The sequence below is a fragment of the Sideroxydans sp. CL21 genome, assembly GCF_902459525.1.
GTDB lineage: Bacteria > Pseudomonadota > Gammaproteobacteria > Burkholderiales > Gallionellaceae > Sideroxyarcus.
The window spans coordinates 1,094,902-1,207,671 of sequence record NZ_LR699166.1 but is presented as its reverse complement, the minus strand read 5'-3'; the positions used below and the strand labels follow the sequence as shown (position 1 = coordinate 1,207,671).

The 112,770-nt window shown below is 56.0% G+C and carries 118 protein-coding genes and 1 pseudogene (2 of these 119 cut by a window edge); 51 read left to right on the top strand and 68 right to left on the bottom strand.

Going from position 1 to position 112,770, the window contains the following annotated elements; translation table 11 throughout:
• Together QOY30_RS05750 and QOY30_RS05745 are read right to left on the bottom strand one after the other, a co-directional pair.
• Nucleotides 1–282, bottom strand: the 5' portion of a protein-coding gene (locus tag QOY30_RS05750) for a hypothetical protein (protein ID WP_283743677.1). The gene continues 57 nt to the left of window position 1, outside the view; the window shows 282 of its 339 coding nt (coding positions 1–282); it begins with the start codon at nt 280–282; its stop codon lies off the left edge, out of view.
• Nucleotides 283–658: 376 nt separating this feature from the next.
• Nucleotides 659–2,299 carry a methyl-accepting chemotaxis protein gene (locus QOY30_RS05745; RefSeq protein WP_283743676.1) on the bottom strand — a complete coding sequence of 547 codons (1,641 nt, stop codon included), beginning with the start codon at nt 2,297–2,299 and terminating at the stop codon, nt 659–661.
• A gap of 350 nt (nt 2,300–2,649) precedes the next feature.
• On the opposite strand from QOY30_RS05745, the gene QOY30_RS05740 reads away from it, so the two are divergent.
• Nucleotides 2,650–3,201 (top strand): YaeQ family protein, encoded by a 552-nt coding sequence (locus QOY30_RS05740; protein ID WP_283746034.1) that lies wholly within the window; start codon nt 2,650–2,652, stop codon nt 3,199–3,201.
• Nucleotides 3,202–3,300: 99 nt separating this feature from the next.
• Here the strand turns inward: QOY30_RS05740 and QOY30_RS05735 are convergent, their stop codons facing one another.
• From QOY30_RS05735 to QOY30_RS05680, 12 genes are all read right to left on the bottom strand, one after another.
• The gene (locus tag QOY30_RS05735; protein ID WP_283743675.1) at nt 3,301–4,470 is read right to left on the bottom strand and encodes a hypothetical protein; all 1,170 of its coding nucleotides are present in this window, start codon (nt 4,468–4,470) and stop codon (nt 3,301–3,303) included.
• A 112-nt stretch (nt 4,471–4,582) separates the two neighbouring features.
• A complete protein-coding gene (grxD, locus tag QOY30_RS05730) occupies nt 4,583–4,915 on the bottom strand; it encodes a Grx4 family monothiol glutaredoxin (protein WP_283743674.1) in 333 nt (110 codons plus the stop codon).
• 18 nt (nt 4,916–4,933) lie between these two features.
• A complete protein-coding gene (locus QOY30_RS05725) occupies nt 4,934–5,173 on the bottom strand; it encodes a BolA family protein (protein ID WP_283743673.1) in 240 nt (79 codons plus the stop codon).
• Between the two features lie 49 nt (nt 5,174–5,222).
• Nucleotides 5,223–5,579 (bottom strand): cyclic nucleotide-binding domain-containing protein, encoded by a 357-nt coding sequence (locus QOY30_RS05720; RefSeq protein ID WP_283743672.1) that lies wholly within the window; start codon nt 5,577–5,579, stop codon nt 5,223–5,225.
• Nucleotides 5,580–5,643: 64 nt separating this feature from the next.
• Nucleotides 5,644–6,600: a TraB/GumN family protein gene (locus QOY30_RS05715; protein WP_283743671.1), complete on the bottom strand. Its 957-nt coding sequence runs from the start codon at nt 6,598–6,600 to the stop codon at nt 5,644–5,646.
• A gap of 96 nt (nt 6,601–6,696) precedes the next feature.
• Nucleotides 6,697–7,860 carry a GGDEF domain-containing protein gene (locus QOY30_RS05710; protein ID WP_283743670.1) on the bottom strand — a complete coding sequence of 388 codons (1,164 nt, stop codon included), beginning with the start codon at nt 7,858–7,860 and terminating at the stop codon, nt 6,697–6,699.
• A gap of 102 nt (nt 7,861–7,962) precedes the next feature.
• Nucleotides 7,963–8,574, bottom strand: coding sequence for a hypothetical protein (locus QOY30_RS05705; protein WP_283743669.1), 612 nt, complete (start codon nt 8,572–8,574; stop codon nt 7,963–7,965).
• 57 nt (nt 8,575–8,631) lie between these two features.
• The gene (locus QOY30_RS05700; RefSeq protein WP_283743668.1) at nt 8,632–9,948 is read right to left on the bottom strand and encodes an enoyl ACP reductase FabMG family protein; all 1,317 of its coding nucleotides are present in this window, start codon (nt 9,946–9,948) and stop codon (nt 8,632–8,634) included.
• A 197-nt stretch (nt 9,949–10,145) separates the two neighbouring features.
• Complete coding sequence (locus QOY30_RS05695; RefSeq protein ID WP_283743667.1) at nt 10,146–10,529, bottom strand: hypothetical protein; 384 nt, start codon at nt 10,527–10,529, stop codon at nt 10,146–10,148.
• The gene (locus tag QOY30_RS05690; protein ID WP_283743666.1) at nt 10,522–10,794 is read right to left on the bottom strand and encodes a hypothetical protein; all 273 of its coding nucleotides are present in this window, start codon (nt 10,792–10,794) and stop codon (nt 10,522–10,524) included. Before QOY30_RS05690 ends, QOY30_RS05695 begins: the two co-directional genes overlap by 8 nt.
• Before the next feature lie 17 nt (nt 10,795–10,811).
• On the bottom strand, nt 10,812–12,299 hold the full coding sequence (locus QOY30_RS05685) for an aminoacyl-histidine dipeptidase (protein ID WP_283743665.1): 1,488 nt from the start codon (nt 12,297–12,299) through the stop codon (nt 10,812–10,814).
• A 104-nt stretch (nt 12,300–12,403) separates the two neighbouring features.
• Nucleotides 12,404–13,954 carry a sensor domain-containing diguanylate cyclase gene (locus QOY30_RS05680; protein ID WP_283743664.1) on the bottom strand — a complete coding sequence of 517 codons (1,551 nt, stop codon included), beginning with the start codon at nt 13,952–13,954 and terminating at the stop codon, nt 12,404–12,406.
• Nucleotides 13,955–14,444: 490 nt separating this feature from the next.
• Here QOY30_RS05680 and QOY30_RS05675 point away from each other — a divergent pair, with 490 nt between their 5' ends.
• A complete protein-coding gene (locus tag QOY30_RS05675) occupies nt 14,445–15,008 on the top strand; it encodes an outer membrane lipoprotein (protein ID WP_283743663.1) in 564 nt (187 codons plus the stop codon).
• 124 nt (nt 15,009–15,132) lie between these two features.
• Here QOY30_RS05675 and QOY30_RS05670 read toward each other — a convergent pair whose 3' ends face one another.
• Nucleotides 15,133–15,813, bottom strand: coding sequence for a Dph6-related ATP pyrophosphatase (locus QOY30_RS05670; RefSeq protein ID WP_283743662.1), 681 nt, complete (start codon nt 15,811–15,813; stop codon nt 15,133–15,135).
• A gap of 145 nt (nt 15,814–15,958) precedes the next feature.
• Between QOY30_RS05670 and QOY30_RS05665 the strand changes: the two genes are divergently transcribed.
• On the top strand, nt 15,959–17,980 hold the full coding sequence (locus QOY30_RS05665; protein ID WP_283743661.1) for an ABC-F family ATP-binding cassette domain-containing protein: 2,022 nt from the start codon (nt 15,959–15,961) through the stop codon (nt 17,978–17,980).
• 218 nt (nt 17,981–18,198) lie between these two features.
• A complete protein-coding gene (locus QOY30_RS05660; protein ID WP_283743660.1) occupies nt 18,199–18,432 on the top strand; it encodes a hypothetical protein in 234 nt (77 codons plus the stop codon).
• Between the two features lie 104 nt (nt 18,433–18,536).
• Here the strand turns inward: QOY30_RS05660 and QOY30_RS05655 are convergent, their stop codons facing one another.
• Nucleotides 18,537–19,679 carry an HD-GYP domain-containing protein gene (locus QOY30_RS05655; RefSeq protein ID WP_283743659.1) on the bottom strand — a complete coding sequence of 381 codons (1,143 nt, stop codon included), beginning with the start codon at nt 19,677–19,679 and terminating at the stop codon, nt 18,537–18,539.
• 139 nt (nt 19,680–19,818) lie between these two features.
• On the opposite strand from QOY30_RS05655, the gene QOY30_RS05650 reads away from it, so the two are divergent.
• From QOY30_RS05650 to QOY30_RS05640, 3 genes are all read left to right on the top strand, one after another.
• Nucleotides 19,819–20,616: an ABC transporter ATP-binding protein gene (locus tag QOY30_RS05650; protein WP_283746033.1), complete on the top strand. Its 798-nt coding sequence runs from the start codon at nt 19,819–19,821 to the stop codon at nt 20,614–20,616.
• Between the two features lie 93 nt (nt 20,617–20,709).
• Nucleotides 20,710–21,390, top strand: a complete 681-nt coding sequence (locus QOY30_RS05645; RefSeq protein ID WP_283743658.1) for a DUF6629 family protein — start codon at nt 20,710–20,712, stop codon at nt 21,388–21,390.
• A gap of 304 nt (nt 21,391–21,694) precedes the next feature.
• Nucleotides 21,695–21,973, top strand: coding sequence for a hypothetical protein (locus QOY30_RS05640; protein ID WP_283743657.1), 279 nt, complete (start codon nt 21,695–21,697; stop codon nt 21,971–21,973).
• Here QOY30_RS05640 and QOY30_RS05635 read toward each other — a convergent pair whose 3' ends face one another.
• The 7 genes and pseudogenes from QOY30_RS05635 to QOY30_RS05610 form a co-directional block, all read right to left on the bottom strand.
• Nucleotides 21,974–22,555 carry a GNAT family N-acetyltransferase gene (locus QOY30_RS05635; protein WP_283743656.1) on the bottom strand — a complete coding sequence of 194 codons (582 nt, stop codon included), beginning with the start codon at nt 22,553–22,555 and terminating at the stop codon, nt 21,974–21,976.
• A gap of 68 nt (nt 22,556–22,623) precedes the next feature.
• Nucleotides 22,624–23,490, bottom strand: a complete 867-nt coding sequence (locus tag QOY30_RS05630; protein ID WP_283743655.1) for a pilin — start codon at nt 23,488–23,490, stop codon at nt 22,624–22,626.
• 30 nt (nt 23,491–23,520) lie between these two features.
• Nucleotides 23,521–23,586 (bottom strand): annotated as a pseudogene (locus QOY30_RS18110) (zinc-ribbon domain-containing protein); the annotation flags it as partial.
• Between the two features lie 77 nt (nt 23,587–23,663).
• Nucleotides 23,664–25,034, bottom strand: a complete 1,371-nt coding sequence (locus tag QOY30_RS05625) for an EAL and HDOD domain-containing protein (protein ID WP_283743654.1) — start codon at nt 25,032–25,034, stop codon at nt 23,664–23,666.
• A 60-nt stretch (nt 25,035–25,094) separates the two neighbouring features.
• Nucleotides 25,095–25,580: a Crp/Fnr family transcriptional regulator gene (locus QOY30_RS05620; RefSeq protein WP_283743653.1), complete on the bottom strand. Its 486-nt coding sequence runs from the start codon at nt 25,578–25,580 to the stop codon at nt 25,095–25,097.
• A gap of 105 nt (nt 25,581–25,685) precedes the next feature.
• Nucleotides 25,686–26,261 (bottom strand): flavin reductase family protein, encoded by a 576-nt coding sequence (locus tag QOY30_RS05615; protein WP_283743652.1) that lies wholly within the window; start codon nt 26,259–26,261, stop codon nt 25,686–25,688.
• A 35-nt stretch (nt 26,262–26,296) separates the two neighbouring features.
• Nucleotides 26,297–27,115 (bottom strand): ferritin-like domain-containing protein, encoded by an 819-nt coding sequence (locus QOY30_RS05610; RefSeq protein ID WP_283743651.1) that lies wholly within the window; start codon nt 27,113–27,115, stop codon nt 26,297–26,299.
• Nucleotides 27,116–27,296: 181 nt separating this feature from the next.
• Here QOY30_RS05610 and QOY30_RS05605 point away from each other — a divergent pair, with 181 nt between their 5' ends.
• Together QOY30_RS05605 and QOY30_RS05600 are read left to right on the top strand one after the other, a co-directional pair.
• Entirely contained in the window at nt 27,297–27,620 is a 324-nt protein-coding gene (locus QOY30_RS05605) for an ArsR/SmtB family transcription factor (protein ID WP_283743650.1), read from the top strand.
• Nucleotides 27,617–28,075: an SRPBCC family protein gene (locus QOY30_RS05600; RefSeq protein ID WP_283743649.1), complete on the top strand. Its 459-nt coding sequence runs from the start codon at nt 27,617–27,619 to the stop codon at nt 28,073–28,075. Before QOY30_RS05605 ends, QOY30_RS05600 begins: the two co-directional genes overlap by 4 nt.
• Nucleotides 28,076–28,176: 101 nt before the next feature.
• On the opposite strand, the gene rsgA is transcribed toward QOY30_RS05600, so the two are convergent.
• From rsgA to QOY30_RS05560, 8 genes are all read right to left on the bottom strand, one after another.
• Nucleotides 28,177–29,229, bottom strand: coding sequence for a ribosome small subunit-dependent GTPase A (rsgA, locus tag QOY30_RS05595; RefSeq protein WP_283743648.1), 1,053 nt, complete (start codon nt 29,227–29,229; stop codon nt 28,177–28,179).
• Entirely contained in the window at nt 29,226–29,909 is a 684-nt protein-coding gene (locus tag QOY30_RS05590) for a methyltransferase family protein (RefSeq protein WP_283743647.1), read from the bottom strand. Before QOY30_RS05590 ends, rsgA begins: the two co-directional genes overlap by 4 nt.
• Nucleotides 29,910–29,924: 15 nt before the next feature.
• Entirely contained in the window at nt 29,925–30,881 is a 957-nt protein-coding gene (locus tag QOY30_RS05585) for a sensor domain-containing diguanylate cyclase (RefSeq protein ID WP_283743646.1), read from the bottom strand.
• 172 nt (nt 30,882–31,053) lie between these two features.
• Nucleotides 31,054–31,440: a hypothetical protein gene (locus tag QOY30_RS05580; protein WP_283743645.1), complete on the bottom strand. Its 387-nt coding sequence runs from the start codon at nt 31,438–31,440 to the stop codon at nt 31,054–31,056.
• 264 nt (nt 31,441–31,704) lie between these two features.
• Complete coding sequence (locus QOY30_RS05575; protein ID WP_283743644.1) at nt 31,705–32,151, bottom strand: SRPBCC family protein; 447 nt, start codon at nt 32,149–32,151, stop codon at nt 31,705–31,707.
• A 65-nt stretch (nt 32,152–32,216) separates the two neighbouring features.
• Nucleotides 32,217–32,603 (bottom strand): type II toxin-antitoxin system VapC family toxin, encoded by a 387-nt coding sequence (locus QOY30_RS05570; RefSeq protein WP_283743643.1) that lies wholly within the window; start codon nt 32,601–32,603, stop codon nt 32,217–32,219.
• A complete protein-coding gene (locus QOY30_RS05565; RefSeq protein ID WP_283743642.1) occupies nt 32,600–32,848 on the bottom strand; it encodes a type II toxin-antitoxin system Phd/YefM family antitoxin in 249 nt (82 codons plus the stop codon). Before QOY30_RS05565 ends, QOY30_RS05570 begins: the two co-directional genes overlap by 4 nt.
• A gap of 269 nt (nt 32,849–33,117) precedes the next feature.
• The gene (locus QOY30_RS05560) at nt 33,118–33,606 is read right to left on the bottom strand and encodes a cupin domain-containing protein (RefSeq protein WP_283743641.1); all 489 of its coding nucleotides are present in this window, start codon (nt 33,604–33,606) and stop codon (nt 33,118–33,120) included.
• A gap of 250 nt (nt 33,607–33,856) precedes the next feature.
• Between QOY30_RS05560 and QOY30_RS05555 the strand changes: the two genes are divergently transcribed.
• On the top strand, nt 33,857–34,168 hold the full coding sequence (locus QOY30_RS05555; RefSeq protein WP_283743640.1) for a hypothetical protein: 312 nt from the start codon (nt 33,857–33,859) through the stop codon (nt 34,166–34,168).
• A gap of 168 nt (nt 34,169–34,336) precedes the next feature.
• On the opposite strand, the gene QOY30_RS05550 is transcribed toward QOY30_RS05555, so the two are convergent.
• From QOY30_RS05550 to ettA, 6 genes are all read right to left on the bottom strand, one after another.
• Nucleotides 34,337–35,089 carry a phytochelatin synthase family protein gene (locus tag QOY30_RS05550; RefSeq protein WP_283743639.1) on the bottom strand — a complete coding sequence of 251 codons (753 nt, stop codon included), beginning with the start codon at nt 35,087–35,089 and terminating at the stop codon, nt 34,337–34,339.
• A 45-nt stretch (nt 35,090–35,134) separates the two neighbouring features.
• On the bottom strand, nt 35,135–35,689 hold the full coding sequence (locus QOY30_RS05545) for a hypothetical protein (protein WP_283743638.1): 555 nt from the start codon (nt 35,687–35,689) through the stop codon (nt 35,135–35,137).
• Between the two features lie 104 nt (nt 35,690–35,793).
• The gene (locus QOY30_RS05540) at nt 35,794–36,336 is read right to left on the bottom strand and encodes a DUF4411 family protein (RefSeq protein WP_283743637.1); all 543 of its coding nucleotides are present in this window, start codon (nt 36,334–36,336) and stop codon (nt 35,794–35,796) included.
• Nucleotides 36,333–37,487 carry an ImmA/IrrE family metallo-endopeptidase gene (locus tag QOY30_RS05535; RefSeq protein WP_283743636.1) on the bottom strand — a complete coding sequence of 385 codons (1,155 nt, stop codon included), beginning with the start codon at nt 37,485–37,487 and terminating at the stop codon, nt 36,333–36,335. The genes QOY30_RS05540 and QOY30_RS05535 overlap by 4 nt, the downstream gene beginning before the upstream one ends.
• Nucleotides 37,488–37,656: 169 nt before the next feature.
• The gene (locus tag QOY30_RS05530; RefSeq protein ID WP_283743635.1) at nt 37,657–38,208 is read right to left on the bottom strand and encodes a hypothetical protein; all 552 of its coding nucleotides are present in this window, start codon (nt 38,206–38,208) and stop codon (nt 37,657–37,659) included.
• A gap of 146 nt (nt 38,209–38,354) precedes the next feature.
• On the bottom strand, nt 38,355–40,025 hold the full coding sequence (gene ettA, locus QOY30_RS05525; protein WP_283743634.1) for an energy-dependent translational throttle protein EttA: 1,671 nt from the start codon (nt 40,023–40,025) through the stop codon (nt 38,355–38,357).
• Nucleotides 40,026–40,229: 204 nt separating this feature from the next.
• On the opposite strand from ettA, the gene QOY30_RS05520 reads away from it, so the two are divergent.
• Together QOY30_RS05520 and QOY30_RS05515 are read left to right on the top strand one after the other, a co-directional pair.
• Nucleotides 40,230–41,909, top strand: coding sequence for a response regulator (locus QOY30_RS05520; protein ID WP_283743633.1), 1,680 nt, complete (start codon nt 40,230–40,232; stop codon nt 41,907–41,909).
• Nucleotides 41,906–42,583, top strand: coding sequence for a sensor histidine kinase (locus QOY30_RS05515; protein ID WP_283743632.1), 678 nt, complete (start codon nt 41,906–41,908; stop codon nt 42,581–42,583). The genes QOY30_RS05520 and QOY30_RS05515 overlap by 4 nt, the downstream gene beginning before the upstream one ends.
• Nucleotides 42,584–42,676: 93 nt before the next feature.
• On the opposite strand, the gene QOY30_RS05510 is transcribed toward QOY30_RS05515, so the two are convergent.
• Nucleotides 42,677–43,303 carry a hypothetical protein gene (locus tag QOY30_RS05510; protein WP_283743631.1) on the bottom strand — a complete coding sequence of 209 codons (627 nt, stop codon included), beginning with the start codon at nt 43,301–43,303 and terminating at the stop codon, nt 42,677–42,679.
• A gap of 402 nt (nt 43,304–43,705) precedes the next feature.
• On the opposite strand from QOY30_RS05510, the gene QOY30_RS05505 reads away from it, so the two are divergent.
• From QOY30_RS05505 to QOY30_RS05445, 13 genes are all read left to right on the top strand, one after another.
• The gene (locus QOY30_RS05505; RefSeq protein WP_283743630.1) at nt 43,706–44,869 is read left to right on the top strand and encodes a hydrogenase small subunit; all 1,164 of its coding nucleotides are present in this window, start codon (nt 43,706–43,708) and stop codon (nt 44,867–44,869) included.
• Nucleotides 44,866–45,840, top strand: coding sequence for a hydrogenase 2 operon protein HybA (hybA, locus tag QOY30_RS05500; protein WP_283743629.1), 975 nt, complete (start codon nt 44,866–44,868; stop codon nt 45,838–45,840). Before QOY30_RS05505 ends, hybA begins: the two co-directional genes overlap by 4 nt.
• A 10-nt stretch (nt 45,841–45,850) precedes the next feature.
• Nucleotides 45,851–47,023, top strand: coding sequence for a Ni/Fe-hydrogenase cytochrome b subunit (gene hybB, locus QOY30_RS05495; RefSeq protein ID WP_283743628.1), 1,173 nt, complete (start codon nt 45,851–45,853; stop codon nt 47,021–47,023).
• A gap of 23 nt (nt 47,024–47,046) precedes the next feature.
• Nucleotides 47,047–48,750 carry a nickel-dependent hydrogenase large subunit gene (locus QOY30_RS05490; RefSeq protein ID WP_283743627.1) on the top strand — a complete coding sequence of 568 codons (1,704 nt, stop codon included), beginning with the start codon at nt 47,047–47,049 and terminating at the stop codon, nt 48,748–48,750.
• Nucleotides 48,750–49,241, top strand: coding sequence for a HyaD/HybD family hydrogenase maturation endopeptidase (locus QOY30_RS05485; RefSeq protein WP_283746032.1), 492 nt, complete (start codon nt 48,750–48,752; stop codon nt 49,239–49,241). The genes QOY30_RS05490 and QOY30_RS05485 overlap by 1 nt, the downstream gene beginning before the upstream one ends.
• An 8-nt stretch (nt 49,242–49,249) precedes the next feature.
• Nucleotides 49,250–49,477 (top strand): HypC/HybG/HupF family hydrogenase formation chaperone, encoded by a 228-nt coding sequence (locus tag QOY30_RS05480; protein ID WP_283743626.1) that lies wholly within the window; start codon nt 49,250–49,252, stop codon nt 49,475–49,477.
• 203 nt (nt 49,478–49,680) lie between these two features.
• Nucleotides 49,681–50,361: a GntR family transcriptional regulator gene (locus tag QOY30_RS05475; protein ID WP_283743625.1), complete on the top strand. Its 681-nt coding sequence runs from the start codon at nt 49,681–49,683 to the stop codon at nt 50,359–50,361.
• A 106-nt stretch (nt 50,362–50,467) separates the two neighbouring features.
• Nucleotides 50,468–51,361, top strand: coding sequence for a methylisocitrate lyase (gene prpB, locus QOY30_RS05470; RefSeq protein ID WP_283743624.1), 894 nt, complete (start codon nt 50,468–50,470; stop codon nt 51,359–51,361).
• Nucleotides 51,362–51,387: 26 nt separating this feature from the next.
• Nucleotides 51,388–52,536, top strand: a complete 1,149-nt coding sequence (gene prpC, locus QOY30_RS05465; RefSeq protein WP_283743623.1) for a bifunctional 2-methylcitrate synthase/citrate synthase — start codon at nt 51,388–51,390, stop codon at nt 52,534–52,536.
• Nucleotides 52,537–52,617: 81 nt separating this feature from the next.
• On the top strand, nt 52,618–55,224 hold the full coding sequence (gene acnD / locus QOY30_RS05460) for a Fe/S-dependent 2-methylisocitrate dehydratase AcnD (protein WP_283743622.1): 2,607 nt from the start codon (nt 52,618–52,620) through the stop codon (nt 55,222–55,224).
• On the top strand, nt 55,221–55,442 hold the full coding sequence (locus QOY30_RS05455) for a 2-hydroxymuconate tautomerase family protein (RefSeq protein ID WP_349496705.1): 222 nt from the start codon (nt 55,221–55,223) through the stop codon (nt 55,440–55,442). Before acnD ends, QOY30_RS05455 begins: the two co-directional genes overlap by 4 nt.
• A 13-nt stretch (nt 55,443–55,455) precedes the next feature.
• Nucleotides 55,456–56,643, top strand: a complete 1,188-nt coding sequence (prpF, locus tag QOY30_RS05450) for a 2-methylaconitate cis-trans isomerase PrpF (RefSeq protein ID WP_283743620.1) — start codon at nt 55,456–55,458, stop codon at nt 56,641–56,643.
• Nucleotides 56,644–56,706: 63 nt separating this feature from the next.
• A complete protein-coding gene (locus QOY30_RS05445) occupies nt 56,707–58,596 on the top strand; it encodes a propionyl-CoA synthetase (protein WP_283743619.1) in 1,890 nt (629 codons plus the stop codon).
• Between the two features lie 16 nt (nt 58,597–58,612).
• Here QOY30_RS05445 and QOY30_RS05440 read toward each other — a convergent pair whose 3' ends face one another.
• Nucleotides 58,613–59,074: a WbuC family cupin fold metalloprotein gene (locus tag QOY30_RS05440; protein ID WP_283743618.1), complete on the bottom strand. Its 462-nt coding sequence runs from the start codon at nt 59,072–59,074 to the stop codon at nt 58,613–58,615.
• Nucleotides 59,075–59,146: 72 nt separating this feature from the next.
• On the opposite strand from QOY30_RS05440, the gene QOY30_RS05435 reads away from it, so the two are divergent.
• Nucleotides 59,147–60,115: a hypothetical protein gene (locus tag QOY30_RS05435; RefSeq protein WP_283743617.1), complete on the top strand. Its 969-nt coding sequence runs from the start codon at nt 59,147–59,149 to the stop codon at nt 60,113–60,115.
• Nucleotides 60,116–60,318: 203 nt separating this feature from the next.
• Nucleotides 60,319–61,833 (top strand): EAL domain-containing protein, encoded by a 1,515-nt coding sequence (locus QOY30_RS05430; protein ID WP_283743616.1) that lies wholly within the window; start codon nt 60,319–60,321, stop codon nt 61,831–61,833.
• A 30-nt stretch (nt 61,834–61,863) separates the two neighbouring features.
• Here the strand turns inward: QOY30_RS05430 and QOY30_RS05425 are convergent, their stop codons facing one another.
• On the bottom strand, nt 61,864–62,658 hold the full coding sequence (locus QOY30_RS05425; protein ID WP_283743615.1) for an EAL domain-containing protein: 795 nt from the start codon (nt 62,656–62,658) through the stop codon (nt 61,864–61,866).
• A gap of 274 nt (nt 62,659–62,932) precedes the next feature.
• Entirely contained in the window at nt 62,933–63,739 is an 807-nt protein-coding gene (locus tag QOY30_RS05420; RefSeq protein WP_283743614.1) for a nucleotide-binding protein, read from the bottom strand.
• A 397-nt stretch (nt 63,740–64,136) separates the two neighbouring features.
• Between QOY30_RS05420 and QOY30_RS05415 the strand changes: the two genes are divergently transcribed.
• The 3 genes from QOY30_RS05415 to QOY30_RS05405 all read left to right on the top strand — a co-directional run bounded on the left by QOY30_RS05415 (nt 64,137) and on the right by QOY30_RS05405 (nt 67,949).
• On the top strand, nt 64,137–64,397 hold the full coding sequence (locus QOY30_RS05415; protein WP_283743613.1) for a hypothetical protein: 261 nt from the start codon (nt 64,137–64,139) through the stop codon (nt 64,395–64,397).
• Nucleotides 64,398–64,551: 154 nt separating this feature from the next.
• Complete coding sequence (locus QOY30_RS05410) at nt 64,552–66,951, top strand: sensor domain-containing protein (protein WP_283743612.1); 2,400 nt, start codon at nt 64,552–64,554, stop codon at nt 66,949–66,951.
• Between the two features lie 200 nt (nt 66,952–67,151).
• Nucleotides 67,152–67,949 (top strand): DUF3014 domain-containing protein, encoded by a 798-nt coding sequence (locus tag QOY30_RS05405; protein WP_283743611.1) that lies wholly within the window; start codon nt 67,152–67,154, stop codon nt 67,947–67,949.
• 124 nt (nt 67,950–68,073) lie between these two features.
• On the opposite strand, the gene QOY30_RS05400 is transcribed toward QOY30_RS05405, so the two are convergent.
• On the bottom strand, nt 68,074–68,751 hold the full coding sequence (locus QOY30_RS05400) for a YceH family protein (RefSeq protein ID WP_283743610.1): 678 nt from the start codon (nt 68,749–68,751) through the stop codon (nt 68,074–68,076).
• A 125-nt stretch (nt 68,752–68,876) separates the two neighbouring features.
• On the opposite strand from QOY30_RS05400, the gene QOY30_RS05395 reads away from it, so the two are divergent.
• The 5 genes from QOY30_RS05395 (at nt 68,877) to QOY30_RS05375 (ending at nt 73,465) form a co-directional block, all read left to right on the top strand.
• The gene (locus tag QOY30_RS05395) at nt 68,877–70,127 is read left to right on the top strand and encodes an HlyD family secretion protein (protein WP_283743609.1); all 1,251 of its coding nucleotides are present in this window, start codon (nt 68,877–68,879) and stop codon (nt 70,125–70,127) included.
• Between the two features lie 57 nt (nt 70,128–70,184).
• Nucleotides 70,185–71,729, top strand: a complete 1,545-nt coding sequence (locus QOY30_RS05390) for a DHA2 family efflux MFS transporter permease subunit (RefSeq protein ID WP_283743608.1) — start codon at nt 70,185–70,187, stop codon at nt 71,727–71,729.
• A gap of 309 nt (nt 71,730–72,038) precedes the next feature.
• The gene (locus QOY30_RS05385; RefSeq protein ID WP_283743607.1) at nt 72,039–72,551 is read left to right on the top strand and encodes a hypothetical protein; all 513 of its coding nucleotides are present in this window, start codon (nt 72,039–72,041) and stop codon (nt 72,549–72,551) included.
• Nucleotides 72,548–72,889 (top strand): hypothetical protein, encoded by a 342-nt coding sequence (locus QOY30_RS05380; RefSeq protein WP_283743606.1) that lies wholly within the window; start codon nt 72,548–72,550, stop codon nt 72,887–72,889. Before QOY30_RS05385 ends, QOY30_RS05380 begins: the two co-directional genes overlap by 4 nt.
• Nucleotides 72,890–73,042: 153 nt before the next feature.
• On the top strand, nt 73,043–73,465 hold the full coding sequence (locus QOY30_RS05375; RefSeq protein WP_283743605.1) for a rhodanese-like domain-containing protein: 423 nt from the start codon (nt 73,043–73,045) through the stop codon (nt 73,463–73,465).
• 66 nt (nt 73,466–73,531) lie between these two features.
• Here the strand turns inward: QOY30_RS05375 and QOY30_RS05370 are convergent, their stop codons facing one another.
• Nucleotides 73,532–74,281 (bottom strand): MBL fold metallo-hydrolase, encoded by a 750-nt coding sequence (locus QOY30_RS05370; RefSeq protein ID WP_283743604.1) that lies wholly within the window; start codon nt 74,279–74,281, stop codon nt 73,532–73,534.
• An 837-nt stretch (nt 74,282–75,118) separates the two neighbouring features.
• Here QOY30_RS05370 and QOY30_RS05365 point away from each other — a divergent pair.
• The 6 genes from QOY30_RS05365 to QOY30_RS05340 all read left to right on the top strand — a co-directional run bounded on the left by QOY30_RS05365 (nt 75,119) and on the right by QOY30_RS05340 (nt 78,795).
• On the top strand, nt 75,119–75,727 hold the full coding sequence (locus QOY30_RS05365) for a PAS domain-containing protein (RefSeq protein ID WP_283743603.1): 609 nt from the start codon (nt 75,119–75,121) through the stop codon (nt 75,725–75,727).
• A 480-nt stretch (nt 75,728–76,207) separates the two neighbouring features.
• Nucleotides 76,208–76,465 carry a KTSC domain-containing protein gene (locus QOY30_RS05360; RefSeq protein WP_283743602.1) on the top strand — a complete coding sequence of 86 codons (258 nt, stop codon included), beginning with the start codon at nt 76,208–76,210 and terminating at the stop codon, nt 76,463–76,465.
• 499 nt (nt 76,466–76,964) lie between these two features.
• Nucleotides 76,965–77,174, top strand: a complete 210-nt coding sequence (locus tag QOY30_RS05355; RefSeq protein WP_349496679.1) for a DUF3079 domain-containing protein — start codon at nt 76,965–76,967, stop codon at nt 77,172–77,174.
• Nucleotides 77,175–77,453: 279 nt separating this feature from the next.
• Entirely contained in the window at nt 77,454–77,627 is a 174-nt protein-coding gene (locus QOY30_RS05350) for a CsbD family protein (protein ID WP_283743601.1), read from the top strand.
• A gap of 144 nt (nt 77,628–77,771) precedes the next feature.
• Entirely contained in the window at nt 77,772–77,963 is a 192-nt protein-coding gene (locus tag QOY30_RS05345) for a hypothetical protein (protein WP_283743600.1), read from the top strand.
• A gap of 256 nt (nt 77,964–78,219) precedes the next feature.
• Nucleotides 78,220–78,795 carry a rhodanese-like domain-containing protein gene (locus QOY30_RS05340; RefSeq protein ID WP_283743599.1) on the top strand — a complete coding sequence of 192 codons (576 nt, stop codon included), beginning with the start codon at nt 78,220–78,222 and terminating at the stop codon, nt 78,793–78,795.
• An 18-nt stretch (nt 78,796–78,813) separates the two neighbouring features.
• Here QOY30_RS05340 and QOY30_RS05335 read toward each other — a convergent pair whose 3' ends face one another.
• Both QOY30_RS05335 and QOY30_RS05330 read right to left on the bottom strand, forming a co-directional pair.
• On the bottom strand, nt 78,814–79,470 hold the full coding sequence (locus QOY30_RS05335) for a thiopurine S-methyltransferase (RefSeq protein ID WP_283743598.1): 657 nt from the start codon (nt 79,468–79,470) through the stop codon (nt 78,814–78,816).
• Nucleotides 79,471–79,666: 196 nt separating this feature from the next.
• Complete coding sequence (locus tag QOY30_RS05330) at nt 79,667–80,335, bottom strand: ankyrin repeat domain-containing protein (protein WP_283743597.1); 669 nt, start codon at nt 80,333–80,335, stop codon at nt 79,667–79,669.
• Between the two features lie 127 nt (nt 80,336–80,462).
• Here QOY30_RS05330 and QOY30_RS05325 point away from each other — a divergent pair, with 127 nt between their 5' ends.
• Together QOY30_RS05325 and QOY30_RS05320 are read left to right on the top strand one after the other, a co-directional pair.
• A complete protein-coding gene (locus QOY30_RS05325; RefSeq protein WP_283743596.1) occupies nt 80,463–81,875 on the top strand; it encodes an NAD-dependent succinate-semialdehyde dehydrogenase in 1,413 nt (470 codons plus the stop codon).
• A 227-nt stretch (nt 81,876–82,102) separates the two neighbouring features.
• Nucleotides 82,103–83,872 carry an ATP-binding response regulator gene (locus QOY30_RS05320; protein WP_283743595.1) on the top strand — a complete coding sequence of 590 codons (1,770 nt, stop codon included), beginning with the start codon at nt 82,103–82,105 and terminating at the stop codon, nt 83,870–83,872.
• A gap of 18 nt (nt 83,873–83,890) precedes the next feature.
• Here the strand turns inward: QOY30_RS05320 and QOY30_RS05315 are convergent, their stop codons facing one another.
• Nucleotides 83,891–84,319 (bottom strand): hypothetical protein, encoded by a 429-nt coding sequence (locus QOY30_RS05315; RefSeq protein WP_283743594.1) that lies wholly within the window; start codon nt 84,317–84,319, stop codon nt 83,891–83,893.
• A 37-nt stretch (nt 84,320–84,356) separates the two neighbouring features.
• A complete protein-coding gene (gene purL, locus QOY30_RS05310) occupies nt 84,357–88,436 on the bottom strand; it encodes a phosphoribosylformylglycinamidine synthase (protein ID WP_283743593.1) in 4,080 nt (1,359 codons plus the stop codon).
• A gap of 108 nt (nt 88,437–88,544) precedes the next feature.
• Between purL and QOY30_RS05305 the strand changes: the two genes are divergently transcribed.
• From QOY30_RS05305 to QOY30_RS05290, 4 genes are all read left to right on the top strand, one after another.
• Nucleotides 88,545–89,399: an NAD(P)H-hydrate dehydratase gene (locus QOY30_RS05305; protein ID WP_283743592.1), complete on the top strand. Its 855-nt coding sequence runs from the start codon at nt 88,545–88,547 to the stop codon at nt 89,397–89,399.
• A 15-nt stretch (nt 89,400–89,414) separates the two neighbouring features.
• On the top strand, nt 89,415–89,945 hold the full coding sequence (locus QOY30_RS05300) for a DUF2937 family protein (protein ID WP_283743591.1): 531 nt from the start codon (nt 89,415–89,417) through the stop codon (nt 89,943–89,945).
• The gene (locus QOY30_RS05295) at nt 89,942–90,697 is read left to right on the top strand and encodes a fused MFS/spermidine synthase (protein ID WP_283743590.1); all 756 of its coding nucleotides are present in this window, start codon (nt 89,942–89,944) and stop codon (nt 90,695–90,697) included. Before QOY30_RS05300 ends, QOY30_RS05295 begins: the two co-directional genes overlap by 4 nt.
• Before the next feature lie 119 nt (nt 90,698–90,816).
• Nucleotides 90,817–91,212 (top strand): DUF2934 domain-containing protein, encoded by a 396-nt coding sequence (locus QOY30_RS05290; protein WP_283743589.1) that lies wholly within the window; start codon nt 90,817–90,819, stop codon nt 91,210–91,212.
• Here the strand turns inward: QOY30_RS05290 and QOY30_RS05285 are convergent, their stop codons facing one another.
• From QOY30_RS05285 to rluD, 15 genes are all read right to left on the bottom strand, one after another.
• Complete coding sequence (locus QOY30_RS05285; RefSeq protein ID WP_283743588.1) at nt 91,213–91,530, bottom strand: DUF190 domain-containing protein; 318 nt, start codon at nt 91,528–91,530, stop codon at nt 91,213–91,215. It lies immediately after the preceding gene.
• A gap of 9 nt (nt 91,531–91,539) precedes the next feature.
• A complete protein-coding gene (gene crcB, locus QOY30_RS05280; RefSeq protein ID WP_283743587.1) occupies nt 91,540–91,923 on the bottom strand; it encodes a fluoride efflux transporter CrcB in 384 nt (127 codons plus the stop codon).
• Nucleotides 91,920–92,258, bottom strand: a complete 339-nt coding sequence (locus tag QOY30_RS05275; protein WP_283743586.1) for a YkgJ family cysteine cluster protein — start codon at nt 92,256–92,258, stop codon at nt 91,920–91,922. The genes crcB and QOY30_RS05275 overlap by 4 nt, the downstream gene beginning before the upstream one ends.
• Nucleotides 92,255–93,580, bottom strand: a complete 1,326-nt coding sequence (gene rimO / locus QOY30_RS05270; RefSeq protein WP_283743585.1) for a 30S ribosomal protein S12 methylthiotransferase RimO — start codon at nt 93,578–93,580, stop codon at nt 92,255–92,257. Before rimO ends, QOY30_RS05275 begins: the two co-directional genes overlap by 4 nt.
• Nucleotides 93,581–93,809: 229 nt before the next feature.
• Nucleotides 93,810–94,412, bottom strand: a complete 603-nt coding sequence (locus QOY30_RS05265; RefSeq protein WP_283743584.1) for a nitroreductase family protein — start codon at nt 94,410–94,412, stop codon at nt 93,810–93,812.
• A gap of 85 nt (nt 94,413–94,497) precedes the next feature.
• The gene (locus tag QOY30_RS05260; protein WP_283743583.1) at nt 94,498–95,109 is read right to left on the bottom strand and encodes a response regulator transcription factor; all 612 of its coding nucleotides are present in this window, start codon (nt 95,107–95,109) and stop codon (nt 94,498–94,500) included.
• Nucleotides 95,106–96,389, bottom strand: a complete 1,284-nt coding sequence (locus QOY30_RS05255; RefSeq protein WP_283743582.1) for a PAS domain-containing sensor histidine kinase — start codon at nt 96,387–96,389, stop codon at nt 95,106–95,108. Before QOY30_RS05255 ends, QOY30_RS05260 begins: the two co-directional genes overlap by 4 nt.
• Nucleotides 96,390–96,849: 460 nt before the next feature.
• On the bottom strand, nt 96,850–97,623 hold the full coding sequence (locus QOY30_RS05250; protein WP_283743581.1) for a ZIP family metal transporter: 774 nt from the start codon (nt 97,621–97,623) through the stop codon (nt 96,850–96,852).
• A 42-nt stretch (nt 97,624–97,665) separates the two neighbouring features.
• Nucleotides 97,666–99,309 carry a methyl-accepting chemotaxis protein gene (locus tag QOY30_RS05245; protein WP_283743580.1) on the bottom strand — a complete coding sequence of 548 codons (1,644 nt, stop codon included), beginning with the start codon at nt 99,307–99,309 and terminating at the stop codon, nt 97,666–97,668.
• Nucleotides 99,310–99,427: 118 nt separating this feature from the next.
• Nucleotides 99,428–100,999: an MFS transporter gene (locus QOY30_RS05240; protein ID WP_283743579.1), complete on the bottom strand. Its 1,572-nt coding sequence runs from the start codon at nt 100,997–100,999 to the stop codon at nt 99,428–99,430.
• Between the two features lie 31 nt (nt 101,000–101,030).
• Nucleotides 101,031–101,249 (bottom strand): 3-oxoacyl-[acyl-carrier-protein] synthase III C-terminal domain-containing protein, encoded by a 219-nt coding sequence (locus QOY30_RS05235; protein WP_283746031.1) that lies wholly within the window; start codon nt 101,247–101,249, stop codon nt 101,031–101,033.
• Complete coding sequence (locus QOY30_RS05230) at nt 101,206–102,213, bottom strand: MFS transporter (protein ID WP_283743578.1); 1,008 nt, start codon at nt 102,211–102,213, stop codon at nt 101,206–101,208. The genes QOY30_RS05235 and QOY30_RS05230 overlap by 44 nt, the downstream gene beginning before the upstream one ends.
• 31 nt (nt 102,214–102,244) lie before the next feature.
• On the bottom strand, nt 102,245–103,366 hold the full coding sequence (locus tag QOY30_RS05225; protein ID WP_283743577.1) for a beta-ketoacyl-ACP synthase III: 1,122 nt from the start codon (nt 103,364–103,366) through the stop codon (nt 102,245–102,247).
• A gap of 251 nt (nt 103,367–103,617) precedes the next feature.
• The gene (gene pgeF, locus QOY30_RS05220; protein ID WP_283743576.1) at nt 103,618–104,355 is read right to left on the bottom strand and encodes a peptidoglycan editing factor PgeF; all 738 of its coding nucleotides are present in this window, start codon (nt 104,353–104,355) and stop codon (nt 103,618–103,620) included.
• The gene (gene rluD / locus QOY30_RS05215) at nt 104,342–105,337 is read right to left on the bottom strand and encodes a 23S rRNA pseudouridine(1911/1915/1917) synthase RluD (protein ID WP_283743575.1); all 996 of its coding nucleotides are present in this window, start codon (nt 105,335–105,337) and stop codon (nt 104,342–104,344) included. The genes pgeF and rluD overlap by 14 nt, the downstream gene beginning before the upstream one ends.
• Here rluD and QOY30_RS05210 point away from each other — a divergent pair.
• A complete protein-coding gene (locus QOY30_RS05210) occupies nt 105,336–106,133 on the top strand; it encodes an outer membrane protein assembly factor BamD (protein WP_283743574.1) in 798 nt (265 codons plus the stop codon). The genes rluD and QOY30_RS05210 overlap by 2 nt on opposite strands.
• A 4-nt stretch (nt 106,134–106,137) precedes the next feature.
• Nucleotides 106,138–106,680: an NUDIX hydrolase gene (locus QOY30_RS05205; protein WP_283743573.1), complete on the top strand. Its 543-nt coding sequence runs from the start codon at nt 106,138–106,140 to the stop codon at nt 106,678–106,680.
• A 56-nt stretch (nt 106,681–106,736) separates the two neighbouring features.
• On the opposite strand, the gene QOY30_RS05200 is transcribed toward QOY30_RS05205, so the two are convergent.
• Nucleotides 106,737–106,868 (bottom strand): hypothetical protein, encoded by a 132-nt coding sequence (locus QOY30_RS05200; protein ID WP_283743572.1) that lies wholly within the window; start codon nt 106,866–106,868, stop codon nt 106,737–106,739.
• A gap of 324 nt (nt 106,869–107,192) precedes the next feature.
• On the opposite strand from QOY30_RS05200, the gene QOY30_RS05195 reads away from it, so the two are divergent.
• The gene (locus QOY30_RS05195) at nt 107,193–108,545 is read left to right on the top strand and encodes a chloride channel protein (RefSeq protein WP_283743571.1); all 1,353 of its coding nucleotides are present in this window, start codon (nt 107,193–107,195) and stop codon (nt 108,543–108,545) included.
• Between the two features lie 18 nt (nt 108,546–108,563).
• Here the strand turns inward: QOY30_RS05195 and QOY30_RS05190 are convergent, their stop codons facing one another.
• Both QOY30_RS05190 and pal read right to left on the bottom strand, forming a co-directional pair.
• Entirely contained in the window at nt 108,564–109,064 is a 501-nt protein-coding gene (locus tag QOY30_RS05190; RefSeq protein WP_283743570.1) for a hypothetical protein, read from the bottom strand.
• Between the two features lie 427 nt (nt 109,065–109,491).
• On the bottom strand, nt 109,492–110,016 hold the full coding sequence (pal, locus tag QOY30_RS05185) for a peptidoglycan-associated lipoprotein Pal (RefSeq protein WP_283743569.1): 525 nt from the start codon (nt 110,014–110,016) through the stop codon (nt 109,492–109,494).
• Nucleotides 110,017–110,180: 164 nt separating this feature from the next.
• On the opposite strand from pal, the gene QOY30_RS05180 reads away from it, so the two are divergent.
• On the top strand, nt 110,181–110,660 hold the full coding sequence (locus QOY30_RS05180; RefSeq protein ID WP_283743568.1) for a MarR family winged helix-turn-helix transcriptional regulator: 480 nt from the start codon (nt 110,181–110,183) through the stop codon (nt 110,658–110,660).
• Nucleotides 110,661–110,737: 77 nt separating this feature from the next.
• Here the strand turns inward: QOY30_RS05180 and QOY30_RS05175 are convergent, their stop codons facing one another.
• The 3 genes in view from QOY30_RS05175 to QOY30_RS05165 are tightly spaced (each overlapping or abutting the next) and all read right to left on the bottom strand, a layout consistent with a single transcriptional unit that may run on beyond the window.
• Nucleotides 110,738–111,589, bottom strand: a complete 852-nt coding sequence (locus QOY30_RS05175; RefSeq protein WP_283743566.1) for a M48 family metallopeptidase — start codon at nt 111,587–111,589, stop codon at nt 110,738–110,740.
• The gene (locus QOY30_RS05170) at nt 111,586–112,083 is read right to left on the bottom strand and encodes an SH3 domain-containing protein (protein ID WP_283743565.1); all 498 of its coding nucleotides are present in this window, start codon (nt 112,081–112,083) and stop codon (nt 111,586–111,588) included. Before QOY30_RS05170 ends, QOY30_RS05175 begins: the two co-directional genes overlap by 4 nt.
• Nucleotides 112,080–112,770, bottom strand: the 3' end of a protein-coding gene (locus QOY30_RS05165) for an adenylate/guanylate cyclase domain-containing protein (RefSeq protein WP_283743564.1). Its footprint extends 1,100 nt past the window's final position; only the last 691 of its 1,791 coding nucleotides appear in the window; its start codon lies off the right edge, out of view; the stop codon is at nt 112,080–112,082. Before QOY30_RS05165 ends, QOY30_RS05170 begins: the two co-directional genes overlap by 4 nt.

The following is a 112,770-nucleotide window of genomic DNA, read 5'->3' as shown; positions in this document are numbered from 1 at the left end:
GTTTCCATTCGATCGAATGAAAACTTCTGCATATTCATTCGCCAAGGTATATCTGATTGCTTTGGGAACCAATAGCGCCAAATCTTTACCGATACTCCTGGAGTATCGGTGTACGCAATTGTCGATCATAAAAAGGAAAAGTTGTTCGGCTCGCTCGCGGTTGAACCTTGAACGCAGAATATCTTCTTTCAGCAACTGCGTCACCCGCTCATGGTCCCGCTTGAATTGAGGTGTATCAAGGATGGTCGTGAAAATCAGACGGTCTTCATCTTCCTGTTTCATTGAGATCAATCCTTGCAGTTAAGTCGCAATTTATGCCGGGGCATTACCCTCATGTTTGATCGCTCAATACTGGCAAAACCGATTGTTGAACTGATATCCCAATACTAAGTTAGAGGTTGGCATCTGAACAGCAGAAAGAAGATATAGGCAGGTATATAGACCTGCATAGACCATCGGGATTGTTGGCGCCAGTGATTAACCCGGATTTGCCATTGGCGCATGGCAACACCAAGTTCGAGAGGACTTCCACCTCCAGGATCGCCCATGCCTGGCGCACCAACAGGCGACCATCCGTCCGACTTTTTTATGGTTTACCAGACTGTCTCAGGTCTTGCATGGACAATCGCGACATCACGCCTACCCGATCGTCGCAGGGTCAAACCTTGAAGTAAGCCATATCTTCCTTGAGTTTTCCGGCCAGCACATTCAACTGATCCGCTGCCGCCGCGTTGCTTTGGGTGGCGGCATTGGTCTGCTCGGTCATGGTGGCGATGCTCTCGACATGGCCTGCGATCTCGTTGGCCGTGACCGCCTGTGCCTTGGTGGCATTCGCCACCTCCCGCGCCTTGGACAGCGAATCGGTCGCCTGACGCTGGATGTCGTCGAGCAAGCCGGTCGCCTGCAGCGCCAGCTCCTGCCCCTGTTTGACCAGCGGCGTTGCACTTTCCATCGCAACCACCGTCTGCTGGGTATCCGTCCGGATGGCGTCGACCATCTTGGAGATTTCGGCAGTCGCCTGTGAAGTCCGCTCCGCCAGTTTCCTGACTTCGTCCGCAACCACCGCAAATCCCCGGCCTTGTTCGCCTGCCCGCGCCGCTTCGATGGCGGCATTCAAGGCCAGCAGGTTGGTCTGGTCCGCGATCTCCTTGATGACCTGGGTGATCTTCCCAATCTCCTGCGAGCGGTCAACCAGGGACTGGATACGCCCAGTGGAGTCATGAACGGAGGCTGCGATATGCTCGATCTTGTCCGCGGCCTGGCGCACGACATCGCCGCCCCTGCCGGCCAGATCGGCCGTCTCGCGCGAATTCGCTTCCGTCGTCAGGGCAATCTCCGACACTTCGTTGATGCTGACGGTGAGCTCTTCAATTGCCGCAGCCGTGGCTGCACTGGATTCGGCCTGGTTGCGCGTGGCCAGACTGATCTCGTTGGCGGCCACCGACAATTCTTTGGATTCTTTGGCCAGCACCTCGGTGCTGGCGAGTATGCTGCGCACAATACCGGCCAGCCTGTCCTGCATCGTCCCCAGGGTTGCCAGCAGGTTGCCCGGCTGGTCGCTGGAAGAGACGATGCGCCGCGTCAGGTCGCCACTGGCGAATCCTTCTGCCTGCTCCGCGGCCACGGCGGGTTCCCCGCCGATCTGGCGTTGCACACTGCGGTTGATCGTCCAGCCCAACGTGCCAAGGATGACTGCGATCACTCCAAAGAACAGGATAGACTTCAGCGCCGCCTGCCTGAACTCTTCATCCACATCCTCAATGTACACTCCCGTCGCCAACCACCAGCCCCAGGGCTGGAACACTTTGGCGTAAGCCACCTTCGGGATCGGATCATTCGAACCCGGCTTGGGGAACATGTAGTCCATGTAGGCACTGTCACTCTTCTTGAGCAGCTCTACCCATTCCTTGATGTAGTACTTCCCTGTTGGATCCTTGGCATCTATCCTGCTCTGCCCCTCAAGTTCGGGCTTCGCGGCAAGCATGACATTGAAGCCATTCATATCGTAAATGAACAAGTAGTCTGAGCCGTTGTGGTATCGGCTCTTGCGCAAATTATCCTTGGCGAGGCGCTGTGCTTCCTCCTCCGTGAGCTTGCCCGCCTTGAACAGATCATATTGTTGCTGGATGACCCCCATGCCGGCTTCCACGAGTGCCTGGAGTGCCTGCTTCTTTTCTTCCATGATGTGCGAGCGCAAATTGAACACTGAATACCCGCCAAGCAGCAGGAGCCCCAGCAACATGCTGCCGAGCAAAATGTAAAGTCGCGCCTTGAGTGTGAGACCGCTCTTGTGATTCATGACTATTCCTTATTCATTTTCAAAAACGAAACATTCCATGTTTCGCAAAAAAACTGATGCCGCATCCAGGACTGCAATGCGACGCACTACCTGAATTGACGTATCCATATCAAAGTCCCACTTGATCATTTTGACCGTGAGATCATCATGCAATGCAGGTACATAACGGCACAAATGGCAACTTCTTGAGCACAAATGAATTTATGCAATGTTGCTCCATCACCTCTCTCTGGTTATCATCCGGCGAATTCAAAAAACAGAATAAAAAAAATCCCATCTCCGCGCATGGATCGACTGCCTGCATCAGTCAGCCCGCACTATTTCCACGCAGCAAACAATCAGGAAAATTTATGGCAATCAAGGCAACCATCTTCAAAGCCAATCTGCAAATAGCGGATATGGAGCGTCACTATTATCAGGATCACGCGCTAACCTTGGCTAGACATCCTTCGGAAACCGATGAACGACTTATGGTCCGTTTGCTGGCCTTTGCTCTGCACGCACATGAATATCTGGAGTTCGGCCAAGGCATGACAGCCGATGATGAGGCGGACTTGTGGCTAAAGGATTTGACCGGTGCGATTGAGTTATGGATCGACGTGGGACTGCCCGATGAGAAGCTGATTCGCAAAGCCTGCGGACGCTCCAACCAGGTAATCGTTTACACGTATGGAGGACGCATCGCCGATATGTGGTTTGCGCAGAATAGCAACCAGTTTGAACGACTCAAGAATCTCACCGTGATCAATCTGCCAGTAGAAACTACGCGCGCCATCGCCAAACTCGCGCAGCGCACGATGCAATTGCAATGCACGATTCAGGACGGGCAAGTATGGCTGAGCGACGGGAATGAAAGCGTAGAGGTGGAGAGGGTAGTTTTGAAAGCGCCTGCAACCGCATGAAATGTAGTAGTCCAGACTTGATCTGGACGATGCCTGCCAGATGAAGTCTGAGCTACTGCTGCCCCGAATATCCGGATATCGACCGTTCAATGGGTCCGCTTATTCCTTCGGCCAGTAATCAGTTGCTATCCCTTCGCCCAGATCGGCCTCGATCAGACGGCGGCGCACCTCAAGCAAGCGTCCGATAAGGGCGGGTTCATGCAGTGAATAAGCCTCTGCATCGGGAATGCGATTCACCACGACGCCGAGCAACTCGGTGATCGCATTGCCGATGGAGTTCTGGCTGATGGTGACGATCAGCTTGCCAGCGTCGTTGCGATAGATCAGCTGCTTGAAGGCGGGTTGCCAGCGTATGGCATTGGCATATTTCGCATCCACAATACAAAGGTCGCGCACTTTCTTCGCCGTCTTCATGAAATCATTGTTGAACAGCAGCACGCTTTCGACTTCCTCCGGAAAATACACATCGGTCAGCATGGAGGCATTGCGCGTGGAAACCTGCGAGAAGAAGGTGCGGTAGAAATCGATGAAGCCTTTCAGCACCTCGTCGTATTCTTTCCAGAAATGCACGTCTCCGAGTGCTGCTGCCCCGCCCTGTATCTCCCAGCTGGGTAAACCCTGCGGATATCCGGTCAGCCCGATACGGGCATCGGATTCACTGGCGGGCTTGAGGATTTTCAGGCTCAGCGCCCTGTCGAAAAATTCGCGATACACATCGCGCATGTAAGCTTGAAACAGGCTGTGCTGCCCGCCGTCGGTCAGGTTGGGATTGTCCGCATCGGCCGGTTTGGCCTTGCGCAGTGTATCTTTGGAGAAAACGACAAAGTGGTTGTGCAGCATGCGGATACTCGGTACGCCGGGAGAAGTCAGCGGCCACGTCGCGTCCAGACTCGCTTCACCCGCCAGGATCAGTGCCTCGTCCGGGTCGGGATATTGTTCCAGCATGTAATCGATGATGATCTGATTCATCCGGTTCCAGACATGCTTCACATTCTCCGCAACCTGGGTGCGCCGCACAGGGCGACCCAGCGGATTCAGTATCGTTTTGGAAGTGTTGTAGATGATAGAACAATCGAACTCTGTGCTGTGCCCGAGCGCCTTGCGATACAGCAACAGGTTTTCGGAGTTCACCAGCAAACCGTTGTTGTTCGCCAGATCGTTCAGGTTTTCGGTGCTGTTGAAAAACTCGTTGTGCTTCATGCCCTCCGGAATTGCCAGAGGGATAGACCGGAAAGGGGTGACGATTTCACGCGGGCCGGACTGCATCATGTCATTCCTTGAAATGGATATGAGGCTTCAACTGCAAGCAACCCCGGAGGGTCGCCCTTATCATATCATCAGGTGCTGACTCGGCAAGTACGGAAGAGCAAACCCGCCCCGGCTAATGAGCAGTGGCTGTCTCGATCAGTTTCTGCAGCTCACCCTGCTCATACAGTCCCACCATGATGTCGGAACCGCCAATCAATTCGCCATTGATGTAAAGCTGGGGGAAAGTCGGAAAATCGGCATAGAACCTCAGGTTGTCGAATACCTCCTGGTCTGCCAGCACATTCACCGCGACATACCTGTCCACCCCGCAAGCCTTGAGCACCTGTGCCGCGCGCCCGGAGAACCCGCATTGAGGGAACTGCGGCGTACCCTTCATATAAAGCACGATGGGGTTTTCGGTAACGGTTTTCCTGATCTTTTCCAGTGCGATTGTTTTTTCATCCATGTTCTTCTCCTAAAATAATTAGGCCTGATTGGCCCACTGCTCCGGTGTCAGGGTCTTCATCGACAGGGCGTGTATCGGCCCCATCCTGTCTCCCAAAACTTTGTAGACAAGCTGATGCTGTTTCAGCATCCCCAAGCCTGCAAATTCCTTGCTCACGATCACAGCCTCGAAATGACGGCCATCGCCGTCAACATGGATGTGTTCGCAGTCCAGCCCCTGCTGGATGTAATTCTTGACCATTTCCGGTGTCACTTTCATCTTGTTCCTCGATTCTTTGGTAACGCGTTCTTCATTTGGTTTCGTGCAGTCACAAAATCGCATCCGCCTTGCGCAAACGGTCGGCGATCACTCTCATGACATGCAAGGCGAAATTCGGGGTCTGTTGTATCAGGAAATTGAAACGATTACGCTCGATGGGCAGAAACCTGCAATCCGTCTTTGCGATCACCGTTGCCGTGCGAGTCGCGTCATCGATCATCGCCATCTCGCCCACGATGGCACCTGCTTCCGCAGTTTCCACCAGCTTGTCGCGCACGAAGATCATGGCCGTGCCCGACATGAGTATATACATCAAATGCCCCTTCTCTCCTTCATTGAACAAAGTCTGTCCCGCATACAGCGATTCCAAATCGGTCTCATGACGAAACAACTCGGCCAGATTCATTCCACAGTCCCCGGGATTTTTTCAATGGCGTGATTCTAGTTTGGAAATCGCAGTCATGCACATGTCACTGCGATTTTAATTCAATACGCTCCACTACATAACCATGCTTAGACATCAACATAGGCAACCCTGTCGCACCGAACATATGCAAGCTGCCGACTGCGGCAAATACCCTTTTGCCGCCCATGTGTAACGCATCGATGCGATCCGCCAGTTTGGGATTGCGGTCATCCAGAATGCGCTTCATCAATTCGCGTTCATTTTCGGTATTCATGCAATCGCACCACTCGCTGTAGTGTTCCATTTCCGGATAATCCGCAGCGGCCCACACACGTGACAAACGCTTGAGCAGTTTGCGCTCGCGCCCCGTTTCCAATTCGTCCAGACTTTCCCGAACGAAAGTGACGGTTTCCTGCTCATCCTGCATTTGCAATAGTTGCAGTTGCGATTCGGGCGTCTCCAGCGACACCACCTCTTTCTTCGCACCGTGCCCTATCCCCGCCAGAATGGCATCGATCGCGTACGATGCGTCGAGCCCGTCCCAGCGGCCCACCATCAGAGTCAGGGTTGCAATTTGAAACTCGGGTGTCAACCTGGCAAGCGCATCGTAGGGAATGCACACAGCCTCGGCCTGTTCCCGCAAGCGCTTTTCCAGTTGCGCAGGCAACGCCATTACGCGTTGCGTCGCCATACCCTTGTTCACACGATTGCGGATATCCGGATCCAGAAAATCGAGCTCAAGTGCCAGCGTATCGGTTGCGCGCAAAGCCTTTGCCACATGGGGTCCGGGAAACGTCCAGTCGAACTTGCCGACATGCATGGTGCCGTAGAGATATGAGGTGCGCCCGTCCTTGCTGATGCGCCACAAAAAACCGTGGTCGCGAGCATTGTGCATGGCGGCCCGGACCATTTCGGGAGTAGGTTGCTCAACTGCAGGCGGGCAAGTCGCCGCCTCGACGCAAGCAGGATTTGCGATCCCAACCAATGCCGCGAAAATAACCAAACGAATTGACTCAGACAAAGTCACTGCAGGTTCCCGGCAAAATGGTCTCGGCAAAAAGGATGATGTTTTCTTTTCATGCCTGCTCCTGTCAATTTAAATGCGGCACTGCACACTTTAGCTGAAGCAGACCACCTGATTGCGCCCACCCTTTTTGGCGGAATAAAGCGCAACATCGGCTTCAGCCAGAATATCTTTCAGTTCCCGTTCGGCATTGGCGGCGGAAAGAGCGACTCCGATACTCACCGTGACAGAAATCTTCCCGCTCGCGGTTGTCATCTCTGCGGATTCAAGGGCGGCCCGCAGGGATTCTGCCAATGTCAGCGCGCCGTCAGCATCGGTATCCGGAGCCACCACGCAAAACTCCTCGCCACCATAGCGGCCCAGCAAGTCACCGCCGCGCAAACGCTTCGACAGCAGACGGGAGATCTGGCGCAGCGCCTCATCCCCCGCCGGATGACCGCGGGTATCGTTGATACGTTTGAAGTGGTCGACATCAATCATCAGCAAAGCCATGGACCGGCCACTACGTTGAGCCAGCGCCCGCTCGGCATAGTCCATCAGGGCACGCCGGTTGGGCACCCCGGTAAGGCTGTCGGTCATCGCCAAATGCAAGACTTCCCGATCCGTGCGCTCCTTCACCATCAGCAGAAAACCGATCGAGCCAAGCAGCGAGGAACCCATCAGGGCCACAAAGGAAACAATCTGGATCCAGTGTGGTGCATCGTTGGCACCGGGCTGCGCCAAAATGACCTGGCCGGACATCGCGACAATGGCACGCAGCAACAGCACCACTATGACGACTGCGATCCCGCTGATCAGCAGCTTCCAGGCACGACCGGTATGTGATTCCTGAGCGGTCAGCAGGGTATGGGCAAACAGCAACAGCTGGAAGATATAGACCATGCCGCCCCAAATGAAGCGCGCATGTATGTCATTGATCAGGATCGCTGAGACCAGCAGTGTCAGAGCGATGGGCACAAAATACTTCCAGCGCTGAACCGTTCGCTGCTGAAACTCACCGACAGCCGCCAGCATCAGGGCATAACTGCCGGACAGAAAACCATTGGCGACAACAATAGAGAATGCGTCCGGGATACCTCCCCGTGCAGCGATCAAAATCCAGGTCAGTGTTTGCAGCAGTATTGCGACCGCCCATTTGGCGATGCCATCCTGTTTCTCATCTTCATCCTTGCTCGAAGCTGCAACGAACAGACTCACCACCATAAAGGCATTGGTCAAAATCAGCGAAAACAACAGTGTGCGTGCGTCCAGATTCATGGTGTCAAATAATATTCATCTTTGAAACTGCGGAGGAAATCGAGACAGCTTCGAATAGCCACTCCGCATATTATTTTCTGCTCAAAGCCGGTAACTGCATTTCTAAAGTGAGCGGCAAACCCACTGCGCGCCTTCCCATCCGCAAGAAGAAGAGTCTGATTGGGTTTTCGGCATTACGCTGTCTTTTTCCTGCGGCATGTTTTCCGGACGTTTATAGTCGGCAGATACGGCGCGCGTGATCTCGCCCCGGTATTTCGTATCGATCTCAAGGCGCTTTACCGCTAACTGGCCATAGCTGAGATTGCCCCGTGAGAACTCAGACAACAGCGATTGCTGTTCGCGATCCGTCGCTGCAGACCACTTGGCTATGCTTGCCGGTTCGTAGGTATAGCTTTCGGCTTTGAGCTTGTAGCAAGGTTCGAGTTCGGCCACCCATTTCCTGATGGCAATTTTTTCTTCCGCAGTGGGCATATCCTTGATACCCGACAATTCAAAGTACACATCCCGGTCATAAGTACTGCCTAACGTGACCTTGTTCGCGATGCTTTGGAGTTCCCTGTCGTTTTTGACATCCGACAAACATTGGCGAGTCTCTTGCTTGAGCGCCTCCCAGGGAGTTTTTGACTGCTCGACAGAGGAATTCGCGCAGCCCGACAAAAACAGTAACCCAGCCAGGAAATGTAATTTATTCATTCCATTCCTCGTTTCATCCATGCAGAAACCTCCCGACCAAGCCCGTCTCGAAGCCGTTCCGGGCACATCCGCAGAATTTCACCGATGCATTGAATTGAGCTGTTTTGCAATCACGTCGTGGTTCAGCCACAGCACGGGCGCGGCCGGATTGGATGACTCATGGAACATCAACGGGCCGGTACCTTCCAGCACCAGGGAACTCAGCACATCGGTCACCAACGCATCGCGGCTCTTGTGCATCTTCGTGATCTCGTCCGACGTGCCTATCATCACCTCGGCCAGTTCGGCCGAGTTCGGCATGGGCCAGGCCTCGAAGTTGCGGAATCCTTTCATCACATCGCTGGCATTGTAGGCATCGATCTTCTGCAACAAGCTTTCCAGCGTATGTCCTTCCTGCAGCACATCGCGACAGGCTTGCCATTGCGCTTCAGCCCAGGCGCCGCCGTTTTCCTTCTTCAATGCCTTGAGCAACGGGAACAGCGAGAGCTCCACGCCCACAAAAATATCGGAAGAGTTGGTGCGTATCTCCGGGCAGTTGTAGACCGTGGCCTTGACGCCCTGCTTCCAGGCATCTTCGGCGATACGCTCGAGGCGCATCTTCGCCTTGCCCTGGGTATAGTTGGTGTAGGTCTGCCACTGGTACCGGTCATCGATGAGTATCTCGGTGCCGTGATAACCGTAGGCCGAGTAACGCACCTGGCCGCCTGCCTTTTCGAGACGCGCGCGGATCGCCGCGCTGCCTTCGATCAGATGCTGGAAAGTGTTCGCGGTGACCTCGTCGAAATTCATCATGATCAGCTTGCCCAGATCGCTGTCGAGCAGGGCGCCGGACGACAGGAAGCGTTCACCGCGGCCTTTATAGATGCGGTTGGCGATAGCCAGGAACACTTTCACCTTGGGGATGCCGCCCGCCATGGTATGGGCAAAGAAAGCATTGCTGCCGTCCGGGATCATGCCATCCAGCTCGGTCATCACCCTGGCCACGGAATCCTTGAAGCGCTTCACGCCCACCGCGCGGCATTTTTCAATATGTGCCCAGTCCAGCTTGTCATCCTGCCAGCTCTTGAGCGTCATATCGGCCAGCAGATCGGTCGGGGTAGGCTCACCCGCGGGGGCATCCAGATCGAAGCCCGCCATCAGCGGCACATTGATGATGCGCCCGCCCAGATTCGCTTCTGCGGTCGCCAGCTCCTCGGCAGTCAGCGCGCGCAGCGCATTGTTCTCATCGCGACGGCCCACGGTGACACCGACGATAGTCATGCCGGCCTTGCGCGCCTCGTTGATCAAACCATTGGCATAGCCGCGTCCGAACAGCTCGCCGAACAACACAAAGACATCGCCTTTGCGAAAGATGTTGGACTGGGGAACTTCGCGTAGAGAAATGGGTGCTTTCATAAAAAAATGGACTCCGGTTCAATGAATGTTACAAAACGACAGTATTCGGTTGGCTTTAGGCAAGTCCGCCATTGTACAGAAGGCTGGTGGGGGTATTCGTGAAACTGTTGCACTCCTGCCCCAGAAATTTTACTGCACTTGGCCTCGATACCAGACTTGCAGACAGGGATAACGCCCGGAATGGCCGATACAACGCTTCAAGGCAAGCCACTCCAGCCACCGTCAGGCTCCAGCACAATCGCCGTCGCCACACCGGTTCCGGCGATCTCCAGCTGCAGTTCGCAATACTCATTGATATCGCTTGCGGGGGTGGGATCGTCAGTGCAGCTGCATCCGCCGATCACGCCCTTGAAAAATATCCCTGCCGTGACGCAAATGACATCGCCCATCCCGGAAATACGGTTGATCACGACGGAGATCGGCGCGTCTGCCACATAGTTGCCGATGGACAAGCCCTGCTGCAACGGCAGTCGGCCCGCGCCCAATTGCACAAGCTCCTGCTTGAGCACCTCGGGAAAATCGGGAGTTCCCCAAGCTTTCAGCGCCTGGTCGAGACGAATCATGCAGCCATGATCAGGCATGGATTGCCCCATCGAAAATCCTATTCCGGTATGGAACTGCCATTGACTGCTCAGGCAGCTGTCGACAATTGCGGGTTATCTCACACATGATCAGGGCCGAATTTTCCGTCAGCGCATTGGGCACGGCGAAAAGAGCCATCGAAATGATCGCCATAAGCGCAGCCACATCGACATGAAATATCTTGCGCCGGAAAGAATGCGACTCTATCCCGTCGCATCCCCAGCGCGTCCATGTCCACAGGTTCTGCATCAAGGTATTCAGCATAAAGTGATTCGTAGCGATTATTCGGAACAGCCGCCCGATCTTGATGCGAGTGCCTGCAACACTGCCTTGAGCAACTGCCAGCAACGCCCGACGGATTCTATCTCAACGCATTCGCCGGGGGCGTGGGCGCCCTGGATGTCGGGGCCGAAGGAGATCATGTCCAGATACGGATGGCTGGCGGCGAGCAGGCCGCATTCCAGTCCGGCATGAATCACCTGCAGGCTGGCGGGCTGGCCAAATTGCGCGATATAGACCTGCTGGCACAACCCGAGCAGTTTTGACGACGGATTCGGCGTCCAACCCGGATACATACCGTCCTTCCAGGCACGCAGCGCATAACCGGCGGCATGTGCGATCAGCTTGTCGGCCAGCGCATCCGCCCGTCCGTCGTGCAGCGAGCGCACCTTGAAGGTGGCATGGAATGCGCCATGCGCCAGCCGCGCCACCCCCAGGTTGTCCGACGTGTCGACCACACCTGGGAAGTCGTCGCTCATGCGCGAAACGCCATTCGCGGCGATATCGAGAAAAGTCAGCAGGCGATCTCGTTCCGCATGATGAATGGCATTCCCCACAGGCATCTCATCCGCTCTGCACGAAAACGCCACATTCGCATCCGCCTCCGCAAACCGTTGCCGCCAGGCCTCATGCCGATGCACCACCCACTCATCGATATTCAGCGCTGCGGCAACAGGCAGCGCGCACACGGCAAAGGCTTCGCGCGGAATGGCATTGCGCGCCGTACCTCCATTCAGTTCGATCAGGCACAGGTCGGTATGTGCGGACAGGTCGCGCAGCGCTTCCGCCAGCAGCTTGATTGCATTGCCGCGCCCGAGATGGATGTCGATGCCGGAGTGTCCGCCGCGCAGCCCGGACACATCGAAGCGCAGAATCACAAAGTCTTGCGGCAACGCATGCATCTCGCAATCGTGGCGCAACTCCACATCCACGCCGCCCGCGCAGCCCAGATAGAAATGCCCCCATTCCTCGGTATCCAGATTGATCAGCGTATTGCCCTGCAACGTGCCGGCCGCCAGACCGCGCGCACCGTCCATGCCGGATTCCTCATTGACAGTGAGCAGCACCTCCAGCGGCGGATGTGCCAGACCGGGCTCTTCAAGCGCGGCCAGCGCCAACGCGACGCCGATGCCGTTGTCCGCGCCCAGCGTCGTGCCCTCCGCCACCACCCAGCCGTCGCGCACCTGCGGGTCGATCGGGTCGCGCTCGAAATCGTGCCGCGTTCCGGCATTGGCCTGGCACACCATATCGAGATGGCCTTGCATGATCACGCCGGGCATCGACTCGCATCCGGGGCTGGCCGGCTTCTGCAGGATCAGGTTGCCCGCCTCGTCAACGCGGGTGGCGATGTGGCGTGCCTGTGCCCATTCGATCAGACGTTCGCGCAACGCCGCCTCGTGCAGCGAGGATCGCGGGATCTCGCATAGCGTGGCGAAGTGCGCCCAGACTGACCGTGGATGCAGCCTCGCCAGAGTGTTGGTATTTGCCATGGATATAAACTCCCAATAGTCGCCATTGCGGACGACATCATAAATCCGTTACGAACTTGACCGGGCAGAAAGAACAAGGAAATCGGGACCGGCCCTGATTGCCCTCAGGATGGCTGCAGTACTTTGCCGCGACGTTTGCTCTCATACATGCGATCGTCTGCCATGCGCATCAGTCTGTCCTTGGCGGGATTCTCCGCCACCCTGACCGAGCCGAAACTGACGCCCGCAGACTCGAAGCCTTCGGCATGCAGAGCATTCATCGCGTCACCGATCCGGGCCTCAGTCCGGGATATGTCGCCTTCCTTGCAGGTGATGGCAAATTCGTCACCCCCCAGGCGATGCAGACAGGCGCATTCCGGCAACAGGTTCTTCAGATTCCGGGAGAAGCTGCACAGCAATTCGTCGCCGCGCTCGTGACCGAAACGGTCGTTATAGTGCTTGAGTCCGTCGAGATCAATGAAGGTCAGGCTTCCCTCCGCGGGTAATTGCGCCAGGGCCAATTCGAGCGCGTAACGGTTCGGCAAGCCGGTCAATGCGTCAGTTTGGGCAAGCTTTCTGTTTCTTCGGGCTTGCGTCAGGGCACTGTCCCTTTCCCTGTGCATTTGCGCAAACTGCTGCGCGACCACCAGTGCCAGCAGCAACACTTCGACCGTCACTGCCGCCAGCCCCATATGCTCCATATAGAAAGTGAAGACGCCGGGCAGCCTGCCGAGAGCGATAGAGGTAAAGCCCAGCACGCAGAAGGTGACGATGGCAACCAGGTACAGGCGTGCGGTGGTTTCGCCTTGCCTCGCGCGCACGATGCCCGAGACCAGGCCGAAGAACAGGAACAGCCCCACACCGTAGCGATCCAGCTCAAGCGACCAGTGAGGTTTTAACAACGCCAACAGAACGAAAATTCCGAGCAATGCAAGCAGCCATATACCCAGCCGATACAGGCGCGGATTGCTGTCGCGGCGGATATCCAGCAGCGTGATCACGAACACCGCATAGGCACAGTTGGAGAACAGGATGGGCATGCTGATGAGGTAAAACCAGTGCATGCCGAACAGGTCGGGATAGACCAGCAGTGCCGTGCCGTTGTATAGCAGGTTGCCCAGAATGAACAGCGCATACATCCCGTCCACGACATTATTCCGCACCAGAGCAAGCGCGGAATAATAGATGGCAAGGCCAAGCAGTATCCCCATGCAGAGAAATACCAGCGCATTGCCCGGCTTGATGGCCTGCCGGTAATGCGCCAATGAATCGATATAAGGTTGCGGATGAGCGAGAAAGAATGGCGCGGAGATTTCGGTGATCAGACGATAGTGGCCCGGAGGCAGTTGGAACTCTCTTCCATGGCGCAGCAGGAATGTATTCTCGGCAGCGCTCTCGATGCCCCCTTCGGCCGAACCTACCTGTCGGCCCTTGCTATCGAATATCCAGTGGCGGAACACGCCGATCACGCTGGAATTCTTGAAGTCCAGAACCTGGGTGCCGGGCTGGTCTATCAACAGGTCAGCTTCAAAGATGAAACGTCCGCCGGTATGGGAAACAAGATCGACAGGGGTCAGTTCGGTATTGTTCGGGATGTGCCGTCCATCGTAAGCCCAATCGGCGGGTGCTTGATACCAGTTGCCATCCAATCTCAACGGGGACGCCATGCTGGCCATAGGCAAGATGCACAGTAACCATGGAAGCCATGAAACTGTGGCAACGCGGAGGAAAAGCCCGGAAATAGTTCTAAACATCACGTTGCATCTAGGCAGGAGAATAGTCTGCATGACAAAAGTTCACGGAAACATACCACGATTTTCTGCCATTCACCTTCACTTGACCCTGCGTTTACCGCGGCTAATCCTGCCCTTCTGTTGCAGAGATGAGCGCTGGATGTTGGATGCAGATAAAATGGACTCTGCTCATGCGAACTCAAAAAAGTGGATGAATGACACTCAGTTCGGATAAACTTTTTCAGGTTGATATCCGATCGACTCACTGGAATCCGGAGCAACCTGTCTACCATCAACGCGGGACAGATTGAACTAACCAGATAATCGCTATTCCAATCGAAGCAAGTGCCGGGCGAGCCCGCAGGTTCAACTGCAAGCCAACTTCGGCACCTGCAATTTATCGCTATCCCAACAATGACTTATAGAGGCCATTTTGAATACCAAGACAACACGTAGCAGTGCATTCGCGATTCTGTCCTTACTCGGCATACTGGCATTCAGCGGTTGCTCGCAAAAAGTTTCGGACGAAGAGATCGCGGCCAAGGTAAAAGCCGAACTGGCAAAAGAGAAAGCAGCCGAACACGGCGTCAGAGAACCGGCCTCGGAAGCCGGTCGCGTCGCGCATGAGAAAGCCGTTCCGGCAGAGTCTGAAAGGAAGGTCGCCTGTGACAATTGTGGCGTGGTCGTTTCCGTCAAGGAAATCGAACAGGAAGGCAAAGGCTCGGGTCTGGGCGTGATTGCCGGAGGGGTGGCGGGCGGCATCATCGGCAATCAAGTCGGTCAAGGTACGGGCCGCGATCTGGCGACGCTGGCTGGCTTGGTAGGCGGAGCGTTTGCCGGAAATACGGTCGAGAAAAAAATCAAAAAAACCAACGTCTATGATGTGACCGTGAAACTGGGAAACGGTGAAGAGCGCGTCATTCGTTACACAACGGCTCCCGGCGTCATGGCGGGCGACATGATCAAAGTCGAAGGCGAGAAAATCGTGAGGCAGTAAGTACCGGCAAAAACATGGAAACAAAAAGAGGGCGTCAAGCCCTCTTTTTATTACCGACCACCATCAGGCACAGGCCTTTTTAACGATTCATTGCTTGCTCATTGACTGCCCCCCAACTGCCAATTCATCCCGCCGGCGTACCGCGCAAGCGGCAATCCGCAAACACAAATCCATCGCGTTCAAGCACCTCGCCCATCTCGATATCTAATGGCTGTGCGAACATCGGTCCGTCGAAGACAAAGGTGTGAAACTCTCCATTCTCTCCGCACGGGTCAATGCCGGATGGCATGCTGTCCACCAACGCGGTCGTCAATTCGCGCCCGGCAAACCCTGCAGGCAACACCCGAGGATCGATACAGGTGAGGCAGGCACGCAAGCCGCTCACCAGCATCTCTTCCAGCAATGCCCGCGTCGGCTTGTTCCACAAGGGAAATATCGGCTCGATACCGGTACCCTGCAAGCGTTCTTCGCGGTAGCGCCGGATATCCTGCAGATACAGATCGCCGAACGCCATGCATTGCACACCGTTGTTGCGGGCGAGCATCACAAAGTCAGTCATCGCGTAGTCATATTGCTCATCGGAACAGGGATAGGGAATCTCGATCAGATGCAACGGCAGGCCGACCGCCTCTGCCTGCCGCTTCAGCAACTCAACGCGCACGGCATGCATGGCCACGCGCTGGAATGCGGCATTGATGGTGGTGAACAGCCCGGTCACCTCGTGCTCGCCGGACTGGCGCAGCAGGTGCAGCGCCCACGCGCTGTCTTTGCCGCTGCTCCAACTAAGCCAGGTCTTTTTATGCATAGTGATCGATTGGATAACTGAAGGAAACTGTTTGAGCAAGTTATCCGATTATCTCCCTTTCATTTCATTGCATCACGATGTCGTCGCGATAGTAGCCCCATTGCCATGAGCGAGCCAGACCGTCCCTTCTGCTATCATCGCACCCATGCTCAATATCCAGAACCTGACTTACCTGCAAGGCGGCATCCCGCTACTCCAGAACGTGAATCTACAGGCCTTCGCCGACCAGCGCATCGGCCTCGTCGGCAAGAACGGCTGCGGCAAATCCACGCTGTTCCGACTGATTCGCGGCGAGATCAAGCCGGACGGCGGCGAGATCTCCATGCAGTCCGGAAAGACCATCGCCTACGTCGAGCAGGAGATCGCCAACTCCGACATGCCCGCACTCGAATTCGTGCTCGACGGCGATACCGAACTGCGCCTGCTGGAGAAGACTCTGGCAAAGGAGAACCACGATACGGCATGGTTCGACGCGCAGCACCGTTATGAAGCCATCGACGGCTACGGTGCCAAGGCGCGCGCCGCGCAACTGCTGAACGGACTGGGTTTCGCCAACGACACACTGGAACGCACCGTCGCCAGCTTCTCCGGCGGCTGGCGCATGCGCCTGAACTTGGCACGCGCGCTGATGCACCGCGCCGACCTGCTGCTGCTCGACGAACCCACCAACCACCTCGACCTCGAAGCCATCCTCTGGCTGGAGCAATACCTGGCGCGCTATCCCGGCAGCATCCTGCTCGTCTCGCACGACCGCGAATTCCTCAATGCCTGCGTCAACCGCATCGCCCATGTGCACGACCAGACCATCGACACCTACACCGGCGACTACGACGACTTCGAGCGCGCCCGCGCCGAGCGCATCGCGCAGCAGAACCAGGCCTTCAACAAGCAGCAGGAGAAGATCGCCCATCTGGAAGATTTCGTGCGCCGCTTCCGTGCCCAGGCCACCAAGGCCAAGCAGGCGCAAAGCCGCATCAAGGCGCTGGACCGCATCACGCGCATCGCCGCCGTGCATGTCACCGACGGCCATTTCGAACTGGAAATCGAAGCGCCGGAGCGCAGCCCCGACCTGTTGCTGCGCGCCGAGAAAATGGGCTTCGCCTATGGCGACAATGGGCAGGGCAAAAGCGCTGCCCATTCCCCTCCCCCCAACCCTCTCCCGGGAATACCCTCTCCTCAATCCTCTCCCGCAAGCGGGCGAGGAAGCGAACGAGAAAGGCAACTTTCCATTCCTGCGGGCGAGGGAGCGAACGTCTCGCTACGCGAGTCTCGCGGCAAGGTGCTGTTTCAAAACGTTGAGCTGGTGCTGCGCGCCGGTGCGCGCATCGCCCTGCTCGGCCCCAACGGCGCGGGCAAGTCGACGCTGATCAAGCTGCTGGTGGGCGAACTGCAGCCCACCGCCGGCAAGCTCGAGTTCACGCCCGATATCCGCATCGGCTACTTCGCGCAGCACCAGTTGGAGAATCTCGACAGCGCCGCCACACCGCTGCAACACATGGAACGCCTGGCACCCAAGGAAACCACACTGGCACTGCGCAACTTCCTCGGTCGTTTCGGTCTCGCCGGGGACAGCGAAGACCGCCCGGTAGCCAGCTTCTCCGGCGGCGAAAAGAGCCGCCTCGCATTGGCGCTGCTGGCCTGGCAGAAACCGCACCTGTTGCTGCTGGACGAACCCACCAACCACCTCGACCTCGACATGCGCGACGCGCTCACCATCGCGCTGGAGGAATACACCGGCGCCGTGGTGATCGTGTCGCACGACCGCAGCCTGATCCGGGCCGTGGCCGACGAACTGTGGCTGGTCGCCGACGGCGAAGCCAAACTGTTCGACGGCGACCTCGAAGACTACAAGAGCTGGATCGAGACCCGCCGCCCGCGCGAGGCCGTCGCGCAACCGCAGGTTGAGAAGCCGCGCTCGCAGAACGCGCCCAAGCCCAACCGCAAGGCGCTGCAATCCAAACAGAACAAGCTCGAAACGGCGTTGGCTGCGGCGCAAGCCGAACTCGCCGCCGTCGACCAGCAACTCGCCGATCCCGCCACCTATGCGAATCCGGATCGCGCGAAAGTGAACCAGCTCAACGCCGAGCATTTGCGGCTCGCCGCAAAAGTTGCGGAGCTGGAAGAAGGCTGGCTGGAACTGGAGATGGCGAAGGAAGAATCAAACTGAGACAGCAATCCTGGTCCGTCCTGATTGATTTATCGACAGTTTCCGTTTGCGGCTGCCGGCCTGTCCGGAAAGGTCTATATCTTTTATTTTGTTTACAAAACGACGGCGCGGCAGTAGCGTTACACCAAGTCTGCAGAACGCCCATCCATTGAGCTGCGACTGATGGGGTGTATCAGCGATCAATGCCGACAAACAAGCCCATCAAAGGGAGGTCCAACATGCATCGCACTTACATCCGCATACCCGCTCATTTCTTTCGCGTCAGCCTGCATACCGAAACCGATAACATGACGCTGGCGCTCGTCCCCGACCAGAACCATGCGAATCTTATCGCACATCTTTTGAACGAACATTACGGCATACGCAAGGGCGAGACCATTACGGTGGCGCCCACCGTGATCCGCCACGCCGACGATGAGGCCGAGGACAATGCCAAGAGCCTGCCGAAATAAATCAATGCATCACACGGGAAGCGCGACAGATACGCCGCCCCGCCAGGCAACCTGATGACCACACACAACCGGACGGCTGCGCGAATCCAGACCGCTCTGTCGGTTCACGCGGCACCGGCCTCTCCATCTTTACTCTCTTCCAGCTCCACCCGCGGCCACAGGCTTGCCCAATCGCAATCCTTGATCACCTGTACATCCACGGCTTCCTTGATGGCAAAAACAGGTCCGCTGGCTATTCGCTTCGGAGGCTCGGCATAACGGATGCCGCTCGGCGATCTCAGGCTGCGCATCAGGGGATGCTCCGGATTCAACAATCGCCTGATCACCACAGCCACTTCACCGTTAGCCAGGGCTACCAGGGTGCCTGGCGGATAGTTCCCCACTTCTTTTCTGAACGCATTTGCGAGGGCTGGCGCAATGGTCGCTGCCTGGCGGCTCAACAAATTCTGCGCCGCCAAATTGGACAGCGTTCCTGGGCGATATTTTCGCTCCGAAATCATTGCGCAAAACCGATCCGCCATCGATACGGCCTGGGATTCGACGCTCAGCACATTCATGGGCGGACGTTTGGGGTAACCGGACCCGTCGATCATTTCGTGATGGTGTTCGACGACCTCGAGCCAGACGGGATGATCGATGCCCTGCTTGTCCAGCGCCTCGACTGCCATTTGGGGATGAGCGATGATGTCCCTCTTTTGTTCGAGCGTAAGCGGCACATTCTGCTGATACAGCAGGTCCTGCAACTCCAGCATGCCGATGTTCATGGTCAACGCACCGGCAAGGGCATGAGACCTGACCTCCCGCGGTCGCTCCAGATGCCTCAAGAGCATCTCGGTCAGCAGCGCGGTGAGGAAGGAATGCCGCAGGGAATAGCGGCCGTTCCTGTACAGTTGTATGTTGGCCAGCGCCGCATCACCATCAAGCTCGCATAACTCCTGGATCAGTTCGGCGACACGCAATACTTCCCCGTAATTGATCTGTTTCCGGTCGAATAGCTGCTGAAACTCATCCGCCAGTTCACTGACGCCCAGAAAGACAGATACGTTTTCTTTCTCCCGCTGCTGCCGCTGCGACTCGTCGATTATTTCCTCGAAAAAGACGCCCCGGTCTATCAGCCTATCCAGCTGGCCTTCACTCTTGATCACATAGCCGTATTTGAGCCACACTCTTCCGTGTTGATCGACAAGATCAAACGCCAGGGGCTCTCCCAGTATCACATGCCGATGTTCAAGCTGAACTTTCGCCACGATTCCTCCAGTTTTATAATTATTATTTGGCAGTACACCGACAAAACAATACCGGAGCGGATTGATTTGGGCCGCCCCTTTGATTGCGGCCACTTCCATGTGAGAATGACGACAGGAAGCCTAATCATTGTATCGAACTATGGACAATCTGCTTGAAGTGAACGACCTGCATCATTCCTATGGCACGCGCGAGGTGCTGAAGGGCATCAACCTCACCATTCCGCGTGGCAAGGTCGTCGGAATCATGGGCGCCAGCGGCAGCGGCAAATCCACCCTGCTGCGCCACTTCAGCGGCCAGTTGCATCCGTCGCGGGGCAACGTGAAATTCATGGGCAAAGTGCTGCATGAACTCAGCAACAAGGAGTTATACAAGATACGGCTGAAGATGGGGATGATGTTCCAGGTCAGCGGCCTCTTCACCGACTTGTCGGTATACGACAACATGGCCTTTCCGTTGCGGGAAAACACCAACCTGCCGGAAGAGATTATCCGCGACCTGGTATTGATGAAGTTGCAGGCCGTCGGTCTGCGCAATGTCCACACGCTGATGCCGAGTCAACTTTCCGGCGGCATGCAACGCCGTGTGGCCATGGCGCGGGCAACCGCCACCGATCCCGCGATGATCATCTACGACGAGCCTTTTGCCGGTCTCGACCCGATCTCGCTCAGCACCATCGCAAACCTGATCCGCAAGCTGAACGACGCCCTCGGCATCTCCTCCGTCGTGGTGACCTACGATCTGGCCGAGTCGCTCAAGATCGTCGACTACATCTACTTCATCCACGACGGCGTCGTGGTCGCAAAAGGCGAAACGGGCGAGATGATCGGTTCGCAAGATCCCTTTGTCCGACAATTCCTCCATGGCGAAGCAGACGGCCCGGTCCCCTTCCACTACCCCAGCAAACCCTATCCGGCAGAATTGCTCAAGGAAGCCTGACGCACGGCAATGCACGTTTCCAAAATTTGCATCTCTTGATGTTTTGTTCGATTATTTCGTCTGCATAGCAATTACCGCCGAGATTTCTGTTCAATGTGCTTTTCCGCAACTGTCAGCTATAGCGCCGCTGCCGTGCTGGTACCTACCGGCTTATATGCCGTGCAGCAAGCCAGGCGATCGCTCACCCCATACTGGACTTGGGGGCTGATACCCGTTTTCTTTGGTTTGCAGCAGGCATTCGAGGGTCGGGTATGGCAGGAACTGGATGCGGGGAATGTCCAAGCAGCGGTGCCGTTTGCGCTGGGGTTCCATTTCTTTTCGCATTTCCTGTGGTTGTGGTGGCTGGGGCTCAGCAGCTACGTTGTCGAGCCCGGGAATATCCGCAGGTTGGTCATTGGCGGCTGCACGGTCTTCGGCGCATTCGCCGGTACGCTGGTCTTTTCCGTCATGCTCTCCCATCCCGAATGGATGAACATCGCGATAAGGGAACATTCCATCGTCTACAAATTTTCCGTGCCCTATCGCGATTCCATCCACCTGCCGATCACGCCTGCCGCACTCTATGCCCTGACCACTCTGGTGCCGCTGCTCCTCTCCAGCCACAGGCTGATCAATATCTTCGGCTTGCTGGTTGCCTTGTCCAGTGTACTGGCATCAACGATCTACGGTTATGCCTACGTCTCTGTCTGGTGTTTCTTCGCCGCCCTGATCTCGCTCTATCTTGTCTACATGGTCCGCAGTCTTGTTGCGAAGTCAAAACCCGTCACGGTCTGAGCGCGCGCCGTCAACAATATTTCAGGCATGAACCTTTATTGATCCGGCACGCAGTATCCAAGAATCCGTTCGCATTGAGCTTGTCGAAATGTGAATGGATTCTTGTGCTTCGACAGGCTCAGCACGAACGGCAATGAGGTTAAAAACGTGCCGGATCAATAGTTCTGCCGCGCAGCAACCCTGTTGCTCTCCCGACAATTTGATTCCGTCACTTTTTTTGTTTTGACTTCGTGTCAACTTTGTTACAAATCCGGCGTTAATGGCCTAATGGTGGAAAATACACCGTATTCCAACGGAGATTTAAATGGGCAGATTGAGCAATGAATCCTTTGAAGATTTCCTGGATTCCCTGAAAAGAGCCGGTATCACGATCACCAAGGAAGCCGAGCTGCGCGAGCGTCTGGCCGAAACGCAACTCTGGCATTTTGCCTTCCAGACGATGGCCGCCAACGGCAAGGCCATCGGCATCAGCTTCGAAGACCGTACTCAAGGCCGCAACCAGGCCGAGATCGAACGCGCATTCAACAAATTCGACTTTTCGGAAAAGGCCAAAGCCATCTTTTCCGCCAGCCTGAAACATTGATCAGCCCAAGGGTTTCTCCAGTACCTCGAACATCAACCCCTCCACCCTGGGCAGGCCGAATCTCGGATCGGTAGCCGGGAACGCTCTGTTTTCCCCAGTACGCTGATAACCGCGCCGCTCGTAATAGGCGATCAACTCATGCCGTAGCGTGATCACCTGCATCTGCATGCACGCAGCACCCCACTCCGCACGCACAAAGCGCTCCGCCTCGTTCATCAGGCAGCGACCCAGTCCCTGCCCCTGCAGCGCCGGCCTGATTACCAGCATGCCCATGTACGCTGTTGCCGCATCCACCCGCTCCACATGCACCGAGCCGATGATCTCGTCACCGAGCAGACACAGCAGGATCGCCGAATCGTCTTCCGCAATCAGGCGCAAGATCTCCTCCGCATCGGTACGCTGCCCGCCCAGGATATCCGCCTCGGTCGTCCATCCGGCGCGGCTGGATTCGCCGCGGTAGGCGGAATTGACGAGTGCAACAATAGCGTTCACGTCGGTCGCGTCGGCACAGCGAAAAGTGAGGTGACCCTTGTGTCCGGATCGGGATGGTCGGGAAGGCAAGACACTCATCAGTGTTTTCATGAAATGCTGATTTCGGAACCGGCTTCAGGCAGGAATGGTCTGCCCCCGACCGTCATGGATGCGTTGCTTCATCTGGAGCGCCTGCAGTCCTGCGGCAGATATCGGTCTTGAATCTCATCGCTCATGCAGGTCCAGCTCAAATGATCGCCACCAATAATCGCGGAAACGAACTTGAGCGATTTGCCGTCAATCGCCTTGCCGCCTTTCATCGTGACGGCGATGGTGCCGGTCTGGTTGTCGACACTGACCGCCTTCACGGAAGGCGGCAGCGACGACATGAAGTCGGCCGCATCCAGGTTGCGCGGGATCGAACGATACTGGTTGAAGTAACCGTCGACATATGTCGTCGCATCCCTGCCCACCGTCAACGCCTGAGCCATGCGCACCCTGGCCGCGTGGTCCTGGTATGCAGGTATGGCGATGGCCGCTAGAACCCCGATCATGGCAACGCAATTGACCACCCATATGGAAACATACGCGGCGCGGCTCGTTCCACCTTTCCCGGCAAGTTCACCCAACTGTCTCCGCGTGCCTTGCGTCGACGCGCGCACGGTCTCGATCATCTTTCTGCAGTGCCTGTAGTAAAGCGCGTTCGCATACATCGGCATCACGATCAGCACGACAGCCGCGTACCCGAAAAAACCCAGACTGCCCACGATGCCGACCAGGCCGCCGGCCACCGCACCGACTATCCAGAACAAGCCCCACAGCATGAATGGAAATGCGAGATAGATCGCGGCGTGGACCCACATTTTTCGATAGAGCAGCCAGTAGAACGTCACCAGCAAAGCGGACCAGTTCCAGGTCGGGCTTGTCCTCCCCTCGTCATCGAAACGGGAAAAGTGATCCAGGTAATAGTCCTGGTTCATAGGTCCCAGAACGGCTTTGTAATACTCCTGATCACTTGCTGGTTCTTCGGCTTGTGCAGGACGCATTGCAATCGGCTTATCAGACTGGGAGAGTGCATTGCCGCAGCCAACACAAAACTTCGCGGCATCGTCGTTTGAGCTTCCACACTTGGAACAAAACATCTTCCCTCCGCATATCAAACCCGAAAAACAGATAAAGACAATCCGGCCAGTGACAGGCAAACTATCGCGATGCCGCCCTATTCGCTGACTGCCGCGATCTGTTGCGACCAGGCCAGCGCCTCGATCATCATGCCGGCCACCTCGGCTGCGTCCAAATCGCATTGCGCCGCGGCGGCAGCCATGTCTCCCTCCTCCGATTCGACGGCGATCGCCAGCATCAGCGCATCATGCATCGCGCTTGCCTCGCCCCTGAGTGCGGAAGCGACAGCTTCCGGCAACGCAACCTGTTTCAGCACATCTTCGAGCGGCTGCGCCAGCATGACGCTCATCAATGAAAAAAGGCCGGTCAGGAACAGCTGGTCGGCAGTGGCAGGTACCCGCCCTTTCCCGGCCAGCATCTCCATGAAGCGACCGCGTGTCAGCGCCTGTTCGCGCAGGATATTTTCGTGATAACCGGGCTTCTTGCTGTCGAACAACAGCAGCGACAGCCAGCGGTAAAACCGGTCCCTGCCAAGCAGCAGAAGTGCCTGCTGTATTTCACTGACTTTTTGCAGCAGACCGATGCCGGGCGAATTGATATAGCGTAGCAGCTTGAAAGTCAGGATAGGGTCTGTGCGCAGGCAATCCGCGATGGCATTGAATTCGGCACCGGACTGTATCATTTCGAGTGCCTGGAACACCCGTGCGTAATTGACGTCGCTCTTCGACGGATGCCAGTTTTCACGGCTGGAAACGAACGCCCCCATGAAGTAATCGAAGCGACGCTCAAAACAGTATTTGAAGTCGTCCGCCGTCTGCAACCTGCTGGCGATCAGTTTCTGGTCACTATTGGCGGCGCGAAGATCGGAGATCATCGCTTTCAACTGGATGCCGTCGAATGCAGCAAGATCGATCTCGATGAAATCAGCCGCGTGCAGAAAGTCCGCATATCCAGGGTGCGATTGGCTGATTGACCAGCCGTGCCTGAAGCCCAGCGCTTTGATATGTGCCAGGTTGGCGCGCATCTCGACAGGGTCCATCTCGGCGATGGGCCGCGGGGTGATCATGATTACCGTATTGGGATTGGCAAGCGCTTCGAGCAGCGGGCTGTTCAGCGACTCCACCGACAGACGGATGAATGCACTGCGCTCCCCCAGCAATGACGACACACCGAGCGGCGCAAGATTGTTCAACATCACATCGTCATACACGCGCCGTATCACGGCACTTTTGTCCATCATGCGGGACTGTACCTTGTGCCCCAATGCGAACTCGTAACCCGCAATACGTTCGTTGCGGTCGAGAATCGCCTCGCGACAAATGAAGGACGAATGACTCTCTACGTTCTCTTTTGACGCCCTCTCCTGCGAGGGTTTCAGTGGTGCGACTGCGTTCAGTTGCTGAAAGGAATCCTGGGGTGAAGGTTCTTTCGGCGAACCTCCCAGCAGCCGGCGTAAGGATTCAAGCATCTGTGATTTTCCTGTGTGATTTCTATGTCACATCATCAGAGCAGCCTTAATGGCCACGCCTCAATATCGTCCCTGAGTCTTGGAGATATAGTTGGATAGTTCCTGTGTCTCCTGATTCATGCGCGAAAGATTGGCATGGGTGACTCTGAACAGTGCACGCATCACCTTGAAGGCCAGATGCGGATGGGCGTCCAGCAAAGATTCAAAATCGGCAGGGGTCAGCGTGTAGACCTCGGCATCACCCAGTGCATGCAGCGTCGCCTTGCGCGGCGACTGCTCCACGAATGCACGGGTACCGGCACATTCCCCCGCCGTCATGGTGTAAACCTGCTTGTTCACTCCCCCGGCATCTTTACTGGTAACGGCGATCTTGCCCGATGCAAGAATGAACAAGGTCTGATCCGCCTCGCCTTCCTTCACGAGCAATCCGCCATCTTTCAAATGACGCACGCCCAGTTTCTCTGCCAAAAGCCCGGCCTCGCCTTCAGTGAGCTCGGTGCCCACTGACGAGTTACGTACCAGTTTGTAATCTGCAATATCACTCATGACAAAATTTCTCCTCTTAAAATCTATCGGTGTAACGGATGGTACGTCACTTCAATATCAGCCAACAAATAACTATTGCGATGCTGACACCATTTTTCCCTTGACTCAATCCTGAGTCGTCAGCGGCTCGCCGATGGCGTAGAAGTGCCCACCGGCCACGTGGTGCAGGCTACGCAGGGAAGCATCTGCATCTTCGAAATACCAGCGCCCATTGCTGAATACCCGCGTATCAGCCCATGCTCCCACCACCTCGCCGATGAACAAGTCATAGGTTTGCTGGTTGTGCGGCTCGGGGATGAGCTTGCAGGCAAGCCACGCCGAGCATCCGGCAACGAATGGCAGATCATGCCCGTCAATACCGAACAACTCCACACCGCATATCTTCAGCTTGTCCGGCTCTGTGGACAGGCTGAGCGTGCCGACCTCATGCGTGAGTTGCAACTGTGCCACCGTGGGCACCTGGATGACGAAGGTGCCGCTGCTCTCGATCAGTTCGCGCGTTTTGGAGCTCTTGTCCAGCACCACTGTCAGCTTGGGCGGCGCAAAATCCAGCGCGCACGCCCATGCCGCAGCCATCACGTTGTCCACGCCTGCATGACGGGCAGACACCAGCACCGTCGGGCCGTGGTTGATGAGGCGGTAAGCCTTCGGCAAATCAACCGGTGAAATATGACTATCCATGCAGAGTCCTTAAAGGATTAATCTGGCCTGCCCCGTTAGCTCAAACCGAGTCGAGCCAATTCCTGCTCGCTAAAACCTGCCGCGAGTCGCGCCTCCAGATTGAAAGGGCCGCGTCGCGGCACAGCATTATATTCGGCGAGCAGATCGGCATAGGTGGAGACCGGCTCCAGCCCGCGCTGCTCGCAGAGGTAATTGAACCAGCGGTTGCCGATAGAGACATGGCCGATCTCGTCGCGCAGGATAATATCCAGGAGCGGGCCGGCCTCGCTATCGCCCGCCTGCACCAGCTTGGCACGGGAACCCGGCGTCACATCCAGCCCGCGCGCCTCCATCGTTCTGGGAAGCAAAGCCATACGCACCATCAAATCATGCCGGGTCTTCACCGCCATATCCCACAGCCCGTTGTGCCCGGAGAAATCGCCGTAAGCATAACCCTGCCCCTGCAGATGATCGGCCAGCAACGTGAAGTGCAATGCCTCCTCATCGGCCACTTGCAACCAATCGGCGTAATAGGCGCGCGGCATGCCGGTAAAGCGCCACAGCGCATCCAGCGCCAGATTGATCGCGTTGAATTCAATATGCACCAGCGCATGGATCATCGCGGCACGGCCTTCCGGCGTGTTCATCGCGCGGCGTTTTACAGTAAGGGGAGAAACCAACTCAGGCTTGGCGGGGTGACCGGGAATACCCAGCGTTGCATTCAATGCCGCATCAGCATCCAGCACAAGCTCCCCCGCTGCCCATGCCTGTGCCAAACGGCGCACGCCCGCAGCTTTCTGCGCTGCATCACTCTCTACCAGCCAGTGCAGCGCGGCTTGTCTTAACTCGGTGGGTTGAAGTGAGTCAGGTGGCATCGATTAACTGGATTGAAGAACATATTGCGAAGCTGATCCCATTTGCTGCTTTTGATATCTATCGGCAAAACAGATGGTACGTCACTTCAATCTCATTCAACAAATTGCGATTGCGAAACCGCTCCCATTTGCCATTAAAAAATGCTTGACATATATTCAACCGTTTGGTTGAATATAACGCATGGACAACCTGAGCAATGTTCTTGACGCAATCTCGCATCCTTCCCGGCGAGCGATTCTCGCCCGACTTGCCGAAGGGCCTGCCCGCGTCACGGAGATTGCCGCCCCCTTCGATATGTCCCTGAACGCAGTCTCCAAGCACTTGAAGGTACTTGAAGGGGCCGGGCTGATCCATCGGGAAAAGCAGGGGCGCGATCACGTCATAGAGATCAATGGCGCACCTCTCAACCTGGTAACAACCTGGCTGCACGATTACGAGCGATTCTGGAGTCAGCATCTGGATCGCCTGGAAGATCACTTCAAGGAAAAAAGGAGAAAGTCATGACACAAAAGATCAAGACAATGGAGCTCACCTTCACCCGGACCATACCCGCGTCTCCGGTCGAAGTATTTGACGCCTGGCTAGACCCAAAGATCGCCTGCAACGTCTGGCACGACGCGGGCACTTTGATTTTCGAACCCAAGGTCGACAGCCTGTTTTACATGAATATGATCCATAAGCAAGATAACAAAACAGTTGAAACACCTCATTACGGCCTGTTCACAATTGTCGATCGTCCCAACAAGATTCAACACACATGGATGTCGCCTTACACCAGGGGACTGGAGTCAATCGTGACGGTCACGCTTCAGAAGAAAGGAAAGGACACCTTGTTTTCGCTAAACCACGCGGGCCTCCCGGATGACGAGTTCGGCAGATTGCACGAACAAGGTTGGAACAGCTATGTGGCAAGTCTTGCAGAAGTATTCCACCCAAGCGTGGATAAGGTTGCAGTGTAGTCACAGGACGCTGCCGTTTTACAGAGCACATTCACAGAGGGGCGGCCCCGGATTTGCTTTTGGTTATCACGCCTTCCGAAAGCCATTTTGAGGCTGCACCCTTACTTGCCTTTATCCTTCAACACTGTCTTCACCATCTTCCCGAATGCCTTGTCCTTCTTCCGTTTGTCCATATAGGACATCTCGTTGAATTCGGACTCTGCCTTGAGTTTCAGGTAACTTTGGTAATGCTCAGCGTTCAGTTCGCCGCTTGCGATGGCATTGCGGATCGCACACCCCGGCTCTTTGGCGTGAGTGCAATCGGCAAAACGGCATGCTGACGCTAGTGCCTTGATGTCTGCGAAGCTGTCGTCCAGCCCATCCCCCGCACTCAGGATGCCCAGCTCGCGCATGCCCGGCATGTCGATCAGCAAGCTGCCGGTTTCGAGCACAACCAGGTGGCGACGCGTCGTGGTGTGCCTGCCCTCGCCTGTAGCACTCACCGCCCCCGTCTCCAGCTCACCTTTCCCAAGCAGCCGATTGATCAGCGTCGTCTTGCCCACGCCCGAAGAGCCGAGCAGGCAATACGTCTTACCCGGCAGCATGAGTCGCTTCACCTGCTCGACGCCCTCGCCCGTCATGTTGCTGAGTGCGAAGATCCGGGCCGTGATGCCTGTCGCGCTGATATTCGCGAGCATGCGTTCCAACTCCCCAGCGTTCACCAAGTCAGTCTTGGTCAACAGAATCACCGGTTCGATATTTCCTTCGTTGACCATCACCAGGTAACGCTCCAGCCTGCGCACATTGAAATCGAAATGGCACGATTGCACGATGAATGCGACATCGATATTCGCCGCGATCATCTGAAAATCGATATTCTTGCCGGGAGATTTGCGCCGCAGGAAAGACCTCCTGGGCACCACATCATGGATGCTCGCATGCGACTCCGCATCGTGGTACTGCACGCACACCCAATCGCCCACACAGGGTATATCCACGGAAGAAGCAGCGGCGTACAGGAACTTGCCCGTCAGCTCGGCAGGCACTTCGCCCTGTTCATTGCGCACGACATAGCGACCGCGATCGACCGCCATTACCCGGGCCAAGTGTCGGCCTGATTCACACGCTGCCTGCGCCGCGAGCCCGCTATCCAAACCCAGTTCGGTCAACTTCACGGCGAGCCTGCCTCTTTGATCTGGGCGTCTTTATTTTGCTCCAACAGCACCTCGGTCTCCTCCGACGTAAGGTATTTCCAGGGCAGCGGTATCAAACCGGGAACGCGCGCCATATAACGGCGGTAAACGTCGCCGTGATAGACCAGCAATTTCTGCTCCTCCAGCCACGATCCGGCAACGAAATAGAGCGTAATGAATACGCTGGATACCAGCGCCGTCACGCTCATGTCGCGCGTCCAGACCAGAACCAGGCCAAAAAAATACCACGGGTGCCGCACGAAGCGGTGAAACGGGGAAAGATGGAAGTGCTCCTGATCCTCGACCTTACGCACGTGACGCTGCAACTGGCGCAGGCCAAGGAATTCCTGCATGTCGTAGCTCTTGAGAGACAGCCAAAAGCCTAAGATTGCGGCCAGTGCCAGTCCGTTTGCCAGCCAGGCGGCGATTCCCTGCCAGCGCCACAACGTCGGCTCGGGATCGTGGTAACTGAGCCACAAGATCGGCAGGATCAGGAGCGACGACAGGATGTTGAACAGTAGCCGGTAATACGGCATCAGGTTTGGCCAGCCTGCGGCAACCCTGCGCTTTACCACCAGCGACGCCAATGCCGAGTGCAGGGCGAAGTAGCCGATCCAGCAAAGTGACAACAACACAAGGTCGCGCCAGGCGGATTCAGTCATGCGAACACGGCCCCTTTAATTGGATTGAGACACCACCCGGTTGCGTCCGCACTCCTTGGCCTGGTAGAGCATGCGGTCTGCCACGGCAAACAGCGAGGCAGGCTCGGAATCGGCCGCAGGGGTAATCGAGGCAACCCCTACGCTGATGGTAAGCACATTGCTGGTGCCGGATTTCTCATGCGGAATGGCCAAGTCCTGCACGAGGCTACGGCATTTTTCGGCAATCTCGATGGCGGATTCAAGATTCGCCTTGGGCAGGAGCAGGACGAATTCCTCTCCGCCATATCGTGCAAACAGGTCGGTCGCCCGCAGCGGTATCTTGTTCAGCGCCTGCGCGACCCTGGACAGGCACTCGTCTCCCATCAGGTGTCCATAGCGGTCGTTATACTGCTTGAAATGATCGATATCCAGCACGATGAGCGAGAGCGGCTGGCGATCGCGCATGGCGTGGAACCATTCTGACTTCAGGGTCTGGTCGAACAGTCGGCGGTTTGCCACACCGGTCAGGCCATCCTGCAGCGTAAGCGCCTCCAGCTTGCGATTGAGCGCGAGCAATTCCTCTTCCATCTTCTTGCGCTCGGAGATGTCGAACATGAAACCTACCAGTTCGGTCGTGACGTCATCCCTGCGGATGACGTGGACAACATCGCGTATCCAGACGAAATTGCCGTCTGCGGTCAGCGCACGGTAGTCCGCCTCGTGGTCGGCACCCCCGATAGATTGGGAGACGCAGAAGTTGGTCGTCCGTTCGCGATCGTCCGGATGGATGCGTTCGATCCAGTCGTTTGCGGTCAACCAGCTTTCCTGGGGCCAGCCGAGCAGCGTTTCGATCTGTGGGCCGATGTAGCTGAACTTCATGGTTTCCCAGTCGATCTTCCAGGGAATCGCCTTGGTGGATTCGAGCAGGGTTTTGTAGGTGCCGTCCGTGTCTGCGACAGCAATGCGTGCTTCATGTTGGGAAATTCCATGCATGTTTTTCTTTCACCCCTTTAGTGATTTTGAAATTTCAGTGTGCAGCTCTATTGATGATCCTGCAAGAACCCGCAGTACGCCCTTTATTATTTTATTGCGAAACTGCTGCGATGCTGACCCTATTAAATTCAGGGATACACAAACAGGCAGCAAAGCACCGGGTGCCAATCGCCTATTCCAGCGCCCCCTGCCAGAGCATGTCGTACCCCAATTCCTTGCTCTCGACACACAGTTTGGCCAAGGCCGCGAATTTTTCCTTGAATGCCTTGTCAGCATGCGACCGCTCATGCTCCTGGAAAGACTTCCAGTAGGTCACGATCGCGATATGCTTTTCCGCCGATCTGGAATCGCTCAATGAGCCTTCATCCGAAACGAAACCCGAGAACTCATAAACCTGGCCGGCGATGAATCCGCCCTTGTCGCCGCCGTAAGTGTCTTTCACCACATTGCACATTTCAGCCAGCGCCAGCTCGACATCATCGAAAGCCACATCGGGTTTGATCGTGGCGGTATTGAAAAGCATCTTTGCCCCGAAAGGGATAGTGACAGGTGAGTACATGATGAACCTCCTATTGAAGTGGATCAGGTTAAAGGTACCTCCCAGGCCAACCGCATGAGTTGCGCTTTCTACCTGTGCAGATATTCCTTCAACCCTTTTGCCTGAGGTGCTTCTGCAACCAAAGGCAACACGAAATCAGACCACGGTTTCGCACTACTGTTCCTGAAACCGCGGGCTGCCCCCGATCATTGCCAAAGAAAAATCGCCCTTGCGGGCGATGAGTAAAACGATTGCGATGCTGAACTGCCCCCGTTAGCTGTGGTATCAATCCGGAATCTCCGGCTCGACGAGGTGCGCGAGTTGCACGAGCGACTCTTGCCAGCCGAGGTAGCACATCTCGAGCGGGATCACGGCGGGGATACCTTCCTGCACGATATTGACCTCTGTCCCACACAACACCGGTGTCAGGGTCACTGTCGTCTTCATTGCTCCGGGCATGTTCGGATCGTCGAACTTGTCCGAATAGCAGACCGTTTTGGAAGGCACGAGCTCAAGATACTCCCCGCCGAACGAGTGGCCGTTGCCGGTCGTGAAGTTCGTGAACGTCATCCTGAAGGTGCCACCGATTTTGGCCTCCATGTGGTGGACCTTGCAGGTGAAGCCATATGGCGGAAGCCACTTTGCCATCGCGTCCGCATCCAGGAACGCCCGATAGATGCGTTCCGGTTTTGCACGGAGTACGCGATGAAGACGGATAGTGCCTGTAGTCATGGTCTATGCTCCTTTCGAATCACCGCTGGGTGCGGTTGGGTGTCTCACACTGAAACGATCCAAGCCTATACCTTCTTCACACCCTCGCCATATTTGGCAACCATCTTGTCAGCTGTCAGCAACGTCAACCCTTCTATGCGTGCTTGTGCCACGAGAATGCGATCGAACGGGTCTTTGTGCAAAGGCGGCAGATCATTCACAGCAACAGCATGTTCACTGGTGACAGATATTTCGCGGTAACCGTTGACCAGCAACATACGCCACAGGCGACGCGGATCGACGCTGAAATCCGAACGCTCAAGCCCGTTCTTGATAGTGATCTCCCACAAACTGGCCGAACTAAATACGAGTTGATTGGAGGGATCAAGCAGCAAGGCACGCGCCTTGGCCGAAAGTCGCTGCGGCTCACTTGCAGCCCACAGCAACAAATGAGTGTCGAGCAAAAGGTTCAAGCTTTGCGCCCTGCAAACAGGCTTTCGATCTCACCGCCGCCCATCTGGTCGAAATCGTCGGGCACGGAAAACTCCCCGACCATGAAGCCAAGGCGACTACTGGTTCCAACTTCCGCCTTGCCGAGCGCGACGACCTTCACCATCGGCTTACCTGCCTTGGCAATGATGAACGACTCGCCCTGTGCAGCTTGATCTACCAGCTTGGAAAGCTGGGTCTTTGCATCATGAATATTGACGGTAAGCATAGCAGCCCCCAGTTGAACTAATGGTGGTTAGTTTACATCAAGCAGGCAAAATCGCAAAGGCCGTGCCTCCCATTATAGGAACGCACCGAACAAGTCCCCTCTCCCACCGGGAGAGGGTTAGGGTGAGGGATAACTCGTCAAATTCTCACCCTCACCCCGGCCCTGAATGAACAACTAGCCATTCGACTAAGCCCGCAAGCGGGCAAGTCGCTGGTTATCTCCCAAAGGGCGATGGAGAAAAACAGACTAAATCAGCGCCTGCTGAGGATTCACAAGCAACCCGCAAACCCCTCGCCCTGTTGCGTGATGATACGCCGCATCTCCACATCATCCTTCGCCATGCGGAAATCGCTGAAATCGAAACCCGGCCCGACATAGCAACCCAGCAAGGCATATTCCCCCAGCGGACGCGCTGCCTGCCACACGCCTGCCGGGACGACGTGGATGGGCGCTGCACCGCTAGCGGAGAAACGGCCAAGCGCTATCGTGCTGGCTTGGGAGTTGGTCGCATCGAAGCACAACAGCTCCAGTGCGTCGCCTTCCAGATGGCTCCATATTTCATCGGACAGCACCTGATGCCAACCGCTATGCTGCCCCGCCACCAACAGAAAATAGATCGCCGTCAGCGCGCTGCGCTCGGCGCGGTGATCACGAGGCTGCACCCGGCTCTCGGAGCGGAATATCTCCCGATAGTAGCCCCCCTCGGGATGCGGAAGTAGATTAAGGTAGACGATCAGGGACTGGGCTCTGGGATTCATGAATGGCTCCGGCAGGTGAGGTTTCCATTTGCTGAGATGAATAACCAAGGAAAACGGTTTGAAAGAAATTTTCGAACACGCCCCCTTTAAATCCGGAAAGCAATAGGTTATGTTGAGTGCCGTAAAGGAGATTTAGTAGTGAAACGGTGTACCCGATACGCGCCACCGGGTCATCGCCCGAGTCCTCGGCGCCAACTTAACTTAGGGGAGTTTTATGATATCACCGTCAGCGGATAACATTAACAAGCTAATGAAGATCGCCCTGGAAGACCCAATTGGGAAAAGGATGTTAAAGAAGGACTGGCGCGCATTTGTTGTTTCTCACTTCGCTCTTAGTGCGAGTCAGAAGAAGAGTTTAACAACTCAATCTGGCCTACCTCCTGATCGCGTGGATGCAATTCAAAAAGCCATAAATGCTGTTGTGAAAGATGGCGGAGCCATACGCGTGTCGGAATCCGTGAAGGCTCCCGGTGTTATGTTACTTGCTATCAAATCTGCAAAAGATTACATGTTCAAGTGCTCCATTGAGACTAAGACCTTTAAATGCTCAGTTGAGTTTTAAGGTCGTATAGAGCAACCCATGACACGTGCGCGGATTTTTTAAGTGTCCGCGCGCGTGATTGATTTTGATTACTGTCAGAAGAAAGAGGACGCTATATGCGTCCTCGCATTCATTCTCCAGTTTAAAGGTGCTAGGCTCAAATTGTTTTTCTGGCAACCTCTCATTCATCTATTCTTTGAAAATTGAATTCGAAGCTGAGCCCTTTGATTTCGTGCAACACGCCTTATGCGACACGAACACCAGCCCCCGCGCCTTGTTGCTGGTGGTATCCAGCGTGTCTATCGCCTTGCGCAGCGTATGGATCGTGACCCACTCCGGAGCGTACATATACTTCGACACATCGAGAATCAACGCACGATCCGATTGCGCATCATAGGCCGCCAACACCGACCAATGTCCCCCGCCTTCCTGCCCCAACGACTCGCGCAAAAAGTTCACCAGCACAAACTGCCCGTCATCGCCCATCGCCTTCTGCACCAGCATACGCAGTGCAGACTCATCCACACTATCGCCCGCAACAGTCGTCGCCTTCACGCCATGCCGCATCAGCGTCTTCACCATCTCATCGCGGGTCATGCCCTGATTGCGCACCGTCTGCGGACTGATGACCTTCACCACCTCCGGCGTAAAGAAATTGCTTTGCGTGAAATAGGCATGTGGCGCATAGACGGGATCGACCGGCTTCTTGATCGGCATCGCATTCAACACCGTCACCGCGCTTGCCACACCGCAATAGGTCTGGTTCACCTGCTCCGTGAACCAGGGAATGAGCTGCCAGTAATCTTCATCGGGCGCTATCCTGGCACGCAACGCCTTGCCCGCATCCGAGTTCCAGTAGATAACCTCGGGCTCTGCCGCAGCCACAGTGAGCGGGGCCGCAGCAAGCAGTATGAGAAAGAGGAAGGGGATTGAAATTTTCATTCTGGTTCTTTAAAAAATTATTGCGATGTTGACCTCTTTGATTCTTTAGTCTTTCCCAACCCAGTCCGGCAAGTCTTTCTTGTAGAAGGCGGCCCATTGCTGTGCATAATCATCACGCTCACGAAGGGCAGTCTGTACGCGCACCACTGCTTCTTCGGGCCTAAGAACTCGGATGCCAAGTTGAGCCAGCTTGGCTCGATTTCCCAAAATCCCGCCTGGCTGAGTTTTGGAACCGCCGTCATTGGTGATCAGTGGACGCCCGTACTTTCCGGAATTGAAAACGATGTCGATATCATTTAGCTCGTTCTGGGTCGTAACACCATTAGGACAGAGGATTTGTTCTATCCGCTGCACTTGTTGCCGTTCTTGCTGGGTGGTTATCGCCGATATTGTGACAATGAACTGGTAGGCTTTCCGAGTGCGGTCAGAATCCCGCCCTGCGGCCATTTCATGCTGTGCAGTCTCAGCAGCAATGAGTTCGATTATCTCGTTGGCCGCCCACGTCTCCAGAAGATTCATTTCCACAATCTTCTGCTTCGCATTAACGCAGTTCGTATCCACCAAGAAACCAACAGACACAAGACGTCGCTCTGGCATCATAAATCACCCCGCGCAAACTATATTGGTCAGCCATTCGCTTTGCGTTCTTCAGCCGCATACCAACTATTGCGATGCTGAGCTAATAGTCCATATATTGTTAGTGACTATTTTGATTTGAATTTGAAATTAGGGCCTGAGTGAAGCATTAACACCTCATGCAGTTTTACCACCTTAACCCCTAGAGCATTTGCCGCATCTGGCAACATGACCCTAGCTTGGCTTTCCGGTGCCGATCTTTCATTAGAAACAATTTCAAAACCATGTGCGCTTGCATATGCCACAAGCCATGAATCAGCCGTCTTCTCTTTCGCAAACACTTCCAATGCTTTGGTTACTTTGCTGGGCTTCTTCCCATGTGACCAATTAGTGTTAGCCCACTGCTGAATTTCAACGTACTTATCTATACATTGAGAATCATTTTTTGACGGAAGAATAAAATTGCTATGGTCTTCCACAAAATCGCGTAAATAGTCGCCTTCATTTCCAAGCATTAACTCGTCAGCAACTCTGTCAATTGTAAAAAATACCTGTTTGTTATTTCCTGTAACTAGCCACTCCCAAAATGCAGGACAAAAGTCAGGTGCGTAGTGGGTCTTTTTTGCGACAATCAGCGAGTCAGAATCAAATAAATATTTCTTCTGACTCATAGTAGGCTCACAACTTTAGCTGCACTTGTATTCAACAGAATGGATGCCTCGCTTGGCCCCATTCTTCCGCTCGAAATTAGTTCAACTATAGTTCTCGTGAGTCTACGACTATTTTTTATAGGCACGGTAACAGACAATGGAAGACGTAGCTCTTTTTCATCTTCTTTGTCTCTACGTTTCTTTTCCCGAATTCTTTCTAATACCTCTGCGTATATTTCATCATAATTCTCACGCGAGATTCGGCGGTTTGTAAGTGCGACCCTAGCAATTACTAGCTCACTAACTTTGTACTGCCTATTTAATGCAGCAATTTTGCTTCTATGTGCGCCATCAGCGGAATCCCAATCCCTAATGAAATCATCTCGTGGAACAAGAACCTCAGCAGCAATAGCGTTACACCTAATTTCATTTTCATTCACGGAGCCGGCTGCCACATCAGAGATACCAGATTCACCAAGCCAGATATGAGCCAACTCATGAACCAATGTGAAGACGTTAGCGTACTTCGCATCGCTACCATTTATAAAAATCGCTGGCGCGTAATCATCAGAAATAACAAACCCTCGAAACTCTTCTGTATCTAATTTCCGTTTTGTGGAGTTAACAACTACGCTATTCTTAAATACAAGAATCCCAGCGTCCTCGCAAAGATTAGAAAGCATCAACAAATAGTCTTCTGGATTGACTTTGCTTCTTGCAATATTGGTAATGCCTAATGTGGCTCTTATGTCTTTGGCAATTTCGTGATTCTGCGCGGCTTTAGTTCCGCGATACCTACCTACAAAGCGCAATTTTGCTGCGTCTATGCTCAACAAATAATCACGATACCAAGATTGCTTGTGCTCAATATCCTTGTAGATATCAATGAAATCATCACTTAAGGGCTGGTTATATCTTGCAGTCCTGAAATCAACCAGCTTGTGATCCGGGGTATATCGCTCGGGAGGGGTTTCTAAAAATAGGAATCCAAACGGTATCTTGGCGTGGTCAGCAAACTTCCTAATTTGAGCAATTGTTAACTGACCATTTGCGATGTGCGTAACCGTATCGTCCTTCGCATAAAGCGTATGGGCGAACTCCGGCAAGCTGCTCCCTGCCTTGTTCGCAGCCCATTCCAAAGTTTTTAAACTTAATTGCATAGTGCGTTGCATAGGATTACCTGATTCAACACATAGTCCATTGGCATCTAATGCCAATTATCCACTTATTATCAATCAAACTGTTAAGCCAAAATAAAAAGGTACCGGAGTCGATTGCAGTTCGATCATGCTGGGTTCGCACAAACAATTCAACTCAGTTACATTTTGTTCTTTCTCTGACTTAAGCATTATTCGCAACTCTTTGACGAGCTTCGTATGCCTTCTTTCGATAGTCCTTATAAGCAGGAATGGATACACCTAATGTTATAAAAATGAGAAAGCCGAAACCTACCCCAGCTCCCATCCAAAAGGATTTGTTATCTAAAGTCCAAACGTTTGGAAGAGAAAATGCCGCTATAGACCTGTCTGATTTGATGGAGATGTCGTTGGCAGATACGGCACCTGATTTTGAGGTAAGAGAAACCAAAACACGCTCCCCTCGCCTTATTCTTTCTAGTCCGCCAACAATAGATTGACCATCACCCTTCAAGTCGAATTTTGCTACAAGCTCAATTTGCTTCGACTCCAGTATTTTCTTTGGCAAGAAAAGTTTTACATTGGTCGCAGGATCAAAACCATCATTCCGAATCTCAAGATTTTGAAAAGCAATTGCGCCAAATGTAGCTGGCTCTGTAAGTGTGTATATTAGTTTTTCTTCTTTCCAATCTTGTGCGAAGACCGCAATCACTATGCCAGCAATGACGCTGCTTAATATTGTAAATATGGTCTTCACTTAGCTTCTCCAAAATTCTGAAAATGCGATCTACCGACTAATAGGCTTATACCGAATCCGCTTAGGCTTCGCGCCTAGCCATTCGACTAAGCGAGCAAACAACGCTCGCTAAGTCGCTGGTTATCACCCAACCGTTCCTCTTGTTTCTATCGGCTGATAGGTTTGTAACGTATGCGTTTAGGTTTGGCTCCTTCCTCGCCTAACCGTTTACGTTTATCAGCCTCATATTCCTGATAGTTGCCATCAAAGAACGTCCACTTGGAATCGCCTTCGCAGGCGAGGATGTGGGTGGCGATGCGGTCGAGGAACCAGCGGTCGTGGGAGATGACGGCGACGCAGCCGGCGAATTCGAGCAGGGCATCTTCGAGCGCGCGCAGGGTTTCCACGTCGAGGTCGTTGGAGGGTTCGTCGAGCAGCAGCACGTTGCCGCCGGAGATCAGGGTCTGCGCCAGGTGCAGGCGGCCGCGTTCACCGCCGGAGAGTTGGCCGACGATCTTGCCCTGGTCCGCGCCCTTGAAGTTGAAGCGGCCGATGTAGGCGCGCGCCGGGGTTTCGTATTTGCCCACGGTGAGAATCTCGTTGCCGCCGGAGATGGCGTCGAACACGGTTTTGTCGTTTTCCAGCCCTTCGCGCGATTGGTCGACGAAGGCGATCTTCACGGTCTGGCCGATCTTCACTTCGCCGCTGTCCGGTTTTTCCTTACCAGTGATCATGCGGAACAGGGTGGATTTACCCGCACCGTTGGGGCCGATGATGCCTACGATGGCGCCGGGCGGGATCTTGAAGCTGAGGTTGTCGATCAGCAGGCGGTCGCCATAGGCTTTGCTCACGCCGTCGAATTCGATGACTTCGTTACCCAGACGTTCGCCGACGGGAATGAAGATTTCCTGCGTTTCGTTGCGTGCCTGGTGTTCCTGCGAATTGAGCTCTTCAAAGCGGGCGATACGCGCCTTGGATTTGGCCTGGCGCGCTTTGGGGTTCTGGCGCACCCATTCCAGTTCCTGCTTCATCGCTTTTGAATGCGCGTCGAGTTGCTTCTGCTCCTGCGCCAGTCGCTCGCCCTTTTGTTCCAGCCAGCTTGAGTAGTTGCCCTTCCAGGGGATGCCGTGCCCGCGGTCGAGTTCGAGGATCCATTCGGCGGCGTTGTCGAGGAAGTAGCGATCGTGGGTGACGGCGACCACGGTGCCGGGGAAGCGCACCAGGAATTGTTCCAGCCATTCCACCGATTCTGCATCCAGGTGGTTGGTGGGCTCGTCCAGCAGCAGCATGTCGGGCTTTTCCAGCAGCAGCTTGCACAGCGCCACGCGGCGCTTCTCGCCGCCGGAAAGGTTTTTGACCACGGCATCCCATTCCGGCAGGCGCAGCGCATCGGCGGCGATCTCCATCTGGTGCGAGGCATCGCTACCGCTTGCGGCGATGATGTTTTCCAGGCGGGCCTGCTCGGCGGCGAGCGCGTCGAAGTCGGCATCCGGCTCGGCATAGGCGGCATACACCGCATCCAGCTTGGCTTGTGCTTCCATTACTTCGCCCAGGGCAGATTCGACTTCCTGGCGCACGGTCTTGGCCGGGTCGAGCACGGGCTCCTGCGGCAGGTAGCCAATCTTCATATTGGGCAGCCATTGCACTTCGCCGTCGTATTCCTTGTCCTGCTGCGCCATGATGCGCAGCACGGTGGATTTACCCGAGCCGTTCAGACCCAGCAGGCCGATCTTGGCGCCGGGGAAGAAGCTGAGGGAGATATCCTTGATGATCTGACGCTTGGGGGGAACGATCTTGCTCACGCGGAGCATGGACATTACATATTGGCCTTGTACCATTTTTATTGCGCTTTCTTGGGTGGGGACTGGAAGGGGCGTAGCTTACCGTAAAGCGGGGTAAAGCAGAATGACAGATGCGGCCGAGGAAAGGCGATTTGTCCGGACGGATTTTCGCTATCATGCGAAAAAAGCCATGGTACGAAAGACTGGGCACCCGGCACGGGATACCACTGATCACAATACGAACGACCAACGGGGAGAGAGATGGAGGAGCAAGGCAGCGCCAACTCGATGGCGAACATGATCGCCGGCAAGCAGGATGCCTTCGAAAGTGAATATATCCGCTTCGACGCCCTGTCTGCGTTGGTCATCGACGACATCGGCGCAATGCGCCATGCCCTGCGCTCACAGTTGCAATGGATGGGGATGAACTCGATCAAATGCGTGGCCGACGCCGAAGAGGCATTGGCGGCGATCGAGATCACCCGCTACGACCTGATCCTGTGCGACTACAACCTCAACAAGGCCACCTCCGGCCAGCATTTTCTGGAATATCTGCGCCATGAGCACCTGCTCGGCGCAAAGACAATCTTCGTGATGGTGACGGCGGAAGCCGAGTATGCCTTTGTCGCCAATGCCGCGGAGTTCGCGCCGGACGACTACATCCTGAAGCCCTGCCCCGAAAAAAAGCTGCGCACCCGGCTGGAACGCCTGTTCGACCGCCGCAACTTTCTGTTGCCCGCGCTGACGGCGATGGACGACAAGAACTATCTGCAGGTGGTCAGCGAATGCGACCGGTTGATGACACTGGTGTCGAACGAGCGCTGGCTGTTGGCCGCGCTCAAGCTGAAGGCAGAAGCGCTGCTCGCCCTGAACGACACGACAGACCTGCTCAAGACCTATGAACAGGCCTTGTCGCTGCGCGACAACGTGCCGTGGGTAAAGATCGGCATCGCACGCGCACGCATGCTGCTGAACGAACCGGAAGCCGCCGAAGAAATGGCTAGGCAGATCGTCGCCGACAACCCGAGCTACGTTGCGGCTTATGAGTTGCTGGCCGAGATCAGGCGCATGCAGAAGGATGAGGAAGGCGCCTACCTGCTGATGGAGCAATCCGCAAAGATACTGCCCACCGCGAAACGCTTCCGCTCCAATGCCGAATCGGCTTTCCTGCTGGGCAAGCTGGACGAGGCGAAGCAATATTCCGAATCCGCGATCAAGCTGTCAAACGGTTCCATCACCGAGCGCCCCGATGACTACCTGTCGCTGGCGCAGATTCAGACCGACCTGGGCGATTACAAGGGCGCCATCCACACGCTGGAAAAGAGCGCGCGCAGGTTCGAGGAGAAAGGCGCGTTCGGCATCTCCAAGAACGCCATCCTGGCGCAGGCTTATTTCGATGCGGGAGACAAGGCGGCAGCAAAGCGTTTGCTGGAGCGCTCGCAGCGGCTGTTGACGCCCGAGAGCGACAGTTCCGCCATGAACCTGATCGGCAAGGCCGCCTTCAAGATGGGGGACTCCGTCCTCGGGCTGAAGATGCTGACGCAGGCGGTGCAGTCGAGCGGCCTGGAACGTGAGCGCATCGCGCGCCATGTCACCAAGTCGATGATCGACACCGGGCAGCACGACAAGATCGAAGAGGTTATCGATGCCGGGCAAAGGCGTGTGCTGGCGCTGGTGGATGAGGCGCGAAAATCGATGCATGTGGCGCAATTCGACGCCGCCTACCGCAAGGTGCTCGATGCGCTGGCCATCCAGAGCGACAACCTCGAAGCGTTGTTCGCGGCGGCGCAACTCCATCTGCTGTGGCTGAAACAGGAAGGCATCGACGCGGACGTGCAGGAACGCGCCAAGAGCTATCTGGCGGTACTGGACAAGCTGGTGCCGCACAACGAGAAAGTGATGGGCTTTTACCGTTTCTATGACCAGTTGACGGGGGCATGATGCAGGAAAATCTATCTGCGCTGGTGATACACGATATCAAGAATTCCCTGGCCCTGCTGGAGGCCGACCTGGAGCAACTCAACCATCGTGCCGATGCGCCCGAAGAAGCGCGCAAGGCCTACCAGCGCTGCATCGAACTGAAGAATCGCCTGATCAGTTTCCTTACGCTTTACAAACACGAGCATGCCGGATTGAAACCCAACATCGGCGAAGTCGATCTGGCTGAATTCCTGGAAGACATGATCGCCGGCAGCCAATCAGTGATGATGGGCAGCAGACATGGCCATGCCATAGCGATTAGTGTCGATGATGCCAGGATAAGGATCGCGCCCGGGGTCAGGCACAAGGGAGTCGCCTCGTTCGACGAATACCTGGTCGACCTGGCACTTGAGTCGGCGCTGAACAATGCCGTGCGTTATGCCGCAAACAAAGTGGGCATCTGGTTCGAACAGGATGCAGAACGGCTGACTTTCTTCGTGCTCGACGATGGCCCGGGGCTGAATGCCACCGAAAGCACCCAATCCGGGGTTGCTTCCGGAAAGTCCGCTTCGACCGGCCTGGGGCTTTCCTTGTGCAATGCAGTCATCGAAGCACACGGCGGCGGGAGCGCCATTCTCGCCAATGCTCCGGGCGGCGGTGCGTTGTTCACGATGACATTCGACATCGCCGGATAAACGCATCCGCTCGCACGGAACATCCGGGGAAACGCAGATCAAATTCCCTCGCCCTCCGGGAGAGGGTTAGGGTGAGGGATAATCAGCCTTGCATCAGAGGCGTATGTACATCGAGACGCCCAGCCCCAGCGACAACAGGCTCAGCGTAACGCCCGATACAGTGGGATGTGCCAGCACCCATTTATCGATTTCGAGATAGCTCTCGTGCAGGGGGCGGGTCTGCTTGCGCAGGCTGTACCACTTGTCGGTATAGCTCTCTATGTTCGACAGCACATGCGGGAAGAATAACAGCAGCACGCCAACGATGACGCAGAGCACATTCCCGATCAGCAGAAATGAATGGGTGTAGCCCGCCAATATCTCGGCAGTTTCTCCGGAGAACGATCCCGAATACATGGGCTGAAACACGATGGCGTCTATCTCTTTGAGCAGCATGATGGAAGTGATGGCACCGAGTACGATGCCAACACCAAGTATGCGCGGATGTTTGAGCAGGACCGGTTCAACGAAGTGCGGCTCGGTCAAGGGCATGGTCAGCGGCTTGATCATGCGGCGGGTGGAATAGCTCTTGTTCATGAAGTTGAAGAAACGCAGCATCGCGGCATTCCGCGTCGCCAAGCCTACGCCAACGATAAAAGAAAAGATGCTGGCGAGTATGAAGAATACAAAGATACCTGAGACAAAGACGGGATATGAAACTTGGCCGATGAGATGGTTCATGATTTGCCCCCTGAGCAGATAGTGCAACTTGTTACAGATACAGGATAACCCAACTTTGCTTCTGTTAAAGATTTCTTGACGTAATTTTATCACTACTGAAATTCTGACCATATAAGCAGCACTACAGATGTTGCTTGTGCACGCTGTTTTGAGCCATACGGATTTAATCAAGTAAAACAATCGCGTAGTAATTACCTCAAGCAATTCTCCTGTAAAGATCATTTCCGCTTCATCCCGAATACGGTTACTACGATTACTCATAATCGACTGATTTTTTTGTCGACCCAATGTTAAGTAACTGTTAACCCTGCTATTGATAGTGTTGGCATGCTCCTTGTTAGAGAGAAGAGCAATGAACGTTTCTGATTTCATGTGACGCATCGAAAACAAGGGGTTGAGGTTATGAACGAGAACAGCTTTGAAAACGACGAAAGCATGCTGGCACTGGAAAAACGCCTGGGCATCTCGCGGCGCAGTTTCCTGCAAATGTGCGCTGCCATGGCCGCAACCATGGGCTTGCCCAAAGGCGCGGAGGCTGCGATGGCCAAGGCAGTTGCCACCAAAAAGCGCCCCTCGGTGATCTGGCTGCACTTCCAGGAATGTACCGGCTGCACCGAATCCTTATTGCGTGCCGAACATCCCACGCTGGAAAAACTGATCCTCGACATCATCTCCCTCGACTATCACGAAACGCTGTTTGCAGCAGCCGGCCACCAGGCCGAAGCAGCGCGCAGGTCAGCGATGAAGGCGAACAAGGGCAAATACATACTGGTCGTGGAAGGTGCGATCCCGACACGGGACAACGGCATCTACTGCAAGATAGGCGGACAAACTGCAATTGAAATGTTGAAGGAATGTGCCGCCGATGCGGCAGCAGTCATCGCCATCGGCAGTTGTGCTTCCTGGGGCGGCATGCCCTCCACACCGCCCAACCCCACTGGCGCCATGAGCGCAGGCGAGGTTCTCGGCAAAGTGATCCCCAACATTCCCGGCTGTCCTCCCAATCCCTACAACTTCCTTTCCACCGTCGTGCACTTCCTGACCTTCGGCAAGCTGCCCGAAGTGGACGATTTCGGCCGTCCCAAGTTCGCCTACTCGCGCCTCATCCATGAGAACTGCGAACGCCGCGCGCACTTCGATGCAGGCCGCTTTGCGCTGGAGTTCGGCGACGAGGGGCACAAGAAAGGCTACTGCCTGTACAAGCTGGGCTGCAAAGGGCCGGAGACGCATGCGAACTGCCCGGCGATCCTGTTCGGCGACGTGGGCAATGCCAGCTGGCCTGTCGGCACGGGTCACCCGTGCATCGGTTGCACCGAGAAGGGTATCGCTTTCGCCAAACCTATCCATGCGCTGGCCGAACTGAAATCGGTGCGCCCGCCTGCAGGCTTCCCGGGCATCATCGAAGATCAGGGCAAGGGCGCAAGCACCGGCGCGCTGATCCTGGCTGCGGCAGTCGCCGGAGCGGCTGCGGGCGCAGGCGCGATGATGGCGAAGAACCTGGGCAAGAACGTCAAGCTCGACGAGGGCGACGCGCACAAGAAGCAAGAGGAAAGGAACCCATCATGAGCATCAGCCGGCGCGATTTCCTTAAAGGAGCGCTGGCCGGGGGCTCCTTGCTTGCAGCGGGTGCGCCAGCCGAGGCGCGCGAAAACAAGGTCATGCCGGGCGAGGCACTGGGGCTTCTGTACGACAGCACGCTGTGCATCGGCTGCAAGGCTTGCGTCTCCGCCTGCAAGGAAGTCAACGACATGCCGCCGGAGTTCTCCACGGAAGATCATCTGTGGGATACCCCGCTCGACATTTCCGGCAAGACGCTCAATGTGATCAAGGTCTACCAGAACGGTACCGCAGAGAACAAGGACAGCGAGAAAGACGGCTTCGCGTTCATGAAGGTGTCGTGCCTGCACTGCGCCGACCCGTCCTGCGTGTCCGCATGCCCGGTATCGGCGATGACCAAGGACCCGGTCACCGGCATCGTCGGCTACGACAAGGATGTGTGCATCGGCTGCCGCTATTGCGTGGCTGCATGCCCGTTTGGCGTGCCACGCTTCCAGTACGACAAGGCGATTCCACAGATCAGCAAATGCCAGTTGTGCCGCCAGCGCATTCCCGAAGGCAAGTATGCCGCCTGCGCGCAAGTGTGCCCGACCGGCGCGACGCTATACGGCAAGGTCAAGGATCTGCATGCCGAAGCGCAACGCCGGGTAGCGATGAAGCCCGGCGAATATGCAACCTTCCCGCGCGGCAACATCAACACGCACGACCAGTCGCCGCACACGGCCAAGGCGGCGAAATATATCCCGCATATCTACGGCGAGAAGGAAGTCGGCGGTACCCAGATGCTGAAGCTGGCTGCCGTGCCTTTCGACAAGCTGGGCATGCCGACGCTGCCCGACCAGTCGTTCGCATCCAAGTCCGAAACCCTGCAGCACACGCTCTACGGAGGATTGATCGCGCCGCTGGCTTTCCTCGGTGTGCTGTCCTTCGTCGCCAAGCGCAACGTCAAAAATGACGATGACGCCGACGAAAAGAAATAAGGAGATATCGATGTCCGCATCCCACAAACATCCCGCTCCTGCCCCGCTCGGCGGTTCGTTCGTCACGACGACCACAAAGATATTGGCGGCGCTGGTGGCGATCGCCGCAGTGATCCTGGCGTTTCGTTTTATCTTCGGCCTCGGCGCGGTAACCAACATCAACGACGGCTACCCCTGGGGCATTTGGGTGGTGTACGACGTGGTGATCGGCTCCGCGTTTGCCTGCGGCGGCTATTCGGTAGCCCTGCTGGTCTACATCTTCAACAAGGGCGAGTACCACCCGATGGTGCGCCCCGCTCTGCTGGCCAGCCTGTTCGGCTACACGCTGGCCGGTGCCGGCGTGATGCTGGACCTCGGCCGCTACTGGAACTTCTGGCACATCTTCTGGCCCGGCTATGCGCAGGTCAACTCGGTGATGTTCGAGGTGGCCGTGTGCATTACGGCCTATATCGTCGTGATGTGGATCGAGTTCTCGCCCGCCTTCCTCGAAAAATTCGGCATGAAGAACGTCAAGCGCAAACTGAACAAGTTCCTGTTCCTCATCATCGCGCTCGGCGTTCTGCTTCCGTCCATGCACCAGTCGTCGCTGGGTTCGCTGCTGGTGGTGTTCGGCTACCAGATACACCCGCTGTGGCAGACGATGCTGCTGCCGCTGCTGTTTCTGATGACGGCACTGGCCATCGGATTTGCGGTCGTCATCTTTGAAGCATGCCTCTCCTCTTCCGGCTTCAAGCGTCCGCTGGAAATGCAATTGCTGGGCAAGTTGTCCAAAGTGATGCTGTGGATGCTGACGGCTTACCTGATCGTGCGCTTTGTCGACCTGATCGTGCGCGGCGCGGTCGGCAGCATGTTCGAGTTGCGCATCGAGGCCCTGATGTTCTGGATAGAGAACGCGCTGTTCATCGCGCCGCTGGTGATACTGGCGAATCCCAAGTCGCGCAGGAACCCGTCAAAACTGTTCATTGCTGCCGTATGCCTGATGCTGGCCGGCTTCCTGCTGCGCATCAATTCCTTCCTGGTCGGTTACGAGACCGGGCCGGGCTGGCATTACTTCCCGTCGGTGCCGGAGATCATGGTTTCCATCGGCATGATCGCGCTGGAGATACTGGGTTACATCGCGCTGGTGCGTTACCTGCCGATCCTGCCCGGAACAACCGAATCCGCAATTGCAGGCAACAAGTAGTCAGAACAATCAGGAGAATTTAAATGGGCAAAAGAATTACGATCGATCCTATCACCCGCATCGAAGGCCACCTGCGCGTCGATTGCGAAGTGAACAACGGCAGAGTCTCCAAGGCATGGGCATCGGGCCAGATGTGGCGCGGTGTCGAGACGATACTTCTGGGTCACGATGCCCGCGACGCCTGGGCGATCACCCAGCGCATCTGCGGCGTGTGCACCACGGTGCATGCGATCACTTCGGTACGCGCGGTAGAGAACGCGCTGCAGATGGAAGTGCCGCTCAACGCACAGTACATCCGCAACATGATCATCACCGCCCATGCCATCCACGACCATATCGTGCACTTCTATCACCTGTCTGCGCTGGACTGGGTGGACGTGGTTTCCGCGCTCAAGGCTGACCCGGCGAAGACCACAGCGCTCGCCGGAAGCCTGTCCAGTTGGAACGGCAACAGTCACCAGGAATTCACCAAGGTGAAGGAACGCCTGAGCGGTTTCGTCGGCACCGGCCAGCTCGGCATCTTCACCAACGGTTACTGGGGCCATCCGGCGATGAAGCTGTCGCCCGAAGTGAACCTGCTGGCCGTCACGCATTACCTGCAGGCGCTGGAGATCCAGCGCTACGCCACCAAGATCGTGAGCATCCTCGGTTCCAAATCGCCGCATATCCAGAACATGGCCGTGGGCGGCGTTTCCAACCCGATCGCGCTGGATTCGCAGTCGGTGCTGACCATCGAACGCCTGCTTGCAGTCAAGGAGTGGATAGACAAGCTGGGCGACTTCGTGAAGAACGTCTACCTGGTGGATGTCGCCGCGATCGGCGCGTTCTATGCCGACTGGACCAAGATCGGCGCCGGCGTGACGGATTACCTGTGCGTGCCGGACCTGCCGCTCGACACCAAGGGCACCACGTTCGCCCTGCCCGGCGGCTACATCAAGGGTGGCGATCTGGGCAGCATCAAGCCGATCAAGTCGTTCAATGACGCTTACTTCCGCGACGGCGTACAGGAAAGCGTCAAGCATTCCTGGTACAAGGGTGGCAAGGGCGCGCTGCACCCGTACAAGGGCGAGACCGAGCCGAACTACACCGACTTCCAGGACGACGGCAAATACTCATGGGTCAAATCGCCCACCTTCTACGGCAATCCCGCGCAGGTCGGCCCGCTATCGCGCGTGCTGGCGATGGCGGCACAGAATCACGCTCCAACACTGAAGTACCTGAACGGCGTGCTGGACACTGCCGGTGCGCTGGCCAAGACCAAGATACCGCTGGCCGCGGTGCACTCCACCATCGGCCGCCACGCAGCACGTGCCGTCTCCTGCGCAGTGCAGGTGGACGAACTGGCGAACCAGTGGAATCTGCTGGTGGAAAACATCGGCAAGGGCGATACCGCCACCTTCAACAAGCCCGTATTCCCCAAGGGCGAGGCCAAGGGCGTCGGCTTCCATGAGGCCCCGCGCGGCGTGCTGTCGCACTGGGTGGTGCTCGAGGACGGCAAGATCACCAACTACCAGTGCGTGGTGCCGACCACATGGAACGCCGCGCCGCGCAATGAAGGCGACGTGCCCGGCCCGTATGAGGCGTCGCTGCTGAATACGCCGGTGGCCGATGCGGAGCGTCCGCTCGAAGTGTTGCGCACCGTGCACTCGTTCGACCCTTGCCTTGCTTGCGCCGTGCATGTGCTGGATGCCGAAGGCAAACCGGTGGTGCAGGTGAAGGCGCTGTGATGCGCATCATCGTGCTCGGCGTCGGCAACACCCTGCTCTCCGATGAAGGCATCGGCGTCAGGGCGATCGAAAAATTGCAGCTCGACTACAACCTGCCGCCCGAGGTCGTCGTCATCGACGGCGGCACCACGGGTATGGAAATGCTGGAAGACCTGTCGAACGCCGACCACATCATCATCATCGACGCGGTACGCGGCGGCAAGGCACCGGCTTCCATCATCCGGCTGGCCGACGAGCAGGTGCCGGTGTTCTTCAAGACCAAGCTGTCGCCGCACCAGATCGGGCTGTCGGATGTGCTGGCCACGCTGGCATTCATCGGCGAGCAGCCCGGCGGCGTCACCGTGATCGGCGTCGAGCCCGTATCGCTGGAAACCTCCATGTCTCTCTCGCCGCAAGTGGAAGCGCGGCTGCCGGAGCTGATGGATCTGGTCGTCACGGAATTGCGCGAGCTGGGTGTGGCAGTCAAAAACAATATGCGGAAGGCGGCATAACCATGTGCATGGCGATCCCCTCCCGCGTCGTGGCCCTCTCGGGCGAAATGGCCACCGTGGAATGCTTCGGCGAACAGCGCGACGTCAGCCTGATGTTGATGGATGGTCCATTGGCGTTGGGTGACTACGTGCTGGTGCAGGCCGGCGGCTTTGCTTACGAACGCGTCACTCCCACCAGGGCGCAGGAAACACTGGATATTTTAAGCGCAGTAATCGGGCAGCCTGCAGCAGCATAAGTTTTTACCTTCCCCTTGGGGCCGACCTTATGGTCGGCTTTTTTTGTCTTATTTTCAGCAACAAAGACCACTTTTACGATCTCGCCCAAGGTTGAAAACGCCTCATTAGCCGGCAAACTTGTCGACATAATCAAAATTACTTGCACTATTTTTAGCTCATAGTGCTAGTATTCATTCAGATTGTCGACAATCGGAGATTTTCGATGTTACTCAAAGTACCAGAACAAGGCACCCTTGCAGACGTTGCAGCCCACCGGCTGGCACACAGCATTGTCACAGGCGAGCTGGCCCAAGGGCAGAAGTTGAACGAGGCAGAGCTGGCCGAAAGCTTCGGCATGGGGCGCGGCCCGTTGCGCGAGGCCCTGCGCCACCTGGAAGGCATGCGGCTGGTCAAGCGTATCCCCAACGTCGGCGCACGCGTGGTGGTGCTGGACCGCAAAACACTCTCCGACCTCTACGCAGTGCGCGAAGCACTGGAAGGCATGGCCTGCCGCATTGCCGCAGTGCAAATGACCGACGACGAGATCGCCCAATTGAGCGCCCTGCTAGACAGCCATGAAGAACAGATCAAGCAGGATGGCGGCAAGGTCTACTCGCAAAGCGAGGGCGACCTCGACTTTCACTACCAGATCGTGCGCGGCAGCCGCAACGAGATGCTGATGCACCTGCTCGGCAGCGAGCAATACCAATTGCTGCGCATGTGCCGTTACCGCACCAGCCGCAATGCCCAACGTACACGCCCCGCGCTGCTGCAGCACCGCCAGATCGTCGATGCACTGGCACACCGCGATGGCGAACTGGCCGAGTTACTAATGCGTCGCCATATCCAGGGCGCATGGCGCAGCATCAGTGAAATGATAGATAAAGAGGAGGAGGCAGCATGAGCAGTAAGCAGGGGCCCCGCACAGCGGGGATGCGAACGTCCGCGAATACTGCCGGACTCCGAAACACAGGCCACAAAAATCCACTACCCAACAATGAGGAGTCAGCATGAAGCAAGTCACCCTAACACCCGGGCAGAAGTTGCGCCGCGCAGTCGAAGAGAACCATCCCCTGCAAGTCGTCGGTGCCGTTACCGCCTATTGCGCCATCCTGGCGCAGAAGACCGGACACAAGGCGCTGTACCTTTCCGGCGGCGGTGTTGCAGCTTCCTCGCTCGGCATTCCTGATCTGGGCATCACCACACTGCATGACGTGTGCGAAGACACGCGCCGTATCACCGCCGCGAGCGATCTGCCGCTGCTGGTGGACATCGATACCGGCTGGGGGGGTGCCTTCAACATCGCCCGTGCAACACGCGAAATCGCGCAGGCCGGCGCTGCCGGTTTCCACATCGAAGACCAGGTAATGCAGAAGCGTTGCGGCCACCGTCCCAACAAGGCCATCGTGCCGCTGAGCGAGATGGTGGACCGGATCAAGGCTGCCGTGGACGCACGCACCGATGAGAGCTTCGTCATCATGGCGCGCACCGACGCGCTGGCCGTCGAGGGTATGCAGTCTGCCATTGATCGCGCGCAAGCCTGCGCCGAAGCCGGCGCCGATATGATCTTCCCGGAAGCGATGACCAAGCTGGAGCAATACACGGAATTCACCAAGGCCGTACATGTACCGGTGCTGGCGAACATCACCGAATTCGGCGCGACGCCGCTGTTTACTACAGAAGAACTTTCGGGCGTTGGCGTCAAGCTGGTGCTGTATCCGCTCTCGGCCTATCGCGCCATGAGCAAGGCGGCACTGAACGTGTATCAGCACATCCTCAAGGATGGCACGCAACAGAACGTCCTGGGCGAAATGCAGCCGCGCATGGAGCTCTACGATTATCTCGGCTATCACGCATACGAGCAGCAGCTCGACCGCCTGTTCGCCGAAAAAGGCAGCGATTAATACATTTTAACTTCGAGGAGAAAAGCATGGCAGAAGCAAGCGTTTTACCCAAGCCCAAGAAATCCGTTGCCCTTTCCGGCACGGTTGCCGGCAACACGGCGGTTTGTACCGTTGGCCGTACCGGCAACGATCTGCACTATCGCGGCTATGACATTCTGGATTTCGCGGAAACTGCAGAATTCGAAGAGATAGCGTATCTGCTGATCCACGAAGCGCTACCCAACGCTGCACAATTGGCGGCCTACAAGAAAAAACTCAAATCGCTGCGCGGCCTGCCGCCGGCAGTGAAGCAGGCACTGGAAGCGATCCCCGTGAACGCACACCCGATGGACGTGATGCGCACCGGCTGCTCCGTTTTCGGCACCGTTGAACAGGAGCCGGAAGCGCATGACCCGAAAGTTGCACGTGATCTGCTCGACCGCATGCTGGCCAGCTTCGGCTCCATGCTGGTGTACTGGTTCCACTTCGCCAACAGCGGCAAGCGTATCGACGTGGAAACGGACGATGACTCCATCGGCGGCCACTTCCTGCATCTGTTGCACGGCAAGAAACCCAAGGATTCCTGGGTTCGCGCCATGCACACCTCCCTGATCCTGTACGCGGAGCATGAGTTCAACGCTTCCACCTTCACTGCGCGCGTCATCGCGGGCACCAACTCCGATCTTTACTCCTGCATCACGGGTGCGATCGGCGCATTGCGCGGCCCCAAGCACGGTGGCGCCAACGAGGAAGCGTTCCGCATCCAGAACCGCTACAAGAACGCGGATGAGGCCGAGGCCGACATCCGCGCACGTGTCGAGCGCAAGGAGATCGTCATCGGTTTCGGTCACCCGGTCTACACCATTTCCGATCCGCGCAATGAAGTGATCAAGCGCGTAGCGAAACAGTTGTCCGAAGAGAAAGGCGACATGCGCCTGTTCGACATCGCATCGCGCCTGGAAAGCGTGATGTGGGAAACCAAGAAAATGTTCCCCAACCTGGACTGGTTCTCTGCCGTGTCGTACGCCATGATGGGTGTGCCCACCAACATGTTCACGCCGTTGTTCGTCATCTCGCGCACCACCGGCTGGGGCGCACACGTGATCGAGCAACGTGCCGACGGCAAGATCATCCGCCCGAGCGCGAACTACATCGGTCCGGACAACATGCCTTGGGTACCGCTGGCAAAGCGTTAACAATAAAAGACAGGGCGACTTGACCAGTCGCCCTTTCCAGCACCCGCATCAAGCTCGTACACGTTCTCACAGAAGGACACTATGAATACCCAATACCGTAAGCCTTTGGCCGGAACCAAGCTGGACTACTTCGACACCCGGGCGGCAGTCGAAGCCATCCAGCCCGGCGCTTATGCCAAGCTGCCCTACACTTCCAAAGTGCTGGCAGAACAACTGGTGCGCCGCTGCGAACCGGAAGCATTGACCGATGCGCTGAAACAACTGATCGAACGCAAACGCGACCTGGATTTCCCGTGGTATCCCGCCCGCGTCGTTTGCCACGACATCCTCGGCCAGACCGCCTTGGTAGACCTCGCCGGTTTGCGTGACGCGATCGCCGAGCAGGGTGGCGACCCTGCATTGGTCAACCCGGTGGTACCGACCCAGCTGATCGTCGACCACTCGCTGGCCGTGGAAGCTGCCGGTTTCGACAAGGATGCATTCCGCAAGAACCGCGAGATCGAAGACCGTCGCAACGAAGACCGCTTCCACTTCATCGAGTGGACCAAGACTGCGTTCAAGAACGTTGACGTGATCCCAGCCGGTAACGGCATCATGCACCAGATCAATCTGGAAAAGATGTCGCCGGTGATACAGGCGCGTGACGGCGTTGCCTTCCCCGATACCTGCGTGGGGACCGACTCCCACACCCCGCACGTCGACTCACTGGGCGTGATCGCCATCGGCGTCGGCGGTCTGGAAGCCGAAACCGTCATGCTGGGCCTCCCTTCCATGATGCGCCTGCCTGATATCGTTGGCGTCAAACTGGTTGGCAAGCGTCAGCCCGGCATCACGGCCACCGACATCGTGCTGGCGCTGACCGAGTTTTTGCGCCGGGAAAAGGTGGTCGGCGCCTGGGTCGAATTCTTCGGGGCAGGCGCGGACAGCCTCACCATCGGCGACCGCGCGACCATCTCCAATATGTGCCCGGAATACGGCGCGACGGCGGCGATGTTCTACATCGACGCGCAAACCATCACCTACCTGAAACTGACCGGCCGCGAACCCGAGCAGGTTGCCCTCGTGGAGAACTACGCCAGGACCACCGGCCTGTGGGCGGATCAGATGGTTGCCGCCGATTACGAGCGCGTGCTGGAATTTGATCTGTCCAGCGTGGTGCGCAACATGGCCGGCCCATCCAATCCGCACCGCCGTCTGCCGACGTCCGCACTCCACGAGCGCGGCATTGCGGACGAAGCAAAACTTGCGGCAGGCAAGACCGAAGAGGCGCAAGGTCTGATGCCGGATGGTGCCGTCATCATCGCCGCCATCACTTCCTGCACCAACACCTCCAACCCGCGCAACGTGGTTGCAGCTGCTTTGCTGGCGAAGAAAGCCAACGCGCTCGGGCTGGTTCGCAAGCCCTGGGTCAAGACTTCTTTTGCGCCCGGCTCCAAAGTCGCCGAGTTGTACCTGAAGGAAGCGGGCCTGCTAACTGAACTGGAGAAGCTGGGTTTCGGTATCGTCGGATTCGCCTGCACCACCTGCAACGGCATGTCCGGCGCACTCGACCCGAAGATCCAGCAGGAGATCATAGACCGCGACCTGTACGCCACCGCCGTGCTGTCCGGCAACCGCAACTTCGACGGTCGTATCCACCCGTATGCGAAGCAAGCCTTTCTGGCTTCGCCGCCGCTGGTGGTCGCTTACGCGATCGCGGGTACTGTCCGCTTCGACATCGAGCAGGATGCGCTGGGCACCGACAAATCCGGCAAGCCGGTCACGCTGAAAGACGTCTGGCCTTCCGACGAGGAGATCGACGCCGTCGTTGCTGCTTGCGTGAAGCCGGAACAGTTCAAGCAGATCTATCTCCCGATGTTCGATCTTGGAGTGATTGAAGCGGCGAAGAGCCCGTTGTACGACTGGCGTCCGCAGTCCACCTACATCCGTCGTCCGCCGTATTGGGAAGGCGCGCTGGCCGGCGAACGCACCATGAAAGGGATGCGTCCGCTTGCAGTACTGCCGGACAACATCACCACTGACCACCTGTCACCTTCGAACGCGATTATGGCCGACTCTGCTGCCGGTGAATATCTGGCGAAGATGGGCCTGCCGGAAGAGGACTTCAACTCCTATGCGACACACCGTGGTGACCACCTGACCGCGCAACGCGCCACCTTTGCCAACCCTCAACTGATCAACGAAATGGCAGTGGTTGACGGTAAAGTGAAGCAAGGTTCCCTCGCCCGTGTGGAGCCGGACGGAAAGGTGATGCGTATGTGGGAAGCCATCGAGACCTACATGGGTCGCAAGCAGAACCTGATCATCGTGGCGGGTGCCGACTACGGCCAGGGCTCTTCGCGCGACTGGGCGGCCAAAGGCGTGCGGCTGGCCGGTGTGGAAGCCATCGTTGCCGAAGGTTTCGAGCGTATCCACCGTACCAATCTGGTCGGCATGGGCGTGCTGCCGCTGGAGTTCAAGGCGGGCGATACCCGCAAGACCTACGCCATCGACGGTACCGAGATCTATGACGTGGAAGGCGACATCGCTCCGCGCGCGAACCTGACTGTGATCATGCACCGCAAGAATGGCGAAACGGTGCGCATTCCTGTCACCTGCCGTCTGGATACCGCCGCTGAAGTACGTGTCTACAATGCGGGCGGTGTACTGCAACGCTTTGCGCAGGACTTCCTCGAAGGAGCAGCATAAATGGAGAGCAAACTATGCCTTACGTGAACATCAAAATTACCAATGAAGGTGTGACCAAAGAACAAAAGCAACGGTTGATTCAAGGGGCGACGCAACTACTGGTTGATGTACTGGGCAAAAACCCAGCCACCACTGTGGTGGTGATTGATGAAGTCAATACTGACAACTGGGGCATCGGTTTTGAACAAGTCACCGAGTTGCGCAAGCGCTCTGCATAAAGTGAGGTAAATTGTGTCTCAAGTTCCGCAAATCAAAATCCCCGCCACCTATATGCGTGGCGGCACCTCCAAGGGTGTGTTCTTCCGGCTGGAAGACCTGCCGAAAGCGGCACAGGTACCGGGCAAGGCGCGCGACAAACTGTTCCAGCGCGTGATCGGCAGTCCCGACCCCTACGCCGCGCAGATCGACGGCATGGGAGGCGCGACCTCCAGTACCAGCAAGTGCGTGATCCTGTCGAAAAGCTCACGCCCCGGCCATGACGTGGATTACCTCTACGGCCAGATCTCCATCGATAAAGACTTCGTCGACTGGAGCGGCAACTGCGGCAACCTGTCCACAGGTGCGGGGGCTTTCGCGATCCATGCCGGATATATCGATGCTGCACGTCTTGCGCAGGATGGTGCCTGCACCGTGCGCATCTGGCAGGCCAACATCAGCAAGACCATCATCGCCCATGTGCCGGTCAGCAACGGTCAGGTGCAGGAGACCGGCGATTTCGAGCTGGATGGCGTGACCTTCCCGGCCGCGGAGATCGTGCTGGAGTTCATGGATCCCTCCGATGACAGTGAAGAAGGCGGCAGCCTGTTCCCGACCGGCAATCTGGTCGACGATCTGGAAGTGCCTGGTGTCGGCACCTTCAAGGCCACCATGATCACCGCCGGCATCCCGACCGTGTTCGTGAATGCGGCGGACATTGGTTACACGGGTACCGAATTGCGAGAAGCCATCAATACCGACCCGGCCGCGCTGGCACGTTTCGAGAAGATCCGCGTGGCGGGCGCATTGCGCATGGGTTTGATCAAAACCCCGGAAGAAGCCGCAACCCGCCAACATACCCCGAAGGTCGCTTTTGTTGCGCCACCTGCCGACTATGTGGCCTCCAGCGGCAAGAAGATCAGCGCTGCCGAAGTCGATCTGCTGGTGCGCGCCCTGTCGATGGGAAAACTGCACCATGCCATGATGGGCACGGCAGCAGTGGCGATCGGCACAGCAGCAGCGATCCCCGGCACGCTAGTGAATCTGGCCGCGGGCGGTGGTGAACGCGATGTGGTGAAGTTCGGGCATCCCTCCGGCACATTGAGAGTCGGTGCAGCTGCCAGCAAGAACGGTGGCGACTGGAAAGTCGAGAAAGTCACCATGAGCCGCAGCGCACGCGTGCTGATGGAAGGCTGGGTACGTATTCCAGGCGACAGTTTTTGAGAATCGTTTTAACCAAAAAACTTTGTTTGCCCGCGTGGGCTGCACTATCAGGGAGGAGTCAAGATGAGTTACCAAGCCGAATACCAACGTTCGATGAACGATCCGGAGGGCTTCTGGCGCAAACAGGCCGAAGACCTGGATTGGTTCAAGTTCCCGCAGCAGATCCTGACGCGCGATGAAGAAGGCGTCGGCTACTGGTTCGCTGACGGGGAAATGAACACCGCCTACATGGCGCTGGACCATCACGTGAAGAGCGGGCGCGGCGATCAGCTGGCGCTCATATTCGACTCTCCCGTCACCAATACCAAGGCGAAGTACACCTACGCCGAACTGACCGATGCGGTGGCGCGCACCGCCGGGATGCTGGCCGACCTGGGTGTGGTGAAAGGCGACCGCGTCATCATCTACATGCCGATGATCCCCGAAGCGGTCATCAGCATGCTGGCAGTAGCCCGTCTGGGTGCAATCCACTCCGTCGTGTTCGGCGGCTTTGCGCCGCCCGAACTCGCATTGCGCATCGACGATGCCAAACCGAAAGTCATCCTCACCGCCTCCTGCGGCATCGAGGTCAAACGCATCATCGAATACAAACCGCTAATCGACAAAGCGTTCGAATTGGCGAAGCACAAGCCGGAATGCTGCGTCATCTTCCAACGTCCGCAGGCGGTCGCAGCCCTGACACCCGGGCGCGACCACGAGTGGACGTCGTTGCTGGCCAAAGCAAAACCGGTCGGCTGCACACCGGTCAAAGGCAGCGATCCGCTGTATATCCTCTATACCTCAGGCACCACAGGCAAACCCAAGGGGGTGGTGCGCGAGAACGGCGGACACGCCGTGGCGCTGAAATACAGCATGAGCGCGATCTACGACATGAAACCGGGCGAAGTGTTCTGGGCCTCGTCCGACGTGGGCTGGGTGGTAGGACACTCCTATATCGTTTACGCCCCACTGCTGCATGGCTGCACCACGGTCGTGTACGAAGGCAAGCCGATCATGACGCCGGATGCCGGTGCGCTCTGGCGCGTCTGCGCCGAATACGGCGTGAAAGCATTGTTCACGGCACCGACCGCATTCCGCGCCGTGAAGAAGGAAGACCCGCAAGCGCTGCTCATGAAGCCGTACGACCTGAGCAAGTTGCTGACCATTTTCTCTGCCGGCGAACGCCTCGATCCCCCGACCGAAGCCTGGCTCACCGAAGTCAGCGGCAAGCCGGTCATCGATCACTGGTGGCAGACCGAGACCGGCTGGGCGATCACGGCCAACCTGCGCGGCGTAGAGCCGATGCCGGTCAAGTCCGGTTCGTCCACCATGCCTGTACCCGGCTTCAACGTGCAAATTCTGGACGAGAGCGGACACCAGGTCGCACGCGGCACGCAGGGTTACATCGCCATCAAGCTGCCCTTGCCGCCGTCCTGCCTGAACAAGGTCTGGGGTGACGACAAGAAATTCGGCGAAGGCTACCTCAGCATGTTCCCAGGCTATTACGCCACCGGCGACGGCGGCTATATTGACGCGGACGGTTATGTGTTCGTGATGGGACGCGTGGACGATGTGATCAACGTGGCCGGCCACCGCCTGTCCACCGGCGAGATCGAGGAAGTGATCGCTACCCATCCGGCGGTGGCGGAATGTGCCGTCATCGCGCGCGACGACGATCTCAAGGGACAAGTGCCGATGGGACTGGTCGTGCTCAAGTCGGGTGCGACGATCGATGAGATCGTGCTGCAAAAAGAGCTGGTGACCCGCGTGCGCGAAGCCATCGGCGCGATCACTTGCTACAAGGACACGGTAATCCTCGCACGCCTGCCCAAGACCCGCTCCGGCAAGACGCTGCGCAAGACACTGTGCAACATCATCAACGGCAAGGCGTATACGGTGCCGTCGACCATCGACGATTCGGGCGTGATACCCGAGATTATCGAGACACTGCGCAGCAAGCAGTTCGTCGCGTAAGCCGGCCGTTTCTCGGTCAGGCGATTTCGTCGCCGACCTGGGCCAGGGCGTACCACGCATTCAATTCTGCGGCGGTGCGCCCCTTGCTCCAGGCAGCAACATCCGCATCGGAGATGGGTGCATAAGGCCCGTGCTTCACCTCGAAGATCACCGCCCCCGTATCGCGCGACAGCACGGCATGCCAGGCACCCGCGGGTATCTCCACCACGCCGGTATCTTCGCCCAGCTCCGCGCGTTCGGTGACCCTGCCCGCTTCGTTGAACACCAGAACGGTGAAGCGCCCGCGCAAGGCAGTCAGCACTTCCCAGGTGTGCGGGTGGCGATGCGGCAGGATCAGCGTGTCCGGCTCCATGGCGATGGCGAGGCGCTGGATGGGATCGCTCAACTCCCGGTGCAGGTTGGAGTTGGCACGCAGACGCGGTGACTGCCGGGCTTCCTGGCTCAGCCTGGTCAGGTCGGCAAAAGTGAGTTTCTTCAAAATAGTCCTCCTGATAAAGGTGAATTCTCTCACGCTTTTATCGGCAGGCTACAACAGATAGAATCCCACCCCATGCGCTCTTTCCCGAATCATCTTCATCTCATTTGCGCCGCCGCATTTTGCCTGTACACGTCGATTGCGCCTGCTGCTGAAGTCGCTCCAAAGGAAGACCTCTCGGGTAAAGCCGCGGCCGAGGCGGTAAGCAAGTCTGAACTGGTACTGGAAGCTTCCGCAAAATATACTGACATCGACTACAACGTTCCCCTCACCGACAAGCCCATCCCCGTCATCACCTCGGACAACGAGTCGGAGATCTACAGCAAGCTTATTCAAGGTTCGCTCATACCGCGCTACATGGTGCTGGAGGCAAGTGTGTATCCGCTGGCTTCACTGGGTACGGCTGTCAAATCACACTCGCCGTCACTCTACCGGCAAGCCGAGATCGGCAATACCGGCATCAACTTGCTGGAATCTGCCACACCGGACTTTCAGGAACCCTGGGCGGTATCCGCCTTCTTCGGTAACGTGGCAAAACTGAATCGCCCGAAGGAACAGCGCGAGGGGAACAACTATGGCTACACCGGCTATCTGTTCAGCGCAGGCAACAAGCACATCAAGGACAACGTCCTCATCCCGGACGATTGGTATGAGGTCGAGTGGAAGATCAAGGGCCAGCTCGATTATCCGGACGAAAAACTGTCCTGGAGTTTCCGCGTAGGTGCACGTTACAACACCAACAAGGCCGTCAACGACGTAACTTATGTCAGCCTGCACCGGAGCAATCTAGACCTGCGTTATTCCTTCCTCGAATGGATGGAGAACGCCAATTACGATATGCGCATGTACTTCCTGCAAACCGGCGGGGAAATGGTTCGCCTTGAACTGATTGCGGGAAAAAAGGTCCCGATGCCCCAGTGGGGCTACGCGCCGACGCTGGACATCGGTTTTGTCTGGACCAGCCCGGACGAATATTCCGGCCCGCTCCGGAACTTGCGCACCAATGTGACGACACTGGTGTTCCGGCCTTCCATCGAGTTTTAACGCTGAAAATCAAATTTGCCGGGATGCCGACTCACTTCAGGCATGATTACGGGGAACTCTATGACGGATAGTCGTTTTGACTATTCGAGTCCACGCCGGAGAACTGTACATAACCGTCACCATTCAGGGATAAACTGAACACGGGCCAAAATACACGGCCCTTATCGATTCGGGACTTACATGCGAAACCGAGGGAGTGATTAATGAAATTCCGCATTATCTTTCGCGCAGTTCGTCCCTTCTTCTCTGCCTTGGCCGTCATTGCCACTTCCGCAGCACTCGTTTTTGCAATTTACTTTACCGAACTTGGCCTGCAATGGATCACTTTTCTGGGCGGGATTCTCGTGGCGGCGATCCTTGCCGAAGCAACCCGCGTATCGCACGTGGAGTGGGTTGTCGCCAGACGCACGGCGCAGTTGTCCGCCGTAAAAGACAAGCTCGAACATGAAACACTGCTCCGCAAAAGGGCCGATGAAACGATTCTGATCAACTATCCCCGGCTGCATTTGATCGACGAAGTGTTGACTATCATGGTTGCATTTTTCGATACGGAGGGACAGTGCCAATATCACAACCGGGCATTTACGGAATGGCTGCATCTGCGGCCGGATCAAATTCATGGTCAGCACATCCGTAAAATTCTCGGTTCCAATGTCTACCAGGAAACGGCGACTTCAGTCCGGAAGTCCCTGGATGGGCATCAGGTGCAGTATGAACGGATGCAGAAGATGCCGGATGGCACTGTTTACCGGCTACGCGTCGAGCATATCCCGCAATTCGGCGAGAATGGCAAGGTAAGCGGGTTCTTCATGCTGATCAATGACGTCACCTCTCCCGGCGACCTGCAAAAGCAGGGCAATGCCGAATTGAAAAAGGCTGGCATCAACTCCGAGGTGGATACTTCAATTCCCGACGGAGCGTCGAACCAGGATACCTTTGTTGCATCATTCTCCGAACAAATTTCCGGCCATACGGAAGTCATGAACATCAAGGCAGCGATCGAGAAAGGTGATTTCAGTTTGTACTGCCAGCTCATCACGCCCCTCGCGATTGATTCCGGCGAAGCCTTGCATTATGAAATCCTGGTTCGATTGATCGAGGAAGAGGAAGGCATGATGCCGCCCGGGGCGTTTTTCCCGCTCGCTGAAAAATACGGCCTCATGCCGCATCTTGATCGATGGGTAGTGCAACACGTGACGGAATGGATCTCCCATCTGAATTCGCCGGACGAGAAAATGAAGAATTCGGTGTTCTTCATCAATTTATCGGATGCCACAATAGGCGATCCCAGTTTTCCCGAATTCCTGCAATTAACCCTGATGGAACACGGTGTACCCGGTGCCGCCCTGTGCTTTGAAATTCCGAATTCGGAACTCACCTCACGCCCCACGGCTATTGCCGAATTCGCGCAACGGATCAGGCAATGCGGCTCTCTCCTGGCGATCAGCGGCTTCGGTCATGACAGGATATCGTTCGATCTGATCCGGGGCTTCCGTGTGGAGTTTTTGAAAATCGACGGCAGCATCATATTCAATATACTGCGGGACCCGGTCGAGCTTGCGAAAATAACGGCCATCAACCGGGTGGCAAAATTGATCGGCGTAAAAACGATCGCCGAATTGGTGGAGAACGAAGAAACGATAGCCAAACTGAGAGAAGTCGGCATCGATTATGCGCAGGGTTTTGGGATATCGAAACCCCGCCCCTTATCCGAATAGCATCAGCCGCCGGGACTTGTTGTCGCACCGCTAAGTCCAGGCAGCAGTGTCGATCTGGCCAATTGCCTTGAACGCAGGTTTGCAGAAGAGGTATCCCTGCAGAAGCGACACGCCGCTGCCCACCAGGAAATCGCGCTCTGCCCCGGTTTCTATTCCCTCGGCCAGGACCCTGATCCCCAATTGATGACACATATGCACAATGCCTTCTACGATGGCCTGTTTGGGCTTGCTGTCGTTGATATTCCGCACCAGGTCCATGTCGATCTTCACGATATCCGGCTGAAACTCCGCCAGCAGGTTCAGGCCGGCGTAACCCGCGCCGAAATCGTCGATGGCGGTCTTGAAACCGAAGCGTTTGTATTCTTCAAATATATTGATCAGATGCGGCCGGTCGGCGACGTTCTCCCCCTCGACGACTTCGAAAATAATGCGCTCTTTGGGAAAATTGTATTTGTGTGCCGCTTCAAATGTAGATCGTATGCATGCTTCGGGCTGGTACACGGCGTTGGGAAGAAAGTTGATCGACAACAACTCCTTGATGCCCAGCTCGGCCGCGCCCTTGACCGCCTTTACCCGGCACGCTTGATCGAACCGGTAACGGTTTTCATCGTTGACTCTGGCCAGCACCGAGGCGGCAGACTCGCCGTTTACCCCGCGCACCAATGCCTCGTGCGCAAAGACGGCGCGGGCGTGAAAATCGACAATGGGCTGGTAGGCAAAAGAAAAATCGAAATCCAACTCCTCCGTATCCTTGCAGCGGTTGCATCCGGGTGTATCAGTTGCGGCGGATGAACTCTCATTCGGCAATACTTTTATTGGAAGCATAGTGGCCTAACCAAAGGTAATCGGTAAGGTATTCTAACAGCCTATTTGTATGGATTCGGGGACGTCTGAAACTGTTCGCACTTCCAATATCGGCTGTACAAATTCACACGGGTCAACAGGGGATGCTTCTATTTCCTTCGCTCCCCGTCGAGATTAGCCCTGCAGTTTCCGGCCATTGCCTTCAGTCCTGTGCTTTTGCCATATATCGGCATCCGTTCTCTAACTCAAGCTTCGCGAAGCAAGGCGTGCCCGCGCGATGGAGTATCTCTTCAGATTACTGTAGCGACGCATCCTCGATGAGCACCTTGTAGGCATAGCCTGCACCAAAGTCCTCGTCGTTGTGAACAACACCTTTGACCGTTACCACATCATTGAGCTTGGTCTCGTTCGTGCTCGTCACGAGAATGTCGTTGCTGTCGTCCGCAGCGGATCCGGAACCGTCGCGCAAATGGATCCAGTTTTTGCCCATGATGCCCGCATTGTATTTGACGACCTTGCCGCGAACTACGACCGTTTTGCCTTTAAGGGCAACCCGATTCTTGATGATTTCTGCAACGGTCTTGGCATTCGCGCCCTTGGCCTTGGGGATATGTTCAACGCTGATCGTATCGAGCTTTTTGGACGGAATAGTGGCATAGGCCGTGCCCAGGGCATGCCCGCTGGTAGAGCCATCCATTGCCGAACTACCCATTGCCGAGCCGGTCATCGCCGAACCGGTCATCGCGCTGTCTCCGGACATGCCCACGCCATGGGGACTTGCAGCACTACCGTCCGCCCCGCTCAGGGTGCCGAACACGATCGACGGGAATGTTTTCTTCAGTGCCTTGCTTTCGAAGTTTTTCATCACGATCGCGTTCTCAATCGTGACCTTGGCGCCCTGTTTGACTGGCGCATTGATGACAGCCGCCCAAATTTCGCCGTCCTGGGTCTTGAGGCGCAGATAGGTAAAATTGGCGACGTTCTGGACCTCAAGTACTTCGCCCTGGACGACACCGGGTCCGGACTGACTGGTTGCGGGTTTTTCTTCCGCCCAAACGAAGGTCGCAAAGACCATCAGGCAAATCGCTAACAAAGCTTTCATGATTGGGTACTCCTTAGTTGGAAATGGGCAAAGTGTAACAGGGAGGAGACTGCAGAGAATGACAGTAGTTTATGCCGGCCAATGGGTATTGCGATCTGTTTGCCGACGGCACGGCAGCCGGGCAAAAAACGAGGCCGGATAACCCTTGCTCCGGACTACCTGTGGAAGCGGCTGAATTCATTCGCATGCCTGCCGATCATTAAGTAGCACTTGGCGCAACAAGGTTTAACGTTCCTCACATAATTCCTTGACGCTATTTTAACAAAGCCGCTGCTAGGATGGGCCCTATAAAAACAATGTTTCCGGTAATCGGAAATCAGGCCGGAATCGAGGAGGCTCAGGGATGGCAGCTTGGAAGTTCCTGATTGGTAATGTCTAACTTTAGGGGAGTGAAAACATGAAGAAATATATGTTGATGGTAGCGTTGATACTGGTGTCGGCAAACGCAATGGCGGAACGAGTCGTGTCCGGGACAAATGAAATGGACAAGGCTTCCGGCGCAAGCCGATCCGAGGCGTGCAAGACGGCAAAGGAAGATGCGCTGATCAAAAGAACCTACGATGAACAGCTGGCAAAATATTCGCCATGCGAGTGTAAACAGAACGACAAAGGAAGCTGGGCCTGCACCGTCGATGCAACGCTGGAAAAGACTCGTTAGCCGGGTCAACGCTGCACTGGCAAAGGCGATCTCGGGATCGCCTCTTTTTTTGCCCCCGGCGGCGCACCTACAGCAGCAAGAGACCCGTTAAACTGCGAATGGCAATAAGCAGATAAAATTGAGGCTGATCAACTAATTCTCCCCGGGTGATTGCGTGTCCAAATCAGAACGATACAAACGAATGACTGACGATTCCCGCGACGGCTACTGGGTGGTCGACCTGCAGGGCAATTTGCTGAAAGCAAATCAGGTTTATGCGGAGATGTCGGGATACTCGATCGACGAACTTGTGAACATGCATGTCACCCGGCTGGATGCGCAGGATGACGAGCAGAAAGTAAAAGCGCGGATCGACAAATTGCTTGCACAGGGACACGACCGGTTTGAGTCGCGGCATCGCCACAAGAAGGGACACCTGTTTGAAGTCGACGTCGCGATAAAATATATAAGCGAGTCAAATCACTTCTTTGTATCTTTCAGGGACATCTCCGAACGCAACCTCTACCAGCAGAAACTCAGCGAGAGCGAGGAGAAATACCGAAAATTGTTCGAAAATGCGGGTGACCTTGCGTACAGCACCGATCTCAACGGCGTATTTACCGCGGTCAGCGAGTCGTTGATGGCCGTGACAGGGTATAGGAACGACGAACTACTCAACGCGTCCATCGGCAAAATCCTGACGCCGGAAAATCTCGAACTGGCGAAGCGCATGACCGCGGCCAAACTCAGCGCGGAAAAACAGGTCACCCGCTACGAACTGGAAATCACCGACAAGCAGGGGAAGCAGTTGCCGCTGGAATTGGTCACCACACTGACCTACCGGGACGGGATACCGGTCGGCGTGCAGGGTATCGGCCGCGACATCAGCGAACGCAAGCGCCTGGAAACCGATCTTCGCATCGCCGCCGCCGCCTTTGAATCGCAGGAAAGCCTGCTGATCACCGATGCCAAAGGTGTGATCCTGCGGGTCAACAAGGCATTTACCAAATGCACGGGCTATACGGCCGAAGAAGTTGTGGGCCAGACGCCCCGCATTTTCAAATCGGGGCGCCACGGCGCGGATTTTTACCGGAAAATGTGGGAGAACATCCACCGCACCGGGGGATGGCAGGGGGAGATATGGGACCGGCGCAAGAATGGCGAGATCTATCCGAAATGGCTCACGATCTCCGCGGTCAGGGGAGATGATGGTGTCGTCACGCATTACGTCGGGTCGCACATCGACATCACGGAACGCAAGGCGGCAGAAGAGCAGATCCGGCAACTGGCATTCCACGACCCGCTGACCCGACTGCCGAACCGGCAGCTTCTGCTGGATCGTCTTCAACATTCACTGATTTCCAACGCACGCAGCGGACGGAAAGGCGCGTTACTGTTTATCGACCTGGATAATTTCAAGACACTCAACGACACCCTGGGACACGCCATGGGAGACTTGCTGCTGCAACAAACTGCCGAGCGGCTGATTTCCTGCATGCGAGAGGGCGACACAGTGGCTCGCATCGGCGGCGACGAGTTCGTGGTCATGCTGGAAAACCTGAGCGGGCAGGCCATCGAGGCTGCGCAACAAGCCGAGGCCGTTGGCGAAAAAATCCTTGCCTCCCTGAGCAATCTTTATCAGCTGGGCACACATACATTTCGCAGCTCAGGAAGTATCGGCGCGACCATATTCAGCGGAGACCATCATGAGTCTGAGGAACTGCTGAAACAGGCAGACATCGCCATGTACCAGGCCAAAAAGGCCGACCGCAACACCCTGCGCTTCTTCGATCACAAGATGCAGGACACCATCAACGCCCGCGCGGCACTCGAAGGCGAATTGCACAAGGCACTCGAAAGCGGGCAATTCCAGTTGTATTACCAGATACAAGTGGACAAAACACGGCTTTCTGTTGGAGCAGAAGCATTGATCCGCTGGAACCATCCAACGCGCGGCTTGGTATCGCCCGCCGATTTCATTCAGTTGGCAGAAGAGACCGGGTTGATCCTGCCTATCGGCAAATGGGTGCTGGAGACGGCCTGCGCCCAGCTCAAAGCATGGGCAAGCAGTGAACAGACCCGGCACCTTGTCCTGGCAGTGAACATCAGCGCCCGGCAATTTCACCAGGATGATTTTGTGGATCAGGTGCTCGCTGCGGTACAGCACAATGCGATCAACCCGAATCTGCTCAAGCTGGAACTCACCGAAAGTCTGTTGCTGGAATACACGGAAGATACTGTTGCCACGATGAACGCACTGAAAGCGATCGGTGTCCGGCTGTCACTGGACGACTTCGGTACCGGCTATTCATCCTTGCAGTACCTCAAGCTGCTGCCGCTGAATCAAATCAAGATCGATCGATCTTTTGTGCGGGACATCGCCAACGACGCCGCAATCGTGCAGACCATCATTGCGATGGCCGAGACGCTGGGTCTGGAAGTTATTGCGGAAGGAGTCGAGACTGAAGCCCAGCACGATTTTCTGGATTTGCGCGGTTGCCATGCATTCCAGGGATATTTATTTGGCAAGCCGGTGCCGATCGAACATTTCGATCAAATCGCCGATCAGGCTTGATGGCATTTGATGGCGGGTAGCCGGAATTCCCTGAAAGCACATGACAGCCCGGCGAACATATTTCGAAAATGAGTGATTGCGCATGAAACTTTAATCGGCAATACTGGTCTTTTCGCTTGAAGCGAAAGTTGGTAGCGTCGGCTTCATTTGTGACTGTGGTTTGAAATTGGCATTTACATATTTCAAAGAGGAGAAAGAACATGGATAAAAAAGTTCTATTCGCAATTGCCACCGTCATTTTATTGGGGGCCGCATATGCAGCTTATACGTTCTGGCAAAACAACCATCCTGTGCCCGAAATTGTTCAATCAAAAAATACTCCAACGTCTCCCCCCGTACCTCCGCCTGCACCGGTTGTGAACCAGGTGATCGAAATACCTCCTCCCGTACTACCTCCCCTGCCTCAACTGGCAAAGAGCGACAGCTTCGTACTTGATGCACTGTCCAATTTATTGGGAAATAATTCGTTGAAAAAGCTGTTCCACACCGACCAGGTCATTCGAAATATCGTCGTTACTGTGGATAATCTGCCCCGGCAGCGCGTGCCCGCCAAATCAATGCCGCTCAATCCGCCACCCGGACATTTTCTCGCCGCCGGTTCTGAAGACAATTTAATCATCAGCCCCAAGAATACAAATCGCTATGCGGGTTATGTGAGCCTTGCCGACGCCGTAGATCCCAAGCAACTGGTCGGACTCTATGTCCGCCTCTATCCCCTGTTTCAGCAGTCATACGCCGAACTGGGCTACCCTAACAAGAATTTCAACGACCAACTCAATGACACGCTGAATGATCTGCTGGATACACCCGACATCAAGGAACCGATCAAACTGGTTCAGCCCAAATTCTTTTACCAATATGCGGACGCTGAAACAGAAACATTATCGATAGGCGAGAAAATCATGCTGCGCCTAGGCAGCAAAAATGCAAAAATCGTTAAAAATAAATTGAGCGAAATAAAGCAGGAACTGGCTGCTCGTGCGAATGAGCTGAAATAGCATAGACAGGGTAAACAGTCACGGCAGCCCATGCCGTGAATCCAAATCAAATGGCGCCCGAAGCCGTCACCTCGACTTTGACGCTACGTTCCGCGCATCCTGAAATATTCGTCCGGCCACAGCATCATGGTTTGGAAACGCCAAGCTCTGCGTACAACTTGTCCAGCAAAACCCGCAGTTCTCCAACTTCCGCTTCCAGCCTGGCGACATTGGCCTTGAGCGCTGCAATTTCTCCCACAGTCAAATCGCCCGCGGGAATTGCAGTTTCCACATTGGCAAATGCTCGCTCATCCATGGCCGGTGCGCCTGAAAGCAGGTGCATCCAACGGTTCTCGCGCGAGCCGGGCTGGCGCGGCAATTCAACCACCAGGCCGCCTGCTGCTCGTTCGGCCAGCTCCGCCAGAAAAGCTTCCACCGAAGAAATATCCGCGAATTTGTGCAAGCGCTCGCAATTGATGCGCAACTCCCCCGCCGTCTGCGGGCCGCGCAACATCAGCATGGCCAGCAAGGCAGTGGACTGGGTGGGGATATGCAGCACACGTTCGATGTTGTGCCCGTAACGCGACGCTCTGCCACCGCTCGTCTCCACGATCAGCGACAACGCCCGCAGGCTGTCCAGCGCCGCCTGCACTTCGGATTCGGAAGCTTCGATCACCGGGTCGCGGCTGCTCTTCTGGTTGCAGCCGGAGACCAGTGCGTTGAGCGTCAACGGATAACTGTCCGGCACCGTTCTTTGCTTTTCGGCAAGCACGCCGAGGACGCGGGTTTCAAGAAGGGAAAGGACAGGAAGCATGGAAGACATGATTTTTCTCTGGAAATATCGCAACAGGAATTATACAGGCACGTTCCTCATATCTTCATTGACATACCCCGACCAACTCCAATACAGTCAAAATAGAATTTTTGAGCAAGTTTCGGAGAACCAAGATGAATGATCAGGACAGCAAGCCACCTTCAGCCGCGCCAAACAAACGCCGCAAGATTCTGCTGCTTATCGGTGGAGTTGTAACGCTGGTTCTGCTGTCCGCTTTCGTATGGTGGTTTTTTATCGGACAGTGGCGCACCAATACCGATGATGCCTATGTGGGCGGCAACATCGTCTCGGTAATGCCGTTGACCGGCGGAACGGTGATTGCCATTTACGGCGACACCACACAGGCCGTGACCGAAGGACAGCTGCTGGTGCAACTGGACAACAGCGATACCCGCCTGCAACTTGAATCTGCCGAAGCCGCACTGGCATCGGCCGTGCGCGAAGTGCGCGGCATGTATGCAACCAACGAAGGCAATCTGCCGCTGCTCGCGCAACGGCGCGCCGATCTGGCACGGGCGCAGGCAGAGCTGGCCAGCAGCGAAGCCACCCTGGCGCAGGCCGAAGACGAATACAACCGCCGGGTCGCACTGGCCCGGCAAAATTTCGTCTCCCCGGAAAACGTGCAGATCGCACTCACGGCACGCGATGCGGCGCGGGCACAGCACGATGCCGCCACCCACGCTGTGCATGCCAGCAGCGCCGCCATCGAACAGACCATCGACCAATCCGGCGTTTCCCGTGCGCGGGTGGATCACACCTCGATAGAAAACCATCCGAGTGTACGTGCCGCAGCAGTCCATGTTCGCGAAGCCGCGCTGGCACTCGCGCGTACCCGCGTGCTGGCACCGTGCAGCGGCCAGGTTGCCAAGCGCTCGGTCCAGATCGGTGAACGGGTGACAGCAGGAGCGGCACTGATGGCCATCGTGCCGCTGGACAAGGTCTGGCTGGATGCAAATTTCAAGGAAACCGAATTGAGTGAAGTGCGCATCGGCCAGTCCACCGAGCTGACATCAGATTTCTACGGCAGCTCGGTCGTGTTTCACGGCAAGGTAGTTGGACTGGCGCCCGGCACGGGCTCTGCGTTCTCCCTGCTGCCCGCGCAGAATGCTACCGGCAACTGGGTAAAGATCGTGCAGCGCGTGCCGGTACGCATCGCGCTGGATGCCAATGAATTGCAGGCACATCCGTTGCGCATCGGACTCTCCATGGATGCCACCATCGACACGCATGACCGCAGCGGTGCCGCGCTGACTACCCTGCCCGAAAGCAAGGCGATCGCTTCGACAGAAATGTATGCGCAAAACCTCAAGGCCGCCGATGCACGGGTAGCGCAGATCATCGCCGACAATCTGGCACACAAGTAGCATTCACGCCGGGAAGGCGGAACAAAAGCATCGACTGTTTCCGTGGAGTGTTGAAAAATGGATCCTGCTCAACCGGGCGTATTGAAAGGCGTCACACTGGTGGCCGCAACGTTGGCCCTAGGCATGGGTTCGTTCATGAATATTCTGGACCTGACCATCGTCAATGTCGCCGTCCCCACCGTGGCGGGCGATTTCGCGGTCACGCCGACACAGGGCACCTGGGTCATCACTTCCTATTCGGTAGCGGAGGCCATCCTGCTGCCATTGGCGGGATTTCTCGCCGGACGTTTCGGCGAAGTGCGCACCTTTGTCGCCGCCACCCTGTTGTTCACGTTTGCATCTTTGCTTTGCGCAATGTCGGTCAGTTTTCCGATGCTGCTTGCGTCCCGCGTGCTGCAGGGCGTGTTCGGTGCCTCCATGATCCCGTTATCGCAAACGCTGCTCACCACCATTTATCCCCCGCACAAGCGCGGGCTGGCGCTGGGCATCTGGGCCATGACCACGGTGATCGCGCCGATCGCAGGCCCCCTGGCGGGTGGTTGGCTGACCGATAACGCTTCATGGCACTGGATATTCCTGATCAACCTGCCGGTCGGACTGCTGGTCGGCATATCCGTTGCCGCATTGCTCGCCGGGCGCGACGTTATCCAGCCCGGCAAGCGCGAACAGAAAATGGATTGGGCCGGATTGGCGCTGCTGGTGATTGGCATCGGCTCCCTGCAGATCATGCTCGACAAGGGCAACGAACTGGACTGGTTCAGCTCCGGCACCATCGTCATCCTGACCATCACGGCGATAGTGGCGCTGCTGATGTTCGTGGCGTGGGAATGGTACGAGCCCGCCCCGCTGGTCGATCTGCGAATGTTCACTCGGCGCAATTTCCTGGTGGGATCACTCTGCCTGATGATAGGCATGATGGCCTTCTTCAGCGTGGTCGTGATCATTCCGCTGTGGCTGCAGACCTATCAGGGCTACACCTCGCTGTGGGCAGGCAAATCCGTGGCTTTTGGCGGCGTGCTGGCAGTCATCCTCGGCCCTGTCATCGGTGCCAACATCGGCCGCGTCGATGCGCGCGCCATCACCACCTTCGGCTTTGTCGTGTTCGCGCTGGTGGGCTACTGGAGTTCCGGCTTCACACCGGACATCGATTATTGGTCGATCGCGCTGAGCCGTCTGTTCATGGGCATAGGCATCAGCTGTTTCTTCCTGCCGCTGGTCACCATCAGCCTCTCCGGTTTGCCGCCGGATCGCGTCGCGGCGGCATCCGGCCTGACCAACTTCATGCGCAATCTCGGCGCCAGCTTCGGTACCGCCATCACCACCTGGCTATGGACCAGCCAGGCCGAAGGATTCCACGCCAGGCTGATGGAAAACATCCAGACCTACAATCCGCTGGCGACGGAATATATGGACCGGTTGCACCAGCTCGGCATGCCGGACGATGTCGCCTATGCCTATCTCGAGCGCCTGATCACCACCCAGTCCTACACCATGTCCACCGATCGCATCCTGGTCATTTCCGCCACGCTGATGCTCTCGCTGATCGCGGTGATATGGTGGGCAAAACCCCCGTTCGTGGCCAGCCGGGGCGGCGGGCATTGACACTACCCGAGCAACTCCCATAAAGTTCGCCCCACTTGCAAATCCGCCACACGCATATCACACCGCAGGCACGGTGTGAGGCTCACAGCGGGATCCAGACAGCGGGAGGGTCACGGCGAAGCCGTCGTGCACCCACCGGCGTACCCTTTCGGGTGACAGGAGGCTGGCGCAAGAAAAGACTTCCGCAACGGCGGGAAGTATTGCCAGCAGCGTCTCTTGTTCAACAAAGGGGAATCTCTTGATTGCATGTCTCACCTTACTTTACCGGCCTTTCCCTGGAATCATTTCGTTTCGAGCGGGGAAAACCGAATGAGAAACTTCATACTGCTGCTGGTACTCGTTTCGGGATTGCTGGCCGGATACTTTATCGGCGATTACCGTGGCAGGGATGCACGCGAAGCGCTTGGCAAGGCAATCGAAACCGGCAAGACGCTCGAAACGGAACGTATGACAACCATCTCCCGGCTCAAGACAGAACTGGAAAGCATCGACGAAAAGCAACGGCAAGAACTTGCCGCGATACGCAAGGACAACGACGCACGAATGGCCGGATGGCGCCGTAAAAATTCAGAACTGGCAAACACGATCACGCATACAACCGCAACTCTCGCCGAATCCGATAACAGGCTGAAATCGCTCATTAGCCAGCGAGACAGCGCGAGCGGAGCCGAAAAGGCCAAAATCGAACTGGAAATCGCGCGCCTGCAGAAAGAACGGGGAAACCTGCAGCAGGAAAGCGCGGGCGATGCATGCCTGCAAGCCCGTGCTCCACACAGCGTAGTTGAGGCGCTGAATGAAACGAATGTAGCGGAGAGTAAATGATGAAAACATTCAGGAGATCGTCGGGATTCATTTGTTCAAGACTCACGCCAATGTTGTTGGCCAGTCTGTTCATGGCAGGATGCAGAACCGTGCCCGTTGTTCCCCATGCCGTCGGTTGCGATGCCAGCGCGCAGCTGCTGGCAAGCAAATGTCTGCCGCCCAGACAGCTTGAAGACAACGCGACGTTCGCCACGGTGGTCGACACCATGCAGGCCGATCGCCAAGCCCTGCGGGAGTGCGGCATGACAGTCGATGCATTGATCAAGACCATCAGGCAATGCAATCACGCAACGGATGAGTACAACAAAAAGATAGACGCCATCAACAGCGCAAAATAGGGAACCCCATGTTCCGCATATGCCGGGACATGCCTCCATACCCCTTGTACCAGTAGCATTGACATGCCCCGATCAAGTCCCCTACAGTTCGTCCCAGTTGCAAATCCGAACTTCGCAATCATCCCTCGTTACTCATGAAAGAAAGAACCAACAATGTATAACTTATTCAAACCCGAACAACCTGCCGGCCTGATGGATTTCGTACGCGCTGCGAAATCCTGCATCACCGAAATCACTCCTGCGGAGCTCAAGGCCAAGCTGGATGCCCGGGAAGACCTTTTGCTTGTCGATGTGCGCGAAGCAGCCGAGTTCGAGCACGGACATATTGCCGACGCGCATCTCGTACCGCGCGGCATCATCGAGGCTGCCGCCGACACCAGTTACCCCAAGCATTACCCGCCCCTGTCCGGCGCACGCGATCGGCAGGTTGTCGTCTGCTGTGCCACCAGCGGCCGTTCGGCCATGGCGGCTGCCGTGCTGCAGATGATGGGTTATAAGAAGGTGATCAACCTTGCCGGAGGCATGGCACGCTGGGAAGCTGAAGGTATGCCGCAAGTCCGCGAGGCGGAATACTAAAGAAGGCGGCTTGACCCATGACAAGCGGAGAGGGCTCTTTGCTTGTCAGTTTATGCGGTCTGCAGGTCAACCCTGATGGCTGACACCCATTGACTCGCAATACTGCTGCAGATTCTCAGGAACGTCCGGCGGGCAGGTTCCGCAGGCTTTGTTCCCGGGCACCGCGTAGTCGATAAACTTGGGATAGCTGAGCTTCATCCCCTGCATGATCTTCACGAATTCCTCCAGGTTTTTCCGGTTCCCGATATTGGGGTTGCGTGTTTTTTCCTGCTCGATGGTGGAAACGCGACGGCCCTGATAATCATGTGCCGGAAATACCAGCGTATCCGCAGGCAGGGTAAACAGTTTTTGCGTGATCGTCCGGTATAAGGTCTCCGCATCCCCGCTTTGAAAATCCGTACGGCCACATCCGTCGATAAGCAAAGCATCACCTGTGAAAATGCGGTCGTCCGCCAGATACGAGAAATGATTGTCGGTGTGTCCGGGAGTGTGCAACGGGTCGATCAGGATGCTCCCAACCTGCAAACGCGTGCCTTCGTACAGCGGGACATCGGTGCAGGGTAGTTTGTCCAATGACGGACCTGCAATTTTGCTCCCGACCATTTGCTTGAGCTTGCTGGCCGCGGTGATATGGTCTGCGTGAATGTGCGTATCCAGCGTATAGACTAGCTTCAACCCCAGCCCGTTTATCACCTCCAGATCGCGTTCCCAGGCAGGCATTGCCGGATCGATCAGAATGGCCTGGCCTGTAATCTGGCAGCCCAGCAAGTAGGTATAGGTGCTCGAAATCGGTTCAAACAGCTGCCGGAATATCATGGATAAACCTCGATTATTATTTGGAAGCATTTGATGCGCACGGACTACAAGTTCATCGAATTCGTGCGGATGGTACGGTTATACGCAGCCTTGATGACTGCTCAGGATCGGGACTTTACATCCTCGATTTTGGAAACCTCGACAATCGGGCTGTGGATTTCACTTTGTTCAACTTGGGGATCCAAGGGCAATTCAGCTTTGACCTCCTTTTTAGCTTCATCTTTTGCTTTGAAGTACATTTCCCACCGTGCTAAAAAACTTTTTGAGCACATATATCCCCCTCGTTTTTAATCAGCCGCCCTGAACAGAGTAGCGATAATTTGTTACGAATATACCCGAGGAACATGAAGTATTCAGTACGGTAACGAACACTGCGATTGGACAAAGGCTGTGCCCGGTAACCGGACTGCTTAACGCAAATTTTACATGCAGGGTTGCAACGCATGTTTCCCCGGCAACTTCATTGACATATCCCTTCCGCCTCCCCTACAGTAAGACCCACTTGCATATCCGCCACAGACACATCAACACCGCACGTACGGTGTGAGGCTTACAGCGGAATCCCCGGTACGAGACCGCTGGCCCAAGGATATCTTTCACGCATGGGAAGCGTCGCAACGACACACCAGTTACCAAAGGGGAACCACTTGAAAAATCAATCTCTACACGACCACCAAATAATCGCAATGCAACGAGCTTATTCGCCGCGAGCCCCGGCACGAATGCGATATCTCCAACACCAGAGTTTTCAAAATTAACGACTGATCTTGTTTCTCAGACACAGGAATGGAACAGGTAGTTTCCCTATTAAAAAAACTTAACGAAAATGAACCAGCCATGTTTAAACGCTCAATAGCCCACCTAAAAAAACACGACAGGGAAAACCAGCAGTCGGTCAGAAGATTGCTGGTCGTATTGATTGGATCTGTATTCTTCATTGAAACATTTTTGATGGGAGCATTGGCTCTGCTTCCGCCCATGTCGGAAACGTTGGCCGCCCTGCTGGATGCGGCATTGCTGTCCCTGCTGCTGTTCCCCATATTTTACTATCTTATATTTCGTCCTTTGGTCCGGAACATTGCAAAACGCGAGCAGGTTGAGGAAGATTTGCGCATTGCAGCTGTCGCTTTCGAAATCAAGGATCCAACCCTGATCACCGATGCAAAAGCCAACATCATCCGCGCCAACCGGAAGTTATTGGACAAGTTGGGCTACAACATGGAAGAAATCGTCGGGAAGAATCCTCGCATCTTCAAATCCGGACTGCATGATCGAAAATATTACGAGCAACTTTGGAAGCAGCTATTGCAGACCGGCCACTGGAGTGGGGAAATCCGCATCAGGAGCAAGGAAGGTCGCATCCTCCATCCATTCTGGCTGACGATAACCGCAGTAAAGAACGAACAACAGGAAACCACCCATTACATCGGCATCTACAATTTCTGACGATCCCGGCCGCCAGATTCAAGGAATGCCGAACAAATTCCCTCTCCTACCGTGAGAGGGCAAAGCAGACATAATCGGCGTCTCCTTTAATTTATTTTTATCTACACCGACACACTGCATACCCTCTGACAACTTCATTGACACTACGCAAGTAACTCACATAAAGTGCGTCCGAGTTGCAGATCCGCGACTCGCACACCGCAACGCAAGTTCGGTGCGGGACTCTCGGCGGCATCCCGGGAACAGGAGGTCTGGCGCAAGACGTTACCCGTGTGACTGGGAAGCCTCATTGCCAATAGCATCACTTGCTCAAAAGGGTGGATGTGGTTCATAGCGACGGACGCGTGATCAGCTTCGTCGGCAAGTCTGGTTTTATGGATAAAAACTGGCTACATTGAATGCCGGATGTTCTCGCTATTCAGTCAACGGCAATGTCGTGTGGTCTAAATAGTTAACTACCGGAACCCCAGAACGATGGAAATGAAAAAAATCAATTCCGGCAAACTGCGCGCCATCGGCTACGACGTGCGATCACGCATGCTGCAGGTACAGCTCGACAATGGCGACACGCTGCAATACAGCGGCGTCGGAGAGGACATCTGGCGCCGACTCGGCAGCTCGGGGGCGGCCTGGAGCTTTTATCGCGACAACATCGAAGAGGAATTCACGGTGCAGAAAGTCTCCGCAGGTGCGCCTGCCCGGAGAAATCCGCTGGATGATCTGTTCAATCAGAAGTAGTGCGATGCTGCCATGGTAAATTGATGTCAGTTTTCAGCGGGCGAGGCAGACATCTGAATGTCGCAGTTTCGCGTTCCAAGCTTCATGCGGATAACGCAAGAAGATATCTGAGTGATCTATAGTTCAAAGCCGCGTCTCGGCGATCGTTTGGATAACCCGAATCAATTCGAACCGAGCATCGCACCGCTGCCTGTTTCTTCTTGGTGATCTCGTATCTTTCCATTGGAACCCCCGCTTTCCGTAATGATATCCGGGCTGGCTTCCCATCCCCCTTTAAACATGTATAATATATACATGTTTATGTTATTGCATAATGAGCAGGAAGAACGGATACAAATTTCGGAGTAAGAACGCGATGATCAGGGCTGAAAATTAAATGGGCTGCCCACCTTGCAAATATTCATCTGGAAATAAATGAGTATCCATAGAGGCAAAGAACACAAAGGTTAACCGATAGATACGTATCGTCACTCAATTGCCAAGTCTTAAGAAATGTAAAATGGCCAAAAAATTCCCAATACATCCGGCACACCCTGAGCGGATTTGCTGGGGTTGTGACAAATATTGCTCTGTGGATTCTATGAATTGCGGCAACGGTTCGGATCGTGCGCAGCATCCGATTGAGTTGTTTGGAAGTGACTGGTTCGAATTTGGAAAAGAAGAAGCTGATACACCCGATAAAGAACAAAAGGGCTCAGCATCGCAATAGATTCCCATTGGTGACGTTACTTGCCAATTCAGCAGAGATCCCGCGACCCGCTGCACCCCGACGGGCATTGCAACGCTTCTCCGACGCAAGGCCGGATATAACCTCCGCCCCATCAATATCGCATCCGGCACAATCAAGACATGCAGTTATTTCCGAACTATGGAATCACCCTTGTCACCACCTTGCTTGAGTTCGTTGCCGCACAGATTTGCGGCATCTTTTCATTCAATCTGAAACTCCAGCAGGGCTAACCTGCCAATTTGAATGGAGAACATGATCATGAACAAGAATCAAATCAAAGGTGCTGCAAAAGATGTCGTCGGCAAGGTGCAGGAAGAAGCCGGCAAACTGGTCGGCAGCAAGGAACAGCAAGTCAACGGCCTCAATAAACAAATCGCGGGCAAAGCCGAAAAATCCTTTGGCGATGCAAAAGAAGCCGTCAAGCGTTTTTGAATTGTTACGGTGACGCTCAATTGCAGCGGCGAGCTGCCACTTGGTGTTTCCGCGCTAACAACAACTTTAGCCGTTCAGCTTGAGACATGCACCTTCACTGATACGGAGGCTGTACGCTCATTACATCATCGGGAGAATTCAAAAATGAAGATTCAAAAAACCATCAGTGTGACCCTCATCATGTGTGGAATCATTGGGATGCTGTCTGCCTGCCAGAAGGAAGGCCCGGCAGAAAAAGCCGGCAAAGCAGTCGATAACGCAGTCGATAAAACCGGCCAGCAGATTGAAAAAGCCGGAGACAAGATTCAGGACGCCAGCAAAGGCGACAAGAAGTAGATATCAGGCGCGAGGAAACTGAAGTAGCGTGTTTGATTCGGCGCATCCCGGACAATATTTACCGACAAAGGCGACCGGGGTCGCCTTTCTTGTTGCAGGAGAGGTGCATCATCGTTTCCTGGGTGCAAGAATGTGGCCAATCATATTTCGACAGGCCTGTCCCGAGCCGGGTCGAAGGGCTCAACGCGAACGGACTCATCAATATCGACTCCGGTACAATCAAAACCTTCATGACATTTTCAGGCAAATAATCGCCATGACCGACTACAACATATACGCAGGCACGCCAACGGTGGAAGTGCAGCACCTTGGCAAACTCGTAACGATAGAACGCGAACAGGACCCGGCAGCGACGATCAGGCCGGATTATGCCGTCATCGCACGCAAGTGCCCGCCGTACTGCATCCAACCTATGCAGCTGGCGCCGGGACTGGAAACGCTGGGCGAACTGGAAGTGCTGGACTGCCTGAAGCGCATACGCCAGGGCGAAAGCAAACTCATGGTCGTCGATTCCCGCACCCCGGACTGGTATGCGAAGGGCACCATCCCCGGCGCAGTCAACATCCCCTATGCGCAGAACATGGCAGGCTTGGCCACAGACCTGCCCGGCGTAAAGAAGACACTGATCGAATCGTTTGGCGTGAAGGAAGCAGCTGGAGCTTACGACTTCAGCGCCGCCTGCTCGGTTGCGATCTTCTGCAATGGCCCATGGTGCGGACAGACACCGAACTACATCCGCACCCTGCTTGCCCTGGGTTACCCTGCCGACAAGCTAAAATGGTATCGCGGCGGCATGCAGGACTGGTGCTCGCTGGGGCTTACTGTCATTTGAGCGTGATGGCTACTCCCGCTAGCGCAAAGTCAGCAGGAAAATACTTTCCTCCATGCGGCTCACACCGCGCTGCACGAAGCGCGGATTTTCCGGCAGCGTATCTTTTTGTGCCAACAGGCGTATCTCGGCATATTTGCCGTAGAGCGCCTCGACTTCGCTTACCGACACCGCAAACGGAGGCCCCTGCATTTCCGCCTGGAGATAATCGAAAGTGACGAGGAGAATTTTCGTCGCAGGGGGCAATATCTCCACCAGGTGGCGCGCATAACGTTCGCGCATGTCAGGCGGCAACGCCACCAGCGATGCCCGGTCGTACACCGCACTTACGTTCGCAAGGTCTTGCCTGTTCAAGTCGAAAAAATCCCCGCACAGGATGCGAATGCCGTCTGCCTCGCAGGTCTCGAACTTGCCGCTTTTCGCATGCGTCGGTGATTTTTTGTTTTCCTTGAAAAAATCCTGCACCGCGATGGAGCTCAGCTCCACTCCCAGCACTGTATCTCCCTGCTGGCGCAGCCACACCATATCCTGACTTTTGCCGCACAGCGGCACGAACACTTCGCCGTGGCCCGAGGCAGGCAACTCTTTCCAGAATTGTCGCAAATACGGATTGATCTCGTCCTGGTGAAAACCGATCTCACCACGTTCCCAGCGCTCCAGCCAAAATTCTTTTTTCATGGTTGCACCTTTATCGTTTAGAAATGCCTCAAAAGAAGTCGCAAATTTTACAGGGGATCATGAATGAATAAAGCGACCCAATGGTCGCTTTATTCTCATCACTGAACTTTATGGCTTTACGACGATGGAACCTTCAAGTGTCGCCAATTCCATATCTGGAGCATGGGTTTCCATGTTTAATTTCTGTAACGACCTTTCAAGTTTCCGACCTGCCATAAATCGCACCATAATTATTATGGGCGTTAATGAGTATCTCCTCGGTTTGAATGAACTTCATTTTTGCCAAGGCCACATCCAGCGGAGTTTTTCCCTCTGCATTCTCTTTTTGAAAGTCTGCCCCATAACCGATGAGTAACCGAACGATTTCGGGATAACCTTTCTCGGCTGCCAAATGCAATGGAGTCGTACCGTTAAGGGTGAAATTGACGTTTGCATTCATGGCCAACAGCCGCTGCACGGAAGACTTGTCCCCTTTTTCAATTGCCGCAAGCAAGGCCTGACGCACATCCCCGATCTCCGGCAGAGGCAATTCTTTATCGGTTGGCAACCAGTTCATGAAACGATTCAGCAGTGTGATCGTAACAATCACACCCAGCGATACCAGCAATGCCAGTTGGCTGATACCCAACATGGATGCCATTTCTGCCGGAAGATTGGCGCCGATTGCCAGAATTGAAATCGTTAACAACAGCAACATCTGCAAGTAGCGGAACATTGCTACAACGACCAGCGTAGCCAAAGCGACCAACAATATCTTTCTATCGACCACGTTACCCAGAATGGAGTCCGGAATATTGGCAATAAAACTCATCACTGAAGCTGCCAGCAGTACAACCACTTCTTTGGTTTGGAAATGTATCTTCAAAATATTCCCCTTTCTGCAATATCGAGAATAATTGCGGCACGAGAATAATGGGTATCAACTGGGTTTTTCATCCGAAACGACAAACGGACTACCAAATTCGGATAAATGGTTAATATGGATTCCCCGGATGAATGAAATCACTGGCTATCTGACAAATCCAAAAAGCACAAACACCATGCCCTTTATAAGCCGCAATCCAGCTAACAATCAGGTGATCCAATCCCACAACAGTTGGGATGTTGATCTTTTAAATAGAACATTGGCCAAAGCGCACAGCGCGCAGCAAAACTGGGCGTCAATCCCTTTTTCCCGGCGCGCCGAAATTCTGCGTAATGCAGCGACCCGGCTGCGCGCGCAGCTTGGGCAATTTGCGACCCTCATCACGCTGGAAATGGGCAAGCCGCTGCACGAAGCGCGTGCCGAAGTCGAGAAATGCGCGGGTGCCTGCGACTTCTATGCCGAACAAGCTGAAGGTTTTCTGCGTGACGAACCGATTCCATCGGATGCCTGCAAAAGTTATGTCGCGCAATACCCGCTCGGCGTGGTGCTGGCCGTCATGCCGTGGAACTTCCCTTTCTGGCAAGTGTTCCGCGCTGCCGCGCCAGCCTTGATGGCAGGCAATGCAGTCGCGTTGAAGCATGCGCCCAACGTGCCGCAGTGTGCCCTTGCGATTGCGGAGATCTTCCGCGACAGCGGCTTGCCGGAAGGATTGTTTGCAAACCTGATGATCGAGGTCGAGCATGTAGCCGGGGTGATCGCCAGCCCGCATATTCATGCAGTCACGCTCACCGGATCGGAAGCTGCAGGACGAAAAGTGGCCGCAAGTGCCGGCCAGCACCTGAAAAAATGCGTGCTGGAATTGGGCGGCTCCGATCCGTTCATCGTTCTGCACGACGCCGACCTGGACTTGGCTGTCGACATGGCGGTTGCCTCGCGCTACCTCAATTGCGGACAATCTTGCATCGCGGCAAAGCGATTCATCCTCGTGCCGCAGATCGCGGATGAATTTTTGCTCCGCCTCAAAACGAAAGTGGAAGCGCTCAAGCTCGGCGACCCGATGGACGATGCCACACAGATCGGCCCCATGGCGCGCCTCGACCTGCGTGACAACCTGCATCGGCAAATCACCGAATCCATTGCCCAAGGGGCAATTGCAGTGACCGGGTGCAAGCCGGTCGAGCGCGAGGGTTTTTTCTACCAGCCTTCCATTCTGGATCGCGTCACCGCCAAAGTCTGTGCTTACCACGAAGAGCTGTTCGGGCCGGTGGCCATCGTGATTCGCGCCGCGAGTGAAACGGATGCACTGAACATCGCGAACGAGACCAGATTCGGGCTTGGTTCATCGATCTGGAGCAAAGACGTGGCGCGGGCCGAACAATTGGCGGCGCACATCCAGGCCGGATGCACCTTCATCAACGGCATGGTCAAATCCGACCCGCGTTTGCCGTTTGGCGGCATCAAGTCTTCGGGTTACGGGCGCGAGCTGTCCAGGCTGGGGATACATGAATTTGTGAATGCGAAGACGGTATGGATCCGATAGGTCGGCAATAGAGGGCTGTTTCAGAGTGGCCAGGACAGGCCACAACTGAAAAGTCGCCCCGCTCCGGTCGTTTCATTATTTATTTCCGCCATGTGACAGCAGTCGGAATTCATCGAACGGATCTTGCGGCATCTGTTTGACAGGCCTGTAGCCTCGCCCCCAATATAAGGGGGCTGCGATCAGAAGCTGTTCGATAACGATTCATTTCCTTGCGTGACCTAGACTTCATGAGTGAACACTTTCTGCAGAAATCGACAGACGATGCCATCAAGGCCGAGCAGGTCAAGGCCTTTTACGCAGAATCCAATATCCATAATCTGGCTGGAGCAGTGGTTTTCTCATTGGTTTTGATCGCGGTCTACCAATTCGTATCTCCCTGGAAATATGCGCCGTCGCTGGTGATGGTCTATTTGGCGACCATCATGCGCAGCTATTACATCCACCGCTATCACCTCACACCCGAATTCAGGAGTCCCGATCATTGGGGAAAACTGCAAACAGGGTATTCAGCGCTGGCGGGCCTGGGCTGGGGGATAGGCTTTACCTTGATGATGCCATCCTTGCCTCCGGAATATCAGCTGTTCATCCTGACGGTCAGCGCTGTTTCTTCCGCATCGTCAGTCTCGGAGGGATTCTCCTACGTCTGGCCATCGCGCGTGTTTGTAATTGCCACGCTCGTTCCGCTAATGATCTGGCTGGCAACTGTGGGAGACCAGTTGCACACGATCCTTTTCATCCTGTTGCTGATTTTTCTCCCGATGTCGCTATGGCTGAGCTTTACGAGAAACCATATATTTGCCCATGCAGTGGAACTGCGTCTGCAAAATGAGTTGCTGATCAAGGAATTGATACAGCAACGCGATCTGGTGGAACAGGCGAGCCGGGACAAGACCCGTTTCCTCGCTTCTGCCAGCCATGACCTGCGCCAGCCGCTGTCGGCGCTGGTGCTGTTTCTCGACTTGCTCGGTGCGGACAGGCAATTGTCCAGCCAGAGTCAGAGCATGGTGCTGCGAGCGCACCAGGCGGCAAATTCCCTGAGCGGACTGCTGATGACCCTGCTGGATATCTCGAAGCTGGATGCCAGCATCGTCAAACCGAATCGCTGCTCTTTTGCTGTTCAGCTTTTATTCAAGGAGCTGGAGAATGAGTTTTTGCCGGTCGCGCAGAACAAAGGCATTCAATTGTCCTTCGTGTTCAGTTCTGCGCTGATCGACAGCGATCCTGTCTTGCTGGGACAGATTCTGCGCAATCTGATTTCAAATGCGCTGCGCTATACCGATTCCGGACGCATTGTGGTGGGGTGTCGGCACAAGCGCGACATGCTGTCCATCGAGGTGCACGATACCGGCATCGGCATCGCTTCGGATCAGCACCAGGCCATCTTCAGGGAGTTCTACCAGATCGGGAACAAGGAGCGCGACCGGCAAAAGGGCCTGGGGTTGGGGTTGGCGATCGTCAAACGCACGGTAGAACTGCTCGGACATGGCATCAGCTTGCATTCCCATCCTGGCAAAGGTTCCTGCTTCGCTGTCATCGTGCCGATGGCGCAGGATTTGATGAATGAAGGCACATTGCCATTCAGGGCCGAAAGCGTTCAAGCCGAATTCAACACTCGCGGCCAACGCATCGCCATCATAGAGAACGAAGAAGACATCCGCGTCGGCATGCAAAACGTCCTGCAAAGCTGGGGCTGCGATGTCATCGCTGCCAATTCAGCCGACGCGATCATGAGCATGCTCGAACACGACCGGAAGCCCGTGACGGCAATCATTTCGGATTTTGGGTTGAGCGATTCGAGCAACGGTATCGATGCAATTGCCCTATTACGGCAACGCTATAGCGCCAGCCTGCCCGCTCTCCTGATCACAGGCGATACCACCAGGGAAACATACGTGGCAGCCCAGGAGGCCAACTTGCCCTTGCTTTACAAACCGGTCAAAGCAGAAGTTCTGCGCACGGCTCTCGTCGGAATCATGCAACCGGTTGCAGTTGCGTGATCCTGATTCAGGGAACGCTCACCCTGCCAATTTTTTTGCATTCTGGAACATGCGCAACCATGCGCCGTTCTTTTGCCAATCCGACTTGGCAGGAAGGGGGTTTTCGGCACGGGAAGAAGATTGGCTGGACAGTGGTTCGACCGGCTCCGCGGTCTTGAGCACGATGCTGCAGAGCTCGGAAAAGATCGGCGATCGCGGGTTCGCTTGATAGTGCTTCTGGCTTCCCACGCGTTTGACTGTCACCAAACCGCTTTCGTCCAGGCGTTTCAACTCACGCTGCACGGCACCGGAACCGCCGCCGGATAAGCCGATCAACTCGGTGGCAAAAAAACTGCGCTCCGGTTGCCCAAACAATAATCCCAGCACACGCTGCTGTGTATTTGAAAACAGCGCAGCAGATAAACTGGTGTGCTGGATGGCAGCGGAAGTTTTAGCTCTTATGCCCATATTGGGCATCTTACTACCCAATATGGGTATGTCAACCCTACCCCACCCACTTCCTTGCATTCTGGAACATGCGCAGCCATGCGCCGTTCTCCTGCCACTCCTTCGGATACCAGGAGTTCTGCACCGCACGGAACACGCGTTCCGGGTGGGGCATCATGATGCTGAAGCGGCCGTCCGGCGTGGTGAGTCCGGTAATGCCTTGCGGTGAGCCATTGGGGTTGAGCGGATAGGTTGTCGTCGGTTTACCGTAGTGATCGACATAACGCAGCGTGACCAGAGGTTGTACGTCATGCAGGCGCCTGGCGTTGCCGAAGTCGGCATAGCCTTCGCCGTGCGCGACGACGATGGGCATGCGGCTGCCGACCATGCCATCGAACAGGATGGAAGGCGTCTGCTGCACTTCCACCATGACGAAGCGCGCTTCGAACTGTTCCGACTGGTTGCGCGCGAAGTGCGCCCAGTTCTCGGCACCGGGAATGATCTCGTGCAGGTTGCTCATCATCTGGCAGCCGTTGCACACACCCAATGCGAAGGTATCGCTGCGTTTGAAGAAGGCTTCAAACTCGTCGCGTGCCCTCGGGTTGAACAGGATGGATTTTGCCCACCCCTCGCCCGCACCCAGCACGTCGCCGTAGGAGAATCCACCGCAGGCCACGAAGCCTTTGAAATCGGCCAGTTTCACGCGGCCGCTGATGATATCGCTCATATGCACGTCCACCGAAGTGAAGCCGGCGCGGTCGAAGGCGGCGGCCATCTCGACGTGGCCGTTCACGCCCTGCTCGCGCAGGATGGCCATCCTGGGACGCGAAGTAAGCACCGCCGCTGCCGTTCGTCCTGAGCTTGTCGAAGGATGGGCAGAAGTAGGCGGTTCGACAGGCTCACCGCGAACGGTATAAGGGTTCTCGTTCGGGTCGTAATTCAGCTTGATATGCAGGCCCGGATCCTTCGCATCCAGTGTGCGGTCGTACTCCTGTTGGGCGCAGGCCGGGTTGTCGCGCAGTTTCTGCATCTGGTACGTTGTCTCGGACCAGATTCGGCGCAGCGTGATGGCGTTATCACTGAACAAATTAGTCTTGCCGCGCGTAATGTTGATGATGCCGCCGGTGTTGAGGCGCGCCACTTCGTACACACTGCCCAGCCCCGCATCTTCACACTGCACGAAGATGTCGGCCAGATCGTCGCAATGCACTTGCACCAGCGCGCCGAGTTCTTCGTTGAATAATATGCCGAGGTCGTCGCCCTTGCATTCGTCCAGGCGGATGTCCAGGCCGATGTGCGAAGCGAAACTCATCTCGCACAGGGATGCCAGCATGCCGCCGTCGGAACGGTCGTGGTAAGCCAGAAGCTTTCCTTCGCGGTTGAAGCGCTGGATAAGATTGAAGAAGGCCTTGAGTTTCTTGGCATCGTCCACGTCCGGCGCGACATCGCCGACTTGCTTGTACACCTGAGCCAGCGCCGAGCCGCCCATGCGATTCTTGCCGCTGCCGAGATCGAACAGCAGCACGACAGTGTCGGTGTCGGCCGCAAGTTGCGGAGTAAGTGTCTTGCGCGCGTCGGTGCATGGGGCGAAAGCGGTGACGATGAGCGACAGCGGCGCGGTGACGGCTTTGCTCTGCTCGCCCTCTTTCCAGGTGGTCTTCATCGACATCGAATCTTTGCCCACCGGGATGCTGATGCCGAGCTGCGGGCACAACTCCATGCCCACGGCCTTGACGGTGTCGAACAGCGCTGCGTCTTCACCGTGGTGTCCGGCGGCAGCCATCCAGTTGGCGGAGAGCTTGATATCGCCGATCTTGCCGATCTGCGCGGCGGCGATGTTGGTGATCGCCTCGCCGATGGCCATGCGGCCCGAGGCCGGCGCGTTGAGCACGGCGATGGGCGTGCGTTCGCCGAGCGCGAAGGCTTCGCCCAGATAGGTGTTGTAGCCCATCAGCGTGACGGCGACATCCGCCACCGGCACTTGCCACGGGCCGACCATCTGGTCGCGCGCGGTCATGCCGCCCACGGTACGGTCGCCGATGCTGATCAGGAAGGTCTTGTCCGCCACGGATGGCAGGCGCAGTACGCGCTCGATGGCTTCTTTAAGCACGATGTTGCCGGTGTCGAACTTGGGCAGCATGACCTGCTCGCGCGTCACTTTGCGCGTCATCTTCGGCGGCTTGCCGAGCAATACGGAGAGCGGCATGTCCACCGCGTTGTTGCCGAATTCTTCGTCATGCACCACGAGCTGGTCTTCGCGGATGGCCGTGCCCAGCACAGCGAAGGGACAGCGCTCGCGTTCGCACAATGCCTGGAATTCCAGCACGCGCTCGACCGGGATCGCCAGCACGTAGCGCTCCTGCGCCTCGTTGCTCCATATCTGCATCGGCGTCATGCCGCGTTCTTCGCTGGGCACCGAGCGCAGCTCGAAGTGCGCACCCTTGCCGCCGCCATGTACCAGTTCCGGCAAGGCATTGGAAATGCCGCCCGCACCGACGTCGTGGATGGAAAGAATGGGATTGTTGTCGCCCATCTGCCAGCAGCGGTCAATGACTTCCTGCGCGCGACGCTGCATCTCGGGATTGCCGCGCTGCACGGAATCGAAATCGAGGTTTTCGGCGTTGGCGCCGGTATCCATGCTGGAGGCCGCCCCGCCGCCGAGGCCGATCAGCATGCCCGGACCGCCGAGCTGGATCAGTACGGCGCCATTCGGCAGCTCGTGCTTGTGCGTGTGCTGCGCAGCGATGCTACCGACCCCGCCCGCCAGCATGATGGGTTTGTGGTAGCCGCGCACTTCTCCGTTGACTTGTTCTTCGAAGGTGCGGAAGTAACCTGCCAGGTTGGGGCGGCCGAATTCGTTGTTGAACGCGGCGCCACCGAGGGGGCCGTCGATCATGATCTGGAGCGCTGAGGCAATGCGGGAGGGCTTGCCGTAAGTATGGGAAGGGTTTAAGGGGGAAAGGATCGCACCTTCGGTGCTCAAGGGTAAAGTCAAAAGCGGAGCGGCGGATTTTCCCTTATCCCTTCCCTCTTCCCCCTTCTCAAATATTTCCCAAGGCTGCACAAACCCTGGAATACACAAATTGGAAACGGAAAAGCCCGTCAAGCCAGCCTTGGGCTTGGAACCGGTACCGGTCGCCCCTTCGTCCCGGATCTCGCCGCCGGAGCCGGTCGCCGCCCCCGCGAACGGCGCGATGGCGGTCGGGTGGTTGTGCGTCTCGACCTTCATCAGGGTGTGCGTGAGCTCCTTGCTGAAGGCATAGCTGCAGTCCTTGCGCGGATAGAAACGCTCAATCTCGGCACCCTCAATGACGGAGGAGTTATCCGAGTAGGCGACCACAGTGCCTTCGGGGTGCAACTTGTGCGTGTTGCGGATCATGCCGAACAGGGAGATGGTCTGCTGTTGGTCGTCGATGATCCAGTCGGCGTTGAATATCTTGTGGCGGCAGTGTTCGGAGTTGGCCTGCGCGAACATCATCAGCTCGACATCGGTGGGGTTGCGCTCCAGCTTGGTGAAATTTTCCACCAGATAGTCGATCTCGTCGGCGGAAAGTGCCAGGCCCAGTTTGCGGTTGGCGGCTTCCAGTGCCGCATTGCCGCCTTTGAGTATGTCCACCGTGGACAGCGGCTGCGGCGTGCCGTGTTTGAATATCCTGTCTTCGATGCCTGTCCCGAGCTCAGCCGAAGGGCCTGCGATGTCGCTGACCACCGATTCCGTCATGCGGTCGTGCAACAGCGGCAGCACAACTTTCTTTTCCGCGTCAGTCAGCGGCTTGCCGCTCTTGGTCTTCAGGTAGTACAGCACGCCGCGCTCGATGCGCGTCACCTGCGGCAGCGCACAGTGACGCGCGATGTCGGTGGCCTTGGACGACCAGGGCGAGATGGTACCGAGGCGCGGCACGACCAGCAGGCTGGATATCTTGCCTTTGAACTCCGGTTCGCCCGCGGCTTTGTCCAGGCCGAGCAGACGATTCAGCAAACCGACATCGGTTGCAGACAACTCGGAGGACAGTTCGGTGAAATAACAGTGGCGTGTGTCTTCGAGGGTGACGCCGGATTTCGTGGCATTCAGCGCGGTGCGCAGTTTGTCGAGGCGGAAGGCGGAAAGTGCGGGTTTACCTATCGAGGTGCGGAACATGGCGAGATAGCGCGATGAAATAACGAGGCCGGATTATACTATGCGCATCCGTTTAACCTAAGCCGTCAGTACCCGAAAGCGCGCCTGACGAAACCCGAGAGTCCTCTTATGCCCACAGCCCGCCCCGCCACTATCACCAGCAAACAAGTTGCCACCTTCCTCAAACCCCGCCCCAAAGACAGCCACAAAGGCCTGTTCGGCACGGTCACGGTGATCGGCGGTGCCGAAGGCATGCTCGGCGCGGCGCTGCTGGCCGGACGGGCATCGCTCAAGATGGGCGCGGGTTGCGTGCATGTCGGTCTGCTGGCGGACAAGATGCCTATGGTAGACATGCGGGTACCGGAATTGATGCTGCACCCGGCCGGCGCGGCCCTGGCATCGACCAAGCCGGATGTGCTGGTGATCGGCTGCGGCCTGGGACGCAGCCTGTCTGCGCAAAAGCTGCTGTACGACGCGCTGCTGCTGGATATAGCGCTGGTAGTGGATGCCGATGCGCTCAACCTCATCGCCCAGCGCCCCGACCTGCGCAGCATGCTGCACGGACGCAAGGCACCGGCAGTATTCACGCCGCATCCCGGCGAGGCCGCGCACCTGCTGGCTTGCAGCACGGAAGACATCCAGAAGGATCGTGCCGCGGCGGTGCGTGAACTCGCCAGACGCCTGAACGGCAGCGTAGTGCTGAAAGGCGCAGGCAGCTTGTGCGCCACGCGCGGCGGCAAGCTGCACATCAACCAGACCGGCAATCCCGGCATGAGCAGTGCCGGCATGGGCGACGTGCTGAGCGGCATGATCGCCGCCTTCATCGCGCAAGGCTTGGACGCGGACGAGGCACTACTGCTGGCCGTGCACTTGCACGGCGCGGCGGGTGACGAGTTGGCCAAGCAGCAAGCCACGCTGGGCATGAGCGCAACGGAAGTGACCGAGTGGGCGCGCTGGCTCTTGAACCGCATGGCACCGAAGTAAAGTATTCCCAAGGTCATGACCGCCGTCCTCTACCGCTACCTGATGATCATCGCGGCCTGCATCTCGCTGCTGATCGGGCTGCAGGTCCCCAATTTCGTCGATCAATACCAGAAGCGCGTGGATGCACATCTGCGCGAGGTAAGTATCAACTTGCTGCCGTACCAGGAGATCGCCAACAAGTACTTCAACGGCGACCTGAACAAGCTGATCGAGTTGCACCGCAACAGCGAGGTCCGTCCTTTCCAGGAAGAAGGGCTGGCGATAGCAAAGATGGTTGCGCGCAAACTGCGTTTCGAGACCGACATGGCCGCGCTGCAGACCAGCCTGCCGCTGAAGGCTCTGCATGTCCTGTTGCACGGCGACAAGGAAATGCTGGATGAAGCGATGGGACAGTACAGTTATGCCGTTCCATTGAACCAGGATGCGCTGGTGTTCGGCGCGTGCGCGGCGCTCGCCGTCCTGCTGTTGGTGGAGCTGTTGCTGGCACTGGCGCGCCTGGCTTTCAGAAAATTATCCCGTTCAGCCTCCCCCACCCCGACACAATGAGTTTTTCCATCGATATCAGCGAAGAGTCCGGCATCCGTTATTTGCACTTCGGTTCCACCTGGGTACAGGGCGCGATGCGCATCGCACGGCCCTGGCATCTGGAACTCGAATACACCAAGGAGATGATGGCGAGCCTGCTCATGCGCGACGATGCGCGCTTTCCGCGCAAGGTGCTGCTGATCGGGCTGGGCGCGGCTTCGCTTACCAAATTCATCTACCGCAATTGCCCGCTGGCGAAACTGACCGTGGTGGAGATCGAACCGCGCGTAGTGGCTGCAGCCAGGCAATTCTTCAAGCTGCCGGACGACCCCTTGCGCCTGAATGTTGTGATCGGTGACGGCGCAAAATTCATCGCTGAAAACGACAAGACTTACGATCTGATCCTGGTCGACGGTTTCGACGAGAATGCACGACCCGGCGAACTGGATACCTTGCCGTTCTATCAGATGTGCCGTTCACGCCTGAACGACAACGGCATCCTCGCCGTCAATCTGCTCGGACGCAGTCGCGGCTATACCGCCAGCCTGGAGCGACTGCGCGAAGCGTTCGAGACGCGCGCACTGGTTTTTCCTTCCTGCGAAAGCGGCAATGTGATCGCCCTGGCCGCGACGGGCGCGCCCATCCGCATCGACCTGGACGACCTCAAGGAGCACGCTGTGAGGCTGAAGGAGAATACCGGATTGAATCTGCTGCCGACCCTGACGCGCATCGAACAGGCCCAGACTTGTCCGGGTGGCGTGTTTTATCTTTGACACAAATAAATCACAGGCCGCCGGGCATTTGTGTTTAGAATTGGCAGCGAGGAAGATGCATAAAATTACAAGCTTCATTTTCCAAAACTAATGAACTTAAATTTTGAAAGGTAGCGATCATGGCCACAGCAAAGTCCACCACCGCAAAAAAACCCGCCGTCTCCAAACCTGCAACCAAGCCCGCTGCCGGGAAAACAACCGCTGCAGCAGCCACCCCCAAGGCGACCACCAAAAAGGTTGCGGCCAAGACAACGACAGCCAAAACCGCAACAGCCAAGAAACCGGCAGCAACGGTCAGCAAACCCGCTGCAGCGGAGAAGAAACCCGCCGCACCCGCCAAAACAGCGTCGGCCAAAGTGACTGCCGCACCAACGCCGGAACAACGCTACAGAATGGTTCAGGATGCAGCCTATTTCATCGCCGAGAAGAACGGCTTCAAGGCTGGTTCGATGGAATACTGGATCGCGGCTGAGGTTGAGATCGAAGCTTTGTTATCCGGCAAGGGGAAGAAGTAATCAGATTCCCGTCGTGCCGGATTCCACTGCGTAACGCACGTAGTGCAGTTGCAACTTCTCGGCAGCTATTGCGGCTAACAATCTGTCCGCATCCTTCATGTCGAGGATGAATTCGACCGCGACGGCGAGATTTCCTGCCAGTTCAAAGAAAGTCTCTTCACGCATGCGGCCGTGCTTGCCGTATCCGGCGATAGAGCGGAAGGCCGAGCCGCCGGGTATTTCCAGGTGTTGCGCGAGGCGCAGCAGCCATTCGTGCATCAGTTCATTATGGTGATGCTGCTTTTCGCTGACGTAGAATTTAAGCGCGACGGATTGCATATTCTCTCCCTATTGCTGTAACCATTTGAACGTTTGTATCCCGAACACCGTCATCAGCAACGAACCACCAAGGTGCGCCGCGATGATCGTCGTGCCCCAGGCATATTGCCCGCGCATCAGCAAAGTAACGGTCTCTGCCGAGAAAGTGGAAAAGGTCGTGAGTCCGCCAAGGAATCCTGTGATGGCAAACAAGCGCCATTCCGGCGACAAACTGGGGTAGTGCATGAAAAATGCGACCGCAAGTCCGACGAGATAACCGCCGATGAGATTAGCGGACAAGGTACCCAATGGCAGTTCGGATACTGTCGGGTTCAACCATATTCCCAATCCCCAGCGCAGCCACGCGCCGATGGCAGCACCCAGACCGACAGCAAAAAAGGCAAAAAAAGTCATGGCTCGATTGTAGCAGGAGGAGTCAGGCCTCGCAGCTTGAAGCAGCGCATGTTCGGCGAGCCGTCGAGCTCATAAACATTGAACTCGCGGCAAGGTGTGGGACGTTGCTCGTAGATGGAACAGGATACCTGTTTGCCAACCTCGCCCTGCAGGGCGACGCAACGCGGAGGATGGTTGTTGGTCCCTTTCATGCAAAGCAGGTGCTGGTGCACCTGCTCGGTCAGTTCGGCGGGAACGATGCCACCGGGGGTTTCGTTCGACTCACCCCAGTAGAACGAAACCCGGAAATAAGCGCAACAGGCGCCGCAAGTCAGGCAGGGATTCTCCTCACTCATGCTCGGACCACTTCACCCCACAGATCATGCTCATCGGAATCGGTGATCCTTACCGTGACGAACTCGCCGACTTCCAGCTCTTCACCGTCGATGTACACCAAACCGTCGATCTCCGGCGCATCTGCGGCGCTGCGCGCGACCGATCCGCCATCATCCACATCGTCCACCAGCACGGTCATGGTCTGGCCGACCTTCTTCGCCAGTTTTTCGGCGCTGATTTCTTCCTGCAGGTACATCAGGCGTGCCAGGCGATCTTCCTGCACATCGGGATCGACGTGATCCGGCAATGCATTTGCGACTGCGCCTTCCACCGGCGAATACTTGAAGGCACCGACACGATCCAGTTGTGCTTCCTCGATGAAGTCGAGCAACTCTTCGAATTCTTCTTCCGTCTCGCCGGGGAAACCAACAATGAAAGTACTGCGCAAGGTGATGTCCGGGCACACGCTGCGCCATTGCTGAATGCGCTTGAGCACATTCTCGCTGCTGGCCGGGCGCTTCATCAGCTTGAGGATGCGCTCGTTGGCATGCTGGAACGGGATATCGAGATACGGCAATATCTTTCCTTCCGCCATCAACGGGATGACTTCATCCACGCTCGGATAGGGATAAACGTAATGCAGGCGCACCCACACGCCGAGGCTGCCGAGCGCGTCCGCCAGTTCGGTCATGCGCGTCTTGAGCGGCTTGCCGTTCCAGAAGCCGGTGCGGTATTTAACGTCCACGCCGTAGGCCGAGGTGTCCTGCGAGATGACCAGCAGTTCCTTCACGCCGGACTCGACCAGTTTCTCCGCCTCGGTCATGACCTCGTGGATCGGCCGGCTTACCAGGTCGCCGCGCAGGCTGGGAATGATGCAGAAGGTGCAACGATGGTTGCAGCCTTCGGATATCTTCAGATAGGCGAAGTGTTGCGGCGTGAGGCGCACACCTTGCGGCGGTACCAGGTCGACATAGGGGTCGTGCAATCTGGGCAAGTATTGATGCACTGCGTTCATCACGGCATCGGTCTCGTGCGGCCCCGTGACGGACAGTACCTTGGGGTGTGTCTTTTGCACGATGTCGCCCTTGGCGCCGAGACAGCCGGTGACGATGACCTTGCCGTTCTCCTGCAGTGCTTCGCCGATGGCTTCCAGCGATTCCGCCACGGCACTGTCGATGAAGCCGCAGGTGTTCACCACCACCAGATCGGCTTCCTGGTAACTCGGCGTGATGACATAACCTTCGGCGCGCATGCGCGTGAGAATGTGTTCCGAATCCACCGTTGCCTTGGGGCAACCGAGCGATACGAAACCGATTTTGGGTGTTTTTTCTTTGATGTTCATGCTGTTTCGGTGCTGCACTTATTGAAAAGTCCGGGCATACAAGGCTACTGCGCCTGTTCCCGAAGGGGACGCTATTCTAACTGTTTCATACACGATGAATGGCGAATGTCTGGAAATGTGGTCCGGGCCGGCCTGTCAGGCTGACGGAAAGAAATTTTCAATATCGCGCATTAAGGGAATAAAACCGGCCCGGTCAAAACGACCTTCGGCAACATGACGACGCAACGGCTTATTGCTTCCAGGCCAGAACCAACGGTTCCTTTCTTGAAGTCGCGTCGGGTTCTCCTATTGGCACCCCCACGATGATGGGCGCAATGACAGTGTAAGAAGCGGGTATGCCGAGCTCTGTTTTCACCATGTTTATATTCAGGACCGAAACGGCAGAGCCAATGACACAGCTGCCGAGACCAAGGTCGCAGGCCGCCAGCATCAGATTCTCGGCTGCCAGCCAGCAATCGGCAACGACGAAGGGGCTCGTCGGCTTCGCACAAATGATGATTAAAGTGTTTGCCCCGTGGAACATGTCGAAGTCTGGTCTGGCAAAATGCTCGAACGAGTGCCGGACACCCTGGGCGTTGCGGTGACGCATCTCCTCGATGAATATCGGCTTGGCACGATCGGATAGCTGCCTCAATATTTGCCTGTTCTGTACCACGACAAATGCCCAAGGTTCCTCGTGCATGGCGGTGGGAGCACGCACAGCGGCTTCCAGCAGTGTCTGAATGTCGTTCTTGCTGATCTTGTCCGGCAAATACGCCCGGACGGAGCGCCGCGCAAGAATGGCCTCGAATATATTCCTTCCTCGCGGCTTTTCGATCGTTGGCGGCAACATGGTAGGCTCCTCCTAGTATGTTGCGCACGCTAACATTGAATGGCCGCCCGAAAAATCAGTATGAATACCTATGGGTGTGCAGAATCTATTTGGATTCCTGGTTTGAGGTGATGCGCGCGAGTTCGAGCATATTGGATGCGCCGGTTTTCTGCATGACGTGAGCGCGATGTATTTCCACCGTCCGGTAGCTGATGCCCAGACGCTGCGCAATTTCCTTGCTGGTATGTCCGGCGACGGCCAGTTTGAGAACCTCATTCTCGCGTTCGGTGAGCATGGCCAGCCTTGAGGCGATAGACTGCGAAGCCTCGGCTTGCTTCCGCAAGAGGGAACACTGTTCCATCGCCTCCTGAACACGGGACAGCAGCACCGCCCCTTTCACAGGTTTGGTCAAAAAGTCCATCGCACCCGCCTTGAGGGTGCGCACCGTTAACGGTATGGTTCCATGCCCTGAAAGAAAGATGATCGGCAGATTCAAGCCTCGCCGCGTCAATTCCTCCTGCAAGGCGGGGCCGTCCATGTCGGGCATGCTCACATCCAGAATGATGCAGCCATGGGTATCGGGGGTGCATATTTCCAGAAAATCTTCAGCGCCGTGAAAGGTGGCAACGGCATAACCGGCAGCTTCCAGTTGCATGCGCAGCGAGTCCAGCACAACCGCATCGTCATCCACAATAAATACGTAGCCGTAGTAGCTCATGATGCGAAGGGCAACGTCAGATGAAAAGTGGCGCCGGTACCGGCTTGCGGTTCAAACCAGAGTTTGCCGCCATTGGTCTCGACCAGAGAACGGCTAACTGCGAGTCCCATGCCTATGCCCTTGGCCTTGGTGGTAAAAAACGGCTTGAACAAACGATGCAAATCTTCCTCCTTAATGCCGGGTCCGTTGTCCTGTATCGTCACTTGGACGACTCCCTCATCCGGTATTTTTTTCACCGTCACGGAAATGACCGGCAGAGAAACACCGGCATCCCGCATGGCCTCCACACCGTTGTGCAACAGGTTGAACAGCACCTTTTGCACATGGGTACGACTGGCTCGAATCAATGGCAGCTCTTCGTCCTTTTGAAAAACATATTCAAACGCCAATTCATGTTCCGATCTTGCCGCATCGAGAACATCGAGTATCTCTTTATCAAGGTCGAACATTTCGGCCGTGAATTCCTGAATGTTCAAAAATTCGAGCAGATCGCGGATCGATTTCCCGGCACGGAGTGCTTGTCGCTCGCAGCCATCGATGGCTTTTCTGATTTTATCCAGATTGGGATCTTTGGATTTCAGCAACATGAGTGCTGCACTGCTATAAGATGCAATTGCGAGCAGCGGCTGATTCAACTCGTGTGCGATGGCTGCAACCGTTTGCGAGGTTGCATGCAGCATATGCAGATCGTCCATTTTCTTTCGACGCTCTTGTATTTCTTTTTCCATGCTTTGTTGTTCGGTGATATCGGAGATGACAATTCGCAACGGGGAATCATTTTCCGCCCCCATCCGCAAACCATCCAGTTTGGCCTGAAAGACTGAACCATCACCGCGCTTGATTGCCAGCTCGCAACTTTGTTTCACATTGCAATTTTGTATGGCCAAACAATGCCGATGCCACAGTTCAATGTCTTCGGATGTCAAAAAGTGGGCGAAGCTGCGGCGGATCAGCTTGTTGCGTTCCACACCCAGGAGTGCGGCAGCGGCAAGATTGGCCTCGATAATGATTCCCTCGCCGCTAAGCGTGAGATAACCGATGGGGAAAAAGTCATAAAGTTCCATATATCGGTCAAGGGACACCTTTGGCGCAATATGTGCATTCCGCAGTTCATCGTCATGACTCTTGGGTTCGATCTGGTGCGCCTGGAGTTCGTACAATTTTTCCCAGGTAGCGCGAGAATGTGCTTCCACCGGAGACGGGCGCAGGAGTTGTTCTTCGGCTTTCCTGCGAAGAGAATTTTGGATCTTCTTGCTAACCGATTTATCTTCTGGAGGCATCAAAGTTTCGCCTGGTTCGTCCAATGATGTTTATCAAGCTGGTTACGAAAGTTTCACAGAAGCAGCTAGCCCAGCAACGCCAGCATGAAACCGGATTACGGCAAAAAATAACACAAGGCCATCATTGATGCCACTTTGCAAGCCGCAGATTTAGGGATCTTTTGCATTTTCCATTGCTGATCGTATTGTGACTCAGTCCCCGGCTGCCCTAGCGTATGCAGATTTTGGCATAGCTTGCACACGGGCGATCCATATATCCTTAGCCGGATACATATTGGCACATATCAATTCTCCCGTATCTTCTAAAACCGATTATTACAATAAATTTAATCTTCCCGGAATGCCCGTCCTTTAAGGATAGCCTCAAGAAGAGCAAAATGGACTTGCCGAAAGAAAACAACTCATCCGGAGTCATTTGACCGGTACTTTCAACCTTGACACTGCATTTGTCGCAAGGCCCTCAGGCGGGTGCGATGGAACCGAACAGCGCGACTGTGCCCACGCCCAACAGGATCAACACGACCTGCTGCACGGTGTCGCGCATACGTGTTCGTTTGTGCAAACCGGGTATCAGGTCAGCCACCGCAATATAGATCAGGCTGGAAGCTGCCAAGGCCAGCAAATACGGCACCAGCGATTGCATGTCCTTCAGTGCGACATATCCCAGCACACCGCCGACCAGTGTGGCAAAACTGGAAATGAGATTGAGTTGAAAAGCGCGCAGCTTGCTGTAGCCGGAATGCAGCAGAACGGCAAAGTCGCCGACTTCCTGCGGAATCTCGTGGGCAATGATGGCCAGCGAAGTCACAACCCCCAGGTGCACATCGACCAGGAAGGCCGCCGCGATGATGATGCCATCGATAAAGTTGTGGAAGGTATCGCCGACGATGACCATCGTCCCGCTGCGCCCATGATCGTGCCCTGCCTGTTCGTGAGGCTCATGCGCTTCGCAGTGTTCGTGATGGCAGTGGCGCCAGATCAACACTTTCTCCAGCGTGAAAAACATCAATATGCCGACCAGCACCATGCCACTCACCGCCGGCAGATTGGACGCTTGCTGAAAAGCCTCGGGCAGAATGTCGAGGAATACGGCACCCAGCAGCGCACCGATGGCATAGCTCACCAGTCCGCCGAGGTATTCACCCCGCGCATTGAGCGCAAACAGCGCAGCCGCTAACACGCTCAGGATGCCGCCCAATAGGCTGGTGATGATGATCCAGGCCAGGATGCTCATGCTATAACCCAAATTAGTGAAGGGCGCGGATTATACCCAGTATCACCGGATGGCACCGAATTCGGGTTCCTTGTTGTAGTACCTGAAACTTTCACGCAAACGTTTGGCCGCTTCATCGGACATTTTCTCAAAGACAACACCGCAGACAAACTTCCCCTGCTCCTTGCGTTGCCAGGTGATCCTGCCAGGTAATTTGACTGGCTTCTGTCCCTCGTAATGACTGATATCTTCCTGCGGTAGATATATCTCCATTTCGATCAGCTTGCTCCGGTCCAGTTCTTTGCTCATCAGCAGGCGAATACCGGTCATGCTGAAATCGAGGCTGGGGCATTCGACTGAGGTCCCGCCCTGCGCCACATGAACCAGCAAACGGTTGGCAGCGCGCGGAAAAGTTCGCTTCTCATGCTGAATTGCCTTGATGGCAGAAGTGTGGTTAAAGGTAAATTCAGCCATCAGATTGTTCAGCTTCCCGGTGACTGTATGCAGTCCGTCGCCGATGCCCGCCGTCGTCTCCACCTTGACCGAGCTCTCCTGCAACGTCGCGAAGAGTTCCTTCAGCGTCTTCTGGAGGATGTCCACATTGCGTATCTGCGCAGCGCTGGCCTCGGATATGCCGTTGTTCGCACTGGCCGTTTCCGCAACATCCACCGAAATACGCTCGATCACTGCAGCCGTCTCGCCCGCCAGCTTCTGGTTCTCGTGCACCTTGCCCACCACCACGTTCATCGACGTCGTCACTTCTTCCACCTTGCCGCCCAGTTGGGAAATGATGCGCGAAACCTCGCCGGCCGATTGCGTCGTGCGTTCGGCCAGTTTGCGCACTTCATCGGCCACCACAGCGAATCCGCGCCCCTGCTCTCCGGCGCGCGCGGCTTCGATAGCGGCATTGAGCGCCAACAGATTGGTCTGTCCGGCGATATCCTGAATGGTAGAGATGATGTCGTGGATCTGCGCCGCCGATCTCTCCAGTTCATTGATCTTCGTCGCTGCCTGATTCACTTCCTGCACCGTATTTTCCATCTCGGAGATGTTCTTCTGCACAAAACTGATTCCTTCGCGCGCCTGGGACTCGGTCCTTTGCGCCCTTATTGTCGCTTCGGTCGCCTGCACCTGCACGCTTTCCGAAATCTGGTGCAACTGCTGCGTGGCGCCGTTCACCTCATCCGAACGGTTTTGTTCCTTGCGGCCCACCTCCGCGATTTCGTGCGATATCTTGGCGATCTGGAATGCAGACTGTTCCATTTCCTTCCCGCTGTCGTCCACCTCGCACATGATATGGTTGAGCTTGGCCAGCATGTCGTTGAAACTTTTTTCCAGTTCGCCAATCTCGTCGCGCGAGCGATGCTCCACACCCTTGGTGAGGTCGCCTTTTTCCACCGTCTTCAGCGCATTGCACAGCGCCTTGATGGGTTTGACGAACAGGTTGGCTACAAAACCGATGATGAAGAACTGGAGCATGAACTCCAGCCCCGATTCCCAGAAAGAATTGAAAATATAGGCATTATGGTTTGCCACGAGCTGGCTGATGACCTGCTGGCCGACCCCGCCTTCACGCGCGATGTCGACCATCTGCCCCAATTCATGCGAGGCAAGCATCCGGTTGTAGACAGTGGTGACCATTGTCACCAGGAAGAAGCCGAATTGAAGCTTCCAGCGTATGCTGAGCGAGTTGTACCAGTTGTTCATCGATTTCTCCAGAAGGGGGCTACATTTATGAAAATGTAGTGCGCACGTCTATGACGACATCCGGCGGGAAAACTTGAGGCCGGAATGTGGACAGGTCGTTCTATGCCATTTTAGGCTGTTAATCGCTCAGGGAAACATCGAGCGTCTCCGGCATGAACAGCACTCCGAGCACGGAAGCAAAGATCAGCATGCCCACCGGATACCACAGTCCCGCCAGCGCATCGCCCGCCTGAACCGAGAGCAATGTGACCATGAACGGCGACAGCCCGCCGATCCACCCCGCGCTCAGGTTATGCGGCACGGCGGCGGCGGTATAGCGCGTGCGTGCCGGGAACAGTTCTGCGAGAACCGCGGTCTGCGGGCCCGTGATCAGTGCAACTGCAATCACCGGCACAATGAGCAGCAGGAACATCATGAAGCGGTTTACCTGATTAGCGTCCGCTTTTTCCGACCAGCCTTTGGCTTTTAACACCCCGGTCAGTTTTTCCGGACTGAAACCGTTGATTCCGCCATCGCCGCCTATGCTCACCGCCGCGTCCTGCCCGGTTCGCTGCGGCTGAAGGGAATACGAAACGCCGTTCCTGGTGAGAAACTCCTGATTGCGCTCGCAATCGTTCGCAGCTTTGCGGAACGGACTGTAGTCGCAATCACTTCCGTACAGCGTCACTGCAACTTCGCGATTGAAACGTTCCAGCGCCGGATTGCCGTAATGCTGCAAGCCCTTGAACACCGGCAGGATAGTAATCGCGCCCAGAATCAAGCCTGCCAGCAAGACCGGCTTGCGCCCGATCTTGTCCGACAGCCAGCCGCAAAAGACAGTGAGCGGGAACAGCAGCAGGGTGCTGGCCATCACCAGCGTACTGGCGAGTTGTGCGTCGAGCCGCACCACACTTTTAAGGAACACATTGGCATACACCTGCGACGAGAAAAACAGCAGCGAACCGCCTGCAGAAATGCAGAAGAACAGCAGCGCCATGCGTCCCAAAGTGCGACGATCACCCAGACATTCCCGCAGAGGCGCTTTGGAGACTGTGCCCGCTGCCTGCAACTGTCGAAATACCGGAGATTCCTCCAGGCTCATGCGCGTCTTGATGGAAATGAACAACAGCAGCGCAGAAAACAGGAATGGCACGCGCCAGCCCCAGCCATGAAAATCTGCATCGCTTAAAAAGGCCTGCAACAGCACAATCTGCAAAGTGGAAACCAGAATGCCGAGCGGCCCCATCAGTTGCAGCACGCTGGTGTAGAAACCGCGTCTGCCCTGCGGTGCATGCTCGGTGAGATATACCGCCACCCCGCCGATCTCGCCGCCCACAGCAAAGCCCTGCAACAGGCGCAATAGCAGCAACAGCAGCGGCGCAAGAATGCCGATCTGCGCATAGGTCGGCAGCACTCCGACCAGAAAGGTTGTCATGCCCATCAGCGAGATGGTCGCGATAAAGATCGGACGTCGGCCGAATTTGTCCGCCAGCGAACCGAACAATGCCGAACCCAATGGCCGCACCACCATGCCGACGCCAAAGGTGGCGAGGCTCATCAGCAACGCTGCCGTCGGATTCTCCGGCGGGAAGAACAGCACGCCGAAATAGGTCGCCAGCGAGGCAAAGGTAAGGAAGTCGTACCACTCGAGGAATGTACCGAAACAGGCGGCGAGGATTACTTTGCGTTGGGTGACGGTGATTTCTTGCATGAAAGGTCGGGAAGGTTAGCGGTCGATACCGTCAAACTCGCTTGAGGATGTGGCTGCCAATCGAATACCCGGCCCCGAACGAGCAAATGACGCCGATGCTGCCTGCCGCGAGATCGGTGTTGTGCTGATGGAATGCGATGATGGAACCGGCCGAGGCCGTGTTGGCGAACTTGTCGAGGATCACGGGTGCTTCTTCCAGCGTGGCTTCACGCCCGAGGATGCGCTTCGCGATCAGGTGGTTCATGGTCAGGTTGGCCTGGTGTAGCCAGAAGCGATTGACATCGCTTGCCGTAAGACCGTTGGCAGCAAGGTGCCTTGTCCGACAGCCAGCCGCAAAAGACAGTGAGCGGGAACAGCAGCAGGGTGCTGGCCATCACCAGCGTACTGGCGAGTTGTGCGTCGAGCCGCACCACACTTTTAAGGAACACATTGGCATACACCTGCGACGAGAAAAACAGCAGCGAACCGCCTGCAGAAATGCAGAAGAACAGCAGCGCCATGCGTCCCAAAGTGCGACGATCACCCAGACATTCCCGCAGAGGCGCTTTGGAGACTGTGCCCGCTGCCTGCAACTGTCGAAATACCGGAGATTCCTCCAGGCTCATGCGCGTCTTGATGGAAATGAACAACAGCAGCGCAGAAAACAGGAATGGCACGCGCCAGCCCCAGCCATGAAAATCTGCATCGCTTAAAAAGGCCTGCAACAGCACAATCTGCAAAGTGGAAACCAGAATGCCGAGCGGCCCCATCAGTTGCAGCACGCTGGTGTAGAAACCGCGTCTGCCCTGCGGTGCATGCTCGGTGAGATATACCGCCACCCCGCCGATCTCGCCGCCCACAGCAAAGCCCTGCAACAGGCGCAATAGCAGCAACAGCAGCGGCGCAAGAATGCCGATCTGCGCATAGGTCGGCAGCACTCCGACCAGAAAGGTTGTCATGCCCATCAGCGAGATGGTCGCGATAAAGATCGGACGTCGGCCGAATTTGTCCGCCAGCGAACCGAACAATGCCGAACCCAATGGCCGCACCACCATGCCGACGCCAAAGGTGGCGAGGCTCATCAGCAACGCTGCCGTCGGATTCTCCGGCGGGAAGAACAGCACGCCGAAATAGGTCGCCAGCGAGGCAAAGGTAAGGAAGTCGTACCACTCGAGGAATGTACCGAAACAGGCGGCGAGGATTACTTTGCGTTGGGTGACGGTGATTTCTTGCATGAAAGGTCGGGAAGGTTAGCGGTCGATACCGTCAAACTCGCTTGAGGATGTGGCTGCCAATCGAATACCCGGCCCCGAACGAGCAAATGACGCCGATGCTGCCTGCCGCGAGATCGGTGTTGTGCTGATGGAATGCGATGATGGAACCGGCCGAGGCCGTGTTGGCGAACTTGTCGAGGATCACGGGTGCTTCTTCCAGCGTGGCTTCACGCCCGAGGATGCGCTTCGCGATCAGGTGGTTCATGGTCAGGTTGGCCTGGTGTAGCCAGAAGCGATTGACATCGCTTGCCGTAAGACCGTTGGCAGCAAGGTGCGAGGAGATATGGTCGGCGGCCATCGGGCAGACTTCCTTGAACACCTTGCGGCCCTCCTGCATGAAGAGCTTGTCGCGGTTGTCGCGCGATGCCGGATTGCAGCGGTCGAGAAAGCCGCTGTTGTTACGAATGTTGTTGGAAAAGACGGTCGCGGCCTTGGAGCTGAGTATCTCCCACGCAGACTTTTGCCGACCCGAGGGAGAGGCTTCGACGACAACGGCGGTGGCGATGTCGCCGAAAATGAAGTGGCAATCGCGGTCGCGCCATTCGAGGTGGCCAGAAGGCAGTTCCGGACTGATCACCAATGCACAGCGCGCGCTGCCGGAGCGCACGGCGTTGGCGGCTTGCTCGATACCGAAAGTAGCGGATGAGCATGCAACGTTCATGTCGTAACCGTAACCGCCGCAGCCGAGCGCGCCCTGCACCTCGACGGCGATGGCCGGATAGGGCCGTTGAAAACTGGAGCAGGCGACGATGACCAGATCGACCTCTTCCGCCTTGCGTCCGGCGCTGGCCAGCGCTTCGCGCGCGGCACCGACTGCCATCTCTGCCATCAATGATATCTGTTCGTTCGGGCGCGGCGGAATCACGGGACACATGCGGTCGGGATCAAGCACACCGGTCTTTTCGACCACATAGCGCTGCTTGATGCCCGAGGCCTTTTCGATGAACTCGCTGCTCGATTCAGGCAGCGCGGCAACCTCGCCGCGGCCGATGGCGGCAGCATTGCGCTCGTTGGTGCGCCGAACATACTCGTTGTAGGAAGCCACGAGTTCGTCATTGCTAATGAGATTTGAGGGCACCCAGAGTCCGCTGCCCGTGATGTAGACCTTATTCATGCTGCACGCCTCCGATTGATTTTGGAATGTTGCAAACTGCTATTTCAGGCAAACCTCAACCCCGCTGTTGCCGCCCTTGAGCTCCGGCTCGCAATAGAGCTTGTGCATGGGCATTGCCGTGCTTGTTGTTGGACAAGGCGGCGATGCCGATGCCGCAGGCGGTCAGGGCATAGCGCCTCGCCGGCGTATTACTCCGCGAGACGGCCTGGCCGCGAAGGTTTCTCCATTCAGTCGATTGAGAAACCAGCACGCTAACCCAACCAGATAAACGTGCCCATGCGCCCGGTCACCCCATCGCGGCGGTAGGAAAAGAACTTGTCCTTCTGGTGGTAGGTGCAGTAATTTCCCCCACTGACTTTCCTGATGCCCAATACCTCAAGCCGCTGGCGCGCCAGCAGATAGAGGTCGGCAAGGTATTTGCCTTCCCCGCCATGCGCCACGAATGCCTCGGCAGCCCGCGCCTGATGCGCAATGAAAGCGGCGCGCACCTCTGCCCCCACCTCGAATGCTTCCTGCCCGATGGCGGGACCGAACCATGCCATCAACTTGTGCGGCGCAACACCCATCGCCTTGACAGTCGCTTCGATGACGCCGGCAGCCAATCCCTTCCAGCCCGCATGCACCGCACCGACCACCGTACCCGCCTCGTCGCACAGCAACACAGGCAGGCAATCCGCCGTCATCACCACGCACACCGTACCGCGATGGCGCGCGATGCTGGCATCGGCCTGAACGTGGCAACTCGCGGAATCCGCATCGGCAACGACGGTGCCGTGCACCTGTTCCAGCCACACCGGCTCACTCGGCAAAAACGGTTCCAGCAACTGGCGATTGCGCGCAACGGCTTGCGGGCTATCGCCGACATGCAAACCCAGGTTGAGTGTGTCGTAGGGTGCCGTGCTGATGCCGCCCTGGCGCGTGGTCTGCAAAGCTTTGACGTTCGCCGGCGCAGGCCACTCAGGCGTAATGCAGTGATCAGGCAATCCCATGGCTTGCCTCGTCGATCTGATCCAGCAGCTGTTCCATATCCTCCGGCAGCGGCGCATGCCATTCCAGCCATTCGCCGGTAACGGGATGTTCCAGTGCCAATTTCGTCGCGTGCAGTGCCTGCCGCGGAAAATTGTTCAATAGTTCGCGCAATGGCAGGGCGCATTTCTGCACACCTTTCTGGTACACGCTATCGCCGATCAGGGGATGGCCGTTATGCGTCAGGTGCACGCGGATCTGGTGTGTACGTCCGGTCTCGAGCCTACAACGCAACAAAGTGCAGCTGGGGAAATTCGCTTCCACGCTGTAATGAGTGACGGCTTCCTTGCCACCTTGAATCACCGCCATCTTCACGCGCTGCGATGGATGACGCCCGATGGGCAGATCAATAACGCCGCCGTAATCCAGTTCTCCCCACACCAGCGCAAGATATTCGCGTTTCACGCTGCGGGACTGCATTTGCCGCACCAGCGCGGTCTGCGCAATGAGTGTCTTGGCCACCACCATCAAACCGCTGGTATCCTTGTCCAGCCGGTGCACGATGCCCGCGCGCGGCACTTCGGCAAGTTGCGGAGCATGGTGCAACAATGCATTGAGCAGCGTGCCTTGCCAGTTGCCGCTACCCGGGTGCACCACCAGCCCTACCGGTTTGTTGATAACCAGGATGTCATTGTCTTCATAGACGATATCGAGCGGAATATCCTCGGCCACATAGGGTTGTTCGGAAGGATGTATCTGCGGCGATACGCAGATTGTTTCCCCGCCCCAGACCTTTTGTTTGACACTTCCTGCAGTGCCGTTGACCGTAACCAGCCCCTGCTCTATCCAGTCCTGCAAACGGCTGCGCGAGTATTCCGGAAACAGTTTGACGAGTGCCTGGTCGAGGCGCAGCCCGCCGTGTTCCATCGGAACACGCATCTCAAGCAGGTCGGCAGAGTCATCGTCTTTGCTATAATCGGGTAAATCTTCTTCGGGTTTCATCATGCGCCATAGTTTAGCCGTTTTCTTCCTGCTCACGTTAGTTGCTTGCAGTTCCGACACTGTCAAGGATGAAATGAAGAATCTGTCAGCCGACGAGATTTATGCAAAAGCGCAAGAGCAGATGAAGGATGAGAACTACGAAAAGGCCGTGAAACAGTTCGAGACCTTGCAATCGCGTTATCCGTATGGCCGTTACGCCCAACAGGCGCAAATGGAGATCGCCTACGCCTATTACAAACACAGCGAACCGGCCCCGGCGCTTGGGGCCCTGGACCAATTCGTGAAGATGTATCCCACGAGCACCCATCTTGATTACGTGTACTACCTCAAGGGACTCATCAACTTCAACGAGAACATCAACAGTCTTTTCGGCACCCTGTTGAAACAGGATCCGGCTGAACGCGATCCCGCAGCTTTGCGCGAATCCTTCAATTCGTTCAAGGAACTGGTCACACGCTTCCCGGACAGCAAATACACGCCAGATGCCCGGCTGCGCATGCAATTCCTGCTGATCACTCTGGCCCGCGCGGAAATCCATGTGGCGGACTATTACCTGCGCCGCGGTGCCTATGTCGCGGCGGCAAACCGCGCCAAAGGGGTATTGATCGATTTTCCGCAAACACCGCAGACCCGGGATGCCCTGCAAATCCTGGTACAAGCCTATGACGCCATGGGAATGAAAGACCTGCGCGATGACGCAAAACGCGTGCTCGCCCTGAACGTCGCCAAGGACGGCGCTCAGCCAGAGGCCAAGGAGTCCCCGCTGAATCCCACACCGTGGTGGAAGTTCTGGGACTGATGCCGTGAAATTCTGCTCAGAATGCGGTGCACCGGTCGAGCTTTCCCTGCCTCAGGACGATAACCGCGAGCGGCATGTCTGCACCGTCTGCAATACCATCCATTACCAGAACCCCAAGCTGATTGTCGGTGCCATCCCCGAGTGGAAGGATGGCCGCATCCTGCTTTGCCGCCGCGCCATCGAACCGCGTCACGGCCTGTGGACATTGCCGGCAGGCTTCATGGAAAACGGCGAGACAACGGCACAGGCGGCAGCGCGCGAGACCCTGGAAGAAGCCAATGCACGTATCGACGTGCTGGGTCTTTATGCGATGTACAACCTTCCCTACATCAATCAGGTACAGCTGCTGTATCGTGCCACGCTGCTCGATCTGGACTTTTTTCCGGGCGTGGAGAGCCTGGAAGCGGAGCTTTTCGCTGAAGACGAGATTCCGTGGGACACACTGGCATTCCGCCCGATACGCTACACGCTCGAGCATTACTTTGCCGACCGCAAACGCGGCGAGTACTTATTCCGAAACTCCGATCTCGAACCACCGACGCGCTAGCGGCCCATTACAACCTTAAAACCTCTGACTACCGCAAGTAGAGGCTCACGACAAATTTAATTTTGTTGCCAATATGAACTGACGATTGCCTGGTCGCGCATTCCCGGCGGAATATCCGGCGATTGCTGCTTTTCAAACTGAATGACAAGCAGAATCCCCAAAGCACCGATAATCAGCCAATCATCCACAGCAAACCTCCAACTGCCAGCAGGGCGGCATTTGAATCGACAATAAGGGACGACCGAATTTCTTATCAAACTTCCCTCGGCGGGATATTGCCAACCCATCCTATGTGCAAAATCGGCCCTGCGATTCTCTTTCCAATATTTTTTTCATGGCATGTCAGCCACGGCTTTTCCTTGCCCGGGCGACCAGCCCGGTTTGTGCTGCCGGTACGCCCTGCTTTGGCAGTCACTTTTGACTCTATGAAGCGCGATTGCTGACGAATAACAGCAAACTTGGTTTGCATAAATAATATTTATATAAATGTTAAATGTCGATGCATAATATGTGTGAAAAATATTTTTAGGCTGAATGTCACAGAAGTGAAAGCGGCAGATGGTGGAATTTATCTATTGGAGAATATTCTGGTCCTGAATTGGAAACGCAGACTTGTATTCTGGTGCGGAGCGATCAGCGTAGGCTTGGTTGCGATTGTGTTTGCGGTAGCCTGCGAGTGGGCGAACGGTGTTTTCCACAGACTGCTTTCCATTTCCCCTTATCTTCCCTTGGTGCTTACGCCTTTGGGACTCGTTTTTATCGTCATCCTTACCAGGAAATTTTTCCCCGGTGCGCAAGGCAGCGGCATTCCGCAGACCATTGCCGCACTCGACCCCAATGAAAATGGCAGGATCCGCGAACAGGTGCTTTCACTGGGGGTGGCGACTGGAAAGATCGTCCTCACCATCACCGGTCTGACGTTTGGAGCATCGGTAGGACGCGAAGGACCCTCCGTCCAGATCGGCGCATCCATCATGCATAGCCTGGGCAAATTTGCCCACTTCCCGAAGCACGATCTTGATAAAGGTTTAATCCTTGCCGGCGCCGCAGCCGGAGTCGCAGCCGCCTTCAATACGCCGCTGGCCGGAATCGTGTTCGCCATCGAGGAGATGAGCCGCTCATTTGAAGAGCACAATAGCTCGACCATACTCATGACCGTCATCATCGCCGGTATCACCTCGCTTGCGCTGCTCGGAAATTACTCCTATTTCGGACACACTTCGCAATCGCTTGCCTTTGGTCGCGAATGGGGCGTTGTCGTCATCTGCGGCGTAACGGGTGGCCTGTTTGGCGGCGTATTCAGCCGCACGCTGATCGAAATCAACAAAGGGCTGACGGGAAGAATTGGCACATGGATGCGGGCACAGCCGATAGCTTTTGCAGCCATCTGCGGACTGCTTCTGGCGTTGGTGGGACTGGCGTCCGGCAACTCGACTTACGGCAGCGGCTACAGCGAGGCGAAATCGCTCATAGATGGCAGTACGATATTGCCTGAAAGCTACGGACTGTTAAAAATGGCGGCGACGGCAATTTCCTACATCAGCGGAATACCCGGCGGAATCATGGCGCCCACGCTGTCGGCCGGTGCCGGATTCGGTGCCAATATCGCACACCTATTCACTTCAGTGCCGGCCGGTGCGGTGATCATAATAGGTATGGTTGCCTATTTTTCCGGAGTCACCCAGGCCCCCATCACTGCGTTCGTCATCGTCATGGAAATGATAGACAACCACGAAATGATATTGCCTTTGATGGCAGCAGCGTTCATTGCCAAACTGAGCTCGAGACTGGTGTGTCCCGCACCGCTATTTCACACACTCGCCGAGAATTTCATTGGCAAAAGCCAAATGCGCCATATCGACTGATGCGGCAAATAGATGGCGCTAATCCTTCAATAAATCGACAACGATGCCTCTTTCCCGAGATGCTTCCTGTATTGCATTGAACAATCCCTCCTCAAGCTCTTTGCTTTCCCCATCAGCGGACGGAAAGCCGACGAGCAAATCTTTTGCATTGGCTTTGATGGTTGCAAGATAATTTGCGGGAATAGCTGACTCTGGCTGGGCCCCCAGGAAGTAAATCATGCCTTCACGAACGATGATTGCCAGCAGGTAGACATCACCATTGGCAGTTGCCACCTGCCTGTCGTTAACAGCAAAGAATTGCATGGCACTGCCATGCCGTGTTGAGACATTCAATTTAAGCAGACGATCGATAATCGCTTCAATGAAGGGTTGGGCCAAATTCAATTTGGGCGCGAGAGTGATCTTGTACTGCCCCGGCCGTTCAATCACCAGTTGACTCCCAAGGGGGGGCGTTTTGCCGGGACGGAAGAAAACCAGGAACAAGACGGCAAGCGTAATTAAAGTGAGGGTTTCTATCATGTTAAGTGTCACCGATTGTGTTGAACCGACATTTTATCCGCTCGATCAATACTCCGTGCTGCGACGACCCCGCTTTTTAAAATCAGGAAACCATACAGATTCGATTTCGGTACCGGCAGAGTATGTTGTCGCTGAAGCCGGTCGAACACAATGCGAATACTCAAGGGATGAGCAAGATAACCGACATCGGCAAGATGTGCTTGCGATCAATTCCAAGACTACTGGCAATCCTATAATTCATCAAACCACCTTCGTGAATTTGAGTACTTTGATATAAAAACGGGATAGCAAACAGTGCTTGCAGGAAATCCGGTCGAGCCATGAGTCCGCACTTGACTCCGACCAAGCACGACCGGTCACCATTAAATCGATAACCCAAGCAAAGCCGGATCTGCTCCAAATCCGGCCAACAATGCAGCCACTACTGCTAGTTAAGCTTGTGCTCAAAATCAACCCGGCGATTCTCTTTCCAGCATTTTTCTTCGTGGCACGCGAGACGCGGATGATCTTTCCCGAAGCTCACTGTCCTGATCTGGGAGGCTGGCACACCCAGGCGTTCCAGGCTTTTCAGAACAGCTGCTGCACGCCTGTTTCCCAAAGCCAGATTGTACTTTTCGCTCCCGCGCTCGTCAGCATTGCCTTCCAGAGTGACCACGTCATTCTTGTGCTCCTTGATGAAATTGGCCTGCTTCCGAATTGCATCCTGATATTCCGGCTTTACGGCATACTTGTCGAAATCAAAATAAACGCTTTCCTTTTCCAGCCCCTGCAGTTCGGCCGCGAGCTTGCTCGCAGCCAGCTCGGCTGGCGTCGCCGATACCGGCGCAGGGCTGGCAGCCGTTTGCGGTGCAGCTTGCGGTGCAGCTTGCGGTGCCGCCGCAGTATCTGCCTTGTGGGTGGACGAACATGCAGCTACCAGCAATGAAACCAGAATGAATGCAATTTTTTTCATGTATATTTCCTTACCAAAGATTTAACAAACCAAAACCAGTCAAAGCATTGCATTAAACGCATTGGAGTGAATTTACGTTGACATGAATACATATGATATAAATGTTTTTTCCGTGACATATGGTTTCAAATCAGACTGCACAATCCCTAGAAAGAGGCAATAAATTGGCCAAGCGCAACAAAAGTCAGCTTTCAGTTCAGGTGCTTAAAAAATTTCGCATCATTTTCGGCTCTGTTCGTCAGCATTTTCGTGAAGTGGAAAAAACCTGCGGAGTCACGGGTTCACAATTGTGGATATTGCAGGAAGTGGCAAAGACTCCGGATATCGGCGTTTCCGAACTTGCCGAGCGCCTGTCCATACACCAATCGACCTGCAGTCAGCTGGTCGAGAAGCTTGTCACGCACGGTCTGGTGATCAAGGAGCGAAGCAAGGAAGATCAGCGGCGAGTTGGCTTGTGCCTGACTGAAGATGCCTCAAAGATCCTGAAAAAGGCACCGGGGCCCGCGGAAGGAATACTGCCGGAAGCTCTGCAGGGGCTATCCGAATCGACTTTGCTCGCTTTGGACAGATCACTGGTCGAGGTCATCGGGCAATTAAGCACCAAAGATGACAAGCTTGCCGACAGCCCGCTGTCTGATTTGTGATGCGGTGAATTTAACCAGGCCGACATTGACCCCGATCAGCAAATCCCCAGTCAGGCAACCTGCCAATCCGGCGAACCCTATTTCTTTCCCGCACCCAATGCCTGGAGAAAACGCGGCGCGAGGTCGGGCTGATTCTCGAAGTTGTTGAATTGGCCGGTCATCTCCTTGTCGAGCAGGCTCAAACGGTCCGCAGGTGCCGGATGTGTCTTGAACATCAATGCAACGCTGGAATCGTTCGGGTTGAGCGATTGCAGAGTCTGCAACACAGCGGGTAATCCGTAGGGATCGTAACCACCCCGCGCTGCGATCACCACGCCCATGCGGTCAGCCTCAAACTCGTCGTTTTTGTCCAAACCCCGTGCATACACTTCCGTTCCCGCGCTGACCAACTTGGTCAGCGCGGGATTGGAGCCGTTGCTCTGCAGCGCTTCGCTCGCAAGATCGGAAAGCAATTCTGTTCGCGCCCCCTTTTTGATGGCCTGCAAATGATGCTTGCGCAGCACATGCGATATCTCGTGCGCCAAAACGCCTGCCAGCTCTGCCTCACTGTTCATTTTCGCCAGCAACCCTTTGGTAATGAACACATAGCCGCCGGGCGCGGCGAAGGCATTCACATCGTTGTCGTCCAGCACACCGAATTGCCATGGCAATTCGGGGCGTTCCGTTTGCAAGGTAAGCCAGCGCCCGACGCGATTCACATATTCCTGTGCTGCCGGATTGTCCAGCAGCGGGGCTGCGCCCAGCAAATTGCTGGCAATCCCCTCGCCCAGTGCAATCTCTTGCGGTTCACTGATATCGGTACTGGCTTTCTGCACTTTCTTGACAGTATCAACCGCTTTTTGCCAGTCGATACTACCCAGATCGAATGCGGCAGCGGGAAGCGCTGAAACCAACAGGCACAGCAAGGCTATCGTTTTATTCGTTCTCATTCCTGGCCTCCATTCAGATAATCCATACTCTGTGCATGCAGCTTGCCGGCAGCGGCATAACGTTGCGCCTCCTGGCGGCTCACGGCATAACGTTTTGCGGCTTGCAGCTCCTGCGGGTTGGGTTTTGCGTTCTTCAACTGTTCTTCCGACAGACCGCGTATCCCGGTAGTCACCGTGCTGCTGCTTCTGCCGGTGGAGGCAACATTGAACAAGGCACTCAAGCCGTTGTCTCCTCGCCTGTTTTGGTCATTCGCTTCCAGCTGCAGGCTCAACATCTTCACCCAGCCGCTGAAGGAGATCGATTTGACATGGGTCCAGCCCCCTTGCCGTCCCAGCACCTCGACCTTGCTGCGTGGGGGCAGCGACGTCAGCGTCTGTGCATCGGTGTAGGGTTTTGCTTTCAGTTCGGCAGAGCGTATTGTGTAGGCGTATTCTGTAGCCCAGGCTGTCGGCACGAAGCCGAGCAGCAAACATAATGCAATGACGTTCCTCATGATCTTCTTCCTTCCTTTTCGACTGGTGCAAACAACTCTACTTCCTGCTCGCGACCTTTGACTTTAAACGACCCAAAGGATTTGAATTGGTATGCATCGCCACAGGCCTCCATGGTCTCACGCGAAACAAGAATGCGCGACACGCCCTTGGTCAGGCCTTCGATGCGGCTGCCCAGATTGACCGTATCACCGATGGCGGTATATTCGCGGCGCTGTTCGGAGCCGATCAGGCCGACTACCGCGGGGCCGGTATGGATGCCGATGCCGACATCAAAATTCGCATCTTCCTCGCCCAATTCTTTCTTGAATCGCTGCAACACCTCGCCCATTTCCATCGCTGCCTCTACGGCATGGCACGCATGATCCGGGTCATCCAGCGGAGCGCCCCAGAACGCCATGATGGCATCGCCGATGAACTTGTCCAGCGAGCCGCCGTGGCGAAACACCACCTCGACCTGCAAAGTGAAATAGCGGTTGAGCAGCTCCACCACCTGCTGCGGCGTGCGTTTTTCCGACAAGGTGGTGAAGCCGCGTATGTCGGAAAACAAAATGGTGATCTGGCGGCTTTCCCCCGCGCGACTCAGGCCGCCATGTGCAACCAACTCTTTAACCACGTGAGGATTGACGAAGCGGCTGAACATCTGCACCGCCTGTTCGCGAGATTTGCGCTCAAGCAGATATTCGCGC

Bases quoted from the DNA above. Each gene is read 5' to 3' on its own strand.
- QOY30_RS05745 (WP_283743676.1), bottom strand. From the start codon at position 2,299: ATGAATCACAAGAGCGGTCTCACACTCAAGGCGCGACTTTACATTTTG.
- QOY30_RS05740 (WP_283746034.1), top strand. From the start codon at position 2,650: ATGGCAATCAAGGCAACCATCTTCAAAGCCAATCTGCAAATAGCGGAT.
- QOY30_RS05735 (WP_283743675.1), bottom strand. From the start codon at position 4,470: ATGATGCAGTCCGGCCCGCGTGAAATCGTCACCCCTTTCCGGTCTATC.
- grxD (WP_283743674.1), bottom strand. From the start codon at position 4,915: ATGGATGAAAAAACAATCGCACTGGAAAAGATCAGGAAAACCGTTACC.
- QOY30_RS05725 (WP_283743673.1), bottom strand. From the start codon at position 5,173: ATGAAAGTGACACCGGAAATGGTCAAGAATTACATCCAGCAGGGGCTG.
- QOY30_RS05720 (WP_283743672.1), bottom strand. From the start codon at position 5,579: ATGAATCTGGCCGAGTTGTTTCGTCATGAGACCGATTTGGAATCGCTG.
- QOY30_RS05710 (WP_283743670.1), bottom strand. From the start codon at position 7,860: ATGAATCTGGACGCACGCACACTGTTGTTTTCGCTGATTTTGACCAAT.
- QOY30_RS05705 (WP_283743669.1), bottom strand. From the start codon at position 8,574: ATGGATGAAACGAGGAATGGAATGAATAAATTACATTTCCTGGCTGGG.
- QOY30_RS05700 (WP_283743668.1), bottom strand. From the start codon at position 9,948: ATGAAAGCACCCATTTCTCTACGCGAAGTTCCCCAGTCCAACATCTTT.
- QOY30_RS05695 (WP_283743667.1), bottom strand. From the start codon at position 10,529: ATGCCTGATCATGGCTGCATGATTCGTCTCGACCAGGCGCTGAAAGCT.
- QOY30_RS05690 (WP_283743666.1), bottom strand. From the start codon at position 10,794: ATGCTGAATACCTTGATGCAGAACCTGTGGACATGGACGCGCTGGGGA.
- QOY30_RS05685 (WP_283743665.1), bottom strand. From the start codon at position 12,299: ATGGCAAATACCAACACTCTGGCGAGGCTGCATCCACGGTCAGTCTGG.
- QOY30_RS05680 (WP_283743664.1), bottom strand. From the start codon at position 13,954: ATGGCCAGCATGGCGTCCCCGTTGAGATTGGATGGCAACTGGTATCAA.
- QOY30_RS05670 (WP_283743662.1), bottom strand. From the start codon at position 15,813: ATGCATAAAAAGACCTGGCTTAGTTGGAGCAGCGGCAAAGACAGCGCG.
- QOY30_RS05665 (WP_283743661.1), top strand. From the start codon at position 15,959: ATGCTCAATATCCAGAACCTGACTTACCTGCAAGGCGGCATCCCGCTA.
- QOY30_RS05660 (WP_283743660.1), top strand. From the start codon at position 18,199: ATGCATCGCACTTACATCCGCATACCCGCTCATTTCTTTCGCGTCAGC.
- QOY30_RS05650 (WP_283746033.1), top strand. From the start codon at position 19,819: ATGGACAATCTGCTTGAAGTGAACGACCTGCATCATTCCTATGGCACG.
- QOY30_RS05645 (WP_283743658.1), top strand. From the start codon at position 20,710: ATGTGCTTTTCCGCAACTGTCAGCTATAGCGCCGCTGCCGTGCTGGTA.
- QOY30_RS05640 (WP_283743657.1), top strand. From the start codon at position 21,695: ATGGGCAGATTGAGCAATGAATCCTTTGAAGATTTCCTGGATTCCCTG.
- QOY30_RS05635 (WP_283743656.1), bottom strand. From the start codon at position 22,555: ATGAAAACACTGATGAGTGTCTTGCCTTCCCGACCATCCCGATCCGGA.
- QOY30_RS05630 (WP_283743655.1), bottom strand. From the start codon at position 23,490: ATGCGTCCTGCACAAGCCGAAGAACCAGCAAGTGATCAGGAGTATTAC.
- QOY30_RS05625 (WP_283743654.1), bottom strand. From the start codon at position 25,034: ATGCTTGAATCCTTACGCCGGCTGCTGGGAGGTTCGCCGAAAGAACCT.
- QOY30_RS05620 (WP_283743653.1), bottom strand. From the start codon at position 25,580: ATGAGTGATATTGCAGATTACAAACTGGTACGTAACTCGTCAGTGGGC.
- QOY30_RS05615 (WP_283743652.1), bottom strand. From the start codon at position 26,261: ATGGATAGTCATATTTCACCGGTTGATTTGCCGAAGGCTTACCGCCTC.
- QOY30_RS05610 (WP_283743651.1), bottom strand. From the start codon at position 27,115: ATGCCACCTGACTCACTTCAACCCACCGAGTTAAGACAAGCCGCGCTG.
- QOY30_RS05605 (WP_283743650.1), top strand. From the start codon at position 27,297: ATGGACAACCTGAGCAATGTTCTTGACGCAATCTCGCATCCTTCCCGG.
- QOY30_RS05600 (WP_283743649.1), top strand. From the start codon at position 27,617: ATGACACAAAAGATCAAGACAATGGAGCTCACCTTCACCCGGACCATA.
- QOY30_RS05590 (WP_283743647.1), bottom strand. From the start codon at position 29,909: ATGACTGAATCCGCCTGGCGCGACCTTGTGTTGTTGTCACTTTGCTGG.
- QOY30_RS05585 (WP_283743646.1), bottom strand. From the start codon at position 30,881: ATGCATGGAATTTCCCAACATGAAGCACGCATTGCTGTCGCAGACACG.
- QOY30_RS05580 (WP_283743645.1), bottom strand. From the start codon at position 31,440: ATGTACTCACCTGTCACTATCCCTTTCGGGGCAAAGATGCTTTTCAAT.
- QOY30_RS05575 (WP_283743644.1), bottom strand. From the start codon at position 32,151: ATGACTACAGGCACTATCCGTCTTCATCGCGTACTCCGTGCAAAACCG.
- QOY30_RS05565 (WP_283743642.1), bottom strand. From the start codon at position 32,848: ATGCTTACCGTCAATATTCATGATGCAAAGACCCAGCTTTCCAAGCTG.
- QOY30_RS05560 (WP_283743641.1), bottom strand. From the start codon at position 33,606: ATGAATCCCAGAGCCCAGTCCCTGATCGTCTACCTTAATCTACTTCCG.
- QOY30_RS05555 (WP_283743640.1), top strand. From the start codon at position 33,857: ATGAAGATCGCCCTGGAAGACCCAATTGGGAAAAGGATGTTAAAGAAG.
- QOY30_RS05550 (WP_283743639.1), bottom strand. From the start codon at position 35,089: ATGAAAATTTCAATCCCCTTCCTCTTTCTCATACTGCTTGCTGCGGCC.
- QOY30_RS05545 (WP_283743638.1), bottom strand. From the start codon at position 35,689: ATGATGCCAGAGCGACGTCTTGTGTCTGTTGGTTTCTTGGTGGATACG.
- QOY30_RS05540 (WP_283743637.1), bottom strand. From the start codon at position 36,336: ATGAGTCAGAAGAAATATTTATTTGATTCTGACTCGCTGATTGTCGCA.
- QOY30_RS05535 (WP_283743636.1), bottom strand. From the start codon at position 37,487: ATGCAACGCACTATGCAATTAAGTTTAAAAACTTTGGAATGGGCTGCG.
- ettA (WP_283743634.1), bottom strand. From the start codon at position 40,025: ATGGTACAAGGCCAATATGTAATGTCCATGCTCCGCGTGAGCAAGATC.
- QOY30_RS05520 (WP_283743633.1), top strand. From the start codon at position 40,230: ATGGAGGAGCAAGGCAGCGCCAACTCGATGGCGAACATGATCGCCGGC.
- QOY30_RS05515 (WP_283743632.1), top strand. From the start codon at position 41,906: ATGATGCAGGAAAATCTATCTGCGCTGGTGATACACGATATCAAGAAT.
- QOY30_RS05510 (WP_283743631.1), bottom strand. From the start codon at position 43,303: ATGAACCATCTCATCGGCCAAGTTTCATATCCCGTCTTTGTCTCAGGT.
- QOY30_RS05505 (WP_283743630.1), top strand. From the start codon at position 43,706: ATGAACGAGAACAGCTTTGAAAACGACGAAAGCATGCTGGCACTGGAA.
- hybA (WP_283743629.1), top strand. From the start codon at position 44,866: ATGAGCATCAGCCGGCGCGATTTCCTTAAAGGAGCGCTGGCCGGGGGC.
- hybB (WP_283743628.1), top strand. From the start codon at position 45,851: ATGTCCGCATCCCACAAACATCCCGCTCCTGCCCCGCTCGGCGGTTCG.
- QOY30_RS05490 (WP_283743627.1), top strand. From the start codon at position 47,047: ATGGGCAAAAGAATTACGATCGATCCTATCACCCGCATCGAAGGCCAC.
- QOY30_RS05485 (WP_283746032.1), top strand. From the start codon at position 48,750: ATGCGCATCATCGTGCTCGGCGTCGGCAACACCCTGCTCTCCGATGAA.
- QOY30_RS05480 (WP_283743626.1), top strand. From the start codon at position 49,250: ATGGCGATCCCCTCCCGCGTCGTGGCCCTCTCGGGCGAAATGGCCACC.
- QOY30_RS05475 (WP_283743625.1), top strand. From the start codon at position 49,681: ATGTTACTCAAAGTACCAGAACAAGGCACCCTTGCAGACGTTGCAGCC.
- prpB (WP_283743624.1), top strand. From the start codon at position 50,468: ATGAAGCAAGTCACCCTAACACCCGGGCAGAAGTTGCGCCGCGCAGTC.
- prpC (WP_283743623.1), top strand. From the start codon at position 51,388: ATGGCAGAAGCAAGCGTTTTACCCAAGCCCAAGAAATCCGTTGCCCTT.
- acnD (WP_283743622.1), top strand. From the start codon at position 52,618: ATGAATACCCAATACCGTAAGCCTTTGGCCGGAACCAAGCTGGACTAC.
- QOY30_RS05445 (WP_283743619.1), top strand. From the start codon at position 56,707: ATGAGTTACCAAGCCGAATACCAACGTTCGATGAACGATCCGGAGGGC.
- QOY30_RS05435 (WP_283743617.1), top strand. From the start codon at position 59,147: ATGCGCTCTTTCCCGAATCATCTTCATCTCATTTGCGCCGCCGCATTT.
- QOY30_RS05430 (WP_283743616.1), top strand. From the start codon at position 60,319: ATGAAATTCCGCATTATCTTTCGCGCAGTTCGTCCCTTCTTCTCTGCC.
- QOY30_RS05425 (WP_283743615.1), bottom strand. From the start codon at position 62,658: ATGCTTCCAATAAAAGTATTGCCGAATGAGAGTTCATCCGCCGCAACT.
- QOY30_RS05420 (WP_283743614.1), bottom strand. From the start codon at position 63,739: ATGAAAGCTTTGTTAGCGATTTGCCTGATGGTCTTTGCGACCTTCGTT.
- QOY30_RS05415 (WP_283743613.1), top strand. From the start codon at position 64,137: ATGAAGAAATATATGTTGATGGTAGCGTTGATACTGGTGTCGGCAAAC.
- QOY30_RS05405 (WP_283743611.1), top strand. From the start codon at position 67,152: ATGGATAAAAAAGTTCTATTCGCAATTGCCACCGTCATTTTATTGGGG.
- QOY30_RS05400 (WP_283743610.1), bottom strand. From the start codon at position 68,751: ATGTCTTCCATGCTTCCTGTCCTTTCCCTTCTTGAAACCCGCGTCCTC.
- QOY30_RS05395 (WP_283743609.1), top strand. From the start codon at position 68,877: ATGAATGATCAGGACAGCAAGCCACCTTCAGCCGCGCCAAACAAACGC.
- QOY30_RS05390 (WP_283743608.1), top strand. From the start codon at position 70,185: ATGGATCCTGCTCAACCGGGCGTATTGAAAGGCGTCACACTGGTGGCC.
- QOY30_RS05385 (WP_283743607.1), top strand. From the start codon at position 72,039: ATGAGAAACTTCATACTGCTGCTGGTACTCGTTTCGGGATTGCTGGCC.
- QOY30_RS05380 (WP_283743606.1), top strand. From the start codon at position 72,548: ATGATGAAAACATTCAGGAGATCGTCGGGATTCATTTGTTCAAGACTC.
- QOY30_RS05375 (WP_283743605.1), top strand. From the start codon at position 73,043: ATGTATAACTTATTCAAACCCGAACAACCTGCCGGCCTGATGGATTTC.
- QOY30_RS05370 (WP_283743604.1), bottom strand. From the start codon at position 74,281: ATGATATTCCGGCAGCTGTTTGAACCGATTTCGAGCACCTATACCTAC.
- QOY30_RS05365 (WP_283743603.1), top strand. From the start codon at position 75,119: ATGTTTAAACGCTCAATAGCCCACCTAAAAAAACACGACAGGGAAAAC.
- QOY30_RS05360 (WP_283743602.1), top strand. From the start codon at position 76,208: ATGAAAAAAATCAATTCCGGCAAACTGCGCGCCATCGGCTACGACGTG.
- QOY30_RS05355 (WP_349496679.1), top strand. From the start codon at position 76,965: ATGGCCAAAAAATTCCCAATACATCCGGCACACCCTGAGCGGATTTGC.
- QOY30_RS05350 (WP_283743601.1), top strand. From the start codon at position 77,454: ATGAACAAGAATCAAATCAAAGGTGCTGCAAAAGATGTCGTCGGCAAG.
- QOY30_RS05345 (WP_283743600.1), top strand. From the start codon at position 77,772: ATGAAGATTCAAAAAACCATCAGTGTGACCCTCATCATGTGTGGAATC.
- QOY30_RS05340 (WP_283743599.1), top strand. From the start codon at position 78,220: ATGACCGACTACAACATATACGCAGGCACGCCAACGGTGGAAGTGCAG.
- QOY30_RS05335 (WP_283743598.1), bottom strand. From the start codon at position 79,470: ATGAAAAAAGAATTTTGGCTGGAGCGCTGGGAACGTGGTGAGATCGGT.
- QOY30_RS05325 (WP_283743596.1), top strand. From the start codon at position 80,463: ATGAATGAAATCACTGGCTATCTGACAAATCCAAAAAGCACAAACACC.
- QOY30_RS05320 (WP_283743595.1), top strand. From the start codon at position 82,103: ATGAGTGAACACTTTCTGCAGAAATCGACAGACGATGCCATCAAGGCC.
- QOY30_RS05315 (WP_283743594.1), bottom strand. From the start codon at position 84,319: ATGGGCATAAGAGCTAAAACTTCCGCTGCCATCCAGCACACCAGTTTA.
- purL (WP_283743593.1), bottom strand. From the start codon at position 88,436: ATGTTCCGCACCTCGATAGGTAAACCCGCACTTTCCGCCTTCCGCCTC.
- QOY30_RS05305 (WP_283743592.1), top strand. From the start codon at position 88,545: ATGCCCACAGCCCGCCCCGCCACTATCACCAGCAAACAAGTTGCCACC.
- QOY30_RS05300 (WP_283743591.1), top strand. From the start codon at position 89,415: ATGACCGCCGTCCTCTACCGCTACCTGATGATCATCGCGGCCTGCATC.
- QOY30_RS05295 (WP_283743590.1), top strand. From the start codon at position 89,942: ATGAGTTTTTCCATCGATATCAGCGAAGAGTCCGGCATCCGTTATTTG.
- QOY30_RS05290 (WP_283743589.1), top strand. From the start codon at position 90,817: ATGGCCACAGCAAAGTCCACCACCGCAAAAAAACCCGCCGTCTCCAAA.
- QOY30_RS05285 (WP_283743588.1), bottom strand. From the start codon at position 91,530: ATGCAATCCGTCGCGCTTAAATTCTACGTCAGCGAAAAGCAGCATCAC.
- crcB (WP_283743587.1), bottom strand. From the start codon at position 91,923: ATGACTTTTTTTGCCTTTTTTGCTGTCGGTCTGGGTGCTGCCATCGGC.
- QOY30_RS05275 (WP_283743586.1), bottom strand. From the start codon at position 92,258: ATGAGTGAGGAGAATCCCTGCCTGACTTGCGGCGCCTGTTGCGCTTAT.
- rimO (WP_283743585.1), bottom strand. From the start codon at position 93,580: ATGAACATCAAAGAAAAAACACCCAAAATCGGTTTCGTATCGCTCGGT.
- QOY30_RS05265 (WP_283743584.1), bottom strand. From the start codon at position 94,412: ATGTTGCCGCCAACGATCGAAAAGCCGCGAGGAAGGAATATATTCGAG.
- QOY30_RS05260 (WP_283743583.1), bottom strand. From the start codon at position 95,109: ATGAGCTACTACGGCTACGTATTTATTGTGGATGACGATGCGGTTGTG.
- QOY30_RS05255 (WP_283743582.1), bottom strand. From the start codon at position 96,389: ATGCCTCCAGAAGATAAATCGGTTAGCAAGAAGATCCAAAATTCTCTT.
- QOY30_RS05250 (WP_283743581.1), bottom strand. From the start codon at position 97,623: ATGAGCATCCTGGCCTGGATCATCATCACCAGCCTATTGGGCGGCATC.
- QOY30_RS05245 (WP_283743580.1), bottom strand. From the start codon at position 99,309: ATGAACAACTGGTACAACTCGCTCAGCATACGCTGGAAGCTTCAATTC.
- QOY30_RS05240 (WP_283743579.1), bottom strand. From the start codon at position 100,999: ATGCAAGAAATCACCGTCACCCAACGCAAAGTAATCCTCGCCGCCTGT.
- QOY30_RS05230 (WP_283743578.1), bottom strand. From the start codon at position 102,213: ATGCAAGAAATCACCGTCACCCAACGCAAAGTAATCCTCGCCGCCTGT.
- QOY30_RS05225 (WP_283743577.1), bottom strand. From the start codon at position 103,366: ATGAATAAGGTCTACATCACGGGCAGCGGACTCTGGGTGCCCTCAAAT.
- pgeF (WP_283743576.1), bottom strand. From the start codon at position 104,355: ATGGGATTGCCTGATCACTGCATTACGCCTGAGTGGCCTGCGCCGGCG.
- QOY30_RS05210 (WP_283743574.1), top strand. From the start codon at position 105,336: ATGCGCCATAGTTTAGCCGTTTTCTTCCTGCTCACGTTAGTTGCTTGC.
- rluD (WP_283743575.1), bottom strand. From the start codon at position 105,337: ATGATGAAACCCGAAGAAGATTTACCCGATTATAGCAAAGACGATGAC.
- QOY30_RS05190 (WP_283743570.1), bottom strand. From the start codon at position 109,064: ATGATAGAAACCCTCACTTTAATTACGCTTGCCGTCTTGTTCCTGGTT.
- pal (WP_283743569.1), bottom strand. From the start codon at position 110,016: ATGAAAAAAATTGCATTCATTCTGGTTTCATTGCTGGTAGCTGCATGT.
- QOY30_RS05175 (WP_283743566.1), bottom strand. From the start codon at position 111,589: ATGAGAACGAATAAAACGATAGCCTTGCTGTGCCTGTTGGTTTCAGCG.
- QOY30_RS05170 (WP_283743565.1), bottom strand. From the start codon at position 112,083: ATGAGGAACGTCATTGCATTATGTTTGCTGCTCGGCTTCGTGCCGACA.